The sequence below is a fragment of the Streptomyces sp. NPDC088553 genome, from assembly GCF_044752965.1.
Taxonomy (GTDB): Bacteria; Actinomycetota; Actinomycetes; order Streptomycetales; family Streptomycetaceae; genus Streptomyces.
The window spans coordinates 619,176-733,762 of the sequence record NZ_JBIVMG010000001.1 but is presented as its reverse complement, the minus strand read 5'-3'; the positions used below and the strand labels follow the sequence as shown (position 1 = coordinate 733,762).

92 protein-coding genes and 1 tRNA gene (2 of these 93 cut by a window edge) are annotated in these 114,587 nt (G+C 73.4%); 47 read left to right on the top strand and 46 right to left on the bottom strand.

From position 1 onward, the window contains the following. From ACIP8Z_RS03295 to ACIP8Z_RS03270, 6 genes are all read left to right on the top strand, one after another. A protein-coding gene (locus tag ACIP8Z_RS03295; RefSeq protein WP_402078073.1) for a SpoIIE family protein phosphatase crosses the window boundary here: on the top strand, positions 1-1,843 show its 3' portion. Its footprint begins 527 nt before the window's first position; 1,843 of the gene's 2,370 nt are visible here — the last part of the coding sequence; its start codon lies beyond the left edge, outside the window; its stop codon occupies positions 1,841-1,843. A gap of 74 nt (positions 1,844-1,917) precedes the next feature. Continuing rightward, entirely contained in the window at positions 1,918-2,601 is a 684-nt protein-coding gene (locus ACIP8Z_RS03290) for a transcriptional regulator (protein WP_402078070.1), read from the top strand. Positions 2,602-2,800: 199 nt separating this feature from the next. Next, positions 2,801-5,977 (top strand): type 2 lanthipeptide synthetase LanM family protein, encoded by a 3,177-nt coding sequence (locus tag ACIP8Z_RS03285; RefSeq protein ID WP_402078068.1) that lies wholly within the window; start codon positions 2,801-2,803, stop codon positions 5,975-5,977. A 66-nt stretch (positions 5,978-6,043) separates the two neighbouring features. After that, positions 6,044-6,244, top strand: coding sequence for a hypothetical protein (locus ACIP8Z_RS03280; protein WP_030319469.1), 201 nt, complete (start codon positions 6,044-6,046; stop codon positions 6,242-6,244). A 73-nt stretch (positions 6,245-6,317) separates the two neighbouring features. After that, a complete protein-coding gene (locus ACIP8Z_RS03275; protein ID WP_402078065.1) occupies positions 6,318-9,437 on the top strand; it encodes an AAA family ATPase in 3,120 nt (1,039 codons plus the stop codon). Between the two features lie 239 nt (positions 9,438-9,676). Then, on the top strand, positions 9,677-11,545 hold the full coding sequence (locus ACIP8Z_RS03270; RefSeq protein ID WP_402078063.1) for a BTAD domain-containing putative transcriptional regulator: 1,869 nt from the start codon (positions 9,677-9,679) through the stop codon (positions 11,543-11,545). Positions 11,546-11,648: 103 nt separating this feature from the next. Here the strand turns inward: ACIP8Z_RS03270 and ACIP8Z_RS03265 are convergent, their stop codons facing one another. Genes ACIP8Z_RS03265 through ACIP8Z_RS03240 form a run of 6 tightly spaced genes read right to left on the bottom strand, consistent with a single transcriptional unit; the run spans position 11,649 to position 19,739 of the window. Next, positions 11,649-13,916 carry a prolyl oligopeptidase family protein gene (locus ACIP8Z_RS03265; RefSeq protein WP_402078061.1) on the bottom strand — a complete coding sequence of 756 codons (2,268 nt, stop codon included), beginning with the start codon at positions 13,914-13,916 and terminating at the stop codon, positions 11,649-11,651. Further along, positions 13,913-15,376 carry an MFS transporter gene (locus ACIP8Z_RS03260; protein ID WP_402078059.1) on the bottom strand — a complete coding sequence of 488 codons (1,464 nt, stop codon included), beginning with the start codon at positions 15,374-15,376 and terminating at the stop codon, positions 13,913-13,915. Before ACIP8Z_RS03260 ends, ACIP8Z_RS03265 begins: the two co-directional genes overlap by 4 nt. Then, the gene (locus ACIP8Z_RS03255; RefSeq protein ID WP_402078056.1) at positions 15,373-16,338 is read right to left on the bottom strand and encodes a DUF6895 family protein; all 966 of its coding nucleotides are present in this window, start codon (positions 16,336-16,338) and stop codon (positions 15,373-15,375) included. Before ACIP8Z_RS03255 ends, ACIP8Z_RS03260 begins: the two co-directional genes overlap by 4 nt. A 2-nt stretch (positions 16,339-16,340) precedes the next feature. Further along, the gene (locus ACIP8Z_RS03250; RefSeq protein WP_402078053.1) at positions 16,341-17,582 is read right to left on the bottom strand and encodes a radical SAM protein; all 1,242 of its coding nucleotides are present in this window, start codon (positions 17,580-17,582) and stop codon (positions 16,341-16,343) included. After that, positions 17,579-18,562 (bottom strand): DUF6895 family protein, encoded by a 984-nt coding sequence (locus ACIP8Z_RS03245; protein WP_402078050.1) that lies wholly within the window; start codon positions 18,560-18,562, stop codon positions 17,579-17,581. Before ACIP8Z_RS03245 ends, ACIP8Z_RS03250 begins: the two co-directional genes overlap by 4 nt. Continuing rightward, positions 18,534-19,739, bottom strand: a complete 1,206-nt coding sequence (locus ACIP8Z_RS03240) for a glycosyltransferase (protein WP_402078047.1) — start codon at positions 19,737-19,739, stop codon at positions 18,534-18,536. The genes ACIP8Z_RS03245 and ACIP8Z_RS03240 overlap by 29 nt, the downstream gene beginning before the upstream one ends. A gap of 638 nt (positions 19,740-20,377) precedes the next feature. Between ACIP8Z_RS03240 and ACIP8Z_RS03235 the strand changes: the two genes are divergently transcribed. From ACIP8Z_RS03235 to ACIP8Z_RS03220, 4 genes are all read left to right on the top strand, one after another. Then, entirely contained in the window at positions 20,378-21,583 is a 1,206-nt protein-coding gene (locus tag ACIP8Z_RS03235; protein ID WP_402078898.1) for a radical SAM protein, read from the top strand. Further along, entirely contained in the window at positions 21,580-22,347 is a 768-nt protein-coding gene (locus ACIP8Z_RS03230; RefSeq protein ID WP_402078044.1) for an iron-containing redox enzyme family protein, read from the top strand. The genes ACIP8Z_RS03235 and ACIP8Z_RS03230 overlap by 4 nt, the downstream gene beginning before the upstream one ends. Next, positions 22,344-22,562 (top strand): aroma-sacti cluster domain-containing protein, encoded by a 219-nt coding sequence (locus ACIP8Z_RS03225; RefSeq protein WP_402078041.1) that lies wholly within the window; start codon positions 22,344-22,346, stop codon positions 22,560-22,562. The genes ACIP8Z_RS03230 and ACIP8Z_RS03225 overlap by 4 nt, the downstream gene beginning before the upstream one ends. Positions 22,563-22,754: 192 nt before the next feature. Further along, on the top strand, positions 22,755-26,135 hold the full coding sequence (locus ACIP8Z_RS03220) for an adenylate/guanylate cyclase domain-containing protein (protein ID WP_402078039.1): 3,381 nt from the start codon (positions 22,755-22,757) through the stop codon (positions 26,133-26,135). A 19-nt stretch (positions 26,136-26,154) separates the two neighbouring features. Here the strand turns inward: ACIP8Z_RS03220 and ACIP8Z_RS03215 are convergent, their stop codons facing one another. Next, positions 26,155-26,394 carry a hypothetical protein gene (locus tag ACIP8Z_RS03215; RefSeq protein WP_402078036.1) on the bottom strand — a complete coding sequence of 80 codons (240 nt, stop codon included), beginning with the start codon at positions 26,392-26,394 and terminating at the stop codon, positions 26,155-26,157. A gap of 37 nt (positions 26,395-26,431) precedes the next feature. Between ACIP8Z_RS03215 and ACIP8Z_RS03210 the strand changes: the two genes are divergently transcribed. Both ACIP8Z_RS03210 and ACIP8Z_RS03205 read left to right on the top strand, forming a co-directional pair. After that, complete coding sequence (locus ACIP8Z_RS03210; protein WP_402078033.1) at positions 26,432-27,193, top strand: S8 family peptidase; 762 nt, start codon at positions 26,432-26,434, stop codon at positions 27,191-27,193. Between the two features lie 25 nt (positions 27,194-27,218). Next, positions 27,219-27,803, top strand: a complete 585-nt coding sequence (locus ACIP8Z_RS03205) for a GAF domain-containing protein (protein ID WP_402078030.1) — start codon at positions 27,219-27,221, stop codon at positions 27,801-27,803. 77 nt (positions 27,804-27,880) lie between these two features. Here the strand turns inward: ACIP8Z_RS03205 and katG are convergent, their stop codons facing one another. Then, entirely contained in the window at positions 27,881-30,070 is a 2,190-nt protein-coding gene (gene katG, locus ACIP8Z_RS03200) for a catalase/peroxidase HPI (protein ID WP_402078027.1), read from the bottom strand. A 247-nt stretch (positions 30,071-30,317) separates the two neighbouring features. Here katG and ACIP8Z_RS03195 point away from each other — a divergent pair, with 247 nt between their 5' ends. Next, a complete protein-coding gene (locus tag ACIP8Z_RS03195) occupies positions 30,318-30,773 on the top strand; it encodes a Fur family transcriptional regulator (RefSeq protein WP_402078025.1) in 456 nt (151 codons plus the stop codon). A 104-nt stretch (positions 30,774-30,877) separates the two neighbouring features. Here the strand turns inward: ACIP8Z_RS03195 and ACIP8Z_RS03190 are convergent, their stop codons facing one another. Together ACIP8Z_RS03190 and ACIP8Z_RS03185 are read right to left on the bottom strand one after the other, a co-directional pair. Further along, the gene (locus ACIP8Z_RS03190) at positions 30,878-32,500 is read right to left on the bottom strand and encodes a mucoidy inhibitor MuiA family protein (protein ID WP_402078022.1); all 1,623 of its coding nucleotides are present in this window, start codon (positions 32,498-32,500) and stop codon (positions 30,878-30,880) included. Positions 32,501-32,508: 8 nt separating this feature from the next. Continuing rightward, positions 32,509-34,764: a DUF4139 domain-containing protein gene (locus ACIP8Z_RS03185; RefSeq protein WP_402078019.1), complete on the bottom strand. Its 2,256-nt coding sequence runs from the start codon at positions 34,762-34,764 to the stop codon at positions 32,509-32,511. Between the two features lie 228 nt (positions 34,765-34,992). Here ACIP8Z_RS03185 and ACIP8Z_RS03180 point away from each other — a divergent pair, with 228 nt between their 5' ends. Beyond that, positions 34,993-36,474 (top strand): glutamate--cysteine ligase, encoded by a 1,482-nt coding sequence (locus ACIP8Z_RS03180; RefSeq protein ID WP_402078016.1) that lies wholly within the window; start codon positions 34,993-34,995, stop codon positions 36,472-36,474. Between the two features lie 36 nt (positions 36,475-36,510). Further along, positions 36,511-37,857: an MFS transporter gene (locus ACIP8Z_RS03175; protein ID WP_402078014.1), complete on the top strand. Its 1,347-nt coding sequence runs from the start codon at positions 36,511-36,513 to the stop codon at positions 37,855-37,857. A 113-nt stretch (positions 37,858-37,970) separates the two neighbouring features. Here ACIP8Z_RS03175 and ACIP8Z_RS03170 read toward each other — a convergent pair whose 3' ends face one another. After that, positions 37,971-38,888, bottom strand: a complete 918-nt coding sequence (locus ACIP8Z_RS03170; RefSeq protein WP_402078012.1) for a S1 family peptidase — start codon at positions 38,886-38,888, stop codon at positions 37,971-37,973. Between the two features lie 635 nt (positions 38,889-39,523). After that, the gene (locus ACIP8Z_RS03165) at positions 39,524-40,687 is read right to left on the bottom strand and encodes a serine hydrolase domain-containing protein (protein ID WP_402078009.1); all 1,164 of its coding nucleotides are present in this window, start codon (positions 40,685-40,687) and stop codon (positions 39,524-39,526) included. Positions 40,688-40,973: 286 nt separating this feature from the next. Here ACIP8Z_RS03165 and ACIP8Z_RS03160 point away from each other — a divergent pair, with 286 nt between their 5' ends. From ACIP8Z_RS03160 to ACIP8Z_RS03150, 3 genes are all read left to right on the top strand, one after another. Then, on the top strand, positions 40,974-42,800 hold the full coding sequence (locus ACIP8Z_RS03160; RefSeq protein WP_402078006.1) for a glycoside hydrolase family 15 protein: 1,827 nt from the start codon (positions 40,974-40,976) through the stop codon (positions 42,798-42,800). A 77-nt stretch (positions 42,801-42,877) separates the two neighbouring features. Then, positions 42,878-43,447, top strand: coding sequence for a PadR family transcriptional regulator (locus ACIP8Z_RS03155; protein WP_402078003.1), 570 nt, complete (start codon positions 42,878-42,880; stop codon positions 43,445-43,447). 96 nt (positions 43,448-43,543) lie between these two features. Further along, entirely contained in the window at positions 43,544-45,280 is a 1,737-nt protein-coding gene (locus ACIP8Z_RS03150; protein WP_402078001.1) for an acyl-CoA dehydrogenase family protein, read from the top strand. 84 nt (positions 45,281-45,364) lie between these two features. Here the strand turns inward: ACIP8Z_RS03150 and ACIP8Z_RS03145 are convergent, their stop codons facing one another. Further along, positions 45,365-46,036: a DUF2278 family protein gene (locus tag ACIP8Z_RS03145; protein ID WP_402077998.1), complete on the bottom strand. Its 672-nt coding sequence runs from the start codon at positions 46,034-46,036 to the stop codon at positions 45,365-45,367. A gap of 157 nt (positions 46,037-46,193) precedes the next feature. On the opposite strand from ACIP8Z_RS03145, the gene ACIP8Z_RS03140 reads away from it, so the two are divergent. Beyond that, positions 46,194-46,278, top strand: a tRNA-Leu gene (locus ACIP8Z_RS03140). 81 nt (positions 46,279-46,359) lie between these two features. On the opposite strand, the gene ACIP8Z_RS03135 is transcribed toward ACIP8Z_RS03140, so the two are convergent. Further along, complete coding sequence (locus tag ACIP8Z_RS03135; protein ID WP_402077996.1) at positions 46,360-47,109, bottom strand: GntR family transcriptional regulator; 750 nt, start codon at positions 47,107-47,109, stop codon at positions 46,360-46,362. A 316-nt stretch (positions 47,110-47,425) separates the two neighbouring features. Between ACIP8Z_RS03135 and ACIP8Z_RS03130 the strand changes: the two genes are divergently transcribed. Genes ACIP8Z_RS03130 through ACIP8Z_RS03110 form a run of 5 tightly spaced genes read left to right on the top strand, consistent with a single transcriptional unit; the run spans position 47,426 to position 52,174 of the window. Next, complete coding sequence (locus tag ACIP8Z_RS03130; protein ID WP_402078897.1) at positions 47,426-48,544, top strand: ABC transporter substrate-binding protein; 1,119 nt, start codon at positions 47,426-47,428, stop codon at positions 48,542-48,544. Next, positions 48,544-49,443 carry an ABC transporter permease gene (locus ACIP8Z_RS03125; RefSeq protein WP_402077993.1) on the top strand — a complete coding sequence of 300 codons (900 nt, stop codon included), beginning with the start codon at positions 48,544-48,546 and terminating at the stop codon, positions 49,441-49,443. The genes ACIP8Z_RS03130 and ACIP8Z_RS03125 overlap by 1 nt, the downstream gene beginning before the upstream one ends. Next, entirely contained in the window at positions 49,431-50,399 is a 969-nt protein-coding gene (locus ACIP8Z_RS03120) for an ABC transporter permease (RefSeq protein ID WP_402077991.1), read from the top strand. Before ACIP8Z_RS03125 ends, ACIP8Z_RS03120 begins: the two co-directional genes overlap by 13 nt. A 3-nt stretch (positions 50,400-50,402) precedes the next feature. After that, complete coding sequence (locus ACIP8Z_RS03115) at positions 50,403-51,494, top strand: ABC transporter ATP-binding protein (RefSeq protein ID WP_402077988.1); 1,092 nt, start codon at positions 50,403-50,405, stop codon at positions 51,492-51,494. Then, positions 51,491-52,174: an HAD family hydrolase gene (locus ACIP8Z_RS03110; protein ID WP_402077985.1), complete on the top strand. Its 684-nt coding sequence runs from the start codon at positions 51,491-51,493 to the stop codon at positions 52,172-52,174. The genes ACIP8Z_RS03115 and ACIP8Z_RS03110 overlap by 4 nt, the downstream gene beginning before the upstream one ends. Positions 52,175-52,213: 39 nt before the next feature. On the opposite strand, the gene ACIP8Z_RS03105 is transcribed toward ACIP8Z_RS03110, so the two are convergent. Further along, complete coding sequence (locus ACIP8Z_RS03105; RefSeq protein ID WP_402077982.1) at positions 52,214-52,957, bottom strand: TioE family transcriptional regulator; 744 nt, start codon at positions 52,955-52,957, stop codon at positions 52,214-52,216. A 58-nt stretch (positions 52,958-53,015) separates the two neighbouring features. Between ACIP8Z_RS03105 and ACIP8Z_RS03100 the strand changes: the two genes are divergently transcribed. Continuing rightward, the gene (locus tag ACIP8Z_RS03100; RefSeq protein ID WP_402077980.1) at positions 53,016-54,284 is read left to right on the top strand and encodes an erythromycin esterase family protein; all 1,269 of its coding nucleotides are present in this window, start codon (positions 53,016-53,018) and stop codon (positions 54,282-54,284) included. A 238-nt stretch (positions 54,285-54,522) separates the two neighbouring features. Continuing rightward, positions 54,523-56,145 carry a TROVE domain-containing protein gene (locus ACIP8Z_RS03095; protein ID WP_402077977.1) on the top strand — a complete coding sequence of 541 codons (1,623 nt, stop codon included), beginning with the start codon at positions 54,523-54,525 and terminating at the stop codon, positions 56,143-56,145. Positions 56,146-56,248: 103 nt separating this feature from the next. On the opposite strand, the gene ACIP8Z_RS03090 is transcribed toward ACIP8Z_RS03095, so the two are convergent. Continuing rightward, the gene (locus tag ACIP8Z_RS03090) at positions 56,249-57,166 is read right to left on the bottom strand and encodes a DUF6891 domain-containing protein (RefSeq protein WP_402077974.1); all 918 of its coding nucleotides are present in this window, start codon (positions 57,164-57,166) and stop codon (positions 56,249-56,251) included. Positions 57,167-57,244: 78 nt separating this feature from the next. Here ACIP8Z_RS03090 and ACIP8Z_RS03085 point away from each other — a divergent pair, with 78 nt between their 5' ends. Beyond that, positions 57,245-58,033, top strand: coding sequence for an alpha/beta fold hydrolase (locus ACIP8Z_RS03085; RefSeq protein WP_402077972.1), 789 nt, complete (start codon positions 57,245-57,247; stop codon positions 58,031-58,033). Positions 58,034-58,063: 30 nt separating this feature from the next. Here ACIP8Z_RS03085 and ACIP8Z_RS03080 read toward each other — a convergent pair whose 3' ends face one another. The 4 genes from ACIP8Z_RS03080 to rox form a co-directional block, all read right to left on the bottom strand. Beyond that, positions 58,064-59,089 carry a MerR family transcriptional regulator gene (locus ACIP8Z_RS03080; RefSeq protein WP_402077970.1) on the bottom strand — a complete coding sequence of 342 codons (1,026 nt, stop codon included), beginning with the start codon at positions 59,087-59,089 and terminating at the stop codon, positions 58,064-58,066. Between the two features lie 44 nt (positions 59,090-59,133). Next, the gene (locus ACIP8Z_RS03075; RefSeq protein ID WP_402077968.1) at positions 59,134-59,805 is read right to left on the bottom strand and encodes a HEAT repeat domain-containing protein; all 672 of its coding nucleotides are present in this window, start codon (positions 59,803-59,805) and stop codon (positions 59,134-59,136) included. A gap of 89 nt (positions 59,806-59,894) precedes the next feature. Further along, positions 59,895-60,602 (bottom strand): 4'-phosphopantetheinyl transferase family protein, encoded by a 708-nt coding sequence (locus ACIP8Z_RS03070; RefSeq protein ID WP_402077965.1) that lies wholly within the window; start codon positions 60,600-60,602, stop codon positions 59,895-59,897. 122 nt (positions 60,603-60,724) lie between these two features. Then, the gene (gene rox, locus ACIP8Z_RS03065; RefSeq protein WP_402077963.1) at positions 60,725-62,152 is read right to left on the bottom strand and encodes a rifampin monooxygenase; all 1,428 of its coding nucleotides are present in this window, start codon (positions 62,150-62,152) and stop codon (positions 60,725-60,727) included. A 419-nt stretch (positions 62,153-62,571) separates the two neighbouring features. Between rox and ACIP8Z_RS03060 the strand changes: the two genes are divergently transcribed. Next, entirely contained in the window at positions 62,572-63,990 is a 1,419-nt protein-coding gene (locus ACIP8Z_RS03060) for an amidase (protein ID WP_402077961.1), read from the top strand. A gap of 61 nt (positions 63,991-64,051) precedes the next feature. Here the strand turns inward: ACIP8Z_RS03060 and ACIP8Z_RS03055 are convergent, their stop codons facing one another. Continuing rightward, complete coding sequence (locus tag ACIP8Z_RS03055) at positions 64,052-64,381, bottom strand: plasmid stabilization protein (protein WP_402077958.1); 330 nt, start codon at positions 64,379-64,381, stop codon at positions 64,052-64,054. Between the two features lie 62 nt (positions 64,382-64,443). Continuing rightward, complete coding sequence (locus ACIP8Z_RS03050) at positions 64,444-64,959, bottom strand: DUF6328 family protein (protein ID WP_402077956.1); 516 nt, start codon at positions 64,957-64,959, stop codon at positions 64,444-64,446. A 260-nt stretch (positions 64,960-65,219) separates the two neighbouring features. On the opposite strand from ACIP8Z_RS03050, the gene ACIP8Z_RS03045 reads away from it, so the two are divergent. Both ACIP8Z_RS03045 and ACIP8Z_RS03040 read left to right on the top strand, forming a co-directional pair. Next, positions 65,220-65,612: an STAS domain-containing protein gene (locus tag ACIP8Z_RS03045; RefSeq protein ID WP_402077953.1), complete on the top strand. Its 393-nt coding sequence runs from the start codon at positions 65,220-65,222 to the stop codon at positions 65,610-65,612. Positions 65,613-65,646: 34 nt separating this feature from the next. After that, complete coding sequence (locus tag ACIP8Z_RS03040; protein ID WP_402077950.1) at positions 65,647-66,285, top strand: ATP-binding protein; 639 nt, start codon at positions 65,647-65,649, stop codon at positions 66,283-66,285. Positions 66,286-66,303: 18 nt separating this feature from the next. On the opposite strand, the gene ACIP8Z_RS03035 is transcribed toward ACIP8Z_RS03040, so the two are convergent. Then, positions 66,304-67,287, bottom strand: a complete 984-nt coding sequence (locus ACIP8Z_RS03035) for a SigB/SigF/SigG family RNA polymerase sigma factor (protein ID WP_402077948.1) — start codon at positions 67,285-67,287, stop codon at positions 66,304-66,306. A 214-nt stretch (positions 67,288-67,501) separates the two neighbouring features. Here ACIP8Z_RS03035 and ACIP8Z_RS03030 point away from each other — a divergent pair, with 214 nt between their 5' ends. Continuing rightward, positions 67,502-67,939, top strand: a complete 438-nt coding sequence (locus ACIP8Z_RS03030; protein ID WP_402077946.1) for an ATP-binding protein — start codon at positions 67,502-67,504, stop codon at positions 67,937-67,939. Here ACIP8Z_RS03030 and ACIP8Z_RS03025 read toward each other — a convergent pair. Continuing rightward, positions 67,933-68,337, bottom strand: a complete 405-nt coding sequence (locus tag ACIP8Z_RS03025) for an STAS domain-containing protein (protein ID WP_402077944.1) — start codon at positions 68,335-68,337, stop codon at positions 67,933-67,935. The two genes, ACIP8Z_RS03030 and ACIP8Z_RS03025, sit on opposite strands and share 7 nt — an antisense overlap. A 135-nt stretch (positions 68,338-68,472) precedes the next feature. On the opposite strand from ACIP8Z_RS03025, the gene ACIP8Z_RS03020 reads away from it, so the two are divergent. Beyond that, the gene (locus ACIP8Z_RS03020; protein ID WP_402077942.1) at positions 68,473-68,982 is read left to right on the top strand and encodes a helix-turn-helix transcriptional regulator; all 510 of its coding nucleotides are present in this window, start codon (positions 68,473-68,475) and stop codon (positions 68,980-68,982) included. On the opposite strand, the gene ACIP8Z_RS03015 is transcribed toward ACIP8Z_RS03020, so the two are convergent. From ACIP8Z_RS03015 to ACIP8Z_RS03005, 3 genes are all read right to left on the bottom strand, one after another. After that, a complete protein-coding gene (locus ACIP8Z_RS03015) occupies positions 68,918-69,409 on the bottom strand; it encodes a hypothetical protein (protein WP_402077941.1) in 492 nt (163 codons plus the stop codon). The genes ACIP8Z_RS03020 and ACIP8Z_RS03015 overlap by 65 nt on opposite strands. Further along, on the bottom strand, positions 69,406-70,848 hold the full coding sequence (locus ACIP8Z_RS03010) for an ATP-binding protein (RefSeq protein ID WP_402078894.1): 1,443 nt from the start codon (positions 70,846-70,848) through the stop codon (positions 69,406-69,408). Before ACIP8Z_RS03010 ends, ACIP8Z_RS03015 begins: the two co-directional genes overlap by 4 nt. Before the next feature lie 86 nt (positions 70,849-70,934). Then, positions 70,935-71,630 (bottom strand): response regulator, encoded by a 696-nt coding sequence (locus ACIP8Z_RS03005; RefSeq protein WP_402077938.1) that lies wholly within the window; start codon positions 71,628-71,630, stop codon positions 70,935-70,937. A gap of 134 nt (positions 71,631-71,764) precedes the next feature. Between ACIP8Z_RS03005 and ACIP8Z_RS03000 the strand changes: the two genes are divergently transcribed. The 4 genes from ACIP8Z_RS03000 to ACIP8Z_RS02985 are packed head-to-tail and all read left to right on the top strand — an operon-like array spanning position 71,765 to position 75,454. Beyond that, complete coding sequence (locus ACIP8Z_RS03000; protein WP_402077936.1) at positions 71,765-72,418, top strand: hypothetical protein; 654 nt, start codon at positions 71,765-71,767, stop codon at positions 72,416-72,418. After that, entirely contained in the window at positions 72,415-73,515 is a 1,101-nt protein-coding gene (locus tag ACIP8Z_RS02995; protein WP_402077933.1) for a peptidoglycan-binding protein, read from the top strand. The genes ACIP8Z_RS03000 and ACIP8Z_RS02995 overlap by 4 nt, the downstream gene beginning before the upstream one ends. Further along, positions 73,512-74,264, top strand: coding sequence for an ABC transporter ATP-binding protein (locus tag ACIP8Z_RS02990; RefSeq protein ID WP_402077930.1), 753 nt, complete (start codon positions 73,512-73,514; stop codon positions 74,262-74,264). The genes ACIP8Z_RS02995 and ACIP8Z_RS02990 overlap by 4 nt, the downstream gene beginning before the upstream one ends. Then, positions 74,261-75,454 (top strand): ABC transporter permease, encoded by a 1,194-nt coding sequence (locus tag ACIP8Z_RS02985; protein WP_402077928.1) that lies wholly within the window; start codon positions 74,261-74,263, stop codon positions 75,452-75,454. The genes ACIP8Z_RS02990 and ACIP8Z_RS02985 overlap by 4 nt, the downstream gene beginning before the upstream one ends. On the opposite strand, the gene ACIP8Z_RS02980 is transcribed toward ACIP8Z_RS02985, so the two are convergent. The 7 genes from ACIP8Z_RS02980 to ACIP8Z_RS02950 form a co-directional block, all read right to left on the bottom strand. Continuing rightward, positions 75,441-75,812: a MazG-like family protein gene (locus ACIP8Z_RS02980; RefSeq protein WP_402077926.1), complete on the bottom strand. Its 372-nt coding sequence runs from the start codon at positions 75,810-75,812 to the stop codon at positions 75,441-75,443. The two genes, ACIP8Z_RS02985 and ACIP8Z_RS02980, sit on opposite strands and share 14 nt — an antisense overlap. A gap of 84 nt (positions 75,813-75,896) precedes the next feature. Beyond that, positions 75,897-77,351, bottom strand: a complete 1,455-nt coding sequence (locus ACIP8Z_RS02975; protein WP_402077924.1) for a DEAD/DEAH box helicase — start codon at positions 77,349-77,351, stop codon at positions 75,897-75,899. A gap of 231 nt (positions 77,352-77,582) precedes the next feature. After that, positions 77,583-77,786 carry a cold-shock protein gene (locus tag ACIP8Z_RS02970; RefSeq protein WP_030218719.1) on the bottom strand — a complete coding sequence of 68 codons (204 nt, stop codon included), beginning with the start codon at positions 77,784-77,786 and terminating at the stop codon, positions 77,583-77,585. A gap of 212 nt (positions 77,787-77,998) precedes the next feature. Continuing rightward, positions 77,999-78,769 (bottom strand): DUF817 domain-containing protein, encoded by a 771-nt coding sequence (locus ACIP8Z_RS02965; RefSeq protein WP_402077922.1) that lies wholly within the window; start codon positions 78,767-78,769, stop codon positions 77,999-78,001. A 127-nt stretch (positions 78,770-78,896) separates the two neighbouring features. Further along, positions 78,897-80,342, bottom strand: a complete 1,446-nt coding sequence (locus ACIP8Z_RS02960) for a glyceraldehyde-3-phosphate dehydrogenase (RefSeq protein ID WP_030319367.1) — start codon at positions 80,340-80,342, stop codon at positions 78,897-78,899. Between the two features lie 108 nt (positions 80,343-80,450). Continuing rightward, positions 80,451-81,482, bottom strand: a complete 1,032-nt coding sequence (locus ACIP8Z_RS02955; RefSeq protein WP_402077920.1) for a serine hydrolase domain-containing protein — start codon at positions 81,480-81,482, stop codon at positions 80,451-80,453. Between the two features lie 120 nt (positions 81,483-81,602). Next, entirely contained in the window at positions 81,603-83,393 is a 1,791-nt protein-coding gene (locus tag ACIP8Z_RS02950; RefSeq protein WP_402077917.1) for a VanW family protein, read from the bottom strand. Between the two features lie 202 nt (positions 83,394-83,595). On the opposite strand from ACIP8Z_RS02950, the gene ACIP8Z_RS02945 reads away from it, so the two are divergent. From ACIP8Z_RS02945 to ACIP8Z_RS02925, 5 genes are all read left to right on the top strand, one after another. Further along, positions 83,596-84,357 carry an IclR family transcriptional regulator gene (locus ACIP8Z_RS02945; RefSeq protein WP_402077914.1) on the top strand — a complete coding sequence of 254 codons (762 nt, stop codon included), beginning with the start codon at positions 83,596-83,598 and terminating at the stop codon, positions 84,355-84,357. Positions 84,358-84,402: 45 nt separating this feature from the next. Beyond that, positions 84,403-84,732: a putative quinol monooxygenase gene (locus ACIP8Z_RS02940; protein ID WP_319312029.1), complete on the top strand. Its 330-nt coding sequence runs from the start codon at positions 84,403-84,405 to the stop codon at positions 84,730-84,732. 105 nt (positions 84,733-84,837) lie between these two features. Then, the gene (locus ACIP8Z_RS02935; RefSeq protein WP_402077912.1) at positions 84,838-85,872 is read left to right on the top strand and encodes a LacI family DNA-binding transcriptional regulator; all 1,035 of its coding nucleotides are present in this window, start codon (positions 84,838-84,840) and stop codon (positions 85,870-85,872) included. Positions 85,873-86,035: 163 nt separating this feature from the next. Next, a complete protein-coding gene (locus tag ACIP8Z_RS02930) occupies positions 86,036-90,676 on the top strand; it encodes an aminotransferase class I/II-fold pyridoxal phosphate-dependent enzyme (protein ID WP_402077909.1) in 4,641 nt (1,546 codons plus the stop codon). Continuing rightward, on the top strand, positions 90,676-91,470 hold the full coding sequence (locus tag ACIP8Z_RS02925) for a class I SAM-dependent methyltransferase (protein ID WP_402077906.1): 795 nt from the start codon (positions 90,676-90,678) through the stop codon (positions 91,468-91,470). The genes ACIP8Z_RS02930 and ACIP8Z_RS02925 overlap by 1 nt, the downstream gene beginning before the upstream one ends. On the opposite strand, the gene ACIP8Z_RS02920 is transcribed toward ACIP8Z_RS02925, so the two are convergent. The 9 genes from ACIP8Z_RS02920 to ACIP8Z_RS02880 all read right to left on the bottom strand — a co-directional run bounded on the left by ACIP8Z_RS02920 (position 91,461) and on the right by ACIP8Z_RS02880 (position 104,365). Further along, complete coding sequence (locus ACIP8Z_RS02920) at positions 91,461-92,741, bottom strand: beta-galactosidase (protein WP_402077903.1); 1,281 nt, start codon at positions 92,739-92,741, stop codon at positions 91,461-91,463. The two genes, ACIP8Z_RS02925 and ACIP8Z_RS02920, sit on opposite strands and share 10 nt — an antisense overlap. Continuing rightward, a complete protein-coding gene (locus tag ACIP8Z_RS02915) occupies positions 92,738-93,832 on the bottom strand; it encodes a glycosyltransferase family 4 protein (RefSeq protein WP_402077901.1) in 1,095 nt (364 codons plus the stop codon). Before ACIP8Z_RS02915 ends, ACIP8Z_RS02920 begins: the two co-directional genes overlap by 4 nt. Further along, a complete protein-coding gene (locus ACIP8Z_RS02910) occupies positions 93,819-95,507 on the bottom strand; it encodes an ArnT family glycosyltransferase (protein ID WP_402077898.1) in 1,689 nt (562 codons plus the stop codon). The genes ACIP8Z_RS02915 and ACIP8Z_RS02910 overlap by 14 nt, the downstream gene beginning before the upstream one ends. Continuing rightward, a complete protein-coding gene (locus tag ACIP8Z_RS02905; RefSeq protein WP_402077895.1) occupies positions 95,504-96,376 on the bottom strand; it encodes a PIG-L deacetylase family protein in 873 nt (290 codons plus the stop codon). Before ACIP8Z_RS02905 ends, ACIP8Z_RS02910 begins: the two co-directional genes overlap by 4 nt. Further along, positions 96,358-98,184 carry a glycosyltransferase gene (locus ACIP8Z_RS02900; protein ID WP_402077893.1) on the bottom strand — a complete coding sequence of 609 codons (1,827 nt, stop codon included), beginning with the start codon at positions 98,182-98,184 and terminating at the stop codon, positions 96,358-96,360. Before ACIP8Z_RS02900 ends, ACIP8Z_RS02905 begins: the two co-directional genes overlap by 19 nt. Beyond that, the gene (locus tag ACIP8Z_RS02895; protein WP_402077890.1) at positions 98,181-100,790 is read right to left on the bottom strand and encodes a hypothetical protein; all 2,610 of its coding nucleotides are present in this window, start codon (positions 100,788-100,790) and stop codon (positions 98,181-98,183) included. Before ACIP8Z_RS02895 ends, ACIP8Z_RS02900 begins: the two co-directional genes overlap by 4 nt. Then, complete coding sequence (locus ACIP8Z_RS02890) at positions 100,787-102,238, bottom strand: glycosyltransferase family 4 protein (protein ID WP_402077888.1); 1,452 nt, start codon at positions 102,236-102,238, stop codon at positions 100,787-100,789. The genes ACIP8Z_RS02895 and ACIP8Z_RS02890 overlap by 4 nt, the downstream gene beginning before the upstream one ends. A gap of 5 nt (positions 102,239-102,243) precedes the next feature. Beyond that, positions 102,244-102,993, bottom strand: a complete 750-nt coding sequence (locus ACIP8Z_RS02885; protein WP_402077885.1) for a glycosyltransferase — start codon at positions 102,991-102,993, stop codon at positions 102,244-102,246. A gap of 586 nt (positions 102,994-103,579) precedes the next feature. Then, on the bottom strand, positions 103,580-104,365 hold the full coding sequence (locus tag ACIP8Z_RS02880; protein WP_402077882.1) for a glycosyltransferase family 2 protein: 786 nt from the start codon (positions 104,363-104,365) through the stop codon (positions 103,580-103,582). Between the two features lie 149 nt (positions 104,366-104,514). Here ACIP8Z_RS02880 and ACIP8Z_RS02875 point away from each other — a divergent pair, with 149 nt between their 5' ends. The 6 genes from ACIP8Z_RS02875 to ACIP8Z_RS02850 all read left to right on the top strand — a co-directional run bounded on the left by ACIP8Z_RS02875 (position 104,515) and on the right by ACIP8Z_RS02850 (position 112,251). Then, positions 104,515-106,356 carry a glycoside hydrolase family 15 protein gene (locus ACIP8Z_RS02875; RefSeq protein ID WP_402077879.1) on the top strand — a complete coding sequence of 614 codons (1,842 nt, stop codon included), beginning with the start codon at positions 104,515-104,517 and terminating at the stop codon, positions 106,354-106,356. 43 nt (positions 106,357-106,399) lie between these two features. Further along, positions 106,400-106,690 carry a hypothetical protein gene (locus ACIP8Z_RS02870; protein ID WP_402077877.1) on the top strand — a complete coding sequence of 97 codons (291 nt, stop codon included), beginning with the start codon at positions 106,400-106,402 and terminating at the stop codon, positions 106,688-106,690. A 141-nt stretch (positions 106,691-106,831) separates the two neighbouring features. Further along, on the top strand, positions 106,832-107,902 hold the full coding sequence (locus tag ACIP8Z_RS02865; protein ID WP_402077875.1) for a phosphatase PAP2 family protein: 1,071 nt from the start codon (positions 106,832-106,834) through the stop codon (positions 107,900-107,902). Between the two features lie 43 nt (positions 107,903-107,945). Further along, positions 107,946-110,165, top strand: a complete 2,220-nt coding sequence (locus ACIP8Z_RS02860) for an NADP-dependent isocitrate dehydrogenase (protein ID WP_402077872.1) — start codon at positions 107,946-107,948, stop codon at positions 110,163-110,165. Positions 110,166-110,294: 129 nt separating this feature from the next. Continuing rightward, positions 110,295-110,585: a hypothetical protein gene (locus tag ACIP8Z_RS02855; protein ID WP_402077869.1), complete on the top strand. Its 291-nt coding sequence runs from the start codon at positions 110,295-110,297 to the stop codon at positions 110,583-110,585. A 97-nt stretch (positions 110,586-110,682) separates the two neighbouring features. Beyond that, complete coding sequence (locus tag ACIP8Z_RS02850) at positions 110,683-112,251, top strand: sigma-70 family RNA polymerase sigma factor (RefSeq protein WP_402077867.1); 1,569 nt, start codon at positions 110,683-110,685, stop codon at positions 112,249-112,251. 16 nt (positions 112,252-112,267) lie between these two features. Here ACIP8Z_RS02850 and ACIP8Z_RS02845 read toward each other — a convergent pair whose 3' ends face one another. From ACIP8Z_RS02845 to ACIP8Z_RS02835, 3 genes are all read right to left on the bottom strand, one after another. Then, positions 112,268-113,362, bottom strand: a complete 1,095-nt coding sequence (locus tag ACIP8Z_RS02845; RefSeq protein ID WP_402077865.1) for a CAP domain-containing protein — start codon at positions 113,360-113,362, stop codon at positions 112,268-112,270. 152 nt (positions 113,363-113,514) lie between these two features. Then, on the bottom strand, positions 113,515-114,387 hold the full coding sequence (locus ACIP8Z_RS02840; RefSeq protein WP_402077863.1) for a universal stress protein: 873 nt from the start codon (positions 114,385-114,387) through the stop codon (positions 113,515-113,517). A gap of 175 nt (positions 114,388-114,562) precedes the next feature. Beyond that, on the bottom strand, positions 114,563-114,587 hold the 3' end of the coding sequence (locus tag ACIP8Z_RS02835; protein ID WP_402077860.1) for an acyl-CoA dehydrogenase. It continues 1,352 nt past the right edge of the window; 25 of the gene's 1,377 nt are visible here — the last part of the coding sequence; the start codon falls outside the window, past its right edge; the stop codon is at positions 114,563-114,565.

Here is a 114,587-nt window from a genome sequence, read left to right as displayed (position 1 = left end):
GCGTCCCTCCGAGGCCGACCCGGGCCTCGCGTCTGCCGCGCTCGACCTCGCGGAGCGGCTGCCGGTGGGCTGCTGCGCCCTGGACCTCGACGGGCGCATCACCTTCATCAACACCGCCGGCGCCGAGCTGGTGAACGCGGATGCGGCCGTGCTCCTGGGGAAGCGGCCGTGGGAGGCACTGGTGTGGCTGAACGACCCCGCCTTCGAGGACCGCTATCGCGCCGCGGCCGTGACCCGGCGGCCGACGTCGTTCACGGTGGTGCGACAGCCGGCGACGTCGTTGCTGTTCGAGCTCTACCCGGACGCGACCGGCATCAGTGTGCTCATCATCCCGAAGGCGGGCGGGGCGCTGCCCCACGGCGGGCCGCCCGGGCCGCAGGACGGGCCCGTCCCCTACGAGGGCTCCGTCCCCGCCGCGACTGCCGCCGGGGCTGTTCCCGGGGACGTGACCGCGCCCGCCTCCGTGATCACCCCCGCCCCCGGGACCGCCCCCACCCCCGGGACCGCGCCCGAGCCCGGGCCCGGTCCGGACTCCGCGACCGCCCCCGGCTCAGCCGCGGCGTCCACGCCCCTGCCTCCCGCCGCCCCCGCGTTCGCCTCCGTGCCGACGCTGCCGAACCGCCCCGGCAAGCCGGTCGGCGCGACCGCTGTCTACCAGCTGATGCATCTCGCGGCGTCCCTGGCCGAGGCGGCCGGTGTGCGCGACGTCGTCGATCTGGTCGCCGACCAGATCGTGCCCGCCTTCGGTCCGGAAGGCCTCGTCCTCATGAGCGTCGACGACGGCCGGCTGCGCGTCATCGGCCACCGCGGCTACAGCGACGAGTTCATCGAGCACTTCGACGGCAAACCGCTCACGGCGCCGGTCGCCGACGCCCAGGTGCTCTCCACCGGCGTCCCCGTCTTCTTCCGCACGTACGAGGACCTCCGCCGCGCCCATCCCCAGGCCCCGCGCTACGAGGGCCGCAACGCCTGGGCGTTCCTGCCCCTGATCGCCTCCGGCCGCCCCGTGGGCTCGCTGGTCCTCTCGTACGGACGGCCCCGTCCCTTCCCGTCCGCGGAGCGCGCGCTGCTCACCTCGCTGGCCGGGCTCATCGCCCAGGCCCTGGACAGGGCCCGGCTGTACGACGCCAACCGCTCCCTGGCGCGGAGCCTCCAGAACGTCCTGCTGCCGCACCATCTGACCCCGCTCCCGGGTCTCGACGTCGCCGCCCGCTATCTGCCGGCGGGGCACGGCATGGACATCGGCGGGGACTTCTACGACTTCGTCCGCGCGACTCCGACCTCCGTCGTCGCCGTCATCGGTGACGTCCAGGGGCACAACACGACCGCCGCCGCGCTCATGGGGCAGGTGAGGACCGCCGTCCACGCGCACGCGACGGCGGGCGCGTCGCCCGGCGACATCCTGGCGCGCACGAACCGGCTGCTCGACGACCTCGACGCCGACCGCTTCACGAGCTGTCTGATCGCCGAGTTCGACCTCGCCCGCCACCGGCTGCGACTGGCGAGCGCGGGCCATCCGCCGCCCCTCCTGCGCCGGGCGGACGGCGGCGCCGAGGTGCTGGAGGTCCCGCCGGGGCTCCTCCTGGGGATCGCGACGGACGTCACGTACGACACCATGGAACTGCCCTGGGAGCCCGGCTCCGTCCTCGCCCTGTACACGGACGGACTCGTCGAGGCGCCGGGCCTCGACATCGGTACGGCCATGACGGACCTGGCGGAACGGCTCAGGGTGTCGACCGCCCCTGATCTGGACCGGCTCGCGGACGAGCTGACCCTCCATGTCAGGGACGCCGCGCACAGGACCGACGACGTGGCCCTCCTCCTGGTGCGGAGACCGCTGTAGTCGCCGACGCCGTCGAACTCCTCGGACCGTACGGGCCGGGTCCAGCCCCGACCCGGCGACCTATGCTCTGACGTGTGGTGAACCCCAGCGATCTCCAGGACTCCTCGGCCGGCCCCGTCGTCTCCGCCCCCGAGCTGCTCGCCCTGCACGCCGTACGGCTCAAGGGCGTGGCCGACGACGGCGAGGCGGCGGCGCGCTACGGGCTCGATACCGAGGTCGTACGGGAAGCGCTGCTCGACCACGAGGCGAGGGGCTGGGTGACCCGGCGGGCGTTCGCCGGGACGCGGGGGTGGACCCTGACCGACTCAGGCCGGGTCGAGGGGGAGCGGCAGCTCGCCGGGGAGCTGGCGGAGGCCGGCCTCGGGCCCTTCGTACGGGAGCGGTACGAGACGTTCCTCGCCCACAACGCCCGCTGCCTCCGGGCGTGCACCGACTGGCAGGTGCGACCGGACGGTGCGGGGCGGCTCGCCGTCAACGACCACGGGGACGCGGCCTGGGACGGGCGGGTGCTCGACGAACTCACCGAACTGGGCGGGGTCATCGACCTGCTGTCGGACGAACTGGGGACGCGGATCGGCCGCCTCGGCGGGTACGGCCCCCGCTTCACGGGCGCGCTCGCCCGGGTCCGGCGCGGCGAACTGTCATGGGTGGACCGGGTCAAGGAGGACTCGTGCCACACGGTGTGGATGGAACTCCACGAGGACCTGCTCGCCACCCTCGGCATCGCCCGGGGCGAGGAGCCCGGGGCGCGCGGCTAGGAGAAGGGCATGCGCGCGGCGCGGCGTCGACACTCTGGTCGTCCGGCCGTCGGAGCGCGGCAGTCCCCTCCACCGGCGCTGCGGATTCCGGCCTCCGGGGAAAACATGGGGGGATGTTCCCCATGTCCCGCAGGCCTGCCTCGTACCAGGATCGGACACGGCCCCGGAGCGGTGGGCCGGTCGGTTCGAGGAGGGGACGATGGCGGTGAGAGCCGGGCATGAGCGGGCGGCGACGTCGCTGTCGGCGATCGAGCGGTGGTGGGACAGCGGGCTGGTCCGCGACGAGGGGGACGCGGAACGGCCGGACTGGGCCGAGCTGGCCGAGGAGGCCGTGGCCGCCGCCCCCGCGCTGGTCGAATCCGCCGTTCCCACGGGGGAGTTGCCCGGGCTCAGTGGATTCGAGTGGGCCCTGCGGACGTTCACCGGCCGCGCCGGGGCCCGGTTGGAGCGGCGTCTGTCGGGCCGGGCGCGCGAGCTCGTGGACCTGACCACCGTACGGGGCGACCTGGAGCGGCAGCTCAGCGGCAGGCTGGCGCGGGCCGCCGCGCGGACGCTGGTCCTCGAACTGCACGAGGCGCGCGGCGCCGGGCGGCTCGAAGGCGACGACTCGCGGGCCAGGTTCCGGGACTTCCTGGCGCGCACCGCTTCCCGGCGCGGACTCTCCGAGCTGCTGGCCGGGCGTCCCGTCCTCGCCCGGATCCTCGGGCGGGCGGCGCTCGACGCGGCGGACGCGATGGCGGAGGCGCTGGAACGGCTCGCGGACGACCACGCCCTCCTGACGACCTCCGGTCTTCTCGCGCAGTCCGGCGGCGACCCGGGAGCGCTCGTGGGCATCGAGCCCGGCGCCGGCGACGGGCACCGGGGCGGGCGCACGGTGATGCTGCTGCGCTTCGCCGATGGCACGCGGCTGGTGTACAAGCCGCGCCCCCTCGCCGTACACCGCCACTTCAACGACCTCGTCGCCTGGTTCAACGGGCTCCCCGGCACCGTGGACCTGCGGACCCTGCGGCTGCTCGACCGGGGCGGGTACGGATGGGTGGAGTTCGTCGCCGCCGGCCCCTGCGCCTCCGCGGCGGAGGTCGAGACGTTCTACCGCCGCCAGGGCGCGCTGCTCGCGCTGCTGCACCTGCTCGACGGGACCGACCTGCACCACGAGAACCTGATCGCCGTCGGCGCCCACCCGGTCCTCGTCGACGTGGAGACCCTGTTCCACCCGCCGCTGCCCGGCTCCGGCACGTCCGACCCCGCCGCCCGCGCGCTCCACGACTCGGTGTACCGGGTGGGGTTGCTGCCGCAGCTCCTGGTCGGCGACCACAGCGCTCTGGACGTGTCCGCGGTCGGCGGCGGCCGTGAGGGCGTGTCGCCCGTCGAACGCGCGGACTTCGCCGACGCCGGCACCGACCGGATGCGACTGGTGCGCAGGGCCGGGACGTTCGGAGAATCCGCCAACCGGCCACGGGTGGCGGACGGCGGGCCGGTCGACCCGGGGGCTCACATCGACGCGCTCTGCGCCGGGTTCCGGGCCGGGTACACGGCCATCGGCGCGGCGGTGGACGAACTGCGCGGAGAATCAGGACTGTTGAGGGCGTTCGAGCGCGACGAGGTACGGGTGGTCGTGCGTCCCACCTGGGCGTACTCGCTGCTCCTCGACGAGTCGACCCACCCTGACCTCCTGAAGGACGCGAACGCGCGGCAGCGGGTCCTGGAGACCCTGCGGACCGAGCAGTTCGGTCCGGTCCTCGCGCCCGGCGTGCTCGACGAGGAGATCGCCCAACTCTGGGCCGGAGACGTTCCGTTGTTCACCGCCAGGCCCGGCCGGGACGACGTCCGGGGCGCGCCTGGACGACCGCCGGCGGACCGTACGGACCTGCCGGGCATCGCCCGCGTCACCGCGAAGCTCGACGCCCTGGACACCGTCGACCGGCAGGACCAGGAATGGATCGTACGGGCCGCGATGGCGACGACCTCCCGCGTCCCCGCGCACCGGCCGGCCGCCGGGCGGCGCACCCGTACCGCGGGCCGCGCCCCCGAGCCGGAGCGGCTGCTCTCCGCGGCCCGGTCCGTCGGTGACCAGCTGGTCTCCCTCGCGTACCGCGCGGGGCCGCGCAGCAACTGGATCGGCCTTGAGCTTCTCGACGACCGCTACTGGCGGATCGGCCCGATGGCGGCGGACCTGGCCGACGGCTACACCGGACCGGCGTTGTTCCTGGCCCAGTTGGCGGCCCTCACCGGCGCCGGACACTACGCCGAGGCGGCCCGTACGGCCCTGACGCCGGTGCCCGGGCTGCTCGAAGCGCTGCACGCCCGGCCCGAGGAACTCGGCGCGGTCGGCTCGGGGGCCTTCTCCGGCCTCGGCGGCATCGCGTACGCCCTCGCCGAGACGGCACGGCTGCTGGACGATCCGGAGGTCGGCGCCTGGGCGTCGGGCGCACTTCGGCTGGCCGCCGCGGCGACCGGGGCCGAGCCGGAGTACGGGGTGGGCGCGGGGCTCGCGGGCGGACTTGTGGCGCTGTCGGCCGCCCTCGGCGGTCGTACGGATGCGGGGACGGGTGCGGGCACGCGTACGGGCGCGGGTACGGGTGGCGGATCGGGCGCTGATCCGGAGATCGTGCGGGCCGCACGGGCCTGCGCGGACCGGCTGGTCGTCGCCGCCCACGCCGCCTCCGCCGTCGGTCCCGTGGACGCCGAACCCACGGTCGCCGAACTCGCTGTCCTCGGGAGGGGCTTCACGGAGGGGGCTGCCGGGATCGGATGGGCCCTGCTGCGGTTCGCCGAGACCGAGGCCACCGCCGAGGCGACCGTCGGGGCGGGGCGCCAGGCCGCCGAGCGGTACCGGCTCGCGGGACTGTCCGCGATCCGGGCGGCCGTCGGCCCGGATTCCCCGGACGGCGGCCCGGGAGCGGGCGGAGGCCACAGGGGAGTCTCCGCCCCCTCCCCGGGCGCCGGACTCGCGGGCACCGCGAGGGCCTCGGCCTGGTGCCGGGGAGACGCCGGCGTCGCGCTCGCCGTGCTCGACGCACCTGGTGCCCTGGCCGACCCGCACCTCGCGGCCTGGGCGCGGGGGGCCGCGCGGCGACTGGGGCAGAACGGGGCGGCCCCCGACGACAGCCTGTGCCACGGCGAGGCCGGCCTGTGCGAACTCCTCGGCCACTCGGCGCTCCCCGAGGCGCGACCGCACTGGATCCGTCGGGCGGGGGCGCTCCTCGCCTCCGTCGAGGAGAACGACGCCAGGAGCGGTGCCCCGGACGGAGTCCCGCACCCCGGCCTGCTGACCGGTCTCGCCGGGATCGGCCACGGCCTTCTCCGGGCGGGATTCCCGGAGCGCGTACCGTCGCTCCTCCTCCTGCGCACCACAGAGAGGCACCAGGACCGCTGACCCGCACCACGCACGACAGCTCGGCACCACCACCACTCCCGCGGACACGAAGGACGAGTGAGGACCATGCAGATCAGTGACTCGGTGACGTACGTCAACGGCGGTGCCGGCGCGGAGGCCGCGGCCCAGGACGACCCGGTGGGTGAGGTGACGCTCGGCACCGGCGGCATGCTGGGGCGGCGCGGCCGGCTGCTGAGGACGGCCGATCTGGACACGGTCGCCACGTGGGACATGCCCTACACCACGGGCACCATCACGGTGTCCTGACGCGAGGGCGGACGTGGGCCGGGGGCTCCCCGGCCCACTGCCGCGCACGAAAAGGATCAAGTAGCCTGCGGAGATGCGTGCGACGTCGTCGGTCATCGTGGGGCGGGACGCCGAGATCGAGTTACTGGACGAGGCCCTGGAGAGTGCCCGGAGGGGCGCCGGACGGGCCGTGTTCCTCGTCGGCGAGGCGGGGATCGGAAAGTCCAGGCTGGCCGGCGAGTGCGCTCTTCGCGCCTACGGCCGGGACATGCCGGTGCTGCGCGGCCGCGCCACGTCCACCGGGCTCGTCGTCCCCTTCCGGCCGCTGGTCGAGGCGCTGTCCTCGCGGTTCCGGGCGGCCGGCGCACCGGACGATCCGGAACTCGACCCCTACCGGCCCGCGTTGGCGGGCCTGGTGCCGGAATGGCGGGCCGCCGCGACGACGCCCGGCTACGCGATCTCGCTCGTCGAACTGGCCGAGGCGCTGCTCCGGCTGCTCGCCGTGCTCGGACGCGAACGCGGCTGCGTGATCCTCCTGGAGGACCTGCACGACTCCGACACCGAGACGATCGCGGTCGTCGAGTACGTCGCCGACAATGTGGCGGACCTCCCGGTCCTGCTGGTCGGCACGCTCCGGCCCGACCCGGGACCGGCGCTGGACCTCGCGCTCGCCGCCGAGCTGCGCAACACCGCCTCGGTGGCGGAGTTGGGGCCGCTCGACGAGACCGCCGTACGGCACATGGTGGACGCCTGTCTGGACGCGGCCCCGGGCGAGGTGCCCCCGGCCGCGCATCGGCACCTCTCGCAGCGCGCGGGCGGGAACCCGTACCTCGTGGAGGTCCTTCTGGCCGACCTGCTGGACATGGGGCGGCTGAGCAGGGCGGACGGCGGATGGCTCCTCGCCGATCACGGCGAGGCGACGGTTCCCACGGGAGCGGTACGCAGCTGGGCGCGCCGTCTCGCCCGGCTCGACGAGCCGGTGCGCGAGCTGCTCCTCATCGCGGCGACGCTCGGCGGCCGGTTCTCGGTCGGGGCGCTGAGGGCGGTGACCGGGCTCGACGACCGGGCGCTCTTCGCCCACCTCCGGTCCGCCTCCGAGGCCGGGATCATCGCCCCGGACGGCGCGGCCCACGACCACTACACCTTCCGCCACGTCCTGACCGCGGACGCGCTCAGGGCGTCGTTGCCGCCCGCCGAGCAGGCCGCGCTCGCCCGCCGCGCGGCCCAGGCGATCGAGGAGTCCGCCGACTCGTCGCTCTCCTGTGACCGGCCGGGTGAACTCTCGGGTGAACAGAGTCAGTTGGTGGCAACGCTCCGACTCGCGGCCGGTGACAAGGTGGCGGCCTCCCGGCAGTTCGCCCAGGTCGGCCGGCAGATGCTGGACGCCGGCGCCTCGGGCTCGGCCGCCGTGCTCCTGGAACGGGCCCGGAGCCTCGCGGCCGACGGGGAACGGGACGACGTCACGGTGCAACTGGCGATCGCCCAGGCCGAGTCCGGGCGGACCGACGTGGCTTCCGCGCTGCTCGACGATCTGGCGCCGGTGCCCGTCGGCTCCCCCGCGGCGGAGGAGCGGGCCCAGGCGCACACCCAGGTCGCCTGGGTCGCGACGATGGCCGAGCAGCAGCAGGAGGCACGCCGCCGGATCCGAGCGGCCCGTGCCCTGCTCGGGGCCGAGCCGCGCCCGGAGCAGGAGGCGGCGCTCGTGGTCGTCGAGGGGCACCTGGCGCTCCTTCCGGAACAGGACGGCCAGGAGGGCGTGGGCGACTCCGGGAGCCCGGCGGGCCGGGACGGAGAGGGGGACGGTCGGGGATCGGTGGGACGGGACGGAGGGGGCGACGGGCGTGGCTCGGAGGGCTGGGCCGGTCACGAGCGGCTGAAAGAGGCGGAACGTTCCGCCAGGAGCGCCGCGCTCACCGCGGAACAGCGCGGCCGGCCCGTCGTCGCCTGCCAGGCCTGGCAGCTCCTCGCCCTGCTGTCCCGGCAGCACGGGTTCGACGAGGCCGACGCCTGTCTGGTGCGGATGCTGGAGGTCGCCGAGAAGCACCGGCTCGCGGTGTCACGGGCCGAGGCGCTGGTACGGCTCGGCACCAACGCGTTCATGCGGACCGGAGAGGCGACGCAGCTGGAGACCGCCCGCGCGGCGGCGCACGAACTCGGCTCGCTGACCGTGCTCCAGACCGTCGACGGGCTGCTCGCCATGCAGAGCGTCCTCGCCGGACGATGGGACCGCGCCCGGGAGATCGTCGATCGTTCCGTGGAGGCGAGTGCCCGCCTCCAGAACCTGTCGGCGCACCGCTATCTGCTCCTCGTCGACGCCACGCTCGCAGCCCACCAGGGGCGGGGCCGCGAACAGGAACGAGCCCTCGTCCGGTTCCGCAGGGCGGGCGGGGAGGAGTCGATGCTCGTACCCCTGCAACGTGGACTGTGTCAGGCCATCGGCGCGCTCATGGCGGAGGACCGGAAGCGGGCCACGGCCGAGCTCGACGCGGCGCTCGCCTGGGAGCGGGAGCACCCGAGCTTCTTCTACCTCAGCGGACGGTACGGTCTCCGCCCGCTGCTGCGGACCCTCGACGGCGACGGCGACGGGGCCGGGGTCGGCGGGGGCCGCGAGGCGCATCAGGAGGCGCTCGCCTCGCCGGGCGGCCAGTTGGCCTGGAACCGGATGTTCCTCGGGATGGCGGACGCGGTCCTGCGCGGCCGGGACGGCGACCCGGACGGCGCCCGGCGAGCGGTGGAGGAGGCCGCCCGCGCGGCGACGGCCTTCCCGCAGGCCTGGCATCTCGCCCTGCGGCTGGTCGCGCAGGCGGCGCTCGCCGACTCCTGGGGCGAACCGGTCGCCTGGCTGCGGACCGCCGAGGAGTACTTCCACGAGGCGGGCGTCCAGCCCGTGGCCGGTGCCTGCCGGGCGCTGCTGCGGCAGGCAGGCGTCAGTGTGCCGCAGCGCAGGGGCGGCCGGGAACGGATCCCGACGGAGCTGCGTACCGCCGGCGTCACGCCGCGCGAGTACGAGGTGTTCGTGCTGCTCATGGAGCGCCCGGGCAATCTGCAGATCGCCCAGCGGTTGTGCATCTCGCCCCGGACGGTGGAGAAGCACATGGCGAGTCTGATGGCCAAGACCGGCTGTGTGGACCGCTCGGCCCTGTGCGCGCTGTCGGCGGAGCGGGCGGAGGACGGCGGACCGGCCGGGTTCGCGCCCCGGCGGCCGCCGGCCTGATCCGGAACCGGGCGGCGGCCACCCCGCCGCCCGCCTCCCCGGACCAGTACCGGTCCGGCGATGTGGGGGCCCGGCGAACCCGGGATGGGGGGCGTGCCCGACCCCATGGGGGCCGGGCCCCCCAGGACGTGCTCGGCGGCGGCGCGACTGTGAGGGTTCGGTACCGATGTGTGAAGGTCCGGCGCGACGGATCATCGAGCAGACCGATCAACTCCCGTCACCATACGGAGGTTCGCTCGATGCCGAGTCCGTCCGCGCACCCCGCCGCCTCACCCGGCACACTCCGCTTCACCGTCCTCGGCCCGCTCACGGTAATCCGGGGCGAACGGACATTGAATCTCGGCCCCTTGAAGCAGCGCATGGTGCTGGCGACCCTCCTGGCATCCGTCAACTTCCCCGTCTCCGTCGACGCGTTGACCGAGGCGGTCTGGCCGGAGGAGCCCCCTCGTACCGCCCGCAAGAACATCCAGGTGTACGTCAGTGCCCTCCGCGCGCTGTTCGGGCCGGACGACCGGGAGGCCCTGGACCGGCCACGGCTCACGCACACCGGAGGCGGATACGTACTGCGCGCGACGGAGGAGGAACTCGACCTCCTGAGATTCCGCTCCCTGGTGCGGGCCGCCGAGGGGCAGGCGCCCCAGGAGGCCGCCCGGCTGCTGAGACAGGCCCTCGACCTGTGGCAGGGGCCGCCGCTGGGCGACGACCTCCGGCAGTCGCCCACACTGGCCGAGGAGGCCGAGCGGCTGCGGCTGCGGCATGTGGCGGCGTACGAGAGCTGGGCGGAGGCGGAGCTGGAGCTGGGCGGCGCGCCGGCCGTGGTCGAGGGGCTGCGCGACCTGGTGGAGCGGCATCCGCTCCGGGAGCGGCTCCGGTCCGCCTGGATGCGCGCGCTGAGCGGCTCCGGCCGACAGCCGGAGGCGCTCGCGGTGTACGACGACTACCGGCAGCTGCTGGCACGGGAGTTGGGCCTGGAGCCGAGCGGTGCCATGGCCGCCCGCTACCGGGCGATCCTCGCGGGGGACACCCGCGGCGCCGGGGCGGGCGCGGCCGGCGGACCGCCGGATGGGAGACCCGCCGCCGCCCCGCCGAAAGCGACCGTGCTGCTGCCGCCCGACCTGGTCGACTTCACGGGACACGGCGAGGAACTCCAGGACGTCCTGGACCTCTTGGAGGGTGGCGGGAGCGGTGGGACCGGTGTGGGCGAGGCGGGCCACGTCGTGCTGCTGTCCGGACCCGCGGGATCGGGGAAGACGACGCTGGCGGTCAGGGCCGCCCACCTCCTCGGCGGCAGGTTCCCCGAAGGGCGGCTCTGCGTCTCCCTCCGGGACGCGGAGGGCCGCGCCCGCCCCCTGACGGCCGTACTCGCGGAGCTCGGCGAACGCAGCGGGCGGACCGGACCGTCGACACCCGAGGCGTGGCGGGAGTGGCTGGCGCGGCACCGGGTGCTGGTGATCCTGGACGACGTACCCGAGGAGCGCTCCGTACGCGCGTTGCTCCCGTGCGGCGGGCAGGGCCGGGTGCTGCTCACCGCGCGGGGCCAACTGGGTGGTCTCGCACCGGTGCACCGGATGGCCGTCCCGCCGCTCGACACGGCCGAGGCCGTACAACTCCTGGCCGGGCTCGTCGGCCCGCGGCGGGTGCGGGCCGACCGGGAGGCCGCGCTGCGGATCGTACGGGCCTGCGGCGGATCGCCGCTCGCGGTCCGGGTGAGCGGGATGCGGCTCGCCGTGCTCCGCCACGTACCGCTGCGGGAGTTCGCCGACCGGCTGACGGACCCCACCGGCGCCCTGGACGAACTGACCGCCGGGGACGTGTCCGTGAGACAGCGGCTGGCGCACGGCTGGGAGACGCTCCCGGCGGAGCGGGGCAGGGACGCGGGCCGGCTGGCCGCGGGCACGGGGGACGGCCCGTTCGGACTGACGGAGGCGGCGGAGGCGCTCGGCTGCGACGAGCGGCATGCGGTGAGGGTGGTGGAGGCGCTCATCGACGCGGGAATGGTCACGTCGCCGGGCGGCGAGGTCACCGCACACGCGGCGCGGTACGACATGCCGCACCTGATACGCCTGTACGCGCGGGGCGCGGGGTACGGGACGCCGGTGCTGACGTAGTCGACGGAGTGGCGGCGGTCGACGGGGCGGCGCCGTCGGTGGCGCACACCGGGCGCGAGCATGGCGCCGACGCGTCGAGGCCGTGACGCGTCGGCGCCGGTCGTCACCGCGGCGGCGCACCCGCGGCGGAGTCCGGGGCCGGAAGGCCCACATGGGAGGCCAGGAAGGCCAGGCACTCCGCCTGGAGCGCCGCCGCGCGGGACGCGGCCCGGTCCCCGTGGCCGACGCCGTGCTCCAGCCGCAGCAGGATCGGGCCAGTGCCCGACGTGGCGTGCTGGAGCGCGGCGCACATCTTGCGGGCGTGCAGGGGATCGGTGCGCGTGTCGCCGTCCGCGGCGGTCAGCAGCACCGCCGGATAGGCCGTCCCGGGCGTGACCCGGTGGTAGGGGGAGTAGCCGAGGAGGACCGGCAGCCGCGCCGGGTCCCGCGCGCTGCCGTACTCCGGCGTCCAGCTGGGGCCGAGGCCGGACAGTTCGTAGCGGACCATGTCCAGGAGCGGCGACGAGCACACCACGGCGGCGTACTTCCCCGGTTCCTGGGTGAGGGCCGCGCCGACGAGCAGTCCGCCGTTGGAGCCGCCCATGATCGCGATCCGTCCGGGCTCGGTCCAGCCGTCCTCGATCAGCCGGTCGGCCGCCGCGGCGAAGTCGTCGAAGGTGTTCTGCTTGTGCGCACCGCTCCCGGCCCGGTGCCACGCCTCGCCCTCCTCGCCGCCACCGCGAAGGCCCGCCCAGGCGAACACGCCACCCGCCCCGACCCAGGCGAGGACCTGCGCACGGTAACGCGGCGACATCGTGCGGCCGAAGCCGCCGTACCCCGTGAGCAGCGCGGGGCGCGGGCGGTCCGGGTGCCCGCCGGGGGAGATCACGAACATCCGTACCGTCGTCCCGTCCCGCGAAGGGAACGACACCTGACGGGTCACCGCACCGTCCGCCGCCGGACGGCCGACCGCCGCACCACCCGTCGCCGGGGCGTCGTCCGCCCGTCCGCCCGTCGCCGGACCGCGCGGATGGTCCGCACCGCTTGTCGCCGGGGTGTCCGCGTCCCGCTCCCAGCGCGTCAGGCGGCGCGTACGCGCGTCGAAGTGGAGGACGCGTACCGGCGTGACGAAGTCCGTGTACGCGAACCACGCCTCGTGACCACCCGACGCCACGGCCGAGAAGTCGCCGACCGCGCCGGTGCCGGGGAGCGGCACCGTGGCCACCCGCCGGCCCTCGACCAGGTCGTGCAAGGTCACCTCGGCGACGGTGTCGCGGGTCCAGGCGACCAGGCCGAGCGGGTTCTTCAGCTCGGGACCGGAGAGCACGACCAGATGGGTCAGCACCGCGTCCGGCCGTTCGGGGACGACCTCGTGCCAGGCTTCGGGGCCCAGGTGGAGCTCGTCGGGCCGGCACGCGACGACGCGTCCGCGCGCCGCGCCGCGGTCGGTGCGGAGCCACACCCGGTCCGCCGGGCCCGTACCGGGCACGGCGTGCAGCCGGGTGGCGGCCCCCATGCCCTCCTGGACCGGCCGGAGCGGCGGACGGTCGAGCGGCGCGGCCGACAGGTCGGCCAGGTGCACGTCGGTCCCGCGGCCGGTGCCGAGCGTGGCCGTGATGCCGAGCCAGCGGCCGTCCTCCGTCACGGAGACGCTGTAGAACTGGGTCTTGTCCCGCCCCTCGCCGAAGACCACGGCGTCCGCGTCCGGTGGCGTGCCGACCCGGTGCAGGCAGACCCTGCGGTGATAGCGCTCCTCGCCGGGGTTCAGCCGTGGGTCCAGCCGCCGGACGTAGTAGAACGCCCCGCCGCCGGGAAGCCAGCCGACCGACGACTTCCGCACCCGGTCCAACGGCCCGTCCACGACCTGGCCGGTGGCCACGTCGATCACCCGGAGCAGGGAGTCCTCCGTGCCGTCCCGGGACACCTGGTAGGCCAGCAGATCGCCCTCCACGGAGGGCTCCCAGGCGTCGAGGACGGTACGACCGGACGGGTCGAGGGCGCTGGGGTCGAGCAGGACCCGCTCCGTGGCTGAACCCGAGGCCGGGGGTGTCGTCCCGGTTCCGGCGTCGGCCACCACCAGGACCGGGTGTTCCTGGCCGGCCTCCTGCCGCAGCCAGAACACCCTGCCGCCGCGGACCTTGGGCGCCCGGACACGAGCGCCGGCGCCGAGCGCCGCCACCGCCGCCTCCCACCGCGCCAGGCCGGGCCAGGACGCCCTCTCCGCCGCGTACAGGGCCTCCTGCTCGGCGCTCCAGCGGCGCGTCTCGGCGGTCCCGGCGTTCTCGAGCCAGCGGTACGGGTCAGGGACGCGCACCCCGTGGAGTTCCTCGACGACGTCCTGCCGCTCGGCGTGCGGGTACGGGCGCCGTGTCCGTCGGGCGTCGGTGGTCACTCCGGTCTCCCTCGTTCGTGGTCGGGCGGACGGTGGCCGCCGGATCCGGCCGGAGACGTGGCGTCGACCGTGAGCGCGGCGGCCGCCTCCGCGGCGCCGTCCCCGTCGGTCGCCCCGGTGTCCTTCCTCGCGGGCTCCGTCCCCGGCAGGGCCAGCCACGCGAAGACGCCCGACAGGACGACGATCACCCCGGACACCGCGAAGATCGTGTCGATGGGGCCGAACCGGACACCGCCGACCGAGCCCGCGACGTCCGTCAGGACCGAGCCGGCGAGCCAGCCGGACAGGACCGCGGCGAGCATCGACGCCAGCTTCGTCACCGGATAGAACACGGCCATCACCCGCCCCCGGAAGTCCGGGGGCGCCGCCGCGAGCAGCAGCGGTGCCATCGCGGTGTTGAGGACGGTCAGCGGGACCGTGAAGACGAAGAGCAGCGCGACGCCGCCGAGGAAGGTGGTCTGCCGGGAGTAGGCGATCAGCAGAACACCGCTCACCAGCAGGCTGATCCAGGTGCTCCGGCGTGCCCCGAGCCACTGCACGACCCGGCCCCCGCTCAACGCGCCCGTGATGCCGCCCACTCCCATCGCCATGCCGATGTATCCGTAGAGATGGGCGTCGGCGTCGAGGTTGTCGGTGGTGAAGAAGACGTTGAGGGTGCTGAGCGCGCCGAGCCCGAACTGCCCGATGACGGCGAGCAGAAGCAGGACGACCAGGAACCGGCTGCGGGCGAAGAAGCGCACGCCGTCGGCGAACTCGCTTCCGAGGCTGGACTGTTGTCCCCCCGGTTTCGAGGCTTTCGAGGTGGGTTCGGGAGCGGTCTTCCCGCTCTTCGCCGTCGCGGCCGGCGCGGGTACGTCGATGGACCGGATCGCCACGTACGACACCGCGTAGGACAACGCGTTGAAGAGCAGGGCCCATTGGATTCCGGCGGCGAACAGCAGCGGCGCCGCGAGCGGAGGGCCGATGATCCACGCGGTCTCGCCGGTCGCCTGGCCGATGCCGGCGGCCCGGGCCCGGTTGGCCTCCCCCTTCACGAGGTCCGCCAGGATCGCGAAGCGCGCCGGTGAGAAGAACTGGCCGGCCGCGTGCAGCAGGAGCACGGTCCCATAGACGAGGGCGAGCCAGACGCCCGCCGGGAGCGCGTCGGTCGGCAGGAAGGAGACGGCGGTCAGGACGACCACGAGCGCTCCGCGCACCACTTCGGTGCGGAGCAGCGTGGCGAGCTTGTCCCAGCGGTCGACGAACACGCCCGCGAGGGGGCCGATGACCAGCACGGCGACGCTGGACGCCATCAGGACGCCGCTGACCGCCATCGGCGCCCACGACTCGTCCTTGGCCAGGACGGTCGCCACCCACAGCACCAGCGTCGTGCTGAAGACGGCGTCCCCGACGGACGAGACGGCCTGGCCGAACCACAGCCGGGTGTAGTCGCGGTTGATCAGCGTGAGGCGCGGTGTCATGAGGCCCCCCTCGGCGACGAGACGATCGACGCCATGAGGGCCGTCACCAGGGTCGTGTGGTACGCCGTCCGGAAGAACTCCCCGGCCGTGACGTGCGGCGCGGCCCTGAGTTCCGACGACCTCCCGGGGATCGCCCCGTCGGGCCGCTGGGCGCGCGCCAGACACTCCACGGCCGCCGCGCCCGACGGCGTACGGAGCGGATCCTCGCCCAGGACGAACTGGGTGAGGACGAGCTCCGCCGCCAGGTCCCAGAGATCGTGCGCGACACAGTGGAGCAGCATCCCGTGGGTGAGGTCCCGCGCGTGGTCCAGGTCGGCTCCGGCGATACGGGGGTCGGTGCGGCCGAAGTCGCCGAGGTAGAAGGCGGTGTGGGTCAGCGCGTACGCCTGCGGGACGGTGAGCGGCTCCACCGTGCCCTTCGCGGCCGGGGCCGCGGTCGCGACCGTGGGCCGGGCGGCGCGGAGGGCGACGAGCGGGCTGTGCGGGAGGAGCTCGGCGTACGGCTCGATGCCGTGGCGGACACCCGCCTCGTCCGCGTAGTAGCGGATCTCGATGCGCCGGTACGGTGACTTCTCGCCCGGCGACAGGAAGTCGGGGCCCAGCCGGGCGAGTTCCTCCCGGCACCGCGTGTCGTCGATTCCGTCGGGGGCGAGCGCGGCGTAGACCAGCCGGTACGTGGAGGCGTACGCGGGACTGTCGTCGAAGAGCCGCGGGAAGTCCGGGTCCTGCCAGAGCTTCCGTACGAGGGCGGTCGCCCCGCTCAAGGGGTCCGGTTCGGTGTCGCCCGGCCGCGCCGCGCGGTGGCAGAGCAGCCCCAACTCCAGTGCGGCCTTGGCCTTTCCCTGCGTTGTCGACCGGGGCGTCGCCGCGGCCGCGGCGGAGAACGGGTCGAAGTGGTCGAGGTTCCCGCCCAGCCAGTCCAGCGCGCCGGCGGAGAGCTGCTCCAGGAGTGAGGGCGGCATGGCTACAGGCGCCCCGTCTCGTGCAGATGGTCGAGCAGGGCCGTGTCGACGGTGTCGCGGAACCTGGCGAGCGTACGGGCGTCCTCGTCGTAGCTGTAGAGGTCCTGGCAGGCGATCCACCGGTCACCGGTCTCCGCGCTGGGCAGGTAACCGTCGGCGACCGTGCCGACCTCCCAGTCGGGCTTGCCCGCGGTCTCCCAGCAACTGGCCAGGGTGCCGTCCGCGCTGACGACCGCGCCGTACCGGCCGTCGGTGTGACCGCAGGTGACGCAGGTCTTCCGGCCGCCGGGGCGGTTCACGGTGAAACCGAGGTCGAGGGCCCTGCGCTGCCACCGGGTGAAGGCGGAGGAGAGCTCACCGGTGTGCAGGAGGCTGTTGGCGTATCCGACGCCGACATCGCCGATCCGGGCGAAGTACAGCGTGCAGCGCGCGGGGTCGAGCGTGGCCCCCAGTCGGTCGATCAGCGCGTCGACGCCGTGGAAGGTCTCCTGGGAGACGTTGACCCGCAGGGTCCAGCGGAGCGGCGTGACCTCGGAGGCCTTCACGACATTGCGGACGATCTTGTCGAAGGTGCCGCTGCCGTCCGCCCTGCCGACCCGGATCCGGTCGTGGTCGTCGCGGTCGCCGTCGAAGGTGACCTGGACGGAGGTCAGACCGCGGTCGTGGAGCCGGCGTGCGAGGGACGGGGTGAGCAGGGTGGCGTTGGAGATCATCCAGGCGGAGGTGGGGGCGATGTCCGCGGCCCGCTCCAGGAGTTCGAGACACCCGCGCGGGTTGAGGAGCGGCTCACCGCCGAAGAGGAGGATCCTGAGCCTCTCCAGGCCCACGGCGGCCATCTGCCGCTCGGTGAACCCGAGGATCGAGGTGATCGTCTCCGAGGTGAGCCGGGTCCGGGCGATCCGCGGCGGCCGGCTCCCGCCCGCCAGGTCCTGCGCGGTGTTCTGGAAACAGTAGCCGCAGCCCAGGTTGCAGTGGGTGCTGGTGAGGACGGTCAGGGCGTAGGCGCGGACCGTGGCGGGGGTGAACATCCCGCTCGCGCGCAGCCGTTGCTCGGCCTCGGGACGCAGACCTCCGTCGGGGGTGACATGGCGGTCGGCGAGCCGGGCGATGCCGCCCGGGCCGAGGAACCACCAGGTGCGCTCGCCCCGGAGGAGACGGGCGCCGGAGGAGGCGAGGTCGGTGCCGGCCGATGGGGCGGTGTGCGCCGCCTGCCGGGTGAACCCCGTCGCTTGGTCGATGCTCACCGTGTCGCCTCCCGTACCGCCGTTGCCCCTGCGGCTTCTGTGGTGGTGCGACCGGCGGCCGCGACCGGCCGGCCGTTTCCGACGATCAGCGTCGTGAGCGCGGTGACGAGGGTCGCCTGGTACGACTTCCGGAAGTACTGCACGGGCGTCGCGTCCGCCGGGGCGCGCCTGACGACGGACTTCCCGGGGATCGCCCCGTCCGGCGCCTGGACCTCGGCGAGCATCCGGATGCCGGCCGCCCCGGAGGGCGTACCGAGGGGATCCGCGCCGAGGCAGTACTGCGCGAGGACGAGCTTGCCGACGAGGTCCCATTCGCCGAGGCCCAGGCAGTGGTGGGTGAGCCGTTCCACGACCTTGAGGGCCTGCTCGCGGGCCTCGTCGGTCAGTCCGGGATCGCGCAGGCCGAAGTCGCTGAGGTAGAAGACGGTGTGGGTGACCACACAGGCGTCCAGGTCGGCCGCGGGCAGGGTGGCGGCCCGGGCGGGCAGGCTGACCGCGTACAGCTCGTCGTACGAGGCGAACTCGTGTTCGGCGCCCGCGAGATCGGCGTAGAACCTCGCCTCCAGGTGGAGGTACGGGGCCTTGCGCCGGGGTGCGAGGTAACCGTCGTCCTTCAAACGGGCCAGGACGGCGCGAGGGGCGTCGGTGACCGTTCCGGCGGGGGCCAGCGCCGCGTACATCAGCTCGAACTGCCTGGCGTACCGGCCGTCCAGGGTGAGGAGACGCGGGAAGTCGGGGCGCTGCCAGGCCTGTTCGACGATCGAGGTCGCCCCGCGCAGGGCGGTCTCCGCCGGCGCGGACGCTCCCCAGTAGCGGCAGAGCAGCGCGAGCTGCAGGAGGGCCTTGACGCGGGGTGTCTCCGGCAGTTCGGCGTGTCCGGCGGGGGAGTCGAGGTACCCCGCGTGCCGCGCGATCCAGTGCCGCGTACCCATGGACAGACTCGCCACGGCCTCATCGAGGCCGACTGATCGCGTACTCATGGTTCTCCTTCGGGGTTGCGGATGCCTGAGCCACCCGCTCGACGATGTCGGCCGCGCGGGCCGCGCCGTCCACCGCGGCCAGCCTGTCGCCGAGCGCGCGGGCTCGGGTCCGCAGTCCTTCGTCGCGCGACACCGACTCCAGCAGCGCCGACAGGTCCACGGACGGGGTCTTGAGGTCGCGCACGGCCACCCCGGCCCGTACGCAGGCGCCGGTGAGCAGCGGCTGTTCGGACCCGTTGGGCGAGAGCGCCAGGGGACGGCCGCGCAGGAGGGCCGACAGCACCGGGGCCGAGGTGCCGTTGGACAGCACCAGGTCGGCCGCGTCGACGAGCGGTCCCATCCAGGGCTTCCGTACGAGCAGGATGTCGGCCTCCGGAGCGGGCGCGGGGTCGGTGGACCGGCCCTGCTCGACCACCGCCTGGAACGCTCCGCCGGTGAACGCCTCGTTGAGCCGCGGCCACAGGCTCCGGCCGCCGAAGAAGCGGCCGAGGTGGACGTAGACGACGGGCTTCCCCCTGCCCGTCCGCCCCAGGTGGTCCTCGATGGCCTCCAACTCGCCCTTCTCGGGCGCTGGTTCCCAGGCAAGTGGTCCCGCGTACCCCACCCGGGCCGGGAGTTCAGCGCCCGGGTGCTCAAGGGCCGGATCCCCGCGGAGCAGCAGCGCGTCACCGAGGAGCGGATCGTCCTCCCAGCGGGAGGCGCGCCCGGCCAGGCCGACCTCCTCCCGCGTGGCGGCGTGGAGGTCCAGGCTGTCGCGGGTCCGGCTCTCCCGGGTCCTGCCCAGGTGCGGCTCCCCGTCGCCGCCGCTCCGGTAGTCCCACAGGTGCACCGAGAGCCCGACCACGACCACCGGGATGTCCAGGGCCTCGGCGGCGAGCAGGGCGCCGTTGCACAGCACCGAGGTGACGAGCAGATCGGCCTGCGCCGCCCGGGCCGCGCGCAGGATCGCCCGGTACTGCGCGGCGCCGGTCTTCCCCCACCACGTGGCGGAGAACGCCCGGTGACCACCGAAGTCCTCGGCCGCCGCGTACGGCAGCCCGGCCTCGGTCACGACGGGCCGGGCGGACGACCTGGCGAGGACGCTGACGTGATGGCCGCGGCGGCGCAGCTCGCGGCCGGCCGCGAGCGCCGGGTAGAGGTAGCCGCCGTCGCTGAGCGGGCAGAGCAGGATCTTCACGACGTGCGCGCTCCCTCGGGGTCGGGCGGGTGGTGGAAAGGCGTGTGGTGGAAGGGCGAGGGGGAGGGGCGAGGGGTGATGGTGTCAGGGCGGTGAGTGGCCGCGGGCCCCCCGGTTCCTGGCGTGACGCCGCCGAGAACCGGGTGGCCCGCGAGGTACTCAGGACGAGACGAGTCGCGTCAGGAGATGTCGCTGGAGTTGTTGATGATGCAGCCGGCCTCGTCCTCCTCGGCCTCCCCGTGCGCCACGACCTCGATGTCCTCGTCCTCGACCGGCTTCGGGTTCGTGTTCTCGGGCATGTTCGTCCTCCTCGTTTGACGGCGTCGCTGCGCCGGCTGAGAAGAACGTACGAACGGCGGGTATGGGAACGCCTGTCCGTCGGTTCGACGCCGGTATAGGTCGACGACCCGGACGCGGTACGACCCCGTGACGTGGGCCGATGCCCCCGCAGGGCAGCGGCGCCGGGCCGTCCGCAGGGCGTCCGCACCCTCCTCGGGGCCCTTCCGGGCCCTTCCTCGCCCCTCCGGACCTGGGGCTCAACCGTTCACCAGGCGTTCGTGAACCGAAAGTCTGCCGCCCCGGACCACGATCCAGGAATGCTTCGCGCGCGGAGCGAACTCACGGAGGAGGAGACGGACATGGACCTGGCGGAGCTCATCGGCCTGCGGCCGGTCCCCTGCGGTGGTCTCCTCGTGGCGCTCACCCGCCGCTGCCCCATGAGCTGCGCGCACTGCTCCACGGCCTCGTCCATGGCGGCGACGGAGGCGCCCGACCAGCGGCAACTACTCGACTTCATCGGCTCGTTCGGTGCCGAGGACCGCCCCGAGGTGGTCATGCTGACCGGCGGCGAACCGCTGCTCCTGCCCGAGCTGGCCGCCCGCGTGGCCCGTCTCGCGCAGGCCGAGGGGTCGCGGGTGGCACTGCTCAGCGGCATGTTCTTCGCCCGCGGGGGACGCGTCCCCGACCGGATCATGCGGACGATCACCGCCCTGGACCACTTCTCGGCGAGCCTGGACGTCCACCATGAGCGCGAGGTCCCGCGCGCGGACGTGCTGCGCGCCCTCCGCGCCGTGCTCGACGCCGGGGTCCCCGCCAGCATCCACCTCACGGGCACCGGTACAGGTCCCGCTACCCGTGACGGAGTTGGCGCGGAGTCCGGTACCGGCCCCGGCGCCGGCGGGGACGGCGACGACCCGTATCTGGTCGACGTCGTCGCGGACGTGCGCCGTGCCTTCGGCACCCGTATGCCCATGCTGGTCAACGAAGTGCGGCCGCTCGGCCGCGCCACCGGGCTCGTCCGGCCGACACCGCCGGGACCGGACGACGGACTGGCCGCGCCCTGTGCCCTCGCGGCCTGGCCGGTGGTCGCCTTCGACGGGACGGTGGCGGCCTGCTGCAACCAGTGGACGGTCGACCGGCGCCCCGTTCCCCCGCACCTGCGGCTCGGACACATCGCCGAGGACGACTGGCCGACCGTCCGCGAGCGCTCCCTCGGCTCCCCGGTGCTGCGCATGCTGCGCGCGGTCGGCCCGCGGCGGCTGCACGCCCGCTACGAGACCGAGCCGGCCCCGGCCGGCTACTGCCGCAGCTGTCACGCCCTCGCCGACCGCCCGAGCGTCCTGGAGGGCGCGGCAAGGGACGCCGGCGGTCGTGTCGGCGAACACCTCGACCGGCTCACGACGGCGCAGCAGCGCGCGGCAGGACCCGCCGCCCTGGTGCGGCGCATGGGCTGCGCGCGCTACGCGCACCTGGTCGAACCCACGTCCGGAGAGGAACGCGTGCCCACCAACGAGCCCCGACCCACCCAGGCGTCGCCCACCGCGGAGGCGAGGAGCAGCCGATGAACGCCACAGCCACAGCATCCACCGTCACAGCCACCACCACGGCCGCGGCCCCCACTTCCACAGCCCCGGCGGCAAGCACCCCCGCCCCCACCCGTACCGCCGCGTTCCCCGCATCCCTGGCGCTCCGCACCAAACTCGCGCCCACCGCCCCCGTCCTGAGGGCCGCGACCGCCGCGCTCTGGCGACCGGACGGCCTGCGGGAGCGGTACGTGCGCTATCTGGCCGCCATGCATCCGCTCGTACGGGCCTCGGTGCCGCTTCTCGTACGGGCGGCCGAGCGGTGCGCCGCCGCGCCCGACGACCCGGCCGCGCGACGCCTGGCCGCGTACTTCCTCCGCCATGCCGAGGAGGAGCGGGACCACGACGCCTGGCTGCTCGACGACCTGGCCGCCGCCGGTGCGGGTCCCGTGGCCGTGGCGCACCCGATCGTCGTGGAACTGGCCGGGGCGCAGTACTACCGGATCGAGCACGAACACCCCGTGGCCCTGCTCGGCTACATCGCGGTCCTGGAGGGCAACGCCCCGGGGCCACGGCTCGGGGACCGCCTCGCCGAGGTCACCGGACTCCCGGGCGGCGCGTTCCGCACGCTCAGGGAGCACGCGGAGCTCGACGGCGGCCACCTGGACGACCTGTACGGGGTGTTCGACGCGCTCGCGCCGACCCCGGCCCAGCAGACGGCCGTCTCCGTCAGCGCGCTGCACACGGCGAACCTGCTGACCCGCCTGTTCCTTTCCCTCGCCGAGGACAACGGAGGACACCGATGACCGACAACGCCACCCCGCACGGCTCCGAGCCCACCCTGGAGGCACTCGCCGCCGCGGGCTTCGACGTCGACGCGCTGAGTGAGGAACAGCAGGAAGTGGTACGGGCATTGACGCCGGAGGAGCTGGCTCTGCTGGTCGACATCAGGGGACGGCTCGACGCGGCGGCCCCCGAGGTCCAGGCCCACGCGGACGTGGCGGGCGGCGCGCTGTTCTGACGCGGGCGCGCTCCGCCGCCCCAAAGCCGAGCGGCCCCGTCGAACCCACCACCGTCCCCCTGTCCACCGGAGGAATCCATGTCCTGCGCCTCGTGCGGGAGTGCACTGCCGCCCGGAGCCCGGTTCTGCCCGTCCTGCGGCAGCCCGTGCGCTCCGGGGCCGGCCACGGCCAGGCCGACGGGCCGCAAGGTGGTGACGGTCCTCTTCTGCGACCTGGTGGGCTCCACCGCGCTCTCCGGGGCGCTGGACGCGGAGACACTGAGGTCGGTCACGCTCCGCTGGTTCGACCTGATGCGGCTGCGGATCGAGGAACAGGGCGGCACGGTGGAGAAGTTCATCGGGGACGCGGTGATGGCGGTGTTCGGTGTGCCGACGGTCCGGGAGGACGACGCACGGAGGGCGGCCTCCGCGGCCCTGGCGATGCGGGAGGCGCTCGCCGGTTTCAACGCGCGCCTGGAGGAGGCCGTGGGGGTACGGCTCGAGATGAGGATCGGAATCAACACCGGCCGGGCGGTGACGGGTTCGACCACGCAGCGGCAGGCGATGGTCTCGGGCGAGGTGGTGAACGTGGCCGCCCGCCTGGAACAGAACGCGGCGGCCGGGGAGATCCTGCTGGGTCCCGACACCCTGGCGGCCGCCGGGCCGGGCATCCGGACGACGGAGACGGGCCCCCTGCTCCTCAAGGGCAAGAGCGACCGGGTGGCCGCGCACCGCCTGATCGCCCTGGACGAGGAGGACGGTCCGGAAACCCTCCGCCGCTTCGACGTCGGCTTCGTCGGCCGTCGGCACGAACTGGATCTGATGGACCAGGCGTTGGCCCGGGTGACGCGAAGCGGAAGGGGTGACCGCCTGGTGGTGGGCGGCGAGGCGGGCCAGGGGAAGACCCGCTTGGTACGGGAGTGGCTGCACCGCGCGACAGCCACGGGCCGGACGGCCGGACGCACGCCGCCGCTCTCCACGCCCCAGGTGCCGGCGGCGGGTCCGGTCCCGCTTCCGACGCCCGCGCCCCGTCACGGCGCCGGGCGTTGCCGGGCCCGGGGTGAGCAGCCCAGTCTCGGGGCGCTCGCCGATGCCGTGGCCGGGCTGCTCAGGAGCGCCGGCACGGTGGCGCCTTCGCCCGAACTCGACCTGCTCCACCAGGGCCTGCTCCTCGACGGGACCCCCAACCCCTCCCCGGCGGACACCTGTGCCGCGCTCGCCAAGGTTCTCGCCGAGCTGTCCGAGGAACAGCCCGTCGTGCTCGTGATCGACGACTGCCACTGGGCCGCCCAGCCGCTCTTCGACGCCCTCGACCGGCTCCTGCGCGCCCTCACCGACGCGGCCGTCCTGATCGTCCTGCTCACCCGGCCCCAGCTGTTCGACGTACGGCCCGAACTCGCCCCGGGCGCCGTCCTGCTCGGCGGCCTCTCCGACGACGAAGCACAGCTCCTCGCGGCCGAGCTGACGGAGCGCACGGCCGACAGCCCGCCGCTCGCCCCCCAGGTCCTGGCGCGGGTCGGCGGGAACCCGCTGCACCTGGAGCAGCTGCTCGTCGCGGGGAACCCCGTCGACGCGGACAGTGTCCCCCTTCCCCTCCAGGCCCTGATCGGCGCCCGGATCGACGCGCTCGAACCGCCCGAACAGCGGGCCCTCGGCCTGGCGTCCGTCCTGGGCGGCGACTTCACCGCCGACGAACTCACGGCGCTCGCCGGACATCCCTCCGAGACGTGGACCCCGTCCGAGCTCCGAACCACCCTCCACCGGCTCGTCCGGCACCGTCTCATCAGTCCGGACGGCAGCGCGTTCCGCTTCGCCGGAGGGCTGATCCAGGAGGTCGTCCACACCAGCCAGTCCAAGCAGGACCGCGCCGACCGGCACGAACGCGCGGCACGCCTCGACACGGTCCGGAAGCGCGGCAGCGCCGCGGTCGGGGCCCATCTGGAGCAGGCGTACCGCTACCGCGTCGAGCTCGGCGCCCAGGACGCGCACACCGACGGGCTTCGTCGACGTGCCGCCGACGCCCTCGCGGAGGGCGGTCGACTCGCGCTGGCCCACGCCGACCCCGTCTGGGCCGCCGACCTGCTGGGCAGGGCCACGGCCCGGTACGCGGCGGGCGAACCGGGCAGTGCCGGCACGCGGCGGCGACTCGGGCAGACGCTGCTCGACCTCGGCCGAGTCAGGGAAGGCCGGGCCCTGCTCGAAGAGGTCATGGCCGAGGTTCCGGCGGACGGCTGCGGCACCGATGCGGTGGAGGCCGCGCATGCCCGGCTGGGCCTGGCGTCCGTCGGCCGGTCGGCAGACAGCCGGTCGGCCGACGGCCGGTCGGACAGCCGCGGGGCCGTGACAGGGAGCGACGCGGAGGAAGCGCGCGCCGGGGACCCCCGGTCGGAGAACGGCCTCCCCGTGGCGGGACCGGCCGACGGAACGTCGACGGGGGAGCCTCGGAACGACGAGGACGGCCGCCCGTCCCGGGACAGCCGGCGCGCTCCTGCCTCCGCTCCGGCTCCGGCCGCCGCCCCTCCAGCCCCGTTCCACGCGCGCCCCGCCGCGCGCCGTGACGCTCCCCCCGGCGAGTCGCCGGCCGAGGCCGCAGCCGCCACCCTGCCCGTCTTCGCCGCGGCCGGCGACGAGTTCGGTCAGGCCCGGGCCTGTCTGCGACTCGCCCAGCACGCCCAGGAGCAGGGCCGGCACCGGGAAGCCGAGCGGCTGCTCGACAGGGCCCTCGGCCATGCCGTACGGGCCGACGCCGAGCCGGAGCGGGCCGCCGCCCTCGGGGCCATGGGCGTGTCCCTCTGGCGCGGGCCCCTGCCCGTCGCGGACGCCGTGACCCGCTGCCGCGCCCTGCTCGCCGAGCAGGGGGCCGGCCGCCGGGCCGTCCGGCTGACGCTCAACTGTCCGCTGGCTGTCGTCCTCGCCCTCCAGGACGACCGTGACGGCGCGCTCGCCTGCCTCGCGGAGGCCGCACACCTCGCCCAGCGCCTCGGCTACGCCGAGGCCGACGCCTTCCTGCCCCTCTTCACCGCCACCGTCGACGATCTGGCCGGCCGCCGCGAGGAGGCCCTCCTCGGCCTGGATCGGGCCGCGGCCGCCGCGCGGGCGCTCGGCGCCACCGGGCTCCTGCGCGGCGCCCTCCTCGACGCCACCCGCATCCGCCTCGACCTCGGCGACTGGCGCTCCGCACACGACACCCTCGCCGCACTCGAACCGACGGGGCGCCGGCCCGAAGCGGCACGGCCGCGCGCCGAATCGGCCGACCTCGACGGTCTGCGCGCCCGGGTCGCCGCGGTACGGGGGGAGGCCGCGACCGCCACCCGCCTGGCCGACCGGGCGCTCGCCACCGCCGTCCGTACGGACTCGCCCATCGTCCAGGGCCTCGCCGCACTCGACGCGGCCCGCACCGCTCTCGCGTTGGGACATGTGCAGGCCGCGGCCGCGGCGGCGGTGCGCGCCCGGTGGAGCTTCGCCGCCAAGGGCCACCTCCCCGCGGCACGCGAGGCCGAGGCCGTCGCCCTGCGCTGCCAGGGCCACCGGGCCGACGGGCCCGGTCCCGTCGTCCCGGCGGCCGACGGAACCGGAAAGGACGCCCAGCGATGACCACCGGCCGGCGACCCCCTCAGGCCGCCACCCCCACCGCGCCGGACCTGCCGACGGCGGCAGGCGCACCCGACAGGTCCCAGGCCCAGGCCCGGACCCCGGCCCAGGCCCCGCCCCCGGCCCAGACACAGACCCCGACCTCGACCTCAACCCCGCCCTCGACCTCGACCTCGACCTCGACCTCGACCTCGGCCCCGCCCCCGGCCCGGGCCCGGGCCCGGGCCTCGGAGCGGGCCCCGGCCCCCGGGCCCGGGCTCACCTGGGGCCTTCGAGGTCGCGGGCCCGCCGACGTACCCGTGGAGGCCGACCACCCTCCGGAGCCGCCCGAGGGCGGTCTGCTCGGTGGGACCGGGCGTGGCGTCCGCGTCTGCGTGGTCGATTCCGGGGTCGAACGCGACCACCCCATGGTCGGCCCCGTCGCCCAGTCCTGGCGCGTCTTCAAGGACGACGACGGCGTCCACGTCGAGGAGACCGACGAGGGCGATGCCTGCGGTCACGGCACCGCCTGCGCCGGGATCATCCGCCGCACCGCCCCGGACTGCGAGCTGTCCAGCGTCCGGGTGCTCGGCGAGCGGTTCTCCGGCAGCGGCGACATCCTCCTCGAAGGGATCCGGTGGGCCGTCCGCCAGCGCTTCGACGTCGTGAACCTCAGCCTCTCCACCAGCCGCGACCGCTTCGTGGAGGAACTGCGCAAGCTCGCCGACGAGGCGTACTTCCAGCAGACCGTGATCGTCGCCTCCGCGCACAACACCCACGTGGAGAGCTTCCCCTGGCGGTTCTCCTCGGTGATCTCGGTCGGCAGCCACCAGGAGGACGACCCGGACCTCCACCTCTACAACCCCGAGCCACCGGTGGAGTTCTTCGCCCCCGGCCAGCGGGTGCAGGTGGCCTGGCTCGGCGGTACGTCGATCCGTACCTCCGGCAACAGCTTCGCCACCCCGTTCGTCGCCGGGCTCTGCGCGCGGATCCTGTCGAGCCGACCGCGGCTGACGCCGTTCCAGCTGAAGAACGCCCTGTACCTGTCCGCCGCCAACGTCCGTGTCCACGGCAGCCGGTAACGACCGGCACCGGAAGGGAACCCCCATGGCTCAGACGATCGCCCCCGTCATCCCCTCCGCCCCCCGGCCCGATCCGGCCATGGCGGAGCTTCTGCAGTCGGTCGTGGACACCGCGCGCGCCATCTTCGGCGCCGAGGCGAGCTCCATCCTGCTCCTGGAGGCGGCGGCGGACGAGCTCGTCTTCGAGGCCGTCTCCGGGCAGGGACAGGAGTTCCTGGTGGGCCGGCGCTTCCCGGCGGGCCGGGGGATCGCCGGCTGGGTCGCCGCCTCGGGCGAACCGATGGTCGTCGACGACCTGCACGACAGCACGTCCTTCGACCGGGACGTCGCCCGGTCCACCGGTTTCGTGCCGAACGCCCTGATGGCCGCGCCGCTCGTGCACGGGGACCGCGTCCTCGGCGTACTGGAGGTCCTCGACCCTTCTCCGCAGGCCCGGTCCAGCCTGTCCGAGCTCGACCTGCTGAGCCTCTTCGCCCGGCAGGCCGCCGTCGCCCTGCACGTCCTCACCACCCACGCGCCTCGCGGGGCGGAGCCCGCCGCCCCCGATGACCCCGCCCGGGCCGAACTCCTGCGCCTCCTCACGGAGGCCCGCCGTCTCCTGGAGGAGTGACGACCCGAGACACCCGGAGATGCCCCGGCCCGCCCGGCCGGTTGACGGGCGGTCGCCGGGGCAGGCCGGGGCGCGGCTCAGGAGAGGTCGAACCGGTCCAGGTTCATCACCTTGTTCCACGCCGCCACGAAGTCACGGACGAACTTCTCGCCCGCGTCCCGGGACCCGTAGACCTCCGACAGCGCGCGGAGCTGGGAGTTCGAGCCGAAGATGAGGTCGGCGGCGGTGGCCGTCCATGTGACCTCGCCCGTGACGCGGTCCCGGCCCTCGTAGACGTTCTCGGAGGCCGTCGACGGCTTCCACTCCGTGCCCATGTCGAGCAGGTTCACGAAGAAGTCGTTGGTCAGGGACTCCGGCCGGTCGGTGAACACCCCGTGCGGGGACGTGCGGAAGCCGGTGTTCAGCGCCCGCATGCCGCCGACGAGGACCGTCATCTCGGGTGCCGTCAGCGTCAACAGGCTGGCACGGTCGAGGAGAAGCGTCTCCGGCGACAGCTTCTCGCCCGCCCGGAGGTAGTTGCGGAACCCGTCCGCCCGCGGTTCGAGCACGGCGAACGACTCCACGTCGGTCTGCTCCTGCGTGGCGTCCGTGCGTCCCGGCGAGAACGGGACCGTGACGTCGTACCCCGCGTTCTTCGCGGCCTGCTCGACGGCCGCGCAGCCGCCCAGGACGATCATGTCGGCGAGCGAGATCCGCACCCCGCCGGACTGGGCGTCGTTGAACTCCCGCCCGATCCGGTCGAGGGCCGTCACCGTCTCGGTCACCTCGGGAAGGGCGTTGGACTCCCAGTCCTTCTGCGGTGCGAGCCGGATCCGCGCACCGTTGGCACCGCCCCGCTTGTCCGTGCCGCGGAAGCTCGCGGCCGACGCCCACGCGGTGGTGGCCAGCTGGGAGACGGAGAGACCCGAGTCGAGGATCCGGCGCTTGAGGCCGGCCACGTCCGCGTCCGTGACCAGCGCGTGCTCGACCGCGGGGACGGGGTCCTGCCACAGCTGCGGCTCGGGGATCCACGGGCCGAGATACCGCGAGACGGGCCCCATGTCGCGGTGCAGGAGCTTGTACCAGGCGCGGGCGAAGGCGTCCGCGAGCTGGTCCGGGTTCTCGTGGAAGCGCTTCGCGATCGGCCCGTAGACCGGATCGAGCTTCAGGGAGAGGTCCGTCGTCAGCATGATCGGAGCGTGCCGCTTCGACGGATCGTGGGCGTCGGGCACCGTCCCCTGGGCCGCGGGATCCGTCGGGGTCCACTGCTGGGCGCCGGCCGGGCTCGTCGTGAGCTCCCAGTCGTACCGGAAGAGGTTGTCCAGGAAGCCGTTGTCCCACTGCGTCGGCGCGGTGGTCCACGCGCCCTCCAGGCCGCTGGTGAGCGCGTCGGCGCCCTTGCCGCTGCCGCACGTGTTGCGCCAGCCGAGCGCCTGCTGCTCGATGGGGGCGGCCTCCGGCTCCGGACCGATGCACGAGGGGTCGACCGCGCCGTGACACTTGCCGAAGGTGTGCCCGCCGATGATCAGCGCGGCCGTCTCCTCGTCGTTCATCGCCATGCGGCCGAACGTCTCGCGAATGTCCCGGGCCGCGGCGATCGGATCCGGATTGCCGTTGGGGCCTTCCGGATTGACGTAGATGAGGCCCATCTGCACGGCGCCGAAAGGACCGCTGAGTTCCCGGTCGCCGCTGTAGCGCTCGTCTCCGAGCCAGGTGTCCTCGGACCCCCAGAAGACCTCTTCGGGCTGCCAGATGTCCTCACGGCCGAAGCCGAATCCGAACGTCTTGAAACCCATGGATTCCATGGCGCAGTTGCCGGCGAAAACCAGAAGATCGGCCCAGGAGATCTTCCGGCCGTACTTCTGCTTGACGGGCCAGAGCAGCCGGCGTGCCTTGTCGAGGCTCGCGTTGTCCGGCCAGCTGTTGAGCGGCGCGAAGCGCTGCGCTCCGGAGCCGCCACCGCCCCGTCCGTCCTCGATGCGGTACGTCCCCGCCGCGTGCCAGCTCATCCGGATGAAGAGCGGCCCGTAGTGGCCGTAGTCGGCCGGCCACCAGTCCTGCGAGGCCGTCATCACCTCGAAGACGTCCCGCTTCAGCGCGTCGACGTCCAGGGTCGCGAACTCCGCCGCGTAGTCGAAGTCCTCGTCCATCGGACTGGCCTGGGGCGAGTGCTGGTGGAGCACCGTGAGGTCCAGCTGGTTCGGCCACCAGTCCCGGTTCGTCCTGGGGGGCGTCTCCTTCGGGGACGGGGAGGGGATTGCCGGGTTCTCGCTTTCGCTGCCGGACACGTACGTCCTTCTTCCTGTCGCGATGTTTCCGTCTGCCGACCGCGTGCTCGTGGCGTCGTCTGCTTTTCAGGTGTCGAGCACGGCGACTCGGCGTCCGTATGGTCGCGCACTGGGGACCGCACTGCTAAGAGAACACGCAGGGCGCCGCCGCGTAACAAGCGGGCGGAATCCGAAAATGCGCCGGCGGCCCGGTCGGCGGCCGACGGCATTCCCGTCCCCGGAATTCATGCGAGAAAGGTGAAATCCTATGAGCGACCTGTTGGAGCGGCTGCGGGGGCGTGGCTGGCGGATGACCTCCCAGCGGCGTGTCGTCGCCGAGGTCCTCGACGGCGAGCACGTCCACCTCACGGCCGACGAGGTGCACTCCCGCGCGGCGGAGCGGCTGCCGGAGATCTCCCGGGCGACCGTCTACAACATCCTGGGCGAACTGGGCCGGCTCGGCGAGGTCGTGGAGGTCTCCGTCCACGGCCGCGCGAAACGGTACGACCCGAACGCGCACCACCCGCACCAGCACCTGGTGTGCTCCGGCTGCGGCACCGTCCGGGACGTCCACCCGACCGGCGACCCGGTGGCCGCGCTGGCCGCCCTCCCGGCCGAGGAACGGTTCGGCTTCACGGTGGCCGAGGCGGAGGTCACCTACTGGGGGCTGTGCCCGGAGTGCGCTCCGGGCCGGGCGCCGGACGCGCCGAACTCCCCCCGGTGACCTCCGCCTTCGGACAGCCGTCTGCGGACGTCCGCCTCCGGCTCTCCGCCCTCGATCCTCCGCCTTCGGCCCTCAGCCCCCCAGTACACCGCCGTCGTCCCCCGTCAGAGCCCGGCGACCTTGGAGCTCGCCGACAGTTCGTACACCAGCGTGATCGTGCGCCGGCCGCCGGGCGGCAGGGTGACGTCCCATCGGGCGATGCCCTCGGCGTCGACCGTGTCGGGCGCCGGGGAGCAGGCCTCCTTGCGGAGCCGTACCTCCACCGCCGAGACCTCCGAGACCGGGATCCGCTCCCGGACCACGACCACCCGGTCGTCCGACTCCCCGGGAGCCGAGAACCGGGACACGTGCAGCCGGACCGTGCGGGTGACCACCGTCCGCTGGGTGAGCCCGGCGGTGTCCCGGCTCTCCTCCGTCTCCCGGACCACCCGGTGGTCGTCGCGGCTGCCGAAGGCGAGTTCGACCGGCGCGCCGGGGGTGGTGAACTCGAGAGCGCCCCGGCCGGTGAAGCCACTGCCGCGGATCAGGTCGACGGGTCCGGCGAGCAGCACGTGCCCGGACCGGTTGTCGAACCGCACCACCTGGGTGACCAGCGGAGACACCTCGGGCGAGCAGAGGTACTCGCGGTCGGCCGCCGTGCTGAAGACGGAGAGCGGCACCCGGTGCGCGCGCCCGTCCGAGGGCACGGAGACCGGCGCGGGGGAGTGCAGCACCCGTGTCTCGCCGCCGTCGTCCACGCCGGGCAGCCCGAGGACCGGGACGGGCCCCAGATCGCTGATGTCCTCCTCGCGCACCTCGACGTCGACCGTGCGCCGCTCCGCCGCCGTACGGTCCTTGAGCGTCAGCCGGTCCTCGCCCAGCGACGGCGGTTCGGTGGCCAGCGCCGACCGGGCGGTCGACAGCGTGAGCTCGACGCCGGTCCAGTCCTCGCCCGTGCGCTGCCAGACCATCGCGTCGGTCTCGAGGGTCACGGCGGAGCCGTCGAGCACGGCCCGGTAGGCGGGCCGCCACAGCGCGCACGGGACGAGGTGGCTCAGGCGCAGCCCGACCGGCCCGGCGGCCGTGGCCTCCACGGTCAGCTCGACATGGGCCACCAGCTCGGCGGGTTCCTCCTCGGTGGCGTCCATGGCCCGCCGGACCTCGCCGAGTTCGACGGCCAGCGCGGACAACCGGGCCTCAGCGGTACGGAGTCGCTCGCCGTACGTGTCGCGCTCGGCGTCCACCCGGTCCAGTTCGCGGATCCAGCGGGGCCCTTCGGCCTCCCCTGAGCCGGCTCCCTCGCCGATGTCCCGCAGGACATCGACGGCGAGATGGCCGAGCACGTCGAGGCGGGTCCGGAGCCGGTCGCGCCACTGCTCCAGAGCCCGTCGCTCCTCGTCGAGGGCGTGGAAGCGGTGGCGCAGCGCGGAGTCGTCGGCGGCCGGCCGCCGCGGCGCGCGCGGCTCCCAGCGGCGGACGACGCGCACGTCGAGCACGGTGGCCGGGTGGCCCGAGGTCAGCTCGGCGTGGAGCGTACGGTCGACGGCCAGCGCGCTGACCGGCCCGAGCCGCAGCCGCTGGACCCCGCCCGCCAGGTCCAGCTCGACGGCGCGCTCGATGTGGGCGCGGTCCTCCAGGCAGGTGACGGCGGTGACAGGGGCGGCGGTGACGGGGACGGGGGCCGCGGGCACGCGGGACGACGGCACGGCCGTGCCGTCGCCGGCGCTCGTCTTCGAGACGGTGGACATGGTGTGTCTCAGCTCCTGCGGTTGCCGCCGACCAGGGCTTTGCCGGCCGGGATGCGGATCTCGTAACCGCCGTCGAGGGCGGTGGTGCCACCGGCGGGCAGGTCCACCCGCCGGACGCGGGTGCCCGGGGCGTGCCGCTCGGACGCTCCGCCGTCCTCGGGCGCCGACCAGCCGGCCCGCTCCTCGATGCGGACGTCGGCGTCGGAGGTGACCGGCACCCGCTCGCGGATCTCGACCGTGGCGGGCCTCGCGAGCCCGTTGGCCAGCTCGATGTGGACGCGGTGGTCGAGCACGGTGATGTTGTTGCGCAGACCGGCGGTCGACTCGTCGAGGTGGGTGCGGCGGGTGACCCGGATGCCCTCGGCCGGCCCGAGTCCCACCCGGCGTACGCCGCCGGGGGCGAGGGTGGGCAGCGCGGTGGTGAGGAGGAAGTCGTCGTCGACGGTGACCTCCACGGGGCCGGCGAGCAGCGCCTGGTCCGTGGCGTTGGACAGGACCAGCGTCGCGTACACGGTCTGCTCCACGGACGGAACGCAGAGGTACTCGGTGCGCAGACCGACCGGGATCTCCCCGACGGTGACGGTGTGCCAGGTGCCGTCCGACGGCACGTCGGCGCGGGCGGCGGCGTCGAAGCGGTGGTCGAACGAACCGGCCGACTCGCGCGGCCGGACGGCATGCCCGGGCAGCGGCAGCGAGGCCACGGCATCGGCGCGACGGCGGTACTCGGCCGCCACCGCGTCGAAGGACGAGGCGGGGAACAGCCGGCCTCGGCGCGCACTCGGTTCGTCCGGGCCGGACAGCACCAGGGCGGCGTAGTCGAGTTCGTCGCCGCTCGGCCGCGGCGGCCCGGGCGGCGGGGGCGGCGGTGCCGCCCCGGCGCCGGGCGGCGCGGGAGCGGCGGGGGCCATCGCCGCGGGGGCCGGGGCGCCCGCGAAGGACTGACCGCCGCGTGGCATGCCGCCGGGCTGGGCCGGTCGCCGGGCGGCGTCGGGGGACGCCGCGCGTCGGAAGGCCTCGGGGGCCGAGCCGTACCCACCGCCGGGGGCCGGCGGCGGTGCGCCGTAGGCCTGCGGTGCCGGCGGCGGAATCGGCGGCCCACCGGCGGTCAGCGGCGGCGGCAGCGGTACGGGATCGGGTACGAAACCGCCCCCGGCGGCGACGGGCAGGACGTAGTCGTCCCCGGCCGCCCCGGGTGCGCGGGGCGTGAGAGGACGCGGGCCCGCTCCCGCGTATCCGGCGAACAGGTCGGCGAGCCCCGTCGGAGGCTCGCGCCAGCCGGAGGGAGCGGGGGCCGCCTGACGGCGTCCGATCCGGATCGAGCGGAGCTTCGGCAGGTCGGTGCGGCGCCGCAGATCGGCGGTGGCCAGGGCGATGCGTACCCCGGTCCAGTCCTCGCCGGTGCGCTGGGCGACCGAGGCGCGCAGCACCAGGCGGCCGGTGCCGTCGCCCTGGCGGTGGGTGAGGCGGTAGGCCGGCACCCAGACGGCGCCGGGCACCCCGTACTCCAGCTCCAGTTCGAGATCCGGCTCCGCCTCGGCCCGCGGCCCGCCCTCCACCTCGGCGTCACCGCCCGGTCGTACGAGGGTCAGGACCGCGGACACCGTGGTCCGCACGTGCGTCGACGGCGTGGCGGTGGAAGCACGGGCGAGCCGGTCCGTGGCGACGGACAGCTCGTGCTCGGCCCGGAGCAGCTCCTCCTCCAGCTCGGCGAGCCGGGCGTGCAGTCCGGTGAGCCGCTCGTCGACGAAGTCGGCGAGCTCCAGCCACGCGTCGACCGGGGTGCGGCGGTGCCGCGGGTCGTCGCGCTTGCGGGCCGGCGGCACCGGGCGCAGCCCAGCGACCTCGGCGATCAGCCCCTGCTGCCGGTCGCGACGGCCCTCCGCCGCCGCGCACGCGTCGCGCAGCCGCTCGACCTCGCGCCGCAACTCCTCCGGCGCGCCGGAGACGGTGCCCAGCGGCTCGGCCTCGATCTCCACCCGCGCCTCGGTGACCCGTGTCCCGGAGGTGCCCAGGACCCGCGCGCGCAGCGAGCCGGGGTCCAGCGAGCGCGGCAGCCCCGTGACGCGCACCCGGCCGTCCGAGGGCACGGGCCCCCGGGCCAGGCGGCGGCAGAGCGCCCCCTGCGCGTACACGACGACCGAGTCGAGGGCCGATCCCCACGTCGATGTCGTCCCGCCCGTGCCGGCGGGACCGGTCGTCCCGGCCACCCCGGTCGACCCGCTCCTTCCAGCCGCCTCCGTCGTCCCAGCCGCGTCAGCCGTCATCCGCCCCCGCCCCCGTCCTGTCGTGCCGCCCCGCTTCGCCGGCGGCGTACCGAAGCCTACGCCCGGGCACCGACACGCACCGAGGGCTTTCCGGAGTACCGCACGCCGGGTGCCCACCGCGCCCAGCGCGCCCCTGGGGCGCCTCCGATCCGCTTCGGTGGTTGGCCGGCCCCGGGAGTGGGACGCTTGATGGTGGAGGTCCGTGCCGACGAGACTCGGGAGGGCCCGATGGGACGTGACGTTCCGGCGCTGGAGTTCACCCGTGAAGACCGTCGCCGGTTCCGGAACAAGACGCACTCGTGCCTCGACGTGTTCGCGCGGATGCTGCGCGAGTCGCGGTTCGACTTCGAGCGGCCGCAGGTCGGTCTGGAGATCGAACTGAACGTCGTGGACGCCGCGGGCGAACCGGCCATGCGCAGCACCGACGTCCTGGAGGCGATCGCGGATCCCGCGTGGTCGACCGAACTGGGCCGGTTCAATCTGGAGATCAACCTCGAACCGCGGCGGCTCAGCGCGGGCGGCGGCCCCGACTCCTGGGAGCAGGAGATCCGTGACGCGCTCAACCACGCGGAGCAGCAGGCGGCCGGGATCGGCGCGCATCTGGTCATGATCGGCATCCTGCCGACCCTCGAACTCAAGGACGCGGGACCCGCGTCGCTCTCCGAGAACCCCCGCTACCACCTCCTGAACGAGCAGATCTTCGCCGCCCGCGGCGAGGACCTGCTGATCTCCGTGGACGGCGTGGAGCGGCTGCGCACCCACGCGGAGACGATCACCCCGGAGGCGGCGTGCACCAGCACCCAGTTCCACCTCCAGGTGTCGCCCGACGAGTTCGCGGACTACTGGAACGCCGCGCAGGCCGTGGCGGGCGTGCAGGTCGCGCTGGCGGCGAACTCGCCGTTCCTGTTCTCCAAGGAGCTGTGGCGCGAGACGCGCATCCCCCTCTTCGAGCAGGCCACCGACACCCGGCCCGACGAGCTCAAGGTGCAGGGCGTGCGGCCGCGGGTGTGGTTCGGCGAGCGCTGGATCACCTCCGTCTTCGACCTCTTCGAGGAGAACGCGCGCTACTTCCCGGCCCTGCTGCCCCTGTGCGACGACGAGGACCCGGAGGAGACCCTCGACGCGGGCGGCACCCCGGGCCTGTCCGAGCTCACCCTCCACAACGGCACCGTCTACCGCTGGAACCGCCCCGTCTACGACGTGGTCGACGGCGTCCCGCACCTCCGCGTGGAGAACAGGGTGCTCCCCGCCGGCCCCACCGTGGCCGACACGCTGGCGAACGGCGCGCTCTACTACGGCCTGATCCGGGCCCTGGTCGACGAGGACCGGCCCGTCTGGTCACGGATGTCCTTCGCGGCCGCTGAGGACAACCTGCACACCGCCGCCCGTCACGGCATCGACGCGCAGGTGTACTGGCCGGGGATGGGCGAGGTCCCGGTGACCGAGCTGGTGCTGCGGCGCCTGCTGCCGCTCGCGGACCGCGGCCTCGAACGGATGGGCCTGGAGGCGTCCCGGCGGGAGCCGCTCCTCGGCGTCATCGAGCAGCGGTGCGTCAGCGGTCGCAACGGCGCGCAGTGGCAGTCCGAGATGTTCCACCACATCCATGACATCGACCACGCGGACCGGCATCAGGCGCTGCGGCGGATGACACAGCAGTACATCGAGTACATGCATCTGAACGCGCCGGCGCACACCTGGCCGGTCGACTGAAGCGTACGGCGGGGCGAGTCGGGGCAGGGCGTGATCATGACCGACACGCCTCCCGCGCACCACGACTCCACGTCCCGCGCCACCACGACAGCCTCCAGCGATCCCGCGACACCGCCGCAACCTCCCTCCACCCGGCGCCCGTTACGGCAGCTGCTCGCCGCCTCCGTCGGCAACGCGGTGGAGTGGTACGACTGGTACGCGTACACCTTCCTGGCCGCCTACCTCGCGAACCAGGTCTTCCCCAAGGGCTCGGGGAACTCCCTCGTCCCCCTCCTGTCGACCTTCGCCGTCTTCGCCGTCGGCTTCTTCATGCGCCCCGTCGGCGGACTCCTCATGGGTGCGCTCGCCGACCGGCGCGGCCGGCGCACCGCCCTCACCGCGACGATCCTGCTCATGGGCGGCAGCAGCCTGCTGGTCGGCCTCACCCCGACGTACGCCGCGGCCGGCGTCCTCGCCCCCGTCGTGCTCGTGATCGCCCGGCTCCTCCAAGGCCTGTCCGTGGGAGGGGAGTTCGCGGCCTCGACCACCTTCCTCGTCGAGTCGGCGGGACCCGGCCGGCGCGGTCTGTTCTCCTCCTTCCAGTACGTCTCCACCTCCGCGGGGCAGCTGGCCGCCTCCGGCATCGCCGCCCTGCTGGTCAGCCAGCTCGGTGAGGACCGGATGAACGGCTGGGGCTGGCGGATCCCGTTCCTGCTCGGTGCGGTGTTCAGCCTCGCCGGCTTCTGGATCCGCCGGGGCGCCGAGGAGACCCGGAGCGTCGCCCAGCGCGAGGCTCCCCGCCCCGGGCTCTTCGAGGCCCTGCGCCACCACCCCCGTGCCTCGCTGCTGATCGGCGGCATCACGGCCGGCGGCACCCTCGCGTACTACACGTGGACCTCCTACCTGCCGACGTACGCGGAACTCAACACCGGCCTCGACAAGGCGGACGCGCTGCTGGCGGGGACCCTCTCCCTGGCGTTCTTCGCGCTGCTGCAACCGGTCGGCGGCCTGCTCTCCGACCGTTTCGGCCGCAAGCCGTCCCTGCTCTTCTTCGGCATCGGTTTCGCGGTCCTCGCCGTGCCGTTGCTGCGCGCGCTCGACGGCTCGTTCCTCTCCCTCCTCCTGGTGCAGTGCGCGGGCATGGTGCTGCTGACCGGCTTCACCTCGATCTCGGCCGCCGTGAACGCCGAGATGTTCCCGGCGCGCGTGCGGGCGGCCGGGATCGGCTTCCCGTACTCGCTGACGGTGGCGCTCTTCGGCGGCACGGCACCGTATGTCGGCACGCTGTTCAAGGAGTGGGACGTCCCCGGTGTCTTCCCCTGGTACGTGGCCGCCCTGTGCCTCGTCTCCTCGGCGGTGTACTTCCGGCTGCCGGAGACCGCCCACAAGGAACTGGATCGCTGACGCGGAGAACGGCCGACGGCCGGCGGCCCCGAGGGACCGCCGGCCTGGGTGTGCGGCGCGGGCGGAGAGGTCAGTAGACGCTGACGCCTGCGCCGGAAGTGCTCACGGCGTGGTTAGAAGACGCTCACGCCGTACGCGCTCAGCGCCTCCGTCACGGGCTGGAAGAACGTCGTGCCGCCGCTGGAGCAGTTGCCGCTGCCGCCGGAGGTGAGGCCGAGCGCCGTCGTGCCGGAGAAGAGCGCGCCGCCGCTGTCGCCGGGCTCGGCGCAGACGTTGGTCTGGATCAGGCCGTAGACGATGTCGCCACCGCCGTAGTTGACGGTCGCGTTGAGACCGGTGACGGTTCCGCCGCGCAGACCGGTGGTGCTGCCGCTGCGCTGCACCGACTGGCCGACGGAGGCGTTGCCCGCGCCGGTGATGTCGCGGTAGGTGCCGTTGTAGAGGTAGACCCGGCCGTCCGCCGCCGAGGCGTTGGAGTGCCGGATGATGCCGTAGTCGTTGGTCGGGAAGCTGGTGCCGGCCCGGGTGCCGAGCACCGTGGTGCTGGACGAGTTCGTGTACCAGGTGCTGCCGATGTTGGTGCAGTGACCGGCGGTCAGGGCGTAGTAGGTGGAGCCGCTGCGGACGTTGAAGCCGAGCGAGCAGCGCCCGCCGCCCGCGTAGATGGCCTCGCCGCCCGCGATGAGCTTGTTGAACGTGCCGGGCGTCCGCTTGATCTCCAGGCTGGCGGCACGGTCGCCCGCCGCCTTCTTGATCTTGGCGATCTCGGCGGCGGAGACCGTGGAGTCGGCGGTGAGGACGATCTTCCCGGTCGCCTGGTCGGTGTACCACGCGGTGCCGGGGACGTCGGCACCGCGCACGGCCTGGTCGGCCACGGCGAGCTGGGCGGCGGTCGCCCGGCCTTCCACGGTCGTGGCGGCGGACGAGGCGGGGACGGCGAGCGCCGAGGCGGCGAGCAGGGCGGAGGCGACGGCGATCAGCCGTGCGCCCTTGACCGCGCCGCCGAAGGGGGACAGACGCTTGAGGTTCACTGGATCCTCCGGTGGGGGGAGTGGGGGGAATCGCTGGGTGGGCGATCCCTTCGGCGTCGAGCGGGCCGGTCCCTGACGAGGGAGTCTGGCTCGCCATGGACCTGTCAATCTCGACAGGGGAATCCTCGAATCCGGGGGGCCTGGCGACAAGGACGCCTTTCGGACTATCTACGCGCGTTCATGGGGTTCGAGCGTCGGGAGGTGTCCCTCGGGCCGGGGCGGGTGTTGCGGGGAGGGTGGCCGGGTGAGGGTGTGCACATGCTTACAGAAATTTACTGATGCTCTTTCAAGGCGCCACCGAACAGCGTGAGTTGCGGGTGATCCGAGTCGCGTGAGAAGCGGAAGGGATCGTACCGATTCCCCAGTTCAGCCCCTTCCGTGCCTCCCGGTCCGGCGCCTCCCGTGTCATCGCCGCCGTGGCCCGACGGATGGAGCGCCGGACGCTCGCCGGGGGAGTAGCACCCGCACAGATCCGGTCGCGCTCCCGACCGGGCGGCGGGGGGACGGGCAGGGTCTTCGGCGGCGGCGAGAAGGGCGTCCATGCGCTCGTGGTCCAGCCGTGGGCGCCCCTCAATGCCGGAATCGTGCCCTCCGTCCAGGCCGACCGAATGGCCGGTTCCCGTCGTGGACCGCCGTCAGAGCGCCGCGTACACCGCCTCGACCAGGGCCGTCTTCCGGGGGTCGTCGGCGATGTGCGGGCCCATGCGGTTCATCACGTACCCCATGGAGACCCCCGACTCCGGGTCCGCCAGGCCGCAGGATCCGCCGAAGCCGTCGTGGCCGAACGCGCGCGGATTCGGGCCGTACGAGGCATGGGGGCCGCTCAGCCAGAGGCCGAGGCCCCACTCCGTGTCGTGTGTGAAGCCCGCCCCCAGGACCAGGTCCCGGCAGGCCCCCTGCCCCTCGCGGACCCTCTCGGCGGCCGTCGCGGAGAGGATCCTCTGCTCGTCCGGCCCGCCGAGCCCGGCGAGGAGGCCGTACAGCCGGGCGACCGCGCGCGCCGTCCCGTGACCGTTGGCCGCGGGCAGCTCGGCGGCGCGCCACTCGGGGCTGTTGGCCTCGGTGACGCCGACCAGCGGGTTGGCCAGGGCGGCCTGCGCAGCGGGCTCCAACTGGGCGAAGAACGCCGCCTGTTCGCTCGCGGACGAGGTGCGGGGGTGGACGAGTTCGGCGGCCCGGCCCGCCTCCTTCTCCGGCAGGCCGATCGTGAAGTCGATCCCGAGGGGCCCCGTGATCTCCTCGTGGAGGAAGGCTCCGGGCAGCCGTCCCGTGATCCGCCGGATCACCTCGCCGACCAGGAAGCCGTACGTCATGGCGTGGTAGCCGGACCGGGTGCCGGGCTCCCACCAGGGTTCCGTCGCCGCGAGCCGGGCCGTCGTCACCTCCCAGTCGTAGAACTCGGCGAGCGTGAGCGGCTCGCGCAGGCCGGACAGCCCGGCGCGGTGCGAGAGGAGATGGCGTACGGGAAGCTTCTCCTTGCCGGCGGCGGCGAACTCCGGCCAGTAGGCGGCGACGGGCGCGTCCAGGTCGAGCAGTCCCCGGTCCGCGAGCAGATGGGCGCAGAGCGCGGTCACGCCCTTGGTCGTGGACCAGACGTTGACCACGGTGTCGTGTTCCCACGGGCGCGTGCGGGCGGCGTCCGCCCAGCCGGCCCACAGGTCGACCACGGCCTCGCCGTGGACCTGGACCGTCACGGCGGCCCCGAGCTCGTCCCTCGTACGGAAGTTGTCCTCGAAGGCCTCCCGTACGGCGGCGAACCGGGGGTCGCAGTGCCCCTCGGCCGGCGGGGTCTCTCGCATGGTGTCCTCCAGGAGAACTCGGCAGTCGCGGGCAGCGTCACCGGCAACATACCGACCGGTCGGACAGTGGGGAAGGGAGTGCGCACGGAGGAGGCCGGGGAGACGCCGGGGTTCGCCCGGTCGGTCCCTCCGCGTTGCCGGGACGACCGGGTACCGGTTGCGTGGACCCGAGGAGCGGCGCCGAGGTGTCAGCGAGCAGTGGCGCCGAGGCGTCAGGAGTGGACCCGAGGAGCGGCGCCGAGGCGATGCCGTAGGCCCGGAGCCGCGGGAGAAATCGAGGTCGCGCGTGCCCGAGTACCCCCCGATCGCCAACCACGGCCTGATCGGCGACCTGCAGACCGCCGCCCTGATCTCCGCCGACGGCGCCGTCGACTGGTTCTGCGCGCCACGGTTCGACTCGCCGAGCATCTTCGCCTCACTGCTCGACCAGGAGCGCGGCGGCCACTTCACCATCGCCCCCGCGCACGCCGACGTCACCGTCCGCCAGCTCTACCTGCCCGACACGGCCGTCCTGATCACCCGGTTCCTCACCCCGGAGGGGGTGGGCGAGGTCGTCGACTTCATGCCGGTGAACGACCGGCCGGACGTACCCACCGACCGGCACCGCCTCGTGCGGGCCCTGCGCGTCGTGCGCGGCACCCTCACCTTCGACGTCACGTGCCGGCCGCGCTTCGACTACGGGCGCGCGCCGCACACCCTCGCGCTCGACGGCGCCGCCGCCACCTTCCACGGCCCCGGCCTCGACGTCCACCTCCGGAGCAGCGTCCCCCTGGAGGCCGACGGGCAGGACGTGCGCGCCACCGTCACCCTCCGGCACGGCCAGACCGCCGGAATCGTCCTGGAGACCTCCGTCCCGGGGGCCGCCGCCCCCGAGCCGATCACCGAGGAGACCGTACAGGCGGAACTGGAGGAGACCCGCCTCTTCTGGCACGGATGGATGCGCCGGTGCCGCTACCGGGGCCGCTGGCAGAGCATGGTCAACCGCTCGGCCATCACGCTCAAGCTGCTCATCTACGCCCCCTCCGGCGCCCCGATCGCCGCCGCCACCATGGGGCTCCCCGAGCAGATCGGCGGCGAGCGGAACTGGGACTACCGCTACACCTGGATCCGTGACGCGTCGTTCTCGGTGCGGGTCCTGCTCGACCTCGGATACGTCGAGGAGGCCGACGCCTTCCGCCGCTGGCTCGGCGGCCGCGGCCGCGCACCGCGCGCGCCGGGCGGCGAGCCGATGCAGATCATGTACCGGGTCGACGGCGACCCCCGGCTGTCCGAGGAGATCCTGCCGCACCTGTCCGGCTACCGCGGCTCCTACCCCGTGCGGGCCGGGAACGGTGCCGCCGACCAGCTCCAGCTCGACATCTACGGCGAGTTCGCCTACGCGATGACCCACTCGCCGGATCTGGCGGAACTCGCCGGCTACGAGGGGTGGAAGGGGTTCTCGGCGCTCCTCGACTGGCTCTGCGACAACTGGGACCGCCCCGACGAGGGCATCTGGGAGACCCGCGGCGGCCGCAAGGACTTCACGTACAGCCGGATGATGTGCTGGGTGGCCCTGGACCGGGGCATCCGTCTCGCCCACGAGTACGCCCGCCCCGCCGACCTCGCGCACTGGACCGCGCAGCGCGACGCGATCCTGGTCCAGGTCATGGAACGCGGCTGGAATCCCGAGCGCAAGGCCTTCGTCCAGCACTACGACAGCGAGGTGCTCGACGCGTCCCTGCTGCTCATGCCGCTCGTCGGCTTCATCTCGCCGAGGGCCCCGTCGTGGCTGTCCACGCTCGACGCCATGGACCGCGAACTCGTCACCGACAGTCTCGTCTACCGCTACAACCCCGAGGCGTCCCCCGACGGACTGCGCGGCTCCGAGGGCACCTTCTCGCTCTGCAGCTTCCTCTATGTGGAGGCCCTCGCCCGAGCCGGCCGCCTCGACCAGGCCCGCTTCGCGATGGACAAGATGCTCACGTACGCCAACCACGTCGGCCTCTTCGCGGAGGAGATCGGCCCCACCGGCGAACAACTCGGCAACTTCCCGCAGGCGTTCACCCACCTCGCCCTCATCACCGCCGCGATGGCCCTCGACGAGGAACTCGACAGGGCCGCCGACCGGAGGTGAGACCGCCCGGGTGAGCCGCGTCTCACCCGGGCGGTCACGCTTGCCTATGCAACGAGTTGCATAGAAGGATTCCGGGTGTGGCGATCGAACACGCGATTCTCGTGTCCCTCCTGGAGAAGCCCGGATCCGGCTACGAGCTGGCCCGGCGCTTCGAGCGGTCCATCGGGTACTTCTGGACGGCCAGCCATCAGCAGATCTACCGCGTGCTCAAGCGGATGGAGAGCGACGGCTGGGTCGACGTCCGGGACGTGCCGCAGCAGGGCCGTCCGGACAAGAAGGAGTACACCGTCGCGGACCTGGGCCAGGCCGTGCTGTCCAGCTGGATCCACGAACCCATCGAGCCCGAGAGCATCCGGCACGACCTCGCCGTGAAGATCCGGGGCGCGGCCTTCGACGACCCGGCCGCGCTGATCCACGAGGTCGAGCGGCACCGGCGCGCGCACACCGAGCGCCTCGCCCACTACCTGGCCGGCGAGGAACGCGACTTCCCGGGTACGGACGAGGCGCCGGCCGCCGACGGCCCGCTCGACGCCGGCCGGGAGCTCCAGCACGTCGTCCTGCGCGGTGGCATCGCGTACGAGCGGATGACGCTGGCCTGGCTCGACGACGTCCTCGCCACCCTCCACCGGCTGGCCGCCGCGCGCTGAGACGCGCCCCCGAACCGCCACGACCGCCGCGCCCAGCGCACCCCCACGCACTCCACGCCGCTTCACCTCATCCCACCGGACCGAAAGACGGAGCCCATGGCCGACTCGCTGCTGTTCAACCCGCACACCTACGACCCGGCGCACTTCGACCCCGAGACCCGGCGGCTGCTCCGTGCCACCGTCGACTGGTTCGAGGCGCGCGGCAAGCGCCGGATCATCGAGGACTACCGCACGCGGGCGTGGCTGGGAGACTTCCTCGCCTTCTCCGCCAAGGAGGGCCTGTTCGAGACCTTCCTGACGCCGTCCGCCGAGGCGGGGGCCGACGCCTCCGAGGGCGGGCAGGACAAGCGCTGGGACACCGCCCGTATCGCCGCCCTCAACGAGATCCTCGGCTTCTACGGACTCGACTACTGGTACGCCTGGCAGGTCACCATCCTCGGCCTCGGCCCGGTCTGGCAGAGCGACAACGCCGCCGCCCGCGCCCGCGCCGCCGAACTCCTCGCCCAGGGCGAGGTGTTCGCCTTCGGTCTCTCCGAGAAGACCCACGGCGCCGACATCTACTCCACCGACATGCTCCTGGAGCCCGAGGCGGACGGCGGCTTCCGTGCCACCGGTTCGAAGTACTACATCGGCAACGGCAACGCCGCCGGACTCGTCTCCGTCTTCGGCCGCCGCACCGACGTCGAGGGCCCCGACGGCTACGTCTTCTTCGCCGCCGACAGCCGCCACCCGGCGTACCACCTCGTCAAGAACGTCGTCGACTCCTCGAAGTTCGTCAGCGAGTTCCGTCTGGAGGACTACCCGGTCGCCGCCGAGGACGTCCTGCACACCGGGCGCGCCGCCTTCGACGCCGCCCTCAACACCGTCAACGTCGGCAAGTTCAACCTGTGCACCGCCTCGATCGGCATCTGCGAGCACGCGATGTACGAGGCCGTCACCCACGCCCAGAACCGCATCCTCTACGGCCGCCCCGTCACCGCCTTCCCGCACGTGCGGCGCGAGCTGGCCGACGCGTACGTCCGGCTCGTCGGCATGAAGCTGTTCAGCGACCGCGCCGTCGACTACTTCCGCTCCGCCGGTCCCGACGACCGCCGCTACCTCCTCTTCAACCCGATGACGAAGATGAAGGTGACCACGGAGGGCGAGAAGGTCATCGACCTGATGTGGGACGTCATCGCCGCCAAGGGCTTCGAGAAGGACAACTACTTCGCCCAGGCGGCCGTCGAGATCCGCGGCCTGCCGAAGCTGGAGGGCACGGTCCACGTCAACCTGGCGCTGATCCTGAAGTTCATGCGCAACCACCTCCTCGCGCCGGCCGACTACGAGCCCGTACCGACGCGCCTGGACGCGGCCGACGACACCTTCCTCTTCCGGCAGGGGCCGGCCCGTGGTCTGGGCTCCGTCCGCTTCCACGACTGGCGCCCGGCGTACGACACGTTCGCCGGCGTGCCGAACGTCGCCCGCTTCCGCGAACAGGCCGACGCCCTCTGCGAGTTCGTCCGCACCGCCGCGCCGGACGAGGAGCAGAGTCGCGACCTCGACCTCCTCCTCGCCGTCGGCCAGCTCTTCGCGCTCGTCGTGCACGGCCAGCTGGTCCTGGAGCAGGCCCGCCTGACGGGTCTCGACGAGGACGTCCTCGACGAGCTGTTCGCCGTGCTCGTACGGGACTTCTCCGCCCACGCGATCGAGCTGCACGGCAAGGACTCCGCCACCGAGCAGCAGCAGACGTGGGCTCTGGGGGCCGTCCGGCGCCCGGTCGTCGACGAGGCCCGCTCGGGCCGGGTCTGGCAGCGCGTCGAGGCGCTGTCCGGCACGTACGAGATGGCACCGTAAGGTCCCGTCGGAACGGGGCCGACGGGCCGACGGGGCCGGGGCGTTGCTCGCCCCGGCCCCGTTTCGTGCGCGCACCCGCCCCTGTCAGGCGAGCGGGTGCCCCGCGCTGTCCGTCCGCGCCGCCTGGCTGGAGAACTTGTTCAGGAAGACGTCGTACCGGCCGTCCGGGCGCCGGGTGAGCGTCGCGCCGTCCTGCCAGATGCCGTTCTCCGGCCACCACTGGGAGCCGAAGGGGTCCCCCTGGTTCTGGTGGATGTTGTGCATGCCGAGGCGTCCCTCGTCGTCGTCGACGAACGGTTCGCCGAAGACGAGCGTGCGCCGCCCCGGCACGAGCATCGGCTCCAGCGCGTCCGCGGCGTCCTCGTTGGAGCCCGCCTGCCACGGTCGCGAGCCCAGCAGGTCGAGGAGCTCCTGGAGCCAGGACGGGGGACGGCGCTCGAAGAGGACCCCGGTGTGGTCCACCAGCTCCGGGTGGCGCAGGTAGTCCATGGCGCCGGAGTCGGGGGTGGGCGCGAGGTCGAGGTAGCCGGGGGAGAGGGCGGCGGCCGGCCCGACCAGGGAGGCCTTCAGCGTGAAGGTCTTCCACCGCACCCCCACGTTGGACTTGTGGCTGTCGACGTCGATGGCGCAGTGGTACTGCCCGGCGGGCGCGTCCACCTTCAGATTGACGTGGAACCAGCGTCCCTGGTCGTCCGCGTCGTCCCGGAAGTGGTCGTTGAGGGTCCCGACGAGCACGCCGTAGTTCTGGAATGGCATGTCGGCAGCGAATCACCGCGGGTCACGCTCCGTAAAGAGACCATTGCGGTACGTCCGGTGGGAGGTTGCGGCGAAACGGGGGTGAAGTGCAGGTCAGAGCCCTGATATATTCATCTTGTCGCTGGGGGTGATCATCACTCACCGCGACGCACACCTTGTCCGGGTGGCGGAATGGCAGACGCGCTAGCTTGAGGTGCTAGTGCCCTTTATCGGGCGTGGGGGTTCAAGTCCCCCCTCGGACACGACGACTCGTCGTGCGAAGTGGTGGTCGGGAGCGATCCCGGCCACCACTTCGTCGTTTCCGGGCGAGGAGCCCGCACGGGTCACATCAACAGCGAGCCCGGGTCCCTGACCAGCGGCGCCGTGCCCACCGAGTTGCTCACGTTGAAGGTGACGCTGCCCGCGCGGTAGCGGTCCTCGGTCCATTCGATCGGGCGGCCGTCCGGGTTGCTGGTCAGGTGCCGCTGGCGCAGCAGCGGGCTTCCCCGGCGGACCCGGAGCAGCCGGGCGTCGTCGCTGCCGGCCGGGACGGCGTCGATGAGGTGCTCGCCGTAGTGCGCGACGATCCCGGCCTCCTCCGCCATGCTGTCCATGATCGAGGCGCAGTCGACGGGCAGCGCCTCCACCGTCGGGGCGACCCAGCCCGCGTACGCCGTGCGTTCCACCATGACGGGTTCGCCGTCCAGGAGCCGCAGGCGCAGGACGTCCAGGACCCCCGCCCCCTCCGGCAGGACGAGCCGGCGCGCCTCCTCGGGGGTGGCCGTACGGCGTTCCCGGTGGAGGAAGCGGCTGGTCGCCTGGTAGCCCATGGTCCGCGCCCACTGGGCGAAGCTGTGGAGCTCGGCGAAGCTGTGCCGGCGCTCCCTGCGGAGGACGATGCGGCGGGCCCCCTGGCGTGACCCGATGAGCCCTTCGGAGGTGAGGAGGGCGACGGCCTGGCGTACCGTGCCGCGCGACGCGGCCCAGCGGGTGGCGAGGTCGCTCTCGGAGGGCAGGCGGGCACCGACGGCGTACTCGCCGCTGAGGATCGAGCGGCGGAGTCCCTCCGCGATCTCCACGTAGAGCGCCGTCACGGCATCCCCCTTCTCGCGTGTGGCTGCGTATCGCGGTGTGTGACTGTGCACAGCTGGTCACGGTGTGTGTGGTGCAGAGGTCAGCCTAACCCGACCGGACGGCCTCGCGGTGAGTTCCCCGGTAGGTCCAAGTTCACTGCATTCACCTGGTGTTCACCGCACCCGGCTCTTCCGGGAGGCGCCCGGATCCGGTCATGCTCCGTTCATTCTTCGGACAGGATGTAAGGGCGAACTAAGGGCGGCTTGTTCAGACAAGTTCCTTCACTCGCTTCTGGGAGAACCCGTGCGCAGAACCCCCCTCCGCGGTGCCGCCGTGCTGCTCGGCGTCACCGTCCTGACCACCGTCACCGCCTGTGGCGCCGCACCCGAGGGTGAGGCCGGGGCCAAGGGCGACGGTGCCAAGGCGGCCACCGCGGCGTCGGCCAAGGACTTCGGCGGCATGGACGCCCTCGTCAAGGCGGCCAAGCAGGAAGGCGCCCTCCACGTCATCGCGCTCCCGCCGGACTGGGCCAACTACGGCGAACTGATCAAGACCTTCGAGACCACGTACGGCATCAAGATCGAGAGCGAGAACCCGGACGCCGCGAGCGCCGACGAGATCGCCGCCGTCAAGTCCCGCAAGGGCCAGAAGCGCGCCCCCGACGTCCTCGACCTCGGCATCGCCTTCGCCCGCAGCGGCGCCGAGGAGGGCCTCTTCGCCCCGTACAAGGTCGAGGCCTGGGACAAGATCCCCGCCGCCCAGAAGGACGAGGCCGGCCGCTGGTACAACGACTACGGCGGCTACGTCTCCATCGGCTGCGACGCCAAGCGCATCCCGAACTGCCCCAAGACCTTCACCGACCTGCTCAAGCCGGAGTACAAGGGCAAGGTCGCCCTCAACGGCAACCCGACCAAGTCCGGCTCCGCCTTCGGCGGCGTGTACGCGGCGGCCCTCGCCAACAAGGGCTCCTTCGCCGACATCCAGCCCGGCATCGACTTCTTCGGCACGCTGAAGAAGAGCGGCAACTTCATCCCCGTCGAGTCCACCCCGGCCACGGTCGAGAAGGGCGAGACGCCCATCAGCATCGACTGGGACTACCTGAACGCCGGCTACGCCGACCAGTTCAAGGACAAGGGCGTCGACTGGCAGGTCGCCGTGCCCACCGACGGCGTGTACGCCCAGTTCTACTCGCAGGCCATCAACAAGGACGCCCCGCACCCCGCGGCCGCCCGCCTGTGGATGGAGTACCTCTACAGCGCCGAGGGCCAGAACCTCTGGCTCAAGGGCTACGCCCGCCCGGTGCTGCTCCCGGCCATGACCGCCGACGGCACCGCCGACAAGACCTTCGTCGCCAAGCTGCCCGCCGTCACCGGCACCCCCGCCTTCCCGGCCTCCGCCGAGCTCGACAAGGCCAAGGCCACCCTCGCCGAGAAGTGGGACAAGGCCGTCTCCTGATGACCTCCGCCCCCTCCACCCCCACCGGGGGACCCGCCGGCGGCACCCGCCGCCGGCGGCGCGGCCCGCGCACCTGGCTCGCCGCCCTCCCCCTCATCGCCTTCACCGGGCTGTGCTTCGGCCTGCCGCTCGGCGCCCTCCTGTACGGCGCCGTGACCCGCACCGACCCCGGCACCGGCACCACCGCCCTCACCGGCGAGCACCTCAGCCGCTCCCTCCAGGGCCCCTATCTCGGCTCCCTCATCGGCAGCGTCCAGCTCTCCGCCCTCACCGCGCTCATCGCCTCGGTCCTCGGCGTCCTCATCGCCCAGGCCGTCGTCACCTCCCGCTCCCGGGCACTGCGCAACGCCGTCCTGACCGCCTCCGGCGTCCTCGCCAACTTCGGCGGAGTCCCCCTCGCGTTCGCGTTCATCGCGACCCTCGGCATCTCCGGCGTCGTCACCCAGCTCGCCGACCTGACCAGCCTCGGCTGGAACCTGTACTCGTTCACCGGCCTCGCCGTGGTCTACCTGTACTTCCTCATCCCGCTCATGGTCCTGGTGATCCTCCCCGCGCTCGACGGACTGCGCCCCCAGTGGCGCGAGGCCGCGCAGAACGCGGGCGCGGGCGGATGGCAGTACTGGCGCCACGTCGGCATCCCCGTCCTCGCGCCGTCCCTGCTCGGCGGATTCGTGCTGCTCTTCGGCAGCGCCTTCGCCGCGCACGCCACCGCGGCGGCGCTCGTCGGCGGCTCCGTCCCCCTGGTCACCCTCAAGATCGCGGACGCCCTCTCCGGGAACGTCCTCGTCGGCCAGGAGAACGTCGCCCTCGCCCTCGGCCTCGACATGATCCTCATCGCCGGACTCGTCATGGCCGTCCACCTCCCCCTCCAGCGCAGGAGCGCCCGATGGCTGCGATGACCCCCACCGCCCGGGAGGCCGCACCGAAACCCGGCACGGACGACGCCGGCACGGCCCCGCCGGCCGCCCCCGCCAGGGCCCGGCGCCGGCCCCGCGTCTGGCGCGGAGCCGTCCTCGGCCTCGGCGGCGCCTACTTCCTCATCCCGCTGATCGCCTCGTTCGTCTTCACCGTGCACACGCCCGGCCAGGGCGTCTCCTTCGAGGCGTACACCGCGCTGCTCGCCGCCGACGGCTTCACCGAGAGCCTCCTGCTCTCCCTGGGCCTCGCGGCCGCGACGATCGTCCTCGCGCTGCTGCTCGCCGTGCCCGCCCTGGTGGCCGTACGGCTCGGGGCGCCCCGGCTGCGGCCGGTCGTCGAGGTGATGTGCATGCTGCCGCTGGTGGTGCCGCCCATCGCGCTCGTCACCGGCATCAGCACCGTCCTGCGCTGGGGCCCCGACCACCTCTCGCGGACCCCGCTCTACCAGACCTTCCTCGCGGTGCAGAACGAGAACTTCCCGTTCGTCCTGGTCCTCGCGTACACGGTGATGGCCCTGCCGTTCGTCTACCGGTCCCTCGACGCCGGGCTGCGCGCCGTCGACGTCCCCACGCTCGTCGAGGCCGCGCGCAACTGCGGGGCGAGCTGGGTGTACGTGATGTTCCGCGTCATCCTGCCCAACCTGCGCTCCTCCCTCGCGGGCGCCGCGTTCCTCACCCTGGCCCTGGTCCTCGGCGAGTTCACCATCGCCTCGCTGCTCGGCTTCCGGCCCTTCGCGGTGTGGATCGTCTCCATCTCCGGTGCCCACGCCCGTATGTCGGTGGCCGTGTCCCTGCTCAGCCTCGTCATCACCTGGGCCCTGCTGCTCGCCCTCTCCCGGGCCGGAACGGCGCCGACCAGCACACCCGGCGCTCCGGACCCCGCCCGCAAGACCCGCGGTCCCCGTACGTCGTCCCGCACTTCGCCCAAGGAGTCCTGACCCATGTCCTCGTCCACAGCAACAGCGGAGCGGACCGAGCCGGTCGCGGTCGGCGGGGCGCGCGTCGAATTCCGGGGCCTGCGCCGCACGTTCGGAACCACCACCGCCCTCGACGGACTCGACCTGACCGTCGAACCCGGCGAACTCCTCGCCCTGCTCGGCCCGTCGGGCTGCGGGAAGACCACCGCGCTCCGCGTCCTCGCCGGCTTCGAACGGCCCGACGCGGGCGAAGTCCTCGTCGACGGCGCCGACATCACCCAGGTCCCGGCCAACCGCCGCGACGCGGGCATGGTCTTCCAGTCGTACAGCCTCTTCCCCAACCTCACGGCCGCCGACAACGTCGCCTTCGGCCTGCGCGTACGGAAGGTCAAGGCGGCCGAACGGCGCGCCAGGGCCGCCGAACTCCTCGACCTCGTCGGCCTGCCCCAGCACGGCGACCGCTACCCGCACCAGATGTCGGGCGGCCAGCAGCAGCGCGTGGCACTCGCCCGGGCGCTCGCCCTGCGGCCCCGCGTCCTGCTCCTCGACGAGCCGCTGTCCGCGCTCGACGCCAAGGTCCGGCTCAGCCTGCGGGAGGAGATCCGCCGCCTCCAGCTGTCCCTCGGCATCACCACGGTCTTCGTCACCCACGACCAGGAGGAGGCGCTGTCCATGGCGGACCGCGTCGCCGTCCTCAACGCCGGAAAGCTGGAGCAGTGCGCCGCCCCGGCCGAGCTCTACCGCCGCCCTGCGACCCCCTTCGTCGCCGAGTTCGTCGGCACCATGAACCGGCTCCCGGGCGTCCTCACCGACTCCGGCGAGGTCGAGGTGGCGGGCACCCGCCTGCCCGTCGACGGCGAGGCCCCGAAGCTCCGCGAGGTCGACGTCCTGGTCCGCCCCGAGAACGTCACCGTGACCGAGACCGCCGACGGCGACACGACCGTCGTCTCCACCTCCTTCCTCGGCTCCGTCACCCGCGTCCACCTCGACCACGCCGGTACGCGCGTCAAGGCGGACCTCTCCTCCCGGGAGGCGACCGGGCTCACCCCCGGCGCGCGCGTCACCCTCGGCCTCGCCCCGCACCCCGCGCTCGTCGCGCCGAGGGCGGAGCGGTGACCGAACTCGCCGCCGTCCTCTTCGACATGGACGGCACCCTGGTCGACACCGAGGTCCTCTGGTGGGAGGCCACGGCGGAGATCGCCGCACGGATCGGCCACCGGCTGACGGACGCGGACGCCCCCGAGGTCGTCGGACGCGCCGTCGAGGACACCGCCGCCCACCTCGTCCGCGTGACGGGAAACCCGGACGCGGACGGCGTGGCGACGGCACTGACCGCCGCCTTCCAGGAACGGGTCGACCGGGGTGCGCCGCTGCGCCCCGGCGCGGGCCGGCTCCTGGCCGAACTCGTCGCGGAGAGCGTGCCGTTCGCCCTCGTGAGCGCCTCGCCGCGGTCCGTGGTGGACTCGGTGATCGGGGGCGCGCTCGCGCACGTCCCCTTCGCGTTCACCCTCTCGGCCGACGACACCGTACGGACGAAGCCGCACCCCGACCCGTACCGCGCGGCCGCCCGCCGGTTCGGCGTACCGGACGCGGCGTGCGTCGCCGTCGAGGACTCCCCGGACGGAGCGGCCTCGGCCGACGCGGCGGGCTGCACGGTCCTCGTCGTCCCGTCCATGCTGCCCGTGCCGGCAGGACCGGGACGGATCTTCGCGGAGAGCCTGGAAGAGGTGTCGGTCGCGGGGCTGCGCCGTTACGTGGCGGGTGGCGGCGACGGGCCGGGCCCGGGGCCCGAGTGAGACCGTCGCCCCTGGTCCCTGTTCCCCGCGGCCGACGTCTCAGGCGCGCTCCCGCTCACGCAGGTACGCCTCAAGCGCGGCGGCCCCGGCCAGCATCGCCCGGCCGCGCGCGGACAGCCGGTCGCGCCAGTCACCGAGCGCGGCCTCCAGCGGCGCGAGGCCACCGGCCGCCCGCACCTGGGCGATCAGCGGCGCGATCTGCTCCAACAGATAGCCGCCACGCCGGAGTTGGTGGACCAGGCGGGCGTCCCGTACGTCGGCCGCGTCGTAGACGCGGTACCCGGTGAGCGGATCGCGGCGCGGGCGCACCAGCCCGGCGCGCTCCCAGGCGCGCAGGGTGGCGGGCCGGATGCCGAGCCGCTCCGCGAGGGGGCCGATGAACGTGACACCCGGCGCGCCGGGCGTGCCGCCGGGTTCGGTCGCGGTGGCGGCGGGCTCCAGGTCGCGGAGGGCGTTCTCCACGGCCCGGAGGGTCCGGCGGTCGTCGAGGAGCAGGGCGTGGCTCTCGTCGATGAGACGGAAGGCCTCCTCGGCCGTGCCCTCGTTCACCGCGCGCATGATCGCCGTCGCCGTCCGGTGGCCGTGGCCGGGCAGCAGGGCGAGAAAGGCGCGGAGCGCGGCCGCGTGCAGCGAGGTGTAGCCGCGGTATCCGGAGGCCGAGCGGGCGGCGGACGGAAGCGCGCCGGCCTCCTCGTAATTCCGGATCGCCTGCGTGGACAGGCCGTGCTCGCGCGCCAGGTCGACGGGCCGGAGTTGTCCGGTGCTTTGAAGGTTTCGTCCCATGGTCCCGCCGATATCGCGCAAAAGTCTCAACCGAGTGTTCAACGATACCGTTGAAGGCATGGCTACCGACATCAAGGACGTCACCCATGCCGTCGACGCCGCCGCTGTCATGGGTCTGCTCCGGGGCAGGCCGCGGCTGCTCGCCCTGGGCGAGCCCACGCACGGCGAGGACGCCCTGCTCGACGTGCGCAACGCACTGTTCCGGCAGCTCGTCGAGCAGGAGGGCTACCGGACGATCACGATCGAGAGCGACTGCATGAGGGGTCTGCTCGTGGACGACCACATCACCACGGGCGCCGGCACCCTCGACGAGGTCATGGAGCAGGGATTCAGCCACGGTTGGGGCGCCTCGGCCGCCAACCGCGAGCTCGTCCGCTGGATGCGCGCCTTCAACGACGGCCGCCCGGCCGCCGACCGGCTCCGCTTCGCGGGCTTCGACGGCCCGCTGGAGATCACCGGCGCCGAGAGCCCCCGGGCGGCCCTCACCGCACTCCACGGCTACCTCTCCACCCGGGTGGACAGGGACCTCCTCGACGCCACCTGCGCCGTGGAGACGCTCGACCGCCTGCTCGGCCGCGACGACCGGTGGACGGATCCCGCCGCGATGATGGACCCGTCCCGGTCCGTGGGGCGGTCGGCCGATGCCACGGAGCTGCGCCTGCTCACCGACGACCTGGTGGCGCTGCTCGACGCGCAGAGGCCGCACCTGATCGCGACGAGCACGCGGGACGACTGGGACCGGGCACGCCTGTACGGCCGCACGGCCACCGGCCTGCTCCGCTACCACTACTGGATGGCCGACACCTCGCCGAGCCGCATGACGCGGCTGGTGAGCCTGCGGGACCGGATGATGGCCGACAACCTCCTCGCTGTCGCGGGCGCCGACGCCGAGTCCGCCGCTGTCGGGGCCGTCGGTTCCGCCGCCCGCGTCGACCGGGCCCCGGTCCTGGTCCACGCCCACAACGGCCATCTCCAGCGGAACAAGAGCAGCATGCGGATGGGCGGCCTGCCGGTCGAGTGGTGGAGCGCGGGCGCGATCGTCAGCGCCCGGCTGGGGGACCAGTACGCCTTCCTGGCGACGGCACTCGGCACGATCCGGCACCAGGGCGTGGACGCCCCGCCGCGGGACACGGTCGAAGGGCTCCTGTACGCGGGCCCGGACGAGTGCGCGGTGATCGACGCCCGAGGTCTGGCCGCCACCCTCGGCGACTCCCTGCCCGCGCGGCGCGTCTCCCCGTGGTTCGGGTACGCGCCGCTCGACCCGGCACACCTGGCCGGCGTCGACGGCGTCGTGTTCGTGAAGGACGTGGAGAAGAGCGGGGCGTAAATCGGTGGTGCGCAGCGGGCCGGCCCGCATACGTTGGTCCCGCGACCGCGCCTCCGGTGCGCTCGGCTGCGGCTACTTCTTCCGAAAACCAAGTGACGCCGCCGCCACCTCTGATCTCGGTGGGCGCGGCCGCCTCGGCCCCGGTGCACCTTTCCCGGGGCCGTCCGTTCCTTTCCTCTGGATCCGGGGGGATTCACTGCCTCGCTACACCCGACGCGTCTCGAAAGTCTGGACCGAGATGCTCGTGGCCCCGCACGTCTCGGCGGCCGCCCGCGCGATGCCCCAACCACAGCGGGTCCGCTACGCGCCCACCCCGCAGCCGTTCCACACGTACGAGGGCGGTCCGGCATTCGTCCGGGAACCCCGTGACGAGCTCTTCCTGCTGGCCGTCGCCAACTTCGTCGCCCAGCGGACCTTCTACGAGAGCGGCACCGAGCGCGACGAACGGTACGTCCGGCTCGTCGGCCGGCTCGCCGTCGAGGACCCCGCGTGGACGGCCGGCCTGCTGCGCTGGCTGCGCGGCGAGGGCAACATGCGGACGGCGTCCCTCGTGGGCGCCGCCGCGTACGTACGGGCCCGGCTCGACGCGAAGGCCTCCGACGGCCCGTCCAACCGTTCCGTGATCGACGCGGTTCTCCAACGGGCCGACGAGCCGGGGGAGTTGCTCGCCCACTGGACCTCGGTGTACGGGCGTAACGTGCCGCAACCCGTGAAGCGGGGCGTCGCCGACGCCGTACGCAGGCTGTACTCGTCGCGGTCCCTGCTGAAGTACGACACCGCGTCCCACGGGTTCCGCTTCGGTGACGTGCTCAACCTGGTGCACGCTTCCCCCGACCCCGACAAGCCGTGGCAGGGCGCGCTCTTCCGGTACGCCCTGGACCGCCGCCACCACCCGGAGACGGCGCTCCCGCCGGCCTCCGACACCGTGCTGACGGCGCACCGGGCCCTCATGGAACTGCCCGTGGACGAGCGGCGGGCCGTGGTGACCGGACCGGACGGCAGCGAGCGGCTGGCCGCGGCCGGCATGACGTGGGAGGTCCTGGCGGGCTGGCTCCACGGGCCACTGGACGCGGCCGTGTGGGAGGCCATGATCCCCGCGATGGGTCCGATGGCGCTGCTGCGGAACCTGCGGAACTTCGACGCCGCGAATGTCTCGGACGGGGCGGCGGGCAGGGTCGCGGCCAGGATCTCGGACGCCGACGAGGTCGCCAGGTCCCGGCAGTTCCCCATGCGTTATCTGTCCGCGCGCAAGCACGCGCCGAAGCAGCACTGGGCGGCCGCGCTGGAACAGGCACTGGGCCACTCCCTGGCCAACGTACCGGCGCTGCCCGGCCGGACGCTGATCCTGGTGGACCGGTCGGACTCCATGTTCTGGGACACCGTCTCGGAACGATCGAAACTGACCCGGGCGGAGGCGGCGGCCGTCTTCGGCAGCGCGCTGGCCCTGCGGGCCGAACAGGCGGACCTGGTGGAGTTCGGCTGGTCCACCAAGGAGGTCCCGTTCACACCGGGGGAACCGGTGCTCGACGTGCAGGAACGCTTCCATCGCCTCGGCGGCACCCACACCACGAAGGCCCTGCGGGACCGCTACCGGGACCACGACCGCGTCGTGATCGTCACCGACGAACAGGCCGCGCCGTACCACCCCGGAGGCCCGAGCGAACCGGTCCCGCCGGAGATCCCGGTCTACACCTGGAACCTCGCGGGCTACCACCCCGCCCACGCCCCCACGGGCCCCCACCGCCACACCTTCGGCGGCCTGACGGACGCGGCCTTCCGCATGATCCCCCTCATCGAATCCGGCCTGCGGGCACGGTGGCCCTGGACGACACACGACGAGACGGGACCGAGCGCCGGCTGATCAGAGACGGCCGTGCCCCGGCACGACCGCTTCGCAGTGATCACACAGCGCGACCATCCGCGAGGCATCGCCGCTGTTCGGCTGATCGCCCCTGTCCCACGGACTAACCGACCAGTCTGCGGCGCCAGTCGAGAGGGGTGAGGGTGATGGCCCGGTCGGGGGTCCCCTCCCACTCGGTGGTGAGGCCGGTCGCTTCGAGGGCGGCCACGACCTCGCGGCCGATGGCCGTCGTCGTCTCCGGCGAGCCGTCGAAGCCGCCGTACAGGAGCATCAGTCCCTGGCCCGCCGCGGCCGAGTCCGTGCACTGGGTGTGGAAGTAGACGAAGCCGCGGGCGTCGGGCTCGCCCGCGGCGCCGATCTCCGACTCGCCACAGGTGCGGCAGCAGGCGAAGTTCTCGCGGGCCGTGACGCCGGCCCCCCGCAGAGCCTCGAACGCTCGGGTCAGGCGCTCGGGGTCCGTCTCGCCCCGCCAGCCCGACTGCTCCTCGACCCGCTCCAGCCACATCCGGTCGACCAGCGCCTCCGCCTGCTCGCGCGAGACGGGCCGGCGGCCCTCGGTGACCAGGTGGTTCTCCGCGATCTCGGTCAGTTCGGCGCGGGAGGCGTAGCCGCCCGTCAGCACCTCCCGGACGCGCCGCTCCAGTTCCTCGCCCTCGCCGCCGTCGAGGTCGAGCGGCGGCACCTCGCGTGCCGGGCCCATGTCCAGCAGCGACCAGTCGAGCCCCGTGTCCCAGCCGGGGTCCTGGCGCGCCCAGCCGGCCAGCGCCGCGATCACGGCCTCGGGTCCGTCGGTCGTCACCTGGAAGTGGCGGGTCGCGGCACCGTCCCGGTGCTCCAGCGTGTAGTCACCACCGGTCTCGTGCCAGACCTGGGCGAAGGCGTCAGGCAGGTCCGGAATCCGCTGGACCACCAGGAACCGGTCCCCTTCCTCGCCGATGCGCCGGACGAGCCCGGCCAGCTCCTCGGCGGACACACGGACGTGCCGCTCCCAGTTCTCCGTCTTCACCACGATCTCGAGCATGCGCAGACTCTGACACACGCCTCTGACAGACCTTCGTGGTCCCGGGCGCCCCCACGTGACACCCCCTAGCCTGGAGGCATGGCAGTGGTGCGGGTCGGTGGCGTCGACGTGGCCTACACGCGGACAGGGCGCGGGCCCCTTCTGGTGCTCGCTCACGGGGCCGGGAGCGACGGGCGGATGTGGCAGCCGCAGGTCGAGGCGCTCGCGGACGAGTTCACGGTGGTGGCCTGGGACGAGCCGGGGGCCGGGCGGTCCGGCGCCCTGCCGGAGGGCTTCGGGCTCGAGGACTTCGCGCGCGCCCTCGCCGCCGTGGTCGAGGACGTGGGGCTCGGGCCGGCGCAGGTCGCGGGGCTGTCCTGGGGCGGGACGGTGGTCCTGGAGCTGTACCGGTGGCGGCCGGACCTGGTGCGGTCGCTGCTGATGGTGGACACGTACGCCGGCTGGAAGGGCTCGCTGCCGCCGGAGGAGGTCACGGCGCGGGTCGAGGGGGCCCGGCGGATGCTCGCGGCACCCCGGGAGGAGTTCGACCCGACGCTGCCGGGGCTCTTCGCCGCCGGTCCGCCGGAGCGCTTCACGGTGATGCTGGACGCCATGAGCCGGGAGGTCCGTCCGGAGAGCATGGCCGCGCAGCTGTCCCTGATGGCCGAGGCCGACGAGACGGACCTGCTGCCCCGGATCACGGTGCCGACCCTGCTGCTGTGGGGCGAGGAGGACGCCCGCTCCCCGCTGGACGTCGCCTACGCCTTCCAGGACGCGATCCCGCACGCCGAGCTCGTGGTGATCCCCGCCGTGGGCCACATGAGCAACCTGGAGGCGCCGGAGGCCTTCACGGCAGCGGTTCGCTCCTTCTGCCGAGCGCACGCCTAGGAACCGTCCTGCCGCTCCACCACGGAGCCCTCACGAACCGGACGGCCCCTGCCGCGTCTCCCGCAGCGTCAGGACGTACGTCGCCGTCAGCGCCACCGCGTGGTCCTCGTCGCGCGACAGCGTCTCCAGGGCGCGTGACGCCGTGTTCCCCGGGATGTCCGCCAGGGCCTGCGTCAGCCGGCGGCGCGCCGACGAGTCGACCGTGTCGTGCGCCAGGCGGGCGACGAGGCCGGTGGCGATCCGGTCCGCCCACTCCGGGCGACCCGCCAGGCCGCTCAGCGCGTCCGCCGCGTCGACGTCGTTCGTCTCCGCCACGACCATGTCGAGGAGCGTCGGGACCGCCTCGGCCACGCCGCGCGCCCCCAGCGCGAGCGCCGCGTGCCGGCGGACCGCGGTGTCGGTGTCCGCGAGCGCCTCGCGCAGGAGCGCCGTCGCCTCGTCGCTCGTGATCTCGGCGACGGCCCGCACGGCACGTTCCCGGACCTCGGCCGCCGGTGAGCGCAGGCCCTCCTCCAGGAGGGCGATCGGGCCGTCGTCGCCCGACCGCGCCACCGCCCAACGCAGGGCCCCGGCGACGATCGGGTCCGTCTCGCTCAAGGCCGCCTCGACCAGCGCCTCCATCGGTACGGGGACCTCCTCGGCCGAGGACAGCGCCGCCCGCTGCCGCTTGCCCGCGCTCTCCGATCCCAGCGCGTGGAGAAGCGCCACGATCCGGAGGACCTCCTCCCAGCCCGCGGGTTCCGCGGCACCGATCCGGCGGAGCCGGGTGAGCAGCGCCGTCTCGGCCGCGATGCGTTCCCGCGTCCCGCGGATGAGGTCCTCGACGAGCTCCGCCGGCGCGAAACCGGGATCATCCAGCGCGCTCGCCACCTCGCGCAGCGAAAGACCCAGGGACCGCAGGCTCTCGATGTGGAAGATCCGCCGGATGTCCTCGCCGGAGTACTCCCGGTAGCCGGACCCGGTACGGCCCGTCGGCCGCACCAGGCCCAGCGACTCGTAGTGCCGGAGCATCCGGGCGCTGACCCCGGACCGTCGTGCCACCTCGCCGATCAGCATGCGCCGCCCCCGGAACGTCGTGGCACCTCACCGGTCAGCATGCGTCACTGCCCCTCCTGGCTGGGCGTTCCGAGGGCGACGACACGCTTCGCCTCCTCGATCGCGAACTCGAATCCGGCATCCGGGTCGTGCAGCAGTCGTTCCGTGGCGATCGCGTGCCGGCGCGGGCCGGGAGCGCCCTGCGCCGTCGCGGCGGCGAGCGTCGGCAGGATCACCTCGCCGAGGGCGATCAGCGCCCTGCTGAGGCTCAACTGCGTCTCCCGCCCGCCCCGCCCGAGTTGTGTCGCCAGCACCTCCGCCAGCTCGGCCCGCTCCTCCTCGGGCACCAGCACGACCGCCGCCCGCCACGCGCTCCGCGCCACCTCGTCGTCGGCGTCGGACAGCAGCTCCCGCGTGATCGCCGGCCACGCCCGCCGGTCCCCGATCTTGGACAGCGTGTGCAAGGCCTGACTCCGTGCCTGCGCCCGCTCCGAGCGGACCTCGCCGAGCAGCCCCGGGAGCGTGAGGGACGGCGCGTGCCGGGTGAGTGCCCACGTGAGCATCTCGCGCACGTAGAACTCGGGCTCGATCGCGCACCGCTCGACGAGCTTGTCGACGAACCGCGGGTCCGGTGCCGTACCGACCGCCAGCGCCGCCCGCAGCCGTACCGACGAGCGGCCGTCCTCCAGGCCCTGGAGGGCGCGCGTCGTGTTCTCGTCGTGGGTCGTCATGGTCATCGGGACCACCTCCTTGCCCGGCAGTCAAGACCTTGTCATCGTGTCAAGGTCAAGCGCGACGCCACGCCGGTGGCGGTGCCGTGGCCGCCCTACTGCCGCGCGAGGGGGACCGAGACCGCCACCGCGGCCGCGTACGACGGCGCGACCCGTACGTCGGCGAGCGACCAGCCCGGTACCGTGGCCGGCTCGGCGCCCATGCCCGTGTACGTACGGTCGAGGCCCCCGGCGAGACCTTCCCCCGTGCCCTTGAGGTACGCCTCCTTGCGCGCCCAGCAGCGCGCGAACGCGGCCGGCCGCTCCTCCGCGGGCAGCCTCGCGAACTCCTCCCGCTCCCGCGGGTGCAGGCTGTCCGCCACGAGGGCCGACACCTCGGCCTCCGGGTGCGCCTCGACGTCCACGCCCACGGGTGTCGCGGCGATTCCGACCAGCGCCAGGTCCCCGCTGTGCGAGAGCGAGAAGTGGAACCCGGCGTCCCGCACCGCGGGCCGGCCGTGCGGTCCTCCGCAGACGGGGCAGTCCTCCCTGACGAACACCACCTCGTCCGCCCGGATCCCCAGGTAGTGCCCGAGCAGACGCCGAAGCCCCCCGTGCGCGGCGAGGTACCGCGCCCGGTGGTCCGCCCGTATCAGGGCCTTCCACCGACGGCGTTCCTCGGCGTCCAGGAGGGCGGGCGCACCGGGGTCCTCCGCCATGGGCAGCAGCCAGAGCGCCACCGTTGCGTCGGCGACGGGCGGCACGGCCGACTCCGGCGTGTCGCCGGCGCGCAGCACCCGTACGGGGGTGATCTCCATGGTCATGCCACCATTCTGCACCGACCTGTACGCAAGGGAGTTCGGACGCCCGGCCCGGCCCGGCCCGAGGCCCGGCCCACCCCGGGCCGGGGCTGCGCCGGGCGCCGGATCGCTATCGCGTCACGGGATCAGCCGGTGGCCGCGCCGAACCACGTCGGCAGGTGTGCGAGCAGCTCCTGCTGGTCCTCGCCGACCCAGGCCACATGGCCGTCCGGCCGCAACAGGACGGCGGGCACGTCCAGTTCCTCGCTCACCTCGACGACATGGTCGACCCGGTCCGCCCAGCCCTCGACCGAGAGCCGGCCGGTCTGGTCGAGGAGCAGGCCGCGGCCCTCGTGCGTCCGCTCGTAGAGACGCCCGTGCTTCAGCTCCAGGTCGCGCAGCCGCTTCCCGAGCAGTTCGCTTCCCTCGCCGAAGTCGTAGCGCACCGAGATCGCCGTGATCTTCTCGATGAGGTACCGGTTGACGTTCTCGAACTCCACGAGTTCCGCGAGCAGTCGGCGCACCGCCTGCGCGCCCGGCTCGGTCGACATCAGCTGGATCTGCGCGCGGGTGTTGTCCAGGACGTCCGTGGCCACCGGGTGCCGCTCGGCGTGGTAGCTGTCGAGAAGTCCCTCGGGTGCCCAGCCGGCGACCGCGGCGGCCAGCTTCCAGCCCAGGTTGAACGCGTCCTGGATGCCGAGGTTGAGCCCCTGCCCGCCGGTCGGCGGGTGGATGTGCGCCGCGTCGCCCGCGAGGAACACCCGGCCGACCCGGTACCGCTCGGCCTGCCGGGTCGCGTCGCCGAAGCGCGACAGCCAACGCGGCGAGTGCGCGCCGAAGTCCGTCCCGGCGGTGGCCCGCAGCTGCTCCTTGAACTCGTCGAGGGTCGGAGCGGTCGAGCGGTCCTCGGCCACGCCCTCGGCCGGCACGACGACCCGGAAGACCCCGTCCCCCAGGGGCATGGCGCCGAACCGCTGCTGGGTCTTGCGGACCTCGGTCATCACCGCGGTCAGCTCCTCCTGGCCGACGGTCAGTTCCATCTCGCCCAGCAGCGTCTCCACCCGGGAGGGCTCGCCGGGGAACGCGACGCCGAGCAGCTTGCGCACGGCGCTGCGCCCGCCGTCGCAGCCGACGACGTACCGCGCGCGGAGCTCCTCGCCGTCGGCCAGTTCGACGGTCACGCCGTCCTCGTCCTGGCTCAGGCCGACCACCTCGCAGCCGCGGCGGATCTCGGCGCCGCCCTCGGTCGCGTGCTCGGTCAGCAGGCGCTCGGTGACCTGCTGCGGAATGGCGAGCACATACGAGTGGGCCGTGTCCAGGCGCTCGGGCCACGTCTTGGCGAGACCCGCGAAGAAGCCGCCGACCGCGACCTGGTTCCCGAGTTCGAGGAACCGCTCCAGCAGACCGCGCTGGGCCATCACCTCGATGCTGCGTACGTGCAGACCCTGGGCGCGCGACTGCCGGGTCGGCTCCGCCTCCTTGTCCAGTACGAGCACGTGGACGCCGTGCAGCCGCAGCTCGCCGGCCAGCATCAAGCCGGTCGGACCACTGCCCACAACGATCACGTCAAACATGAGAACCGCCCCGTTTCGATAGTTGCATCCAGCCAGCCGCCGGTCGCGGGATCCCTGCGCCCCGCGAGCGCGTTGATCTTGCGAACGTGTCGTTTCCGCAGGTCACTGGCTACGGCTGGAGATTCTGCACCACGACGGGGGCCTTGCCGCAAGGCCCCCTGTGCGCTATACATTGAGAGTGGCGAGGAGAAGTTTCAGCTCCTTGCCTTTCTCTTTTTCTCCTCCGTGGCCCTCTGGCGGCGTGCCGACGGAGCGCCTCGATCGGCTCCGAATCGCCCCGGCCGCGGCTCTCCGTCGCCCGACCGTCACTCCTCATCGCCCGACCGCTCCGGTGTCACCGCGCCCGACCACTCGCGTGTTACTGGTTGGTAGGGCATGCTGGCGGCCAACCATCCACACGGCCGGGGGCTGAGGTAGCGGTGACGACTTTCGAGGAACAGGCCACGGTGCACGCCTTCCGGGACGACGCACTGGGCGAGCACGACGCCGTCGGGCTCGCCGCGGCGATACGGCGGGGCGAGGTCAGCGCCGCCGAGGTCGCACGGGACGCGGCCGAGCGCGTACGGGACGTCGAGGACCGGCTCCACGCCGTCCAGGTCCACCTCGACGCCCCCTCGTACGCCACCGGGCGGGGCCACGGCGCCTTCGCCGGAGTGCCGACCTTCGTCAAGGACAACACCGACTACCGAGGCCTGCCCACCGGTCACGGCAGCGCGGCCTTCACCCCGCGCGTCGCCCGGCGCCACGCGCCCTTCGCCCGGCAGCTCCTGAGCAGCGGCGTCACGGTCCTCGGCAAGACCCGGCTGCCCGAGTTCGGATTCAGCCCCGCCACGGAGTACGAGACCGCCGAACCGGTCCGCAACCCGTGGAACACCGGCTATTCGGCGGGCGGTTCGTCGGGCGGCAGCGCGGCGCTCGTCGCCGCCGGGGCGGTGCCGATCGCCCACGCCAACGACGGCGGCGGATCGATCCGCATCCCCGCCGCCTGCTGCGGACTCGTCGGTCTCAAGCCGACCCGCGGCCGGGTCGTGACGAACGCCCAGAGCCGCCAACTGCCCCTCGACATCGTCTCCGACGGCATCGTGAGCCGTTCGGTACGGGACACCGCCGCGTTCCTCGCCGCCGCCGAGACCCACTGGCGCAACCCGAAGCTGCCGCCCCTCGGCCTGGTCGAGGGGCCCTCCGAACGGCGCCTGCGCATCGGGTTCCTGGTCGACTCGCCGAACGGTGTCCACGCCGACACGGCGACCCGGGCCGCCGTCCTGGACACCGTCGCGACGCTCGAACGGCTCGGCCACACCGTGGAGCCGGTCGAGCTGCGCCTCGACCCCCGCTTCACCGACGACTTCCTCACGTACTGGGGCATGCTGTCGTTCCTCCTCGGCGTCACCGGCCGGACCCTCGGTCCGGACTTCGACCGGCACCGGATGGACGGCCTCAGCCGCGGGCTGCGCGAGGAGTACCTGAAGAGCTGGCGGCGCACTCCGGGCGTGCTGCGGAGGCTGAAGCGGACGCGGGAGGCGTACGCGGCGGCCTTCCGCGGACTCGACCTCGTCCTCACTCCCGTCCTCGCGCACACCACACCGCGGATCGGTCACCTCAGCCCGACCGTGCCCTACGCGACGCTGGTCGAGCGGATCCTCGCGTACGTCGCCTTCACACCGGTCAACAACGTCGTCGGTACACCGTCGATCTCGGTTCCCGCCACCGGCGCGACGGAGGACGGCCTGCCCATCGGCGTGATGTTCTCGGGCCGCCCCGGCAGCGAACGGACACTGCTCGACGTGGCCTACGCACTGGAGGCGGACCGCCCGTTCCGCCGCATCCAGGACGCCTGACGGGCGGCGGCCCGGGGAAGACCCTGGCTCGGAGGCCGTCGGCGGCTCGGCGGACGCCTGATCAGCCGTCGCCTCCGAGCGCGCGCTGCAGCTGCGCCTTGTTCATCTTCGAACGGCCGTCGATGTTCCGGCGCTTGGCCTCTTCGTAGAGCTGGTCGTACGTGCGCCCCCGGGCGCCGCTGTGGGAGCGTCGGCCGCCGCGCTCGCCGGACGACATGTCCTCCAGGGACAGCCGGCTCGACGTCTTGGCCTCGCCGTGCCGCGCCCGCTCCTTGTTCACGGTGCGGGCGGCGATCTCCTCGGCGCGCTTCTCGCTCTCGCCGCGCTGCTCCGCGCTCTCCTTGATGTGCTCGTACTGCCGTTCCCGCTTGGGGCTGGATCCGCGGGGCATGGCGTGCTCCTCTCCTCGTGCGCTGAGGGGTTCTCCGGTGCGGCTACCCGCCGTCCCTCCCCTCACTCCCCGCTCTTCGCGGTGTACCGGCTGCGGACCCACAGCGGCAGGGCGAACCAGCACAGCAGGTACCAGGCCAGCACTCCGGCCAGGAGCCACGGAACGATCGCGTTGTCGGTGGCCACGCGGAGGATGAGGACGAGCGCGCTCGTGAGGGTGGCGAGCAGGAGCAGTATCCCGGTGAAGGTCAGCCGGGACGCCCACGCGACCGTCTCGGGCTTGAGCCGCCGGCCTGCCACGATGCGGTGGAAGGAGACCGGGCCGATCAGCGCGCCGGTGGCCAGTGAGCCGAGGACCACGGTCAGGATGTAGATCCCCTTGTCGGTCGAGCTGAGGCTCTCGTACCGGGGCGTGAAGACGACCGTCAGGAGGAAGCCGAGGAGGATCTGGACCCCGGTCTGGACCACCCGTATCTCCTGCATGAGGTCCTGCCACTGCCGGTCGGCGCGCTCTTCCGTGGTCTCGTCGCGCCCACGCTCGGCACCCCCGTCTCGCTGTCCGGTCTCTCGGTCAGTCATCCGTCCCACCTTCCGGTTCGAGGGGCCCGCGCGGGGCGGAGGCCGTACGCCGCGTCTTCCCTGCCCGGCCCCGCCGCAGCCGTTCCGCCGTGGCATTTCGTCGTTTCGCACGAGTACCCGTTCGAGAGCGGGGCAGTCATACGGCATACCGAAGTGAGTGATCCACGCGGCCGGAGGCCTTCCGCTCGCCGTGCCGGGAACGCTCGGCGTATCGTCGGCGTCAGCTCGGAATTCTGTGCCGACGGGAACCGGAGTGCCGGATGCCAAGGGATGCGAGAGGGTCGGGTGACGCCGGGCTCACCGGCCCCCGACTGACGGCCGCGGTCCGGTGGAGCGGTGCCACGGCCGTCGTCACGGTGGTGGGAGAGCTCGACCGCGACACCCAGGAGCCACTGCACACGGCGCTGACGGAGGCCCTGGACCGGCGCCCCGAACGGGTCGTCGTGGACTGCGGACGACTGACGTTCTGCGACTCGACCGGACTCAATCTGCTTTTGACGGCGAGGCTGGACGCGCTGGAGGCCGGCAGCAGCCTGGAACTGGCCGCGCTGCGCCCGCCCGTCGACCGGGTCTTCGACGTCACCGGCGTGGTGGCGGTCTTCACGGTGTACGACGAGCTGCCCACCGACCTGGCCGAGAGGGAGCACCCGTGAACACGGCGCGACACCGGGCACGGTGGAGGCACGGATGAGTGAACCGGTCCGGTCCAGGGGCCAGATCAGACGGCTCGTCCTGCGGAGCGGGAGGTCGGTGGTCGCACGGTGCCGCGACTTCTGCCGGGTCGCGCTCACCGACTGGAACTGGCCGGGACCGCCGGAGGACACCGGGCTCACCCAGGAGGAGCGGGACCTCGCGATCGAGGACGTGCTCCTCGTCGTGTCGGAAGCCGTGACGAACGCCTCTCTGCACGCCGGCGGCCCCACGGAACTGGTGATCCGGCTCGCCCCCGCCGACCCCGCGGCGACCGGCACGGCCGGGGACCTGCGGATCGAGGTGAGCGACCGGAGCAGCCGGGTTCCGGACTTCCGGCCACGAGGAGCACCGGGGCAACCCGGGGGCAACGGCCTGCGAGTGATCGACCGGCTCACGCGCGCGTGGGGAGCCGTTCCCGGGGAGACGGGCAAGTCCTTCTGGATGGAGGTGGCCACCCCGCTCCCGGCGAACGGACCACCGGTCGCACCGCAGTCACCGCCACCTTCCGCGGCGCCGCCGACACCTGCCCCGGACGCACCGCGGGCGGCATCCGGCCGGGGTGGTCCGTCATCGCCGCTTCCAAGGGAAACGTCGGGCGGCCGTGGCGGGGCGGCCCCGGATGGCGGCCCGTGAGGTGCCATCGCCGCGCCGCTACCGGGCCGATCGGTCCGGGGCGGGCACGGTCGTCGTGGTCGGGGACGTGTTCGTGTGGGGCGCCTCCGGGAGCTCCTCCGCCGTCAGGGCCGTACGCAGTTCGCCGAGGATGCCGCTGAGGAGACGCGACACGTGCATCTGCGAGAGGCCGAGGCGCTCGCCGATCTCCGCCTGGGTCAGTTCGTCGCCGAACCGCAGGGCCAGGATCGTCCGGTCGCGCGCGGAGAGGTCGGCGATGAGCGGCTTGAGCGCCTCCAGGTTCTCGATCCTCTCGAAGGCGTCGTCGTCGCTGCCGAGGGAGCGCGCGAGCAGGCCGGGACCACCGTCCTCGTCGTCCACGGGCACGTCGAGCGAGCGGCTGGTGAACCCGTTCGAGGCGAGCCGGCCCTCGCGCAGTTCGGCCGCCGTGATGTGGAGGTGGGCGCCGAGCTCGGCGTCCGTCGGCGGTCGGCCCAGCTCCTGTTCGAGCGCGTCGTTCGCCTTGGCCAGGTTCAGGCGCAGCTCCTGCAGACGGCGCGGTACGTGCACACTCCAGCTGGTGTCCCGCAGATGCCGCCGTATCTCACCGAGCACGGTCGGCAGCGCGAAGGACATGAACTCGTTGCCCCGCTCCGGGTCGAACCGGTTGATCGCCTTGATCAGACCGACGGTGCCGACCTGGACGATGTCCTCCCAGGTCTCGTGGGAGCGGCGGAAGCGGGTCGCGGCGTACTTGACCAGGCTGAGGTTCAGCTCGACGAGGGTGTTGCGCACGTACGAGTAGTCCGCCGTGCCCTCTTCGAGCGAGCGCAGCCGCTCGAACAGGGCGGTCGAGAGCGAGCGGGCGTCCGCGGTGCTCACCGTGAGGGGATCGGCGATCTCCGGAAGTTCGGCCGGGGGCTCGGGAGCGTGAACGACCGGCCGGCGGTCGCTCGGAGCGGACCGGCGGTCACTGGGGACGGGCCCGCCGCGGCCCTGGACGGTGGTGCGGTTGTTCGACATCAACGCTCCTCGTGAGAGCCCCCCCTTGCCTCCTACCCGCTTCTGCCCCACACGAGCAGTGCGCCGTGGGTGACGCAGGGGGAGATGGCAAGGGAACACAGGGGTGTGCGGTGATACGTGGGGCATGCGGGCATGCGAGGCGAATGTGAACGGATCGTCGGGGCAGAGGCCTGCTGAACGCCCGGAAGGGGGGCCCCGGAGGGGTGGACGAACAGTGACCACACGGCATCGCACGGGATATCCCGGGCCGGACGGGGACCGGCCCCTCGTCCCGCATGTCGCGGCTGAGGCGCGCGCCCGGGTGGCGGAGGCGCTGCGGATGGCCACGACGGGGACCGGCGGCCCGCCGTCCGCCACTGCCGTCGGGGACGCGCTGCTCGTGACGTCGGAGCTGGTGACCAACGCGCTGCGTCATGGGGGCGGCCTCACCGGGTTCAGAGTGGAAGTCGACCCGGGCGCGGTGACGATCACCGTCGCCGACGCGAGCGTCGAGCTGCCGCATGTCAGGGGCGGCCGTGGGGCCGCACGTGCCTCCGGTCCGGCGGAGGGCGGCTTCGGGTGGCCCCTGGTCAGGCTGCTCGCCCAGGAGATCAGGCTGACCCTGCCGGCGGAGGGCGGCAAGACCATCGTGGTACGGCTGCCGCTTCATTGAGGCGGTCCCGTCCTCGGGGGCGAGAAGAGCCCGTTCATGCCGGTCAGCTGGAGCAGGCGGGTCACCCGCGGGCTCACAGGGCCGAGCGTGAGGAGCGGGGGGCGCTGACGCCCGCCGTCCAGGCGCGAACGAGGTGCGGCTGTGGTGTTTCGAGCGGTCCGGAAGGCGCGCAGACCGGCGCAGTCGCAGAAGGTGACGGCCGCGAGGTCCAGCGTGACGCCCTCCGGGTGTGCGCGCAGCGCGGCCAGAAGGCTCCGTCGCAGGTGCGGTGCGGTGGCGCTGTCGATCTCACCGCAGACGACGACGGTGCCGTCCGGCGCGACCTTCACGGTCATCTGCGCGTCCGAGCCGGTCGCGGGTGCCTGGTGATCCGTGGAGCGGTCTGGAAGGGGGTGCATGGTGTGCTCCCGTGGGCCAGCCAAACCTGTTCTTTCTGTCCTTATCGTCCTCTTTTGTCGCGTAGTACGTCAATAATCACATGAGATAAATTTCAGGTCTTGCAACTCGTGAGTAAACCGTCACATAATGGCCCCATGGGTGACAGTTCAGGCAATCGTCAATCATGGACGTTCCTGACGAATCACGCCCGAGTGCTGGTGGTGATCGCCCGAGACCCCGAGGTCCGCCTCCGCGATGTCGCCGCCGCGTGCGGGGTGACCGAGCGAACGGTGCAGGGGATCGTCGCCGACCTGGAGGCCGCCGGATACCTCACGCACGCCCGGGAGGGCCGGCGCAACCGCTACCGCCTGACCCAGGGCAAGCGCTTCCGGCATCCGCTGGAGGGCGACTACGAGATCACCGGCCTCCTGGACCTGCTCAAGGCGGCCCCCGGCGACGGCTCCCGCGTGCCCCGCGTCGGGACGAGCGACGGCGAGCCCCTGCCCCGCCCCGACGGCGTGCCCCGTCCCGAGGCGGTCGACACGGGCCCTCTGCCGGGGACGAGCGACGTCGGCCCACCCGGCCCCGTTCCTCGCGCTCTCAGCCGAGGAACTCGGCGCACCGGAACGGGCCCAGGTCCGGGCCCTCCGGCTGGCGCAGCGTGACCTCCACGTCGTCCGTCCTGACCCTCGGGTCGAGTACGGACTGGGCGCGGGCGAGCGTGCACACCAGCTGTCCCGTTCCCTGGTCCCGGCCCGTCCCCGCGTACGGTTCCTCCAGGCGCACCGTGACCTGCGTGCCCCGGCCCGTCACCGTGTAGCCGCCGAGCTGAACGAGATTGGTGAGACCGTCCCGCTGTTCGGCGGGCGGCGGGCCGCTCGCCAGCAGCTTCACCACCGAGGCGAGGTTCCTGATCTCCCTGTCGAGCACGGGCACGCCCCTCAGCCCGCTGTCCGACGCGTAGTAGAGCCGGATCCCGCGCGTCGGCCCGCTCGCCGGCTCGCCCGCCCCTATCACCCCCGTCGGCTGCACACCGCACCCCACCAGGGCGGCCCCGAGGACGGAGACCAGCACTCCCGCCCGTACCCTCACTCCGCGTCCTCTCCCGTACGCCGCAGGGGCAGCCGCAGGGTGAACACCGCGCCGCCCTCCGGTCCCTCGGCGACGTCGATCGTGCCGCCGTGCAGCCGCGCGTTCTCCAGGGCGATCGCCGTCCCGAGGCCGCTGCCCTGCCCGCCGGCGTCGGCCGCGCTCCGCGTACGGGCCGCGTCGGCCTTGTAGAACCGGTCGAAGACCCGCTCCCGGGCCTCCGGCGGCAGCCCCGGGCCGCGGTCGGCGACCTCCACCGTCACCCACTCCCCGCCCGCTCCGGCGCGCGTGCCGAGGGTCACCGTGACCGGCGGCGCTCCGTGCCGCAGCGCGTTGCCCACCAGGTTCGCCACGATCACATCGACGCGCCGCCGGTCGACCACCGCCCGGACGCCCTCGTCGAGACGGACCTCCACCCGGTCGGTCCAGCCGCGCAGCGCCAGGGACGCCCGTACCGTGTCGGCGAGCTCGGTCTCGGCCGCGTTCAGCCGGATCGCGTTCGCGTCGAAACGGGAGATCTCCATCAGGTCCTCGACGAGCCGCGAGAGCCGCGCCGTCTCCACGCCCACCGTGCGGGCCGCCCGCGCCGCGTCCGGCGGCAGCTGGTCGGCGTCCTCCTCCAGGACGGTCGCCACCATCGTCATCGCCGCGAGGGGCGTGCGCAGCTCGTGCGACACGTCCGCGACGAAGCGGCGCGCCTTCGCCTCCTGCTCGCGCAGGCGCGCGTCCGAGGCCTGCAGGGCGTCCGCCGTCTCGTTGAACGTCCGCGCCAGATCCGCGAGTTCGTCGTGCCCCTTGACCGCGACCCGGCTCCCGAGATCGCCCTCCGCGAGCTCCCGCGTGGCCCGCCCCAGCTTCCGTACGGGACGCAGGACCGTCCCGGCGGCGAGCAGCGCCAGGACGGCGGCCAGCACCACCACCGGCAGGATGCCCGCCCGTACGGAGTCCAGCAGGGCGGCGGTGTCGTCGCGTTCGGCGCGGAGACCGGTGATCGCGAAGACCTCCAGGCCGGAGAACCGGCGGTCCCCGTCCGCGTACGTCACGGGCATGCCGACCACCAGATACGGCTCGTCCCGCCACGTCACCCGCTGGAACCGGGTCCCGTCCCCGGCCCGTACGGCGCTCCGCAGCTCGACGGTGATCCGGCCCTCCGTGTCGGCGAGCGGGTCGGACACCGCGACGAGGTCCTGGTAGCGGACGACGACGATCCGGGCGCCGAGGCCGTCCGAGACCCTCGCCGCGAACCGGGCGAGGGACCGCTGGTCGGGCGGCAGGTCGAAATCGGCCGCGACCGCGGTGACGCGTGTCCGCACGTCGTTCACCGCGGCGTCCTGGGTGCGCCGGAGCACGGCGGTCCGCGCGTCCCGGTAGGCGAGCGCGGTCGCGGTCACCGCGCTGATGAGCGCGACGACGACGAAGGTCACGACGAGCCGGGTCCGCAGCCCTCCGACGAGCCGCCGGGAGCGTCGCCCCGGGGAGCCCCCGGCGGACCGGGACCCGCCCGCACGATCCGTACCTCCGGTCCCGCTCACAGCGGCCCGAAGCGGTAGCCGAAGCCCCGCACCGTCTGCACGTACCGGGGTTTCGCCGGTACGTCCTCCAGCTTCGCCCGCAGCCGCCCGACCGCCGCGTCCACCAGCCGGGAGTCACCGAGGAAGGTGTGGTCCCAGACCGAGGCGAGGAGCTGCTCACGGCTGAAGACCCGGCCGGGCGAGGCGGACAGTTCGAGGAGCAGCCGCAGCTCGGTGGGCGGCAGCGGGACCAGGACGCCGTGCTTGGTGACGGTGAGACCGGCGCGGTCGATCACCAGGCCGGCGAGGTCGCCGTCGCCGGTCCGCGCCGGCCCGGACGGTTCCGCGCGCCGCAGGGCCGCTCTGATGCGGGCCTCCAGGACGGGAGCGGTGACCGGCTTGACGACGTAGTCGTCGGCACCGGCCTCCAGACCCGTCACGATGTCGTGGTCGTCCCCGCGCGCGGTCAGCATGATGATCGGCAGCGTCGTCGTACGGGCGCGGATGCGGCGGCAGACCTCGAAACCGTCCATCCCCGGCAGCATCAGGTCGAGGACGGCCAGCTCGACCTTCGCGCCGTCCGGGGCGCCGAGCAGCGCGAGCGCCTCCTCGCCGGTGGCCGCCGTGTCGACGTCGTACCCGTGCCGGCGCAGCACGAGCTCCATTCCGTCCCGTACGGACGCGTCGTCCTCGATGAGCAGTACATGCGGCATGCCGTCGATTATGGGTGCCGCGAGAACCTGCCCAGCGCCCCGGCCGAGGCTCGACCCGCAGGTCGGGGGCATTGTTACGTTCTCATCATGTCGCCATGGAAGCGCCATCACGTGGCGTGACGAGGATCGTGTTCATGACCCCGAAGACAACCTCCCGTGCCCGTGCCCGGCTGCGCCTGACCGTCCTCGCCACGGCCCCCGTCCTCCTCCTCACCGCGGCCTGCGGCAGCGGCGACGACAGCGCCGGCGGCGCCGGGAAGAACGACGAGATCGCCTCGGTGCCGGAGACCACCACCGCCTCGCCGTCCCTGCGGAACGACACCGCCCCGAGCACCCGGCCCGCCGGGAAGAGCGCCTTCTACGACGCACAGATGGACTACGTCCGGTGCATGCGCGTCAAGGGCGGCTACCAGGACTTTCCCGACCCCAAGCTCAGCGGGCACCTCGACTGGGGGAAGGTCGAGGAGATCTCCTCCCGGCCCGGCCAGATGGAGGCCGCCAAGGGCGGCAAGAACGGCGTCTGTGTCGACGAGCTCCAGAAGGTCATGCTGGCCGAGCCCAAGCGCGACCAGCAGAAGGACTACGAGTCGATGCTGGCGCACGCCAAGTGCATGCGGGACAACGGCGTCTCCCGGTTCACCAACCCGACGATGAGCGGCGGCAACGCCCAGCCGGGCGGCGACCCCAACCCGGCGTCCCCGACCATCGACCACGACTCACCGGCGTACAAGCAGGCCCGCGAGGCGTGCAGGACGAAGCTGCTCGACGGTCTGGACGGCATGCAGTGAAGCGCCGTACCGCCCTCCGCGCGCTCGGCGCGGTGACGGTCGCCGCCGCCGTCACCGGGGGAGTCGTCCTCCTCGGCGACCCCGGACTCCTCGACGAGGGCGCCGGCGGCTCCGCCGCCGCCGGGAAGGGCGGCGATCTGCCGCCCGCCACCGCCACTGTCGTACGGACCGACCTCGTCCAATCCAAGACCGTCGACGGCAAGCTCGACTTCGCGCAGCGCCGCCCCGTCAAGTCCGCCGTCGACGGCACCGTCACGGTCGCCGCCACCGAGGGCAGGACGCTGACCAGGGGGCAGGCGCTGTACGAGCTGAACGACAAGCCCGTCACCCTCCTCTACGGCCCCGTCCCGATGTTCCGCGAGATGAAGACGGGGGACCGGGGCAGCGACGTACTCCAACTGGAGCGCAACCTGCGCGACCTGGGGTACGGAGCCGGGGTCCACGTCGACACGCGCTACGAGAAGGACACCGAGACAGCGGTCAAGCAGTGGCAGAAGTCCCTGAACCGTGAACCCACCGGAAAGGTCGGCCGAGGAGACGTCGTCTTCCAGCCCGGCCAGGTCAAGGTGGTCTCCGTCGACGCCGCGCTCGCCGACCAGGTCGGCCCCGGCGAGGCCGTCCTGACCGTCGCCTCGACCAAACCCGTCGTCCGGGCCCACCTGGACCAGACCGACGGCGCGCTCACCGCGGCCGGCACCAAGGTCGAGGTCACACTGCCCAGCGGGAGGACCGTGGCCGGGAGGGTCGCCGGAACCGTACGCCCCGAGGAGACCGGCCCGGAAGAAGGCGCGGTGTCGCAGGAGGGCATCGTCGTCGAGGTCGTCCTCGACGGCGGGGCGCGCGCGGCGTCCGGCGAGGACGCCAAGACGTCGGCCGGCGTGAAGTTCGTCAGCGAGGCCCGCAAGGGAGTCCTCGCCGTTCCCGTCGAGGCGGTCCTCGCCCTGCGCGGCGAGAACGGCGGCTACGGCCTCCAGATCGTCGAGGGCGCCACCACGAGAACGATACGGGTGGAGACGGGCATGACGGCCGACGGGCGGATCGAGGTCAGCGGCCCGGACGTGAGGGAAGGCCTGAAGGTCGGGATGGCGGCCTCATGACCCCGGACGGCACCCGGTCCACCGCACCCTCCCCCGTCGTGGAACTGCGGGACGCCACCAAGTCCTACCCCGGCGGCGTCCACGCCCTGCGCGGCGTGAACCTCATCGTCGGCGAGGGCGAACTGCTCGCCGTCGTCGGCCCCTCCGGATCCGGCAAGTCCACGATGCTCCACGTCATGGGCACCCTCGACAAACCCACCAGCGGCACCGTCCGGATCGCCGGCCACGACGTGTCCGCGCTCTCCGACAACCGTCTCTCCGCACTCCGCGCCCGCCACATCGGCTTCGTGTTCCAGCACTTCCACCTCGCGGCCGGACGCGACGCCGTCGACAACGTCGCCGACGGGCTCCTGTACGCGGGCGTGCCGCCGCGGGAACGCCGGGCGCGGGCGCGCGCCGCCCTGGACCGGGTACGCCTCGGCCACCGCCGCTCCCACACGCCGAACGAGCTGTCCGGCGGCGAGAAGCAGCGCGTGGCCATCGCCCGCGCGCTGGTGGGGGAGCCCCGCCTGCTGCTCGCGGACGAACCCACCGGCGCCCTCGACACCGCCTCGGGGGAGATCGTCATGGAGCTGCTCCACGAGCTGAACGCCGCGGGGACCACGATCTGCGTCATCACCCACGACAACGAGATCGCGGACGCGCTGCCGCGTCGGGTCCGCTTCAAGGACGGCGAGATCGTCTCGGACGAGCGCGGTGTCCTGTCGGACGAGCGCCGCTTCCCGCCCGGGGAAGGAGCCGCGCCGTGAAAGGCACCCTCAAGCCCGCGCGACTCTCCGCCGGCGACGTCCTCCGGGTCGGCGCGGTCGGTCTCCGGGCACGCCGCGCGCGCGTGGTGCTGTCCGCGCTCGGCATCGCCATCGGCATCGCGACCATGGTCGCGGTCGTCGGTCTCTCCGAGTCCAGCCGCGCGGACCTGATGGCCCGGCTCGACCGGCTCGGCACCAACCTCCTCACCGCCGAGGCGGGCAAGGACGCCCTGGGCAAGGAGATCAAACTCCCCAGGAACGCGGTCGCGATGGTCGAGCGCATCGGCCCCGTCCAGCACGCCACCGGAACGGGCGACGTCGACGCCCGGATCCGCCGCAGCGACCTGGTCCCCGAGGAGCGCACCGCGGGCGTCACCACCCAGGCGGTCCGTACCGACCTCCTGGCCGCGCTCGGCGGCGAGGTCGACCAGGGCACGTGGCTGGACCCGGCCGGCGAACGCCTCCCGGTCACGGTCCTCGGAGCGGTGGCCGCCGACCGGCTCGGCGTCACCCGCACCGGCGAGACGATCATGATGAACGACACCCGCGTGGTCGTCGTCGGCATCCTGAAACCGCTCGAACTCGTCCCGAACCTCGACCGGGTGGCGATGGTCGGATTCCCCGCCGCCGAGCGCCACTTCGGCTTCGACGGTCACCCGACCACGATCTTCGAGCGCTCCACCGACGCCTCGGTGGAGGACGTACGGGCGATCCTGGCCCGCACGATCAGCCCCGGCGGCGACGCGGGCGTCAAGGTCTCCCGGCCCTCCGACGCGCTCGCCGCCAAGACCGCCACCGACAAGGGCCTGACGACCCTGATGCTGGGCCTGGGCGCGGTGGCGCTCCTGGTCGGCGGTGTCGGCGTCGCCAACACCATGGTCATCTCCGTCCTGGAGCGCCGTCAGGAGATCGGCCTGCGCCGCTCCCTCGGCGCGACCCGCAACGCGATCCGGCTCCAGTTCCTCACCGAGTCACTGCTGTTGTCCGCGCTGGGCGGGGCGACGGGCGCGCTCCTCGGAGCGGCGGCGACGTACGGCTTCGCCCGGGTCCAGGGCTGGACGGCGGTCGTCCCGCCCTGGTCCCTCGCGGGGGGTCTCGCCGCCACCCTCCTGATCGGGGTGATCGCCGGTCTCTACCCGGCGATCCGCGCCTCGCGTCTCCACCCGACGGTGGCGCTCAACGCGACGTGACCACGGGGTCGTCGTCGTGCGGGTCCGTGCACGGGAGGAACGCGGCCGACTTCCGGGCGAGTACGGAGGCGAAGAACTCGGGTGCGTCGTCGGGGCGCATCCGGGTGAGGGCGACCATGCCGGTGATCACGGCGTCGACCACCTCCTCCTGCACCTGCTCCCAGTCGTGGCTGCGGCCCTTGCGCGGATTCGCCGCCCGCACCCCGATGACGGCCTGCGCGGCCTCGCCCACCTCCTCCGAGAGCTTGAGCACCTGCAGCGTCCACTGCTCCTCCGCGCCGAGCCCCCGCTCGGCGTCGAACTCCGCGAACAGGGCGGCGAGCGAACGGATCGTGTCCCACGGGTCGTTGTCCCTCACGGGGGTCTCCTCCGGTGTGCCGACGATGGCGTGGCGGGCGGCCGTCGCGGCCGCCCGGCACCCGTCAGCATGCCCCCAGGCCGCCTACTTGCCTCGGCGGATGCGGGCCGCCTGCCTCGCCTCGGCCGTCTTGCGGGCCTCGGCGGCCTTGCGGGACTCGTTCTTGGCACGGCCCGGGCGGCCCGGGACGGTGCCCATGCCGCGGAAGGCCGCCCCGCCGCGCTTGGCGCCCTCCTGGCTGGGCGCGGCGCCGGCGACGGGTACGCCCGAGGGGGTACGGGCGCCGGTGATGCGGCTCAGCTCCGCCTCGCCCGACCGGACCTTGGTGACCTGGGGGCGGATGCCGGCGTCGGCCATGAGCCGGGCCACGTCACGCTGTTGCTCGGGCGTGACCAGGGTGACGACGACCCCGGACTCACCGGCGCGGGCGGTGCGCCCGCCGCGGTGCAGATAGTCCTTGTGGTCGGCGGGCGGGTCGACGTTGACGACGAGGTCGAGCTCGTCGACGTGGATGCCGCGCGCCGCCACGTTGGTGGCGACGAGCACCGGGACCTCGCCGCTGCGGAAGCGGTCCAGGGTGCGGGTACGCAGCGGCTGGGACTTGTCGCCGTGCAGGGCGGCGGCGCGCACACCGCTGCCGAGGAGGTGCTTGGTGAACCGGTCGACGGAGGCCTTCGTCGCCAGGAACATGATGACCCGGCCCTCGCGGGCGGCGATCTCCGTGGCGGTGGCGAACTTGTCGGCGCCGTGCACATGGAGCACGTGGTGGTCCATCGTGGAGACGGTCGCCGCCGACGGGTCGACGGAGTGGACGACCGGGTCCGTGAGGTACCGCTCGACCAGCAGGTCGACGTTGCGGTCGAGCGTGGCGGAGAACAGCATCCGCTGGCCTCCGGCGGGCACCAGGTCGAGGAGCTCGGTGACCTGCGGCATGAAGCCCATGTCGGCCATCTGGTCGGCCTCGTCGAGGACGGCCGCGCCCACCCGGTCCAGTCGGCAGTCCTTGCGCTCGACGAGGTCCATGAGCCGGCCGGGTGTGGCGATCAGCACCTCGGCACCGTCGCGCAGTGCCGTGGCCTGCCGGCCGATCGACATGCCGCCGACGACGGTGGCCAGGCGCAGCTTGAGGGCCCGGGCGAACGGGTCGAGGGCGTCCGTGACCTGCTGGGCCAGTTCGCGCGTGGGCACGAGGACCAGCGCGAGCGGCTTACGGGCATCGGCGCGCCGGCCGGCGATACGGGCCAGCAGGGGCAGGCCGAAGGCGAGGGTCTTGCCGGATCCGGTGCGCGCGCGTCCCAGGACGTCGCGGCCCGCGAGTGCGTCGGGCAGGGTCGCTGACTGGATGGGGAACGGCGTGTCGACGCCGAGCCCGGTGAGGACGGCGTGGACCTCGGCCGGCAGATCGAGCTCGGCGAAGGTGGCGGCGGGCGGCAGGGCCGGGGTGCCGGGGGGCAGCGCCGCCCAGTCGTCCGCGGCGGGGGTGCCGCGTCCTGCCCGGTCCGTACGGGGTGCGCTCTTCGCGCTGTTCGCGTTGTTCATGGGTCCTCCTCGAAACGGTGCGCTTCGAGGAATTCGCGAGGGGCCGCGGGCCCGATGAATTACTGGAACGTACCGAATACCACGGGCGTGCGAATCCGGCCACGCCGAGGGGTATCAAATCGGCGGCCGGGCGGCGAAAAGCCCGGGAATGTTTGAAAAGCCTGGAAAATGCGACGAGCCGGGGCCCTCACCACACGGGTGAGGACACCGGCTGCGTCGGACGTGTCAACGTCAGGCGGGGAGGATGTTCTCCGCCTGGGGGCCCTTCTGGCCCTGCGTGACGTCGAAGGTCACCTTCTGGCCTTCCTGGAGCTCACGGAAGCCAGAGGTGGCGATGTTGGAGTAGTGGGCGAAGACGTCCGGGCCGCCACCCTCCTGCTCGATGAAGCCGAAGCCCTTTTCAGCGTTGAACCACTTCACGGTGCCGTTAGCCATGTCAATTCTCCTTCGGGGCGTAGCCCTGGGGGCCGCACTGTGCGGACCCCGGCGTCGCCGTGATGATTGCCCCGTCCGGAAAACTGCACCGAAAACACAGAAAGTGCCTGACGATGTCGAATCGTCAAAGGCACTTGTAAGTTTCTTTGGGAACCACGACTGCAACTGCTGTCGACTGTACCACGTCCCCTGCACCCGTGCACGAAATTGCTTCAATTCTCGTGTCGTGCCGAGCGGGAAGACATTGCCAGGACGAACGTGACCGTCATCAGCAGCGCCCAGGCGCCGAACTTGGCGAGGGAGACCGGCTGCCAGCCGTCCAGCTGGTTCGGGTAGCTCCAGGCGCCGACGTACGTGGCCGCGTTCTCCGCGACCCAGAGGAAGAAACCGATCAGGACGAACGACAGGGCCAGCGGCATCCGGTGGTCCCGGTCGCCCACCCGGAACCGCACCCAGGTCCCCGCCGTCGCCACGAGGAGCAGGGCCGCCAGGGCCCAGCGGGCGTCGGGCAGCCAGTGGTGGCTGAAGAAGTTCACGTACACGGCGGCGGCGAGCACGGCCGTCGCCCGCGGCCGGTAGCCCGTCAGTCGCAGGTCGAACAGGCGCCGGGCCCGGCAGACGTAACTGCCGAGCGCCGCGTAGAGGAATCCCCCGTACAGCGGCACCCCGCCGACCTTCGTGAGCGCCTCCTCCGGATAACTCCACGAGCCCATCCGTACCTTGACCAACTCGAAGAGCAGGCCCGTGGCGTGGCAGGCGGCGATCACCGCGATGTCCCGCCCGCTGTCCCACCCGACCTTCCAGGCCACCACAGTGAGGCCGATCCCGTACAGGAGCAGCAGGTCGTAGCGGGCGACCGGCAGCTCGGGCAGCAGGGACGAGACGGCGATCCCCCCGACGAGCGCGACGGCGAAGGCGCAGCACCGCGCCTCAAGTACCGCGAACCGCAGGAGCTGGCGTATCCCGTGCGTGAACGTGTCCATGCGGGGAGGGACGCCGGGCGGCGGCGGTCGGTTCGCGCGGCGGGGGGGAGGGGGGACGGCGAACGGCGGCGCGCCGCACCTCCCGGAGGAAGTGCGGCGCGCCGCCGTGCCGGTGGGCGGGTGGGGATCAGACCGCCGGGGCCGGGAAGGTCGGGTACTCCACGCCGGAGACGTGCTGGACGACCCGGATGACCTGGCACGAGTAGCCGAACTCGTTGTCGTACCACAGGTAGAGGATCGCGTTGTCGCCGTCGACCTTGGTCGCGCCGGCGTCGACGATCGACGCGTGGCGCGAGCCCACGAAGTCCATCGAGACCGCGTCGGGGGCCGTGGTGAAGTCGATCTGACGCTTCAGCGGGGAGTGCAGCGAGACGTCGCGGAGGTACTCGAGGACCTCGTCGCGGGTGGTCTCGCGGCCCAGGCGCAGGCTCAGGATGGCGATCGAGACGTCCGGGACGGGGACGCGGATCGAGCTGCCCGTGATCGGGGCCTTGAGGTCCGGCAGCGCCTTGGCGACGGCCGAGGCGGCACCGGTCTCGGTGATCACCATGTTGAGCGGCGCGGAACGGCCGCGGCGGTCCGCCTTGTGGTAGTTGTCCAGGAGGTTCTGGTCGTTCGTGAACGAGTGGACCGTCTCCACGTGGCCGCGGAGCACGCCGTACTCGTCGTCCATCGCCTTCAGCGGCGGCACGATCGCGTTGGTGGTGCAGGAGGCGCAGGAGAGGATCTGCTCGTCCGGCTTGATCGTGTCGTGGTTGACGCCGTGCACGATGTTCGGCACGTCACCCTTGCCGGGCGCGGTCAGGACGACCTTGTCGATGCCGGGGCGCAGGTGCTTCGACAGGCCCTCGCGGTCACGCCACTTGCCGGTGTTGTCGATGAGGATGGCGTTCTCGATGCCGTACGCCGTGTAGTCGACCTCGGAGGGGTCGTTGGCGTAGATCACCTTGATGGTGTTGCCGTTGGCGACGATCGTGCTGTTCGCCTCGTCGACCGTGATCGTGCCCTGGAACTGACCGTGGATGGAGTCACGGCGCAGCAGCGAGGCGCGCTTCACCAGGTCCTGCTCACCGCCGCCGCGGACGACGATCGCGCGCAGGCGCAGACCGTTGCCCGAGCCGGCCTTCTCGATGAGGAGGCGGGCGACGAGGCGGCCGATGCGGCCGAAGCCGTAGAGGACGACGTCGCGTCCGTCGCGGCGCTCGATCTTGTTCTCTCCGGTGGCACCGGCGACGGCCTCGGCGGTGAACTCCTCCACCGTGAGACCGCGGTTGTCGGTCTTGTACTCGGCGGCCAGCATGCCGATGTCGATCTGGGACGGGCCGAGGTCCAGGGTGGTGAGCGTCTGGAGGAACGGAAGCGTCTCGGTGACCGACAGCTCCTCGCCCGCTATCTGGCGGGCGAACCGGTGGGTCTTGAGGATGCTGACCACCGACTTGTTCACCAGGGAGCGGCTGTGGACCAGGACGGTGATGTCCTGCTCCCGGTGCAGCTTCCCGATGATCGGGATCATCGACTCCGCGATCTCCTCGCGGTTCTTCCAGCTGGTGAACGAGTCGTCATTGACAGTCACAAGTTTATCTTTCGAGCTAGGCGGCGCTCATATGGTAACCCCCGGTCTGTTTGCTCGATCAGAGGGGTGTCGAAGCTCACGGCCCGCCCGTGGACGCCCGGGGCGAGGTCACGGGAAGGCGAGGGTCCGGAACACCTCCCTGACGCGGGCCAGAGGGCCGGGGTCCCGGGTCAGGCGGAGGCGGTTGGTGAGGAGGACCGCCCAGCGGTCCCGGGCCGGCGAGACCCACATGCCGGTGCCGGTGAAGCCGAAGTGGGACCAGACGCCGTCCGCGGGTTCCGTGCCCGGCGCGGGGTGCCAGAACAGGCCGCGCGGAGGTTCGAGAGCGCCGGTGTGGACGCGGAGCGAGCGGTCCGTCCATTCGGCGGAGAAGGTGCCGGGCACCGGGGCGAGGAGGTGGCGCAGGAACCGTCCGACGTCGCCGGTGGTCGTGAAGACCCCCGCGATCCCGCAGGCGCCGCCGAGCAGCCGGGCCGAGAAGTCGTGGACGGTGCCCTTGAGATGCCGGCCGCTCTCCTCGTCGTACTCGGTGGGCGCGCACCGCTCCCTGAGCGCGGGGGGCAGCGGACCGTACCGGGTCTCCGTCATCCCGAGCGGGGCCCAGACCCGCTCCTCGGCGAGCCGGGGGAGCGGGCGGCGGGTGAGGTGCTCGGCGAGGTAGCCGAGGATCAGGGCCGCCCGGTCGGTGTACGCGACGGCCTCCCCGGGCCGGTGGCGGAGCCGCTCGGCGAGGACGCCGTCCCGTACGTCCTGCGGATCGGAGCCGTACAGGTGTCGGAGGTTGGCGCGCAGCGGCATGCCGGCGGTGTGGGTGAGGAGGTGATGTGCCGTCACATCGGCGAGCGGCCGCCCGGCCGCCTCGGGCCAGTAGTCGCCCAGCGGGGCCGTCGGATCGAGCTTTCCGGCGTCGACGAGGGTGCCGATCACGGCCCAGACGGCGAGGATCTTGGTGAGGCTCGCCACGTCGAAGAGGGTGTCGTCCCGCATCGGTGCGCCGAGGTCCGCCGGATCGAGCAGACCGACGGCCCCCGCCGACAGGGTCGTCCGGGCGTCGCCCACGGCCCACACCATGCCGGGGCAGACGCCCGCGCGCACGGCGTCGGCGAGGAGCCGCTCGAAGGGGTCGCTGCGCTGCGCCAAGGCGGGCCTCCGGACGGTTGAGGGCGGCCCTGGCCTGGTGGGCCGTGCTCCGGAGTCATGCCCCGGCCGTACGGGAAGACACCCTTCCGGGCGTCCGTCTCCCCACCGGTCACGCGCCGGTCACCTGGCGTCCGTCTCCTTGTCGGGCGTGTCGGCGTCGGACTTGTCGACCGGCTTGCAGGTGACTTCGTCGCGCGGGGTGTAGTGGGTCTTGAACGTCTCCCGCTTGACCTCGACGCCGTCGTTCTTGAAGACCCGGTCCACCGCGATGTCGAAGCCCTCCAGCGGCGGCTGCGGCACACAGGCCTCGCCGCTGCCCTCGGCCTTCTTGGGCTGCGTGAGGTTGGTGCGCTCCCCGGCGACCGCCTCCACGGAGTCGTACTTCTTCGTGCCGAGGAAGCTCACCGTGACGGACGAGTCCGTCGCGCCGGCCTTGATGTAGATCGGCTTCCCGGAGTCGTTGCGGAACTTCAGGTCGAGCTGGCCCCAGGCGACCGTCGCCTCGCGGCCTGCCGGGTACCGCTCGATGTAGAAGGAGTGGGCCCCGTACTCGACGGGCTTCACACCGGCGAAGAACATGGCGTTGAACATGGTGGTGGCCATCGCCGACACGCCGCCGCCGGGCGCCGAGCGGTACTGGCCGTCCAGGATCATCGTGCCGTCGACGAAGCCGTTGTCCGGGGTGCGCTCGCCGACCGTCTTGTTGAAGCTCCACACCTCGCCCGGCTGCACGAGCGAACCGTTGATGAGTTCGGCGGCCCGGCCGATGTTCGTCGTCCGGTAGGGAGCGCTCGGGAAGTTCACCGTGAACGTCGACATCTGCTCGGTGATCCCGAGACGCGCCAGGGAGCCGGACGTGAGCTCGGGCTGCGTGACCGTGGTGGCCACGGCGGCGGTACGCGCGGCCTCGCCCGACCGCGTCAGCAGCGGGCGCACGGCATCGCCGAGGGCCTTCGCCGTCACCTCGTGCCCCGGCCTGCCCTCCGACTCCACGACGACCTTGCCGTCCCGCACGCCGAGGGCCGCCTCGACGGGCGCGCCCGTCAGGGAGGAGATCGGGTCCGCCACGTCCGGGTCGCGCAGCAGCGCCTCGGCGTCGAGGGCGGCGGTCAGCCGGCCGTTCTCGTTCTCCACGGTGAGGTGGTCGCCGAGCGTCGCGGCGGAGATCCGCAGCCGGTCCGCGCCCGCCGTGAGCGTCACGGGTCCCGAGACGGCGGGCTTCGCGTACGTGTCGAGGAAGCGGGTCACCTCGGCCGCGGGCAGCTTCGGCTCGGTCACGGCGACGGGGAGCGCGACGGGCGAGGCGCCGGTGGCGGCGGGGTAGGCGGCCCGCAGCGCCTCGACGGCCTTGGCCGTTTCCAGCTTCTGGCCGGTGACGGGACGGGTCGCGACGGCCTTGCCCTCGCGGAAGGCCACGGACCCCTCGCGCACCGTGCGGTCGTTCTTCCTGGCCAACTCGGCCACCGTGGCGTTCGCCTTGCCCGCGTCGTACGCGAGGACCGGCTCGATCTCGCGGTCGCCGGACGAGAAGAGCCGCCCGATGACGGTGAACGGGTCGCGGGAGGGGTCGGCCGCCAGCTCGGCGGTCTTCGCCACGTCCACGGTGAGACCGGCGGACGCCGGCGTCACGGCCGAGGCGCTGTCGCCGACCCGCACGGGTATCGGCGCGCTCCACGCGGCCGGGGCCTCGGCCGCCAGCTTGGCCTCGGCCTCGGCGCGGCTCATGCCGCCGATGTCGACGCCGCCGACACGGGTGCCGGCGGATATGTCGTCGCCGGTGGCGACGAGCCCCGCCACGTACAGGCCGCCCGCGGCGACGGCGACCACACCTGTCGCGATCGCGGCCGTCCGGAGACGCGGACGGCGCCCCTCGCGGGGCGTCCGGGCATGGTCGGTCGTGGAGCGGGGCACGCGCTCTCCCGTGGCGTCGAGGATCAGGGGAACACCCGACGGTACGCCGAAAGAGTGTCTTATGCACATAAGGCGGGTGTGACCTGCGGGGATACGGAGGGGAGCGAAGGGGACACGGAGAGTCCCCCGAGCCCGCGTCGTCGCCCCCGGGGCCGGGACGCCCGGCAGCCGCACCCCCGCCCCGCCCGCCTAAGCTGGACCGATGCCTGCCCCGTCACCGAGCCCCGGGCCCCAGTCCGTCGACCGGGCCCTCGCCGTCCTCGACGCCGTCGCCGACGCCGACCGGCCCGTCGGGGCGAAGGCGCTGGCCAGGCACCTCGGCTGCGCCCTCTCGACCGTCTACCACGTCACCGGGCCGCTCCTCGCGCGCGGCTACCTCGTCCGCACCACCGAGGGGTACGCCCCCGGGCCCCGCGTCCCGGCCCTGCACCGCTCCCACCAGCGGCACCACGGACTCGGCGTCGGCACCGGTGAGCTCCTCGGCCGGCTGCGGCGGGCCACGGGCGCGGAGGCGTACCACACCGCCTACCGCGACGGCCTGATCACCGTCGTCGACACCACCGCCCCGGTCACCGACGCCGCCCACCCCTTCACACCGGGCCCCGAACAGCGCGCCCACGCGACCGCCCATGGCAAGGCGCTGCTCGCCGCGCTGCCGCGCCCGCTGCGCCGCCGCTACCTCGCGGAGCACGGGATGGCCCGCTTCACCGAGCGGACGATCACCAGCGCCGAGCGCTTCGAGGCCGAGGTCGACCGGGTGCGCGGGCAGGGCATCGCCGTGTCCGTGGGCGAGGCGGACCTCGCGTACACCTGTCTCGCCGTCGCGCTGCCCGAGCGCGGCGACGGCATCGTGCACGCCCTGTCCGTCTCGCTGCCGACCGCCGGTTTCGCGCGGCGGCAGGGCGAGATCCGGGCGGCGCTCACCCGTGCCGTACCGGAGTTTCCGGCCCTGCCGGAATCCTGACCGGACCGACTGGCCGCGTCGGCCGGGGCGCCGCAGGCTGGTCGCATGATCTTCATCGCCGTACGTTTCACCGCCCGCCCCGACCACGCCGACCGCTGGCTCGACCTGGTGGCCGACTTCACCCGCGCCACCCGCGAGGAGCCCGGCAACCTCTTCTTCGACTGGTCCCGCAGCGTCGACGACCCGAACGTCTTCGTCCTCCTGGAGGCCTTCGCGGACGCCGAGGCGGGCGCGGCCCACGTCGCCTCCCCGCACTTCACGGCCGGTCTCGCAGCCATGGCCGGAGCCATCGCCACCACTCCCGAGATCATCAACGTCGAGGTCCCGCAGCAGGGCTGGGGCGCCATGGCGGAGCTTGCCCCGACCGACGCCTGAGCGTCCCCCGGGCCCTTCCGCGGCGCCCCCGGGACGGCCCCGCCCCGCCTGATAGGTTCGCGTGCACACGCAGGCGGGGCGGCGGCCCGAGGGGAGAAGCGGCACATGGCGGTGAGCGGACGGCAGACCGGCAGGCCTACCCTTGAAGAGGTCGCGGCCAGGGCCGGAGTCGGCCGCGGCACCGTCTCCCGGGTCATCAACGGCTCCCCCCGGGTGAGCGAACAGGCCAAGGCCGCCGTCGAACGGGCCGTGGCCGAACTCGGCTACGTACCCAACCGGGCCGCCCGCGCCCTGGCGGGCAGCAGGACCGACGCCGTCGCGCTCGTCATCCCCGAGACCGAGGCCCGGCTCTTCGCGGAGCCGTACTTCCTCGACATCATCCGCGGCGTCAGCAGTGAACTCGCCGATGCCGACAAGCAGTTGCTGCTCACCCTGATCCGCAGCGAGCAGGAGCGGCAGCGCTTCGAGCAGTACCTCGCCGCGCAGCGCGTCGACGGCGTCCTCCTCGTCTCCGTGCACGCCGCCGACCCCCTGCCCGACCAGGTCCGCGCCCTCGGCCTGCCCGCCGTCCTCAACGGCCGCCGCACCGAGGACGAGCGCGTCGCCTTCGTCGACTCCGACAACACCGGCGCCGGCCGGACCGCCGTCGCCCATCTCGCCGCACGCGGCCGACGCGCCGTCGCCACCATCACCGGACCGCTCGACATGTACGTGGCCCGCTGTCGTCTCGACGGCTACCGGGAGGGCCTGGCGGAGGCCGGACTCGCCACCGACGAAGGGCTCGTCGCCACCGGGGACTTCACCGAGGAGGGCGGACGGCGCGCCATGCGTCGACTCCTGGACCGCAGGCCGGACCTGGACGCGGTGTTCGCCGCCTCCGACGTCATGGCCGCGGGCGCGCGCGGCGTCCTGCGCGAGGCGGGCCGCCGGGTCCCCGAGGACGTGGCGCTCGTCGGCGTCGACGACTCGGCCGTCGCCCGGCACATGGACCCGCCGCTGACCAGCGTCCGGCAGCCCATCGAGGAGATGGGCCGCACCATGGCCCGGTTGCTGCTCCAGGAGATCGCCGCGCCCAGCGAGCCGGACGAGCAGCCCCGCCGGATGCTCCCGACGGAACTCGTGGTCCGCGCCTCCTCCTGACGCGGGGCCACCCCGCCTTCGTCCGCGCTCCGGTCCCCACGCGACCGGCTCCGAGATGCAGGGGGCCCGGGCGCCCCGGAGAATGGACACCGTACGGGGTCCCATCCGGTAACAGGGCGCTCCCGACGGCGTCCGTCCGACCCGGCCAAGGGGGCGGTCGACGATGTCGCTGCGCCAGCCGAACCGGCCGTTCACAGCGACCGGGTCACTGCGCCGATGGACCCTGCTGTACCTCGTGATCGTGGCCGCGCTGACGGTCGCCTACCTGCAGTTCCCCGAGCGGCACACCGTGCTGTGGGCGCTCATCGGCCTCGGCGGCGTCGTGGCCATGCTCGTCGGCGTCCACCTCCACAAGCCGTCCCGGCCCTGGCCCTGGCTCGTGCTGGCCGCCGCCAACCTCGCCTTCGTGGGCGGCGACACGGCGTACAACGCCCTGGAGGCCTTCTTCGGCCAGACCAGGCCGTTCCCCTCCGTCGCGGACGCCCTGTACCTGGCCACGTACCCGTTGTTCGCCATCGGCCTGTTCGGCTTCATCCGCTACCGGGCCGTCGGCCGCGACCTCGGCGTCGTCCTCGACGCGCTGATCCTCACCTCCGGCCTCGCCCTGCTCTCCTGGGTCAACCTCATCACCCCGCTGGCCAGGAGCGAGGACATGAGCTGGACCGAGAAGGCCATCTCCATCGCCTATCCCCTCGGCGACGTGCTGATGCTCGCGATGCTCGCCCGGCTGCTCGTGCCCGGCGGCCTCAGATCGCGGTCGGTGCAGCTCCTCACCCTCGGCACCTGCGGCATCCTCGCCTCCGACGTCATCTACGGCACGCTCCAGCTGCGCGGCACCTGGCAGGTCGGCACCCCCTGGGACCTCGGCTGGGTCGTCTTCTTCACCGCCTGGGGCCTCGCCGCCCTCCACCCCTCGATGACCGGTCTCACCGAGCGCGCCCCCGAACCCGCGCCCCGCGTGGCCGAGCGACGGCTCGCCCTGCTCGCGGGCGCCTCGCTCGTCGCCCCGGCCCTGCTGCTGTTCCAGTCGCTGCGGCACGACCGGGACCAGGACATCGCCGTCATCGCGATCTTCTCGGCGCTGATGTTCCTGCTGGTCCTCGCCCGGCTCTGGGGCATGATGAACGATCACGACAAGGCCGAGGCGCGTGAACGCAGCCTCCGGATGGCCGCCGCCTCCCTCGTCGCCGCCCTGAGCCCCCGTGAGGTCGCCGGAGCCGTCGAGACGGCGTCCGCCACCCTCTTCGGACCCGGCACCGGGCACCGGGTCCTCCTGCTCACCCGGGACCGCCGCGGCGGCCTGAGCGGCGTGCCCACCGCCGGCCACCCGTGGAGCTGCCGCACCGACGAGCTGACCCGGCCCCCGGCGTCGGCGCCCCGGACGCCGGAGGCGCCGACGCCGACCTCGTACGACTCCACACCGCCCACGAACGAGCCGAGCGGGAACCGGCATCCCACCCCCTTCGGGGCCGGTCCGGCCCCTCCCCTCACGGATCCGCCCCGCACCGCCACCGCCCCGCCTCACCAGCCCTCCGGGACCGCCTGGCCCGACACCGTCTCCGACGGCACCCGGCTCCTCCCCGTGTCCCGGCTCGCCCCCGCCGTCGCCGCGGAACTCGCCCCCGAGACCTTCGCACTGCTCTGCCCCCTGGAACTCCAGGCCCCGGCGGGCCCCGAACCGCTCCTCGGCGTCCTGCTCATCGCCGGCCCCGAGAAGAAGCTCGCCGAGATCTCCGGCCCGGCCCAGTCCCTCGCCTCCCAGGCGGCCCTCGCCCTCGAACGCTTCGCCCTCAGCGAGGAGGTCAACCGCCGTACCAGCGAGGCCTACTTCCGTACCCTCGTGCACAACACCTCGGACGTCATCCTCATCGTCGACGACGACGACACCGTCCGGTACGCGAGCCCCTCCGCCGAGTCCATGTTCGGCCGCTCCCTGCTCCCCGGCACCCCCCTCACCGACCTCGTCGCCCCCGCCGACACGGCCTCCGCGCTGCGGATCCTGGCCGACGCGCGCACCCGGGCCGCCGTCGACGCCCGGGACGACTGGAAGCTCCTCCACGGCGGGCAGGCCGACCTGGAGGTGGAGGTCCGCTGCAGCAACCTCCGCGACGAACACACCGTGCACGGCCTCGTCCTCACCCTCCGCGACGTGACCGAACAACGGAAACTGGAACGCGAGCTGACCCACCGGGCCTTCCACGACTCCCTCACCGGGCTCCCCAACCGCGTCCTGCTCCTCGAACGGGTCGAGCGCGCCCTGCTGAGGGGACGCCGCGAATCCACCCTGACCTGCATGCTCTTCGTCGACCTCGACGACTTCAAGGTCGTCAACGACACGATGGGGCACTCCGTCGGCGACGAGCTCCTGGTCTCCGTCGCCCGCCGCCTCACCTCCGTCCTGCGGCTCAGCGACACGGCGGCCCGGCTCGGCGGCGACGAGTTCGCCGTGCTCATCGAGGGCGCGCGCGAACCCCGCGACGCCGAGACCCTCGCGGCGGAGATCGTGCACACCCTCAGCCAGCCCTTCCACCTCACCGACGGCGCCGTGTCCGTCTCGACCAGCGTCGGCATCGCGACCGTCCTCGACAGCGCCCACGCCGAGGAACTCCTCGGCCACGCCGACCTCGCCCTGTACGCGGCCAAGGCGGCCGGCAAGAAGCGCTGGCGGCTCTTCCACCCCGAGTTCCACTCCAAGCTCGTCGCCCGGCACGAACTCCAGGCGGGCATGGACACGGCCATCGCCGACAAGGCGTTCGCCCTGCGCTACCAGCCGATCGTCGAGGTACGGGACGGTGCGCCGGCCGGCCTCGAAGCGCTCATCCGCTGGCCGCACGCCCGCCGCGGCATGGTCCCGCCGGACCAGTTCATCGCCCTGGCCGAGGAGAGCGGCCACATCATGCCGCTCGGCGCCTGGGTCCTCGAACACGCCGCGATCGACATCGCCCGCTGGCAGCGGGCCCGCCCCCGCACGGCCCCGCTGTACGCCAGCGTCAACGTCTCCGCCCGCCAGTTCCGCGACCCGGGATTCCTCGAAGGCGTACGCCGCACCCTCCACTCCTCGGGACTCGCGCCCGGCTCCCTCGTCCTGGAGCTCACCGAGACCGTCCTGATGCGCAGGGACGCCCAGATCAGGACCACCATGGCCGCCCTGAAGGACCTGGGCGTCTCCATCGCCATCGACGACTTCGGTACCGGGTTCTCCTCGCTCAGCTACCTCCGCGAGTTCCCCATCGACGTCCTGAAGGTCGACAAGTCGTTCATCGACAACATCACGACCGACCCGCAGCAGGTGGCGCTCGTGGAGGGCATCGTGCGCATCGCCGACGTCCTCGGCCTGGAGGTCGTCGCCGAGGGCATCGAGCACGAGGAACAGCGGGCGCTCCTCGCCGACATGGGCTGCCGCTACGGGCAGGGCTACCTCTTCGCCCGCCCCATGACCGCCCACCAGGCCGAGTCCTATCTGCACCGCGCCGGGCCGTCCGGCGAGCGAGCGCCCGCCCGGCCCGCCGTCCGCCCCGCCGCACGGGCGGCACACCCCCCGCGGGCCTCCCGCTGGCGCGACCTCGAACACCTCCACCGGACCAGCCGCATGTGCGACGCCGTCATCGACGAGATCGACGGCCGCCGCATCAGGGTCGGCGACGACTGGCTCATCGACTTCGCCTCCTGCAACTACCTGGGTCTCGACCTCGACCCCACGGTCATCGAGGCGATCGAGCCCGAGGTCAGGCGCTGGGGCACCCACCCCAGCTGGTCCCGGCTCATCGGCAGCCCCCGGCTCTACCCCCGGATCGAGGAGCGGCTCACCGAACTCCTCGGCGCCCCCGACACCCTGCTGCTGCCCACCATCTCCCTCATCCACCAGTCGGTGATCCCCCTCCTCGCCGGCACCGGACAGGTCTTCGTCGAGGCACAGGCCCACCGCACCGTGTACGACGGCTGTGTGGTCGCCCGCGGCCAGGGCGCCGAGATCCACCGCTTCCACGCCGAACGGCCCGACGAACTGGAGGCGCTGCTGCGCGGCGCGCCCGCCGACGCGAGCCGCCTCATCTGCATGGACGGCGTCAACAGCATGACCGGAAACTTCCCCGACCTCCCCACCCTCGCCCGGATCTCCCGCGAGAACGGCGCCCTGCTCTACATCGACGACGCCCACGGCTTCGGCGTCATCGGGGAGCGCCGCCCCGGCGAGACCAGCCCCTACGGCTCGCGCGGCAACAGCATCGTCCGCCACCTCGGCGAGACCTACGACGACCTGGTCCTGGTCGGCGGCTTCTCCAAGGCGTTCTCCTCGCTGCTCGCCTTCCTCGCCGTCCCGAAGTGGCTCAAGGACCACCTCAAGGTGGCGGCCGGCCCGTACCTCTACTCCGGCCCCTCGCCGACGGCCTCGCTCGCCACGGCCCTGGCCGGACTCGACGTCAACGACGCGCGCGGGGACGAGATCCGGGCCGGTCTCCACCGCAAGACGGCCCGCGTCCTCACGCACGTCCGCGCCCTCGGCATCGCCACCCCCAACACCGACGGACTGCCCATCATCGAGATCCCCCTCGCCGACTCCGACGACCTCGACCAGGTCGCCGCCTTCCTCTGGGAACACGGCATCTACGTGACCCTCGCCTCGTACCCGCTCGTTCCGCGCGACCGGGTCGGCTTCCGCATCCAGATCACCGCCGCCAACACCGACGAGGAGATCGAGGAACTCTGCACGGTCCTCACCCGGCTCGCCGCGCGCTTCCCCCTGCAACCCGCCGGCGCCGCACGCCCCTCCGCCGTCACGGCCGGCCGGACACCGGAGCCGCCGTGATGGGCACGACCCGGGCGCGCCGCAACCAGGACGCCGACTGGGACGCCTGGCCCGTCACCGACTACCTCGCCGAGAACTACCGCCGGCTCCACCCCTGCGACATCGGCGTCATCCACCACCACGCCGCCGTCTACCGGCGCATCGCCCCCGGCAGCCTGGCCCGCACCCTCGAACTCGGCGCGGGCCCCAACCTCTACCCCCTGATGCTCGCGGGCGCCGCGAGCCGCCGGATCGACGCCCTCGAACCCAGCGCCGCCAACCTCCGCTATCTGCGCCACCAGCTCGACGGGGGCCCCGACGCCAGCTGGCAGCCCTTCTACGCCCTGTGCCGCTCCCTCGACCCCGCCCTGCCCGAGAGCAGCACGGAGGCACTGCGCCCGGTGCGGGTCGTGCCCGGCACCGTCGACGACCTGATCCCCGGCACGTACGACCTCGCCTCGATGAACTTCGTCGCCGAGAGCGTCACCGAGGAATTCGCCGAGTTCGCCCTGTTCTGCGACGCCTTCGTCCGCGCGGTCCGCCCCGGCGGACGGCTCCTCGCCGCGTTCATGGAACGCATGCCGAGCTACCGCATCGGCGAGGGACCGGTCTGGCCCGCCTGCCCGGTCGACGAAACCGCCCTGCGGGCCGTCTTCGCGCCCCGTACCACCGGCCTGCGGATCGCCCGGGTCGCCAAGGACCTCACCCTGCCCGAGTACGGGGACACCGGCCTGCTGCTCCTCACCGCGAAGCGGCCCCACACCGCCACCACTCCCGCCGGCCCCACCGGCGACGCGTCGGCGCCTCAGGAATGACGGCGGATCGTCTCCGCGTAGTCCTGCAGGGACGAGCCAGGCGTCCCGTCGTACAGATTTCCGTCGAAGGCCCACATGATGCCCTCGAGACCGCAGGACGCCATCTGCCGGTACGCCGTCTCCGTCACCCCGGGCCGGTACGGGGACACCTGAGGTCCGGCGCTCTCCCCGGTCAGCCGGGTGAAGCCGGCGCTCCTGGCCACCGCCACCACCCAGCGCGCCGAGGACCAGTCGCGCACCAGCGCGTCGTCCGGGGCGGCGACGTCCGTCCGCGCGTCGGCCGGCGCGCAGCCGTTGTCGTCCGGGTCGCCCGTCCCGTCCACCAGGGCGGTGGTGACGATCCGTACCGAGTCCCGGTGCTCGACCAGCGGGAGCGTCACGAAGAACCCGGCGCCCCGCGCGACGAGCCGGATCGCCGGAGTGCCGACGAGCCGGGCGCCGACGGCCGCCCGCAGGTCGGAGGGGTAGAAACCGGCCCCCGGGACGAGGATCTTGAGCGCCCCCTCGTACCCGAGCGAGGTGTACAGGCCGAGCTGCCAGTTCACCGCCCCGGCCAGGGCCCCGGCGTACCAGTCGTACCAGCGGGCCACCTGCTCCCGGGTGAACGGCTTCCCGTGGTACGTGGCCTCCCCGGGCCGCCACCCCGGGTACGGGCTGCGCGCCTGGGCGTGGCTGTCGTAGGCCCAGAACTCGGCGGGACCGTCGCTCTCCGACAGCGGGGTCGGATAGGCGAACTCGCCGCTCTCGTTGACGCCGATCCGGATCGCCCAGAAGTTCCCCAGGCCGATCAGCCGGTCCACCGCGCGCGCGTACGCCGTGATGTGCTCCCGTACGGGTTCGCTGAACACGATGTTCGGGACGCCGGTGGACCGTTCGCCGAACTGGTTCACGAAGACCGACTCCGGGAAGGCGTCCGGCAGCCACGTCGGCGGATGGTTGAGACCGAGCCCCGCCTCCACCCGCAGCCCCGCCCCCCGGAAGCCGTCGAGCTCGTCCCGTACCTCGCGCGCGTACTCCTCGTCGTACACGCCCTGCTCGGGCTCCAGCCTGCTCCAGTCGATCTGGAGATGGGCGACCCGGACGCCGTGCTCGTACTCCGTGAGCGCCCGGCCCGGATCGGTCTGCAGGGTGCCGTACCAGTACGGCCCCGGACCCGGGTCCGTCGGCTCGCTGCGCAGCACGCCGAACGCCCCGACGAGCAACACGAGTACCGCGAGCACCGCCAGCGCGACCGACCCGCCCCGGGATCCGGTCCACCACCGCGCCGTCACGACAGCAGCTCCCGGTACAGGGCCGCGTACCGGGCGGCGAACCGCTCGGGACCGAAGTGGTCCTCCACGAGCGCCCGGCCCCGCTCCGCGAGCACGTCCCAGGAGCGCGGCTGGTCGAGCAGCCAGGCCAACTGCTGTCCGGTGCGGCGCGCGTCGCCCGCCGGGGCCCGCAGCACCGCGTGCCCGAAGTCGGCGAACTGGGGGAGGTCGCTGAGGATCGCCGGCCGCCCCGAGGAGAGCGCCTGCAGGACGGTCAGCGGGATGTCGGCCTTGCCGCCGAGGACGGCCGGTGGGAACAGCAGCACGTGGACGCCGGCGAGCAGCGTGCGCATGTCCTCGACATACCCGCGCACCTCGAAGTCGGTGAGCCCGGCGGCCCCGGCCCGCTCCCGCAGCGCCTCGTCGAGCATCGCGTTGTCCTGCCCCGGCCGCCCGCGCATCGCGAGCACGAGGTGGAACCTCGCCCCCGTCCGTACGGCCTCCGCCGCCGCGTCGATCGCCGTCTCCGCACCGCCGTGGGGATCGTGGTGCCCCGCGAACAGCACCACGGGGAATCCCTTCGGGCGCGGCAGGTACGGCCACTCGTCCAGGCCGATCATGGGCGGGATCACCCGTACGTCCCCGAAGTCCGCGGCGCGCAGCCGCCGCGCCATGGACTCCGACAGGGCGACCGTCGTCCCCAGCGGCCGGGTGTTCTTCAGGAAGCGGGTGTCCATCACCCCGGGCACGGTGTGGATGACCGGCCGCCTCCCGAGCAGCGGCGGGCGCAGCCACGAGAAGGCCGGGAAGGTACGGCCGACGGTGAGGAAGGCGTGCACCAGGTCGACCCGGCGGGCCTGGACCGCGCCGAACAGGGCGGACTGCACCCGCTCGGGAATGTGCGGCACACCGTCGCGGGAGAGGACACGCACGGGCCGGCCGCGCCCCGGCGGGGGCTGCCGGCGGCCCGGCCACTGGGAGAACCAGACGAAGTCCACGTCCGGCAGGGCCCCGAGGACGTCGGCGGCGAGCCGCACGTCGCACCCTTCCGCCCCGTCCAGCGGGCTGCTGGTCAGGAGGAGGACGCGGGGATGCCGCTCACCGCGGCGCATCGCCCGCTCCCGTCACGGGGGCGCCGTCGCCGGGCGCTGCCGGGGGCGTCTGCGGGGCCGGCAGCAGCGGGCCCGTCACCGTCGATCCGGGCACCGCGAGAGCGGTGACGCTCGGTCCGGGCAGGGGTGACGGCAGACGGTAGAGGGCGAGCGTGCCGTAGGTGGGACCGTCGAACGCGAACACCGGCCGCAGTCCCTCCGTGAGCCGCTCCACCTCGGCGAGCGAGTACCGCCCGTACCCCTGCTCGATGACCCGCCACGGCACGATCACGTACCGGGCGTCGTTGACGGCCCGCTCCTCGGGGGTCGCCCAGTGCCCGAGCCGGTAGGTGTCGTTCAGCGCCCAGTTGGTGACACCGCGCGTCCGCTGCCCGTCCACCGTGACGATCCCGCTGCCCGCCGGTACCTGGGCGAGCAGATGCGCGCGGAGACGGTCGAAGCCGTCGTCGGGGGTCCACCGGTCGCGGGCGTACACCGCGGCGGGGGTGGCCAGCATGGCGACGATGACGGCCCAGGCCGCCAGGCGCGGTCCGGGCCGGCTCCGGGACGGCATCGGCAGGGTGACCGCAAGCGCCACCAGGTTGGGCACGAACAGCAGGTACAGCGCCTGCTCCTCCAGGGTGCCCACGCCGAGCGCGTACCCGAGGGTGACGATCGCCGAGGCGTGGAAGAGCGCGAGCAGCCGGTACACGGGCTCCTTGCGGCGCAGCAGCAGGAAGAGTGCCAGAGGGGTGAGGGCGAGCAGCACGTACGTGCCCGCGTACCCCGGGAGTTCGGCGAGGAGCCGGCTCGAGAGCGAGGGCGTGCCCTCCGCGTTGAAGCCGGTCTCCTGGACGACCCCGAGGAGCCGGCGGACGCCGGACGTCTTGGCCTCCCAGAACTCGTCGAAGTGCCCGAACCCGGTCAGGAACGCCACGTAGACGACGTACGAGAGGACGGTCGCCCCGGCGGTGAGGGCGACGAGCCTGCGGGGTGGACCCCAGCCGAGCAGCAGGGCGGCGAGCAGGGGCAGCACGGTGATCAGCACCGCGTGGTCCTTCGTCAGGATCGCGAGCCCGAAGAACAGCCCGGCGAGCAGCGCCCGGGCCCGTGGCCGGGGCGGCGGTTCGGCGCGGGTGAGACCCACCAGGACCAGACAGCCCGCGAGGACCCACACCATCGTCCCGGTCTCCAGGAGCACCCGGTTGTTCTGCCGGATGCAGAACTGGTCCAGGGCGAACACCAGTCCGGCGACCGCGCCGGCGCCGCGCGACCGCACCCGGGCGACGAGAAAGACGATGAGGGCCGCGGTGACCCCGGCCAGGAGCGCGTTGAGCACCCGTGAGGAGTGCACGCCCGCGATGATGTCGGAGTGCTCCCCGACGAGCTCGGTCCAGCCGGCCTCCACGTAGAAGTAGCCGGGCGGATGCAGGAAGAACAGGCCCTCGTCGGTGCGGGGGAAGCCGCCCGCCGCGGCGCTCTCCCCGAGCTCCCGGTAGATCGGCTCGTCGATGAAGAGGTCGCCCGCCCGGCCGATCTCCACCAGGCGGAGGGTCACGGTGAGCAGCGCCGCGGCGGCCGCGTACACCGCGGTCGGCACCGAGCCGAACCGGATGCGCCGACGCGCCGGCGAGGGCGGGGCCGACGTGGCCGGGCCGGTCCGGGCGGACGGGGGAGCGGTGCGCGGGACGGTCACGACACACCCCCCGGGGCACGGATCCCGCGGGCCCCGCGCCTCGGTGCCGGACGCGTCGTCCGGGGGCGGACCGTCGCGTCCGCCGCCTCGGGGAGGAGGTAGACCTCGGGCGTCCGCGGGACGCGGCCGTCGGGGAACAGGGCGTCGGCCTGGGTCCCGTAACCCCGGATGAGCTCGGCCTTCCGGTCGAGTCCGCGCTCCCAGTCGCGGGCGACCAGACGGTGCCGGGCGGTGAACCGGGCGTCGGGATCGGCGTGCTGGTTGTACGGGAAGTCGCTGTAGTACACGACCGGGCGTCCGCACCGCTCGGCGGCGGTGCGGACGAGGACGTGGTCGGCGTGCCCGCCCACGCCCAGCGGGGCGAGGACCAGGCCGCCGGAGCCGCCGGGCAGCAGGGCTTCGATCGTCTCGCCCACCGCGCGGAGCGTCTCGTCGTCGTGCGGGGAGACCCGGCCCCGGGACAGGTGCAGCCGGTACGTCGGGTACACGTGGCCCAGTTCGGGCAGCAGCCCGGTGCCCGGGCGGGGCCGCGGCAGCCGACGGAACAGCCCGTCGACCAGGCCGACATGACGCGACCTGACGTCGAGCCGCTCCAGGACCCGAAGGTCCTCGGCCCGTCGCTCGGCGTAGAGCTCCTCGGCGTCCTCGGCGCCGGTCTGCTTCAGGTACTGGCGGGCGGAGAGGGTGTGCGGCGGCGGCCCGGCCTCCGTGAACAGGGAGGCGACCGTCACCGGCGCCCGGCGCCCCGGCCAGCCGAGCAGCCCGCCGCAGGACAGGACGGCGTCGTCCAGGTGCGGCGAGAGCACCAGGATCGGGACGTCCGGACCGACGACGGTCCGGACGAACCCGGTCAGCGGGTCGACTGCCATGACGCACCCCTCTTCCTCGGCCGCCGTGCGGGGGCGGGAGTGTCCACGAGACGGTGGGCCAGGGCCAGATAGCGGCCCGTCATCTCGTCCCAGGTGTAGTGCCGGGCGGCGATCCCGGAGCGCCGCCCCAGCCGGCGCCGCAGTGCCGCGTCCGTGGCCAGCTCGTTCATCCGCCGGCCGAAGGCCGCCACGTCGAACGGCGGCACGGCCACGTCGCCGCCGTCGCGCATCCAGCGCAGCGCCGGCAGGTCGAAGTGGAGGACGGGCTTGCCGTGCGCCATGCCTTCGAGGGCCACCAGACCGAAGGTCTCGTGGCGGGACGGCACCACCAGGAAGGCGCTGTCGCGCAGGAGCTGGCGCTTGCGGTCGCCCTCGGCGTAGCCGACCCAGTGGACGCGTGGCTTCGGTCCGCGGCCGTGGGCGGCCACGAGGGCGGCGAGCCGGCGTTCCTCGGTCGGGGTGCCGCTGCCCGCGATGAGCAGCTCCAGCGGCGGCGCGGCGCTCTCGTACGCGTCGAGGAGCAGGTCGAGGCCCTTGACCCAGGTGTCGATGCGGCCCAGGAACAGGATGAACTGCCCGCCGCCCAGCCGGTTCTCGTCGAGGATCCGCTGGTCGACGCCGTTGGCGATGACCTGGACGTCGGCCCGGGGGCTGAGCCGCCGGATCTCCGATCCGTCGGCCGCGTTCATCACCACGATGTGCCGGTAGAAGCGCAGTCCGAGCCGTTCGACCAGGAAGAAGGGGATGTGGTACCGCCGCCACAGGGCCTCGGCGCTGCGGCCCTGGTCGATGCCGATGACGGGGGCGCCCGTCGTCAGGGGCAGGAAGCTCGTCGAGAACGGGGGAGTGAAGCTCTCCAGCCACAGGTCGTGGCGGATGCGGCGGGCGACGAACGGCAGCAGCGTCAGGAACAGCAGCTGGCCGGCGCGCGGGCCGGCCCGGCAGACCGGCAGCCGGACGTAGCGGATGCCGTTGCGCTCCTCGCTGCCGCCGTCGCGGCCGGCCGTCACGACGGTGACCCGGAAGTCCTCGGCGAGCCGGCGGGCCACCTTGCCGACGACCAGGGCGCCACCGCCCCGATAGGCGGGGTTCTCCGCGTCGTCGTAGATGGACACCACCACGTGCCGGCGCCGCAGGGTCGTGTGCCGGAACCGCTGCCGGTCCCGAACGGCGTCCAGGATCCGGTCGAGCGCCTCACCCGCGACCAGGTGCTGCGACCGTTCGCCGTCGATCCGCGCGAGCCGCGGCAGCCGTTGGGACCAGCTCCGGTAGCGGGCCCACCAGAGGGTCGGGGAACCGGCGATCTCCTCCCAGCCTCGGTTCCGCAGGGTGTCGGGCCCGGTCTCCACGAGCAGGGTCAGTCCGTAGCGGTCGGCGATCCGGCGGAACAAGGACGCCGCCGCCGAGCGGGCCGGCAGGTCGAACTTCACCAGGCCGTCGAGGGGGCCCCGGTCCGTGAGGACCATGGACTCCCCGCCCCGCGCGCGCCTGCGGGCCCGCACTCCGGCGACCGCGATCCGGGTGGCCAGTTCGCCCGCGTCCAGGAACGCGTGGGCACGGCGCAGCCTGGATCCCCGGCGCTCGGGATCCGTGGCGCGCCGTGCCCACCCGTTCCCGCCCGGGCCCGTCTCCCTCGCCTTGGGGGGGACCGGGAAGGCGCGGCACAGGAAGCAGCCGTAGCAGTGCAGGGTGATGACGGTGAGTCCGCGCTCGTCGAGCAGTGCCGCGAGCCGGCCGACCAGCGAGGACTTGCCGGCCCCGTCGGGTCCGGACACGGCGACCAGGAGGGGGCCGTGTGAGGTCGTCATGGCACTCGCCTCCGCAGTTTCTTGGTCACCACGAGCGGCACCCGCAGGGACGCCTCGCGGGTCGCGGCCCGCAGCCGGCCCTCGCCGAGGAGGTGGCCCGAGTGCTCGGCGCCCACCCGGAGCGAGGTCGCCACCGGGAGCGGCAGCGGCAGCGGGACGTGTGCGCCCCGGTCGAGCCGTGCCATCGCCTCGACGGCGGTGTCGAGCGCCTCCCGGCCGCCCGCGGACCAGCCCTCGCGGGCGGCCTCGTGACGGGCCTCCGCCACGATGTCGGGGTGGAGGAGCGAGCGCAGGGCGAGGAGTTCGGAGAGGTCCAGGGTCAGGTTCTGGAAGAGGGCGTGCGCCAGCCAGATCCGCAGCCGGTCGGAGGGGCAGGGCGTCAGCCAGGCGTAGCCGTCGGTGGCGTCGTTGGCGGTGCGGTCGCCCCCGGCGTCGCGCGGGTGCCCGTCCGGAGAGCCCTTCACGTGTCCGTTCACGTGCCCGTTCACGCTCTCCGGGCGCGCGACGCGTTCGGCGCGGGCGAAGAGCCGGTCGGTCGGCACCACCGGAACCCCGAACCACGAGACCGAGCCGTGCAGATGGGCCGCCGGACCCTTCGGGGGTTCCAGGAGCACCTTCGTCGAGCGCTCCAGCCAGTACGTCGTGCGGTGCGCGTACCAGCCGTCGAGCGCGGCCTGCGCGGCCCGCAGCCGCCCCGGGGGCACCACCAGGTCGAAGTTGCCGTACACGTAGTCCCCCGCCAGATCGGCCTTGATCAGGACGGTCGGGATGCCCGCCGCCCGCAGCCGGTCCGTGGACTCGACGAGGTTCCGCCGGAAGAGCCCGGTCGCGCTCTCCACCTCGGAGAGCGTGGCCGCGAGCTGACGGGGGTACGCGCGGGCCAGCCGGCCCTCGACCTGGTTGCGCCGGGCCGCGGCCAGCGCACCGAGGAGCTCCTCGTCCGCGGCGGGCCGGACCCGACCCCGCCACACGGCGTCGACGAGAAGGTTCACGGCGTGCTCCTCGGGGGCCGCGACCCGGGTCCTTCGAGCCTCGGCGGGCGGCGGCTCGTGCCGTTCGGGTGCGGGCTCCGCTTCCGGGGCCGCACCGGTCCCGCCGTTCGGGGGCGCTGTCTCGGGCCCTGCGACGAGCCCGTCACCCGGTCCGTCCGGACCTTCGACAGGCCCGTCCTCCGGCCCGTCGGCGGTTCCGGTGCCGAGTACGGGCGACCGCCGCCGTCCGAAGAACCGCCCCAGGGCCACCGTGGTGACCACCAGCGCGGCGGCGAACCACGCAGAGGTGAAGGGGCGGAGCAGAGCGAGCCCCGCGGCCAGCGCGAGCAGGGGCAGCACCACCCGGCCGAACGGCCGATCGGCGACCCCGAACCCGTGCCGGCGGGAGTGCCGCACGGCCAGCAGGACCAGCGCGGCGACCGTTCCGCACAGCCCGCCGATCGCCATGCCCAGCACACCGCCGGTCGCCCAGCCGGACGTCAGGGCGGTCACGTACAGGCCGAGTCCCACGAGCAGCGTGCGCAGGCACGCGTAGTCGTTGACGGCCTGGGCGAAGGTCACGAGCAGGGCGAGGGCGCCGAGCGCGAGGCCCGCCGTCGCCGTACAGGCCATCAGTGTGGAGACCATGGAGTAGCCCGAAGGGAAGACCCTGGTGATGAGCGCGTTCGGCACCGTCGCGGCCACCACCGTCAGGGGCAGAGCCACGGTCAGATACATCCGCAGCGCGCTCGCGGTCAGCGGGTCGCCCGCCCGGCGCCGCGAGAGCGCGGGCAGGAAGGCGATCGATACGGCCCCGGCCAGGAACAGCGGGACCCGGCCCAGCATGACCGCCGCCTGGTAACTGGCAGCCGCCGCGCGGTCGGTCGGCAGCATCGCGACGAGGACGATGTCCACGGAGGCGAGCAGCGCCACCACGCCCTGGAGCGAGGCGACGCCGGACGCCCGCCGCCACAGGTCCCGGTCGGCGCTCACCGCACGCCACGGCCGGCGCGGCTGGTTGCGGAACCGGCGCGGCCAGAAGAACACGTACGGCAGTACGGCGACGCCGAAGGCGGCGAGGGCGCCCGTCTCGCCGAGCCCGAGCGCCGACACGAAGAACAGTCCCACGCCGAACTTGAGCAGGGCCTCGACGGCGGTGAGGACCGCGAGGGTCCGCAGCCGCTCGGTGCCCTGGAGCCAGCCCACGCCGACCCGGGTGACGTAGATGGCCAGGGTCGAACCGGCGATGGCGAGGGTCGTCAGGGTGCCCGCGAACTCCATCGCCACACACCCCACGGCGATCGCGGCGACGGTTCCGCCCACGACGGCCGTGATCATGGCGAAGCGGACCGCCTCACCGCGTTCGGCGTCCGAGCCGGCCCGGGCGAGGGCCTGGGCCAGCATCCAGGGCACGGTGACCACGGCGACCGCCGCGGTGCACACGACCAGCCCCTGACCGGCGGCGAAGGTGGCGTACCCGGAGACGTCGAGGAGCCGGGTGAGGATCAGGGTGTACGCGTAGTTCACCGCGCCGACCACGACCACGGCGGTCGCGATCCAGCGCGCGCCGTGGACGGCGGTGACCTCGTCCTGGTGGACGGGCGACCGCTCGGCGACGCGCGCGGCGGGGGTCATGACGGCCGTTCGGGGTCCGGACCGCCGGCGGACCCTTCACCGGGCTCGGCCGCGCCGAGCAGGACGTCGTGGCCGTTCGCCAGGACGATGTCGGCCTCGGCGACGCCGAGGCGGCGCAGCGCGCTCAACGCCCGCACCTCGTCGCAGCCGTGGAGCAGCAGCCGGAAGGCGTCGCCGGTCCGCTGCCAGGCGTCGGTCTGCCGCAGGGCGCGGAGGACCGCGCGCTCGGTGGACTCGGGGTCGGGGGACGTGAAGCGCGTGATGACGGACAGGTCGCTGGCCGAGCGGCGGGAGCGCCGGTGCCGGTGGATGCGCTGGAGGTCCTCCACGACGACCTGGGCGAGCCGTTCGGCGCTGGCGTCCCAGGAGAAGGCGTCGGCCCAGGCACGGCAGCGGGCGGCTGTGCGGGCTCGCGCCTCGGGGGTGGACAGCGTGTCGAGGGCCCAGGCGATACCGGCCGCCAGTTGCGCGTCCGGGTCGAGGAGCCACCCGTTGACGCCCGGGCGGATCGCGTCCCGCAGCCCCGGCACGTCGAAGGCGAGCGCGGGGGTGCCGACGGCGTTCGCCTCGATGACGGCGAGGCCCCAGCCCTCGGCGACCGAGGGAACGACCGTCAGCCACGCCCGGTGGAACAGCTCCTGCTTGCGCGCGTCGGAGACGTGTCCGTGGAACTCGACGGCGGAGCCGATGCCGAGACCGGCGGCGAGCTTGCGCAGCGACTCGCCCTCGGGGCCGTCGCCGCACAGGTCGACGCGCAGCTCCGGCAGGCGGCGCAGCAGCGTCGGCATGGCCCGGAGGATCAGGTCGACCCGCTTCTGCGGCACGAGCCGGCTGACGACGGTGAGCGCCGGGGTCGCCGAGCGCTGCCCGGCAGGACCCGTGAGCTCGGGGCGGGGGCGCCCGTTGGGCACGATGTGGATCGGATTGCCGAAGCCGAGTTCGCGCCGGGTGCCCTCGCGGGTGGAGGGCGAGACGACGACCACGGGCCGGCCCCGGTAGACGCGCCGGCTGACCTGCTTCTCCAGAACCCGGCCGACGGTGTTCATCGGCCACCGGAACCGGGTGTCGAACTGGTGCTGGTGGACGTGGTGGATGACGCAGAGGTCCGCGGTCCACCGGGGTGTGAACAGGGGGGAGAAGAACGGGATCCCGTTCTGGAAGTCGACCACGGCGTCGTACGCGTGACGGTTCCGCAGCAGGTGCGCCGCGGCGGCGGCGTACACGCCGAACGTGCCGCCGCCGCGCACGACGCGGATCCCGTCGCGGTACTCGCGGGCACGCGAGCCGGGGTACCGCGACGAGACGAGGGTGACGTGGGCTCCGGCCGCCGCGAACCGCCGGGCGATCTCCCAGCAGTACGCCTCGGCCCCACCGGCGTCGGGGTGTGTGGGGTCGCGCCAGTTCAGGAAGGCGAGGTCGGTACGGGCGAGCCGGTCGAGTGCGGTCATGATCATCACCGGGCCAGCGAGATGCGCAGCAGATCGGCCATCGAGCGCAGTCCGTCACGCCGTGCCGAGAACGTCGAACCGGGTACGTCGTGCCAGACCACCGGCACCTCCACGACGTCCCGCCCGGCCCGTACGACATGGGCGAGCAGTTCCACGTCGAAGGCGAAGCCGTCGACGTGGCAGTCACGCGCGATCGAGTGGGCCAGCGGACCGGAGAAGAACTTGAACCCGCACTGGGTGTCGGCCACGCCGGGCAGCGACAGATGCGCGAGCGAACGGAACAGCAGGCCGCCGCCGCGCCGCAGGGCCGACTGCTCCACGTCGAGCCGGGCGCCCGGTGCGTGGCGCGAGGCGATCACCGCTCCGTGCCCCGCCCGCAGCAGCTCCATCACCCGGTCCAGGGTCTCCACGGGTGTGGCGTTGTCGGCGTCGGCGAAGCCGATGAAGCGGGCGGAGGAGGTCTCGATGCCGCGCCGGACCGCCGCGCCCTTGCCCTGGTCACTGCAGCCGATGGCGTGGACCGGTACGGGGGAGCCGGCGAAGCGCTCCAGGACGTCGAGGGTGCCGTCGGCGCTGTTGTTGTCGACCACGACGACCGCCGAGAACCAGGGCCGGCCGGCCAGGAAGTCGACGGTGGTGGCCACGGTCGAGGGCAGCCTGCGCTGCTCGTTGTAGGCCGGGATGAGCAGTTCGAGCTCCACCGGCGGGCGGACGAGCCGACGGGGGAGCGGTGCGTGGGTGCGGCCGGTGGCCATCACGCCTCGCCTCCTCGGGGGAGGGCGCGGGGCGCGGGGCGCACGGGCGCGCGGGGGATCGGTGCGGGGGTGGGGCGATGCGGACGCGGTCGACCCGGTCGGCGCTGACGCGCCTCAGCCGGTCGGTGCTGACGCGCCTCCGGTCGGCGCGGTGCGGGAGTGCCGGCCGGTGGGGGTTCGCAGACCCCCGATGGTGCTGGTTCGGACGACCCGGCCGGACCGTCGGAGCCGCGGCTTCGCCGCGCGGTGCGCGTGCGGGTGCGCGCCGTACGGGGGCGGCGTCGGCGGGCCGATCCCCGCGGCCTGCACGCCCGGCTCCGCGGCGGCGGGGCGGCGGCGGTGATCCGGTCGGCCGCCCGGCGTGCCGGGTGGGCGGTCGGGCGGTGCGTGGGGCGGCGGAGCGAGTGGCGCCGGGCGTCGACGAGCGGCCAGTCGGTCATCCGCCGCAGAGGATGCGGTGCGGGTGCCACCGGCGCTCGGTCGAACTGGGTGGAGGTCACGACGTGCCTCTTCCGGCAACCGACCCTGCCGAGGGTCTGTCTGAAATAGTGCTCTTTCCACCGTTAGCACCCGTGCGGGTGATTCGTCAACCGGAGGAGGTGCGAGCAGTGCGCGGACGCCGCCGGTGCGCCAGTCGTGACAAGGTGTTGTGCGGCCGCTCGTCGAGGAGCGTGCCGAGGATCCGGGTACCGTCGCGGATCGTGCGGAGACGGACCGGCTCGTGCGGGCACGGCCGTTCGAGACTGGGCACCTCGGCGACGCGCAGGCCGTAATGCAGCGCGTGCGTGACCAGTTCGGCCCCCAGCTCGACCCCGTCCTCGCGCAGGTCGAGGAGGTCCACGAAAGAGCGCCGGAACGCACAGAACCCGTACCAGAGATCGGTCAGGTGCTGACCGTACATCCGGTGCGCGACCCGCAGCAGCGCGCGATGCCCGAGCCGTCGGGAGAGCGGATAGTCGGCGAAATCCCCGCCCGCGATGAAGCGTGATCCCTTGACGAAGTCGTAACCGCTCTCGAGGTAGTGCAGATAGTGCGGGATCTCGTGCGGCGACATGCTGCCGTCGGCGTTCATCAGCACGACCAGATCGCCGGTCGCCGCGAGCAGACCCGCGTGCGGGATGTCGCCGCGCGAGGAGTCCCAGGACCCGAGCCCGCGCACCGTGAGTCCGTTGCGCGTCCGGCGCTCACCGGGTGGGCCGCCCAGCAGGACCACGTCCCCCACGCTCGACGGCACTTGATCGAGGAGCAGATCGAGCGCCGGTCGCGGGTCCCCGCCGCCGGGGCGGACCGTGAGGACGAGACTCACCGTACGTGTGCCGGAATCGGGTGCGCGGTCGGTCGAACGGCGCAGGGGATGCGAATCTCTACTCATGGGTACGGCCTTCCGCGCGGAAAACCCGCGTACTTCAGGATCCTGCGCCGGAGACGATGCCGTCAAGAAATGGGGAAGGATATGCGGAACGTCAGGAAACTATTCCCCGCCGCTCTGCGCGGGAATTCGATCAGGCATACAATCCCGTCATGGCAGGGCGAATTGAGGACTACGCCCTCGTCGGTGACCTGGAGACCGCGGCGCTCGTGGGGACCGACGGGTCCGTCGACTGGTGGTGCGCTCCGCGCTTCGACTCGCCCGCCTGCCTGGCGGCCCTGCTCGGCGATCCGGGGCACGGCCGCTGGCTCCTCGCCCCCCTCGGCGGGACCCGCTGTACGCGCCGGAGTTACCGGGGCGACACCCTCGTCCTCGACACCGTCTGGGAATCCCTCACCGGAACCGTCCGCGTCACCGACTTCATGCCCCCGCGCGGCCCGAGCGAGGACGCCCCGCGCATCGTCCGCGTGGTCGAGGGAATCGTCGGACGGGTCGACGTACGAAGCGAGTTGAGGGTCCGTTTCCACCATGGCAGCATCGTTCCCTGGACCCGCTCGGTGGACCGCCGCACCGTCGCCTGGGTCGCCGGGCCCGACGCCGCGTACCTCTCCTGCGAGCCCGGCGTCGAGCCCGCCGTCACCCCGGACCGCGCCACCGTCGACTTCACCGTCACCGCCGGCCGCCGCGTCTCCTTCGTGCTCGGCTGGCGCCCCTCGCACACCCCCGTGCCCGCCGCCGCCCCGCCCGCCGACATCGACGCCACCCTCACCCGTACCCTCGCCCTCTGGAACGACTGGGCCGCCGCGGTCCGTTACGACGGGCCGGCGCGCGAAGCCGTCATCCGCTCCCTGCTCACCCTCAAGGCCCTCACCTACGCCCCCACCGGCGGCATCGTCGCCGCGGCCACCGCCTCCCTCCCCGAGTCCCTCGGCGGGCAGCGCAATTGGGACTACCGCTTCTGCTGGCTGCGTGACTCCACGTTCACCCTCTCCTGCCTGCTGCGCGGCGGCTGTCGGAGAGAGGCGCTCGCCTGGAAGGACTGGCTCGTTCGCGCCGTCGCGGGCGATCCCGCCGACCTCCAGCCGCTGTACGGGGTCCAGGGGCAACGGCAGTTGCCCGAGATGTACGCCGACTGGCTTCCGGGCTACGAGAACTCACGTCCTGTCAGATTCGGCAACGCGGCCGTCGAGCAGTTCCAGCTCGACATCTACGGCGAAGTGCTCAACACCGTCTACTCCGCCGTCCGGGCCGGGGTCGCCCTCGACGCCCCGGACTGGGCGCTGGTCGCCTCGCTCCTGGAGTACCTCGGCAAACGCTGGCAGGAACCCGACGAAGGCATCTGGGAAGTCCGGGGCCCGCGCCGCCACTTCGTCCACTCCAAGGTGATGGCCTGGGTCGGCGCCGACCGCGCCGTCCGCCTCGCCCGGGTCGCCGGGCTCCGCGGCTCGCTCGGACACTGGCAGGCCCTCCGCAACGAACTGCGCGCGGAGGTCTGCACCCAGGGCTGGAGCGAGGAACAGCAGTCCTTCACCCAGTACTACGGAAGCCACCAGGTCGACGCCACCGCCCTGTTGATCCCCCGGCTCGGCCTCCTCCCCGCCGACGACCCCCGCGTCCTCGGCACCGTCCGGGCGATGGCGCGGCTCGACGACCACGGATTCCTCCGCCGCTACGGCGACGTCCGGGACGGCGGGACGCACGACCTCGACGACCTCGGCGGCACCGAAGGAGCCTTCGTCGCCTGCACGTTCTGGTACGCCGACGCGCTCGCCATGACCGGCCGCCCCGACGAGGCCCGCGCCGTCTTCGAGCGGGTCCTCGACGTCCGCAACGACGTCGGCCTGCTCGCCGAGGAATGGGACCCGGTGGCGGGCCGACAGCTGGGCAACATGCCGCAGGCGCTCAGCCATGTGGCCCTGGTGAACACGGCGTTCACGCTGTACGGGACCCGGCGCCACGACCGTACGGGTTCCCGCCATCTCGCTGTGGCATGATCGGGCCGACTCCGCGGATGCTCAGGGATGCGAGGGACGGAACATGACGTGGTTCCCGGTCGTGCCGAGCGTGCTCGCGGTGCTGCTCGTCGCCGGCGGTGTGGCGGCGGTCCGGAGCGGATGGATCCTGCCGTTCCAACGACGCCGCGTCCACCGGACCGAGCTCTTCGGCTGGGCACAGCTGGTGATGGCGGTGGCCTTCGGAGCCCAGGCGGCCGGGCTGCTCCTCGGCGAGGGCGAGGCGGGGTACGTGCTCGGGGTCGTCGCCATGCTCGCCCTCCTGGGCGGACTCGTCCTCGCGATCGTCGCCCAGCGGCCGACCCCGGACCGCTGAGCCGAGCGGTCCGGGGCCGTCCACCCGCGCCGCCGCCGCCCCCCCGCCACCGTCCGGGCCCGCCCCGCCGAACCGCCCCGACGTGTTTCGTTCGGGTGCGTCCAGCGGGCGGGGCCGCCACGCGTGGGTTCGAATCGGGGCATGGCTTCCTACGACAGGCCCCGCGCGGGCGGCTCCCCGAGGCCGCTGCAGACCGGTGACACCTGGTGGTACGCCGCCGTGGCGGGCGAGGCCGCCGGATCGTTCAGCACCCGAGTCCGCACCCGGACCCGGCGGGGCTGCCTGGGGGCGGTGCTCCTGCTCACCGTCGTCTACGCGGGCCTCGTGCTCACCGCCACCGGCCGTCGCTGGGGCGACGCGGCCATGACCGGCCGGCGCGCCGACACCGCCGCCACCACCGTGCTCCGCGAGCACCCCTCGCTCGCCGGGCTCACCACCCTCTCCCTGGTCATCGGCTGCGTCCTGCTGCTCGCCGCCGGCCTGATACGCAAGCGGTACGCCCTCACCGGCCTCGCCGCCGGCGGGGTCGTCACCGCCCTCGCCCTCACCGGACTCCTCCAGCGCTACGCACCGCGCCCCCGGCTCGCCGACGCCGGCGGGCTCCTCTCCACCGGCTTCCCCAGCGCCCAGACCACGCTCGCCCTCGGCATCGCCTTCGGGCTGGCGCTCGTCGTCCCCTACCGGCTGCGCAGCGTCGCGGTCGGCGCCGCCACGCTCTGGGCCGTCGGCATCGGCGCGTACACCATCGCCGCGGGCCAGCACCGGCCCGGTGACGCCATCGCCGCCGCCCTGGTGGTCCTCGCCGTCTTCTGCGGCCTCCTCGCCGTCCTCGCCCGTAAGGGCAAGGTGCGCCCCGGAGGGCGACGGGGGCCCGCCCTCCCCGGCCTCCCGGTGACCGTGCCGCTCGCCCTGCTCGCCGCCGGCGGGCTCGGCCTGGGCCTCTGGCTCCTCGGGGACACCCTCGCCCTGCCGAGCGCCGCCCCCTACGACCCGGCCGAGCTCCGGCTCGCCCACCGCTGCGGCCAGGCCCTCGCCGCGGGCGTGGTCGCCGCCGCCGGCCTCGTCCTGCTCGGTCTGCTCCGCCGCGTCGACGTCGAGGGCGCCCCCACCCCGTACCGGCTCGGCGGGCCCTTCGTCGAGGCCGCCGGAGTGCCCCGGGACGGCGAGCTCGTGGGGCCCTTTACCGAGGACCTCGATCACGAGATATCTTGATGTCGAGCAATCTCGCATACGCAGACGTGGAGCGGAGCACCCGGTGACTGACTCGACCATCATCTACACCCACACTGACGAGGCGCCTGCCCTGGCGACGTACTCGTTCCTGCCCGTGATCCAGGCGTATGCCTCGCAGGCCGGCGTCACGGTCGAGACGCGGGACATCTCCCTCGCGGGCCGCATCATCGCCGTCTTCCCCGAGTTCCTGGAGGAGGGCCAGCGCATCGCCGACGCCCTCGCCGAGCTCGGCGACCTGGCCAAGACGCCGGGCGCCAACATCATCAAGCTGCCGAACGTCTCGGCGTCCATCCCGCAGCTCAAGGCCGCGATCGCCGAGCTCCAGGCGCAGGGCTACGCCCTCCCGGACTACCCGGACGACCCGCGGACGGACCAGGACAAGGACGTCCGCGCCCGTTACGACAAGATCAAGGGCTCGGCCGTCAACCCGGTCCTGCGCGAGGGCAACTCCGACCGCCGCGCGCCCGGCTCGGTCAAGAACTACGCCAAGAACCACCCCCACCGCATGGGCGCCTGGACCCCCGAGTCCAAGACCAATGTCGCCACCATGGGTGAGAACGACTTCGCCTCCACGGAGAAGTCCGTCGTCGTCACCAAGGACGACACCCTCCGCTTCGAGTTCACCGCCGCCGACGGCACCACCAGCGAGCTCCGCGAGCCGCTGAAGGTCATCGCCGGCGAGGTCGTCGACGCCGCCGTCATGCGCGCCGCCGCCCTGCGCACCTTCCTCGGCGAGCAGGTCGCCCGCGCCAAGGCCGAGAACGTCCTCTTCTCCGTGCACCTCAAGGCCACGATGATGAAGGTCTCCGACCCGATCGTCTTCGGCCACGTCGTCCGCGCCTTCTTCCCCGCGACCTTCGCCAAGTACGGCGAGGTGCTCGCCGCCGCCGGCCTCTCCCCGAACGACGGCCTCGGCGGCGTCCTGAAGGGCCTGGAGTCCCTCCCGCAGGGCGAGGAGATCAAGGCCTCCTTCGACGCCGAGCTCGCCGACGGCCCCGCCCTGGCGATGGTCGACTCCGACAAGGGCATCACCAACCTGCACGTGCCGTCCGACGTCATCGTCGACGCCTCGATGCCGGCCATGATCCGCACCTCCGGCCACATGTGGGGTCCGGACGGCCAGGAGGCCGACACCCTCGCGGTCCTCCCGGACCACAGCTACTCCGGCGTGTACCAGGCCGTCATCGAGGACTGCCGCGCCAACGGCGCCTTCGACCCGTCGACCATGGGCTCCGTCCCGAACGTCGGCCTCATGGCGCAGAAGGCCGAGGAGTACGGCTCCCACGACAAGACCTTCGAGATCGCCCAGGCCGGCACCGTCCGCCTCGTCGACTCCGAGGGGAACGTCGTCCTGGAGCAGGAGGTCGCCGAGGGCGACATCTTCCGCGCCTGCCAGACCAAGGACCTGCCCATCCAGGACTGGGTCAAGCTCGCGGTCACCCGCGCCCGCGCCACCGGCGCCCCGGCCGTCTTCTGGCTGGACGAGAACCGCGCCCACGACGCCCAGCTGATCGCCAAGGTCGAGCAGTACCTGCCGGAGCACGACACCGAGGGCCTGGACATCAAGATCCTGTCCCCGGTCGAGGCGACGAAGTTCTCCCTGGAGCGCATCCGCCGCGGCGAGGACACCATCTCCGTCACCGGCAACGTCCTCCGTGACTACCTGACCGACCTCTTCCCCATCCTGGAGCTGGGCACCAGCGCCAAGATGCTGTCGGTCGTCCCGCTGATGGCGGGCGGCGGCCTCTTCGAGACCGGCGCCGGCGGCTCCGCCCCGAAGCACGTCCAGCAGCTCGTCAAGGAGAACTACCTCCGCTGGGACAGCCTCGGCGAGTTCTTCGCCCTGGCCGCCAGCTTCGAGCACCTCGCGACCTCCACGGGCAACTCCCGCGCCCAGGTCCTCGCCGACACCCTCGACCGCGCCACCGGCACCTTCCTCAACGAGGACAAGTCGCCGACCCGTCGCCTCGGTGGTATCGACAACCGCGGCAGCCACTTCTACCTGGCCCTGTACTGGGCCCAGGAGCTGGCCGCCCAGACCGAGGACGCGGAGCTGGCCAAGGCCTTCGCGCCGCTGGCCGAGACCCTCTCCGCCAACGAGCAGAAGATCGTCGACGAGCTCGTCGCCGTCCAGGGCTCCCCGGCCGAGATCGGTGGCTACTACCAGCCCGACCCGGCCAAGGCTGCGGCCGTGATGCGCCCGTCCGCCACCTTCAACGAGGCCGTCGCCTCCCTCGCCTGACGCGGCACGGGAGGCCCCCGCCTCCCACGCCCCGCCGGGCACACGCGTGGCGCCGCCCCGGACGGAACTCTTCCGACCGGGGCGGTCCCGTCGGTGGCGCATCCGCCGTCCGGGTGTGAACCTGGATGGATGAGCTGGGCATCTTGGACGACCGCCGGTGTCTACACCGGGCGAGGTGGGGTGCTGACCGTCGAGGCCGGATGCGTCACGGGCGATCTGACCGTGCACACGACCTGGGCCGACAACGAGGCACGCGTGGCCGTGCAGTACAGCGGCGCGTCCGACTGGTTCACCATGTCGGGCAGTCCCGTTCCGTGCGCGTCGGAGGAGGAGAGCCGCGATCTGCACGACGCCGTCGTGGCAGCCGTCCGGGAGGGGAACGGGGCCACGGTCCCGACCCTGCCCGTACCACCGCTGTGATGGACGTCGGCGTCGATCACCGATAAGTGTTATCCCTCCCTCGCCCACGGGTCTCCGAACCACGGGGGACTCGCACCAGGGATGAGGGAGCAGATCCATGCACAGCGACGAGCGCCGCACCACCGCGCTGGTGGAGGCCGCCAGGGCCGGTGACGCGGACGCCAGGGACGCGCTGGTCCGCGCCTACCTGCCCCTCGTCCACAACATCGTCGGCCGGGCCCTCGACGGCCATGCCGACACCGACGACATCGTCCAGGAGACGATGGTCCGCGCCCTCGACGGCCTGACGGGTCTCCGCGACCCGGCCCGCTTCCGGTCCTGGCTCGTCGCCATCGCCATGAACGGGATCCGCCGCCGCTGGCGCGAACGCCAGCAGGCACCCGTGCCCGGCCTCGACCGGGCCGCCGGCCTCGCCGACCCGGCCGCCGGCGACTTCACCGAGGTCACCATCCTCCGGCTCGGCCTGTCGGGCCAGCGCCGCGACGTGGCCCGCGCGACCCGTTGGCTCGACGAGGACGACCGCGAGCTGCTCGCCCTGTGGTGGCTGGAGGCCGCGGGCGAGCTGACCCGCGCCGAGCTCGCCGAGGGCCTCGGCGGGATATCGCCGCAGCACGCCGCCGTCCGCGTCCAGCGGATGAAGGAACGCCTGGAGACCGGCCGCGCCGTGGTCCGCGCCCTCGACGCCGTGCCGAGCTGCCCCGACCTCGCGGAGACCGTCACGGCCTGGGACGGCCGCCCCTCCCCGCTCTGGCGCAAACGCGTCGCCCGCCACGTACGGACCTGCGCCGCCTGTACGGCGAGGGTCACCGGCCGCAGCGGCCTCGCCCCCGTCGAAGGGCTGCTCGTCGGCCTCGGCCTCGTACCGCCCCTGGTGATCGGGCTGACGGAGGGCCCCACCGCAGAACCCGTCGCCTTCGACACGGTGGCGTCCGACACCACCGCCCGGGACACCACCGTCCCGGACACGGCCACCCCTGACCCGGCCACCCCGGACCCGGCCGCCCCGGAGACGGGCATCCCGGACGGCGTCTCCCGGTGGACACCGCTGCGCCGGGCCGGAGTCGCCGGAGCCGCGGCCGTCGCCGTCCTCGGTGCGGTCGCCCTCCTCGTACCGCAGGAGCCGCACGCGCGCATGGCACCGGGCAGCCCGGTCGCCGCGCCCCCGGCGACCCCCGCCCCGGCGACGCCCCCGGCGTCGCCGACCCCCACCCGCACCGCCCCACCCACGCCGACGGCCACGCCCCCGACCCCACGCCGCACCCCGCGCCCCACGCCGGCCCCCACGGGCGAGGAGCGGGTGACCGGACTCGTCAACCGGCTTCGGGCGCAAGCGGGTTGCGCCCCGCTGCGCATCGACCCCCGGCTCACCGAGGCGGCCCGCGGCTACGCCCGTGACATGGCCGCGCGCGGCTACTTCGGACACGCGAGCCCCGAGGGGGAGTTCGCGGACACCCGGATCACCGCCGCCGGGTACGCCTGGAGCGCCTGGGCGGAGAACCTGGACCGGGGCACCGCCGACCCGGCGTCCGTCGTCGACGACTGGACGGACGGGTCGATGCACGAGGAGAACATGCTCGACTGCCGGTACCGGGACACCGGAGTGGCGTCGGCCCCCGGTCCCGGCGGCACCGTCTGGGTGCAGAAGCTCGCCGCTCCCGCCTCCTGACCACCGGGTCGGCGGCTCAGCGCCGCGCGCCGAAGTTCTGCACCCACCAAGGGCCGTTGGCCGTCAGCGTCACCCCGACGCCGATGTCCTTGAACGCGCAGTTGAGGATGTTCGCCCGGTGGCCGGGACTGTCCATCCAGTCCTCCATCGCCCGGGCCGGGGTCTTCGGCCCGCGGTGGATGTTCTCCCCCCAGGTCGACCACGTGTACCCGGCGCCGGTCATCCGGTCGCCCGCGTCGCGGCCCTCCGGGTTGTCGTGCTCGTAGTAGTCGCGGGCGGACATGTCGTCGGCGTGGCCCTGAGCGGCGGTCCGCAGATGGTTCTCGGAGTGCAGCGGGCCGCAACCGGCTCGCTCCCGCTCCGCGTTGGCGAGCGCGATGACGTCCTGGACGAACCGCGCGGCCTTTCCCGCGGGTGCCTCCGCCACGGGGGCCGCACCCCGCCGCTCCTGCTGCCGCCCCTCGGGCTGCGCCGGTCCCGGCTGTTCCGGGGCCTGTTCGGGGCGGGGCCCGCGCTGCCGCTCCGACTCCGCCTTGGGCGGTGTCTCCGGCCGGGGCGCCGCCGGTGCGGAGCCGGCCGGTGCCTTCCCCGCCGTACGGGGGGAGGGCGCGGCGGCGGTCGAGGGCGCCGACGGGCCCGAAGAGGTCGGCCCGGCCACCCGTACGGCCTCCACCTCCCGCACGCTCCCGGCCTGTCGTACGCTCCCCGCCTCCCGTACGGACTCCGGTGCGGCGTCCGCGCCCCCGGCCCCGGCGCTGGTGGGACGCAGGGCCACGACCGGCTCGGCGGCCGAGGGGACGGCGGTCGTGCCGCCGGTCCCGAGGGAGGCGACGTACATGCCGGTGGCCACCGTCAGGACGGCGGCCGCGGATCCGGCGACGGTGACGGCGGTCCGGAAGGACGGCCGGCGCGCGGCGCGCCGTCCCGCCCGGCCGCCCTTGCGGTGCCGCCCGCTCACGCGTGCCGCCGGGGCGTCCGCCGCCGCGCGCGCGTCCTCGCCCGCGGGATCGTCCGCCGCGCGCGGATCCGCCGCGAGGTCCCGTACGGCATCGTGGGGGTGCGGGGTGTGTTCGGGGTCGCCGGGGTGACCGGGACGGTCGTGGTGCCGCATGGAGCTCCGCTCTCTCGCCGTGGTCGCCGAACGGTCCGGCGCTGGGGAGAGCCACCGGGGCGACGGCGGTAACACTTTCCGGCCCCGGCCACCCCGACACTCCTCGTCAACCTGACGCGTCAACCCCGCGCGTCAACCTGTATCGCACCCTTTCAGCCCTGCGGGACGACCGCCACCGGACAGGGAGCGAGATGCAGGGCCGCGTGCGCCACGGACCCGATCCGCGGCCCGACGGCTCCCCGCTTGGCCCGCCGGCCGACCACGAGGAGCTGGGCGGCCCCCGAGGCGGAGAGCAGCACCTGGCCGGCGCTGCCCAGCTCGACGTGCTCGGTGACCGGCACGTCCGGGTAGCGCTCGCGCCAGGGCGCGAGGGCCTCGCGCAGCGCCTTCTCCTCGTACGGGACCAGCCCGCCGGCCTCGTCGGCGAGCCGCATCGAGGCCGGGCTGTACGCGTAGAGCGCCGGCAGGCTCCACGCGCGCACGGCCCGCACGGACGCCCCGCGCGCGGCGGCGGTCGCGAAGGCGAAGCCCAGTGTGGCGGCGCTGTCCTCCGGGCCGCCGAGCTGCCCGACGAGCACGTGTCCGGTGGGCGGTTCGGCCGGATCGCCGTCGCGGGACCGGACGGCCACCACGGGGCGGGTGGCGTCGGCGATGATCTGCTGGCCGTACGAGCCGAGCAGGAACCCGGCGACGGCCCCGTGGCCGCGCGAGCCGATGACGAGCATCTCGGCCCGCTCCTCGGTGCCGAGGAGCGCGGCGACCGGCGTGTCGCTCAGCACCTCGGCGGTGAGGGCGAGCTTCGGATAGCGCCCGCCGATCGTGGCCTCCGCCTCGCGCAGGACGGCGTCCGCGACCCGTTCCTGGCTCGCGCGGTCCTGGACCAGGGGGAGGTCGATCGGTTCCCAGCGCCACGCGTGCGCGAGCCGTAGCGGGAGGTCCCGGTGGAGCGCCTCGCGGGCGGCCCAGTCCGCCGCGGCGAGGCTCTCGGGGGATCCGTCCACTCCTGCGACGATCTCACGACTCATCAGGCTGCCTCCGTGGGTTGCCGTGTCGGGCCCGCCGGACGGCCGGACCCGCACCTTCCAGCTTGGGCCCTTCGGCCGCCCGGCGAGAGGGCCGGACGTCCCGACATGCCGGTCCGTCCGTCCCTTCGTCTCCCCGGGGGCGTCTTGTCGGTCGGGCCGGGCTCGCGGCCCTGCGTCAGGCGAGCAGGGTCAGCCGCGCG

Excerpts from the sequence above, each read along its gene's own strand:
- ACIP8Z_RS02905 (WP_402077895.1), bottom strand. The coding sequence starts at position 96,376 with ATGGCAGTCGACCCGCTGACCGGGTTCGTCCGGACCGTCGTCGGTCCG.
- ACIP8Z_RS03165 (WP_402078009.1), bottom strand. The coding sequence starts at position 40,687 with ATGCGAGAGACCCCGCCGGCCGAGGGGCACTGCGACCCCCGGTTCGCC.
- ACIP8Z_RS03095 (WP_402077977.1), top strand. The coding sequence starts at position 54,523 with ATGCTCGTGGCCCCGCACGTCTCGGCGGCCGCCCGCGCGATGCCCCAA.
- ACIP8Z_RS03260 (WP_402078059.1), bottom strand. The coding sequence starts at position 15,376 with ATGACACCGCGCCTCACGCTGATCAACCGCGACTACACCCGGCTGTGG.
- ACIP8Z_RS03225 (WP_402078041.1), top strand. The coding sequence starts at position 22,344 with ATGACCGACAACGCCACCCCGCACGGCTCCGAGCCCACCCTGGAGGCA.
- ACIP8Z_RS03270 (WP_402078063.1), top strand. The coding sequence starts at position 9,677 with ATGCCGAGTCCGTCCGCGCACCCCGCCGCCTCACCCGGCACACTCCGC.
- ACIP8Z_RS02875 (WP_402077879.1), top strand. The coding sequence starts at position 104,515 with ATGGCAGGGCGAATTGAGGACTACGCCCTCGTCGGTGACCTGGAGACC.
- ACIP8Z_RS02845 (WP_402077865.1), bottom strand. The coding sequence starts at position 113,362 with ATGCGGCACCACGACCGTCCCGGTCACCCCGGCGACCCCGAACACACC.
- ACIP8Z_RS03020 (WP_402077942.1), top strand. The coding sequence starts at position 68,473 with ATGGGTGACAGTTCAGGCAATCGTCAATCATGGACGTTCCTGACGAAT.
- ACIP8Z_RS03000 (WP_402077936.1), top strand. The coding sequence starts at position 71,765 with ATGACCCCGAAGACAACCTCCCGTGCCCGTGCCCGGCTGCGCCTGACC.
- ACIP8Z_RS03035 (WP_402077948.1), bottom strand. The coding sequence starts at position 67,287 with ATGTCGAACAACCGCACCACCGTCCAGGGCCGCGGCGGGCCCGTCCCC.
- ACIP8Z_RS03275 (WP_402078065.1), top strand. The coding sequence starts at position 6,318 with ATGCGTGCGACGTCGTCGGTCATCGTGGGGCGGGACGCCGAGATCGAG.
- ACIP8Z_RS02975 (WP_402077924.1), bottom strand. The coding sequence starts at position 77,351 with ATGAACAACGCGAACAGCGCGAAGAGCGCACCCCGTACGGACCGGGCA.
- ACIP8Z_RS03255 (WP_402078056.1), bottom strand. The coding sequence starts at position 16,338 with ATGCCGCCCTCACTCCTGGAGCAGCTCTCCGCCGGCGCGCTGGACTGG.
- ACIP8Z_RS02925 (WP_402077906.1), top strand. The coding sequence starts at position 90,676 with ATGGGCACGACCCGGGCGCGCCGCAACCAGGACGCCGACTGGGACGCC.
- ACIP8Z_RS03120 (WP_402077991.1), top strand. The coding sequence starts at position 49,431 with ATGGCTGCGATGACCCCCACCGCCCGGGAGGCCGCACCGAAACCCGGC.
- ACIP8Z_RS02895 (WP_402077890.1), bottom strand. The coding sequence starts at position 100,790 with ATGACCCCCGCCGCGCGCGTCGCCGAGCGGTCGCCCGTCCACCAGGAC.
- ACIP8Z_RS03280 (WP_030319469.1), top strand. The coding sequence starts at position 6,044 with ATGCAGATCAGTGACTCGGTGACGTACGTCAACGGCGGTGCCGGCGCG.
- ACIP8Z_RS03190 (WP_402078022.1), bottom strand. The coding sequence starts at position 32,500 with ATGTCCACCGTCTCGAAGACGAGCGCCGGCGACGGCACGGCCGTGCCG.
- ACIP8Z_RS02945 (WP_402077914.1), top strand. The coding sequence starts at position 83,596 with ATGCCTGCCCCGTCACCGAGCCCCGGGCCCCAGTCCGTCGACCGGGCC.
- ACIP8Z_RS03145 (WP_402077998.1), bottom strand. The coding sequence starts at position 46,036 with ATGCCATTCCAGAACTACGGCGTGCTCGTCGGGACCCTCAACGACCAC.
- ACIP8Z_RS03205 (WP_402078030.1), top strand. The coding sequence starts at position 27,219 with ATGGCTCAGACGATCGCCCCCGTCATCCCCTCCGCCCCCCGGCCCGAT.
- ACIP8Z_RS02885 (WP_402077885.1), bottom strand. The coding sequence starts at position 102,993 with ATGGCCACCGGCCGCACCCACGCACCGCTCCCCCGTCGGCTCGTCCGC.
- ACIP8Z_RS02970 (WP_030218719.1), bottom strand. The coding sequence starts at position 77,786 with ATGGCTAACGGCACCGTGAAGTGGTTCAACGCTGAAAAGGGCTTCGGC.
- ACIP8Z_RS02930 (WP_402077909.1), top strand. The coding sequence starts at position 86,036 with ATGTCGCTGCGCCAGCCGAACCGGCCGTTCACAGCGACCGGGTCACTG.
- ACIP8Z_RS03050 (WP_402077956.1), bottom strand. The coding sequence starts at position 64,959 with ATGACTGACCGAGAGACCGGACAGCGAGACGGGGGTGCCGAGCGTGGG.
- rox (WP_402077963.1), bottom strand. The coding sequence starts at position 62,152 with ATGTTTGACGTGATCGTTGTGGGCAGTGGTCCGACCGGCTTGATGCTG.
- ACIP8Z_RS03055 (WP_402077958.1), bottom strand. The coding sequence starts at position 64,381 with ATGCCCCGCGGATCCAGCCCCAAGCGGGAACGGCAGTACGAGCACATC.
- ACIP8Z_RS02935 (WP_402077912.1), top strand. The coding sequence starts at position 84,838 with ATGGCGGTGAGCGGACGGCAGACCGGCAGGCCTACCCTTGAAGAGGTC.
- ACIP8Z_RS02880 (WP_402077882.1), bottom strand. The coding sequence starts at position 104,365 with ATGAGTAGAGATTCGCATCCCCTGCGCCGTTCGACCGACCGCGCACCC.
- ACIP8Z_RS03195 (WP_402078025.1), top strand. The coding sequence starts at position 30,318 with ATGAGCGACCTGTTGGAGCGGCTGCGGGGGCGTGGCTGGCGGATGACC.
- ACIP8Z_RS03235 (WP_402078898.1), top strand. The coding sequence starts at position 20,378 with ATGGACCTGGCGGAGCTCATCGGCCTGCGGCCGGTCCCCTGCGGTGGT.
- ACIP8Z_RS03025 (WP_402077944.1), bottom strand. The coding sequence starts at position 68,337 with ATGCACCCCCTTCCAGACCGCTCCACGGATCACCAGGCACCCGCGACC.
- ACIP8Z_RS03075 (WP_402077968.1), bottom strand. The coding sequence starts at position 59,805 with ATGACCATGACGACCCACGACGAGAACACGACGCGCGCCCTCCAGGGC.
- ACIP8Z_RS03040 (WP_402077950.1), top strand. The coding sequence starts at position 65,647 with ATGAGTGAACCGGTCCGGTCCAGGGGCCAGATCAGACGGCTCGTCCTG.
- ACIP8Z_RS03105 (WP_402077982.1), bottom strand. The coding sequence starts at position 52,957 with ATGGGACGAAACCTTCAAAGCACCGGACAACTCCGGCCCGTCGACCTG.
- ACIP8Z_RS03080 (WP_402077970.1), bottom strand. The coding sequence starts at position 59,089 with ATGCTGATCGGCGAGGTGGCACGACGGTCCGGGGTCAGCGCCCGGATG.
- ACIP8Z_RS02870 (WP_402077877.1), top strand. The coding sequence starts at position 106,400 with ATGACGTGGTTCCCGGTCGTGCCGAGCGTGCTCGCGGTGCTGCTCGTC.
- ACIP8Z_RS02900 (WP_402077893.1), bottom strand. The coding sequence starts at position 98,184 with ATGACGACCTCACACGGCCCCCTCCTGGTCGCCGTGTCCGGACCCGAC.
- ACIP8Z_RS03125 (WP_402077993.1), top strand. The coding sequence starts at position 48,544 with ATGACCTCCGCCCCCTCCACCCCCACCGGGGGACCCGCCGGCGGCACC.
- ACIP8Z_RS02915 (WP_402077901.1), bottom strand. The coding sequence starts at position 93,832 with ATGCGCCGCGGTGAGCGGCATCCCCGCGTCCTCCTCCTGACCAGCAGC.
- ACIP8Z_RS03100 (WP_402077980.1), top strand. The coding sequence starts at position 53,016 with ATGGCTACCGACATCAAGGACGTCACCCATGCCGTCGACGCCGCCGCT.
- ACIP8Z_RS02890 (WP_402077888.1), bottom strand. The coding sequence starts at position 102,238 with ATGACCGCACTCGACCGGCTCGCCCGTACCGACCTCGCCTTCCTGAAC.
- ACIP8Z_RS02965 (WP_402077922.1), bottom strand. The coding sequence starts at position 78,769 with ATGGACACGTTCACGCACGGGATACGCCAGCTCCTGCGGTTCGCGGTA.
- ACIP8Z_RS03085 (WP_402077972.1), top strand. The coding sequence starts at position 57,245 with ATGGCAGTGGTGCGGGTCGGTGGCGTCGACGTGGCCTACACGCGGACA.
- ACIP8Z_RS03285 (WP_402078068.1), top strand. The coding sequence starts at position 2,801 with ATGGCGGTGAGAGCCGGGCATGAGCGGGCGGCGACGTCGCTGTCGGCG.
- ACIP8Z_RS02850 (WP_402077867.1), top strand. The coding sequence starts at position 110,683 with ATGCACAGCGACGAGCGCCGCACCACCGCGCTGGTGGAGGCCGCCAGG.
- ACIP8Z_RS02855 (WP_402077869.1), top strand. The coding sequence starts at position 110,295 with ATGAGCTGGGCATCTTGGACGACCGCCGGTGTCTACACCGGGCGAGGT.
- ACIP8Z_RS03230 (WP_402078044.1), top strand. The coding sequence starts at position 21,580 with ATGAACGCCACAGCCACAGCATCCACCGTCACAGCCACCACCACGGCC.
- ACIP8Z_RS03175 (WP_402078014.1), top strand. The coding sequence starts at position 36,511 with ATGACCGACACGCCTCCCGCGCACCACGACTCCACGTCCCGCGCCACC.
- ACIP8Z_RS03045 (WP_402077953.1), top strand. The coding sequence starts at position 65,220 with ATGCCAAGGGATGCGAGAGGGTCGGGTGACGCCGGGCTCACCGGCCCC.
- ACIP8Z_RS03180 (WP_402078016.1), top strand. The coding sequence starts at position 34,993 with ATGGGACGTGACGTTCCGGCGCTGGAGTTCACCCGTGAAGACCGTCGC.
- ACIP8Z_RS02840 (WP_402077863.1), bottom strand. The coding sequence starts at position 114,387 with ATGAGTCGTGAGATCGTCGCAGGAGTGGACGGATCCCCCGAGAGCCTC.
- ACIP8Z_RS03185 (WP_402078019.1), bottom strand. The coding sequence starts at position 34,764 with ATGACGGCTGACGCGGCTGGGACGACGGAGGCGGCTGGAAGGAGCGGG.
- ACIP8Z_RS02865 (WP_402077875.1), top strand. The coding sequence starts at position 106,832 with ATGGCTTCCTACGACAGGCCCCGCGCGGGCGGCTCCCCGAGGCCGCTG.
- ACIP8Z_RS03115 (WP_402077988.1), top strand. The coding sequence starts at position 50,403 with ATGTCCTCGTCCACAGCAACAGCGGAGCGGACCGAGCCGGTCGCGGTC.
- ACIP8Z_RS03070 (WP_402077965.1), bottom strand. The coding sequence starts at position 60,602 with ATGACCATGGAGATCACCCCCGTACGGGTGCTGCGCGCCGGCGACACG.
- ACIP8Z_RS03090 (WP_402077974.1), bottom strand. The coding sequence starts at position 57,166 with ATGCTCGAGATCGTGGTGAAGACGGAGAACTGGGAGCGGCACGTCCGT.
- ACIP8Z_RS03150 (WP_402078001.1), top strand. The coding sequence starts at position 43,544 with ATGGCCGACTCGCTGCTGTTCAACCCGCACACCTACGACCCGGCGCAC.
- ACIP8Z_RS02990 (WP_402077930.1), top strand. The coding sequence starts at position 73,512 with ATGACCCCGGACGGCACCCGGTCCACCGCACCCTCCCCCGTCGTGGAA.
- ACIP8Z_RS03245 (WP_402078050.1), bottom strand. The coding sequence starts at position 18,562 with ATGAGTACGCGATCAGTCGGCCTCGATGAGGCCGTGGCGAGTCTGTCC.
- ACIP8Z_RS02940 (WP_319312029.1), top strand. The coding sequence starts at position 84,403 with ATGATCTTCATCGCCGTACGTTTCACCGCCCGCCCCGACCACGCCGAC.
- ACIP8Z_RS03005 (WP_402077938.1), bottom strand. The coding sequence starts at position 71,630 with ATGCCGCATGTACTGCTCATCGAGGACGACGCGTCCGTACGGGACGGA.